The 107531-nt window shown below is 62.8% G+C and carries 90 protein-coding genes and 5 pseudogenes; 45 read left to right on the top strand and 50 right to left on the bottom strand.

Annotated elements, in window-relative coordinates:
• Positions 1-101: 101 nt before the first annotated feature.
• Both LGN19_RS35790 and LGN19_RS35785 read left to right on the top strand, forming a co-directional pair.
• Positions 102-389 (top strand): hypothetical protein, encoded by a 288-nt coding sequence (locus LGN19_RS35790; RefSeq protein ID WP_226219835.1) that lies wholly within the window; start codon positions 102-104, stop codon positions 387-389.
• Between the two features lie 64 nt (positions 390-453).
• Entirely contained in the window at positions 454-849 is a 396-nt protein-coding gene (locus LGN19_RS35785) for a lysozyme inhibitor LprI family protein (RefSeq protein WP_226219834.1), read from the top strand.
• A 16-nt stretch (positions 850-865) separates the two neighbouring features.
• Here LGN19_RS35785 and LGN19_RS35780 read toward each other — a convergent pair whose 3' ends face one another.
• The gene (locus LGN19_RS35780) at positions 866-1840 is read right to left on the bottom strand and encodes a helix-turn-helix transcriptional regulator (protein ID WP_226219833.1); all 975 of its coding nucleotides are present in this window, start codon (positions 1838-1840) and stop codon (positions 866-868) included.
• 852 nt (positions 1841-2692) lie between these two features.
• Here LGN19_RS35780 and LGN19_RS35775 point away from each other — a divergent pair.
• The 5 genes from LGN19_RS35775 to LGN19_RS35755 all read left to right on the top strand — a co-directional run bounded on the left by LGN19_RS35775 (position 2693) and on the right by LGN19_RS35755 (position 9822).
• Positions 2693-3814, top strand: coding sequence for a glycosyltransferase family 4 protein (locus LGN19_RS35775; protein ID WP_226219832.1), 1122 nt, complete (start codon positions 2693-2695; stop codon positions 3812-3814).
• Between the two features lie 11 nt (positions 3815-3825).
• Positions 3826-4572 (top strand): polysaccharide deacetylase family protein, encoded by a 747-nt coding sequence (locus tag LGN19_RS35770; RefSeq protein WP_226219831.1) that lies wholly within the window; start codon positions 3826-3828, stop codon positions 4570-4572.
• Entirely contained in the window at positions 4572-6371 is a 1800-nt protein-coding gene (locus tag LGN19_RS35765) for an ArnT family glycosyltransferase (protein ID WP_413227264.1), read from the top strand. The genes LGN19_RS35770 and LGN19_RS35765 overlap by 1 nt, the downstream gene beginning before the upstream one ends.
• Positions 6372-6552: 181 nt before the next feature.
• A complete protein-coding gene (locus tag LGN19_RS35760; RefSeq protein ID WP_226219829.1) occupies positions 6553-8451 on the top strand; it encodes a clostripain-related cysteine peptidase in 1899 nt (632 codons plus the stop codon).
• A gap of 657 nt (positions 8452-9108) precedes the next feature.
• The gene (locus LGN19_RS35755; RefSeq protein WP_226219828.1) at positions 9109-9822 is read left to right on the top strand and encodes a hypothetical protein; all 714 of its coding nucleotides are present in this window, start codon (positions 9109-9111) and stop codon (positions 9820-9822) included.
• On the opposite strand, the gene LGN19_RS35750 is transcribed toward LGN19_RS35755, so the two are convergent.
• Entirely contained in the window at positions 9798-10649 is an 852-nt protein-coding gene (locus LGN19_RS35750) for a LysR substrate-binding domain-containing protein (protein WP_006480111.1), read from the bottom strand. The genes LGN19_RS35755 and LGN19_RS35750 overlap by 25 nt on opposite strands.
• A 391-nt stretch (positions 10650-11040) precedes the next feature.
• On the opposite strand from LGN19_RS35750, the gene LGN19_RS35745 reads away from it, so the two are divergent.
• On the top strand, positions 11041-12360 hold the full coding sequence (locus tag LGN19_RS35745) for a helix-turn-helix transcriptional regulator (RefSeq protein WP_226219827.1): 1320 nt from the start codon (positions 11041-11043) through the stop codon (positions 12358-12360).
• Between the two features lie 146 nt (positions 12361-12506).
• Here the strand turns inward: LGN19_RS35745 and LGN19_RS35740 are convergent, their stop codons facing one another.
• Positions 12507-13376 (bottom strand): DUF6402 family protein, encoded by an 870-nt coding sequence (locus LGN19_RS35740; protein ID WP_226219826.1) that lies wholly within the window; start codon positions 13374-13376, stop codon positions 12507-12509.
• A 619-nt stretch (positions 13377-13995) separates the two neighbouring features.
• On the opposite strand from LGN19_RS35740, the gene LGN19_RS35735 reads away from it, so the two are divergent.
• The 3 genes from LGN19_RS35735 to LGN19_RS35725 all read left to right on the top strand — a co-directional run bounded on the left by LGN19_RS35735 (position 13996) and on the right by LGN19_RS35725 (position 15334).
• Positions 13996-14415: a hypothetical protein gene (locus tag LGN19_RS35735; RefSeq protein ID WP_226219825.1), complete on the top strand. Its 420-nt coding sequence runs from the start codon at positions 13996-13998 to the stop codon at positions 14413-14415.
• Positions 14396-14590: a tautomerase family protein gene (locus LGN19_RS39990; protein WP_226219824.1), complete on the top strand. Its 195-nt coding sequence runs from the start codon at positions 14396-14398 to the stop codon at positions 14588-14590. Before LGN19_RS35735 ends, LGN19_RS39990 begins: the two co-directional genes overlap by 20 nt.
• Before the next feature lie 90 nt (positions 14591-14680).
• On the top strand, positions 14681-15334 hold the full coding sequence (locus tag LGN19_RS35725; RefSeq protein WP_226219823.1) for a DUF998 domain-containing protein: 654 nt from the start codon (positions 14681-14683) through the stop codon (positions 15332-15334).
• Between the two features lie 210 nt (positions 15335-15544).
• Here the strand turns inward: LGN19_RS35725 and LGN19_RS35720 are convergent, their stop codons facing one another.
• The 4 genes and pseudogenes from LGN19_RS35720 to LGN19_RS35705 all read right to left on the bottom strand — a co-directional run bounded on the left by LGN19_RS35720 (position 15545) and on the right by LGN19_RS35705 (position 19092).
• On the bottom strand, positions 15545-15844 hold the full coding sequence (locus LGN19_RS35720; protein ID WP_226219822.1) for a hypothetical protein: 300 nt from the start codon (positions 15842-15844) through the stop codon (positions 15545-15547).
• A 598-nt stretch (positions 15845-16442) separates the two neighbouring features.
• Positions 16443-17081, bottom strand: a pseudogene (locus tag LGN19_RS35715) (DUF4158 domain-containing protein); the annotation flags it as partial.
• 387 nt (positions 17082-17468) lie between these two features.
• Positions 17469-18334 (bottom strand): annotated as a pseudogene (locus tag LGN19_RS35710) (cell division protein FtsH); the annotation flags it as partial.
• Positions 18335-18753: 419 nt separating this feature from the next.
• Complete coding sequence (locus tag LGN19_RS35705; protein WP_012328512.1) at positions 18754-19092, bottom strand: hypothetical protein; 339 nt, start codon at positions 19090-19092, stop codon at positions 18754-18756.
• Positions 19093-19608: 516 nt separating this feature from the next.
• Here LGN19_RS35705 and LGN19_RS35700 point away from each other — a divergent pair.
• Positions 19609-20295: a Crp/Fnr family transcriptional regulator gene (locus LGN19_RS35700; protein ID WP_041492076.1), complete on the top strand. Its 687-nt coding sequence runs from the start codon at positions 19609-19611 to the stop codon at positions 20293-20295.
• A gap of 97 nt (positions 20296-20392) precedes the next feature.
• Entirely contained in the window at positions 20393-20695 is a 303-nt protein-coding gene (locus LGN19_RS35695; protein WP_175018739.1) for a hypothetical protein, read from the top strand.
• A 248-nt stretch (positions 20696-20943) separates the two neighbouring features.
• Here LGN19_RS35695 and LGN19_RS35690 read toward each other — a convergent pair whose 3' ends face one another.
• Complete coding sequence (locus LGN19_RS35690) at positions 20944-21162, bottom strand: hypothetical protein (protein ID WP_012328514.1); 219 nt, start codon at positions 21160-21162, stop codon at positions 20944-20946.
• Positions 21163-21678: 516 nt separating this feature from the next.
• On the opposite strand from LGN19_RS35690, the gene LGN19_RS35685 reads away from it, so the two are divergent.
• The 3 genes from LGN19_RS35685 to LGN19_RS35675 all read left to right on the top strand — a co-directional run bounded on the left by LGN19_RS35685 (position 21679) and on the right by LGN19_RS35675 (position 24587).
• Positions 21679-22110, top strand: coding sequence for a carboxypeptidase regulatory-like domain-containing protein (locus LGN19_RS35685; protein WP_041491976.1), 432 nt, complete (start codon positions 21679-21681; stop codon positions 22108-22110).
• Positions 22111-22602: 492 nt separating this feature from the next.
• Entirely contained in the window at positions 22603-23421 is an 819-nt protein-coding gene (locus LGN19_RS35680) for a PRC-barrel domain-containing protein (protein ID WP_174947608.1), read from the top strand.
• A gap of 446 nt (positions 23422-23867) precedes the next feature.
• A complete protein-coding gene (locus LGN19_RS35675) occupies positions 23868-24587 on the top strand; it encodes a Crp/Fnr family transcriptional regulator (RefSeq protein WP_089448650.1) in 720 nt (239 codons plus the stop codon).
• Positions 24588-24830: 243 nt separating this feature from the next.
• On the opposite strand, the gene LGN19_RS39985 is transcribed toward LGN19_RS35675, so the two are convergent.
• Positions 24831-25013 (bottom strand): hypothetical protein, encoded by a 183-nt coding sequence (locus LGN19_RS39985; protein WP_012328525.1) that lies wholly within the window; start codon positions 25011-25013, stop codon positions 24831-24833.
• Between the two features lie 316 nt (positions 25014-25329).
• On the opposite strand from LGN19_RS39985, the gene LGN19_RS35670 reads away from it, so the two are divergent.
• The 4 genes from LGN19_RS35670 to tkt all read left to right on the top strand — a co-directional run bounded on the left by LGN19_RS35670 (position 25330) and on the right by tkt (position 29508).
• Positions 25330-25818, top strand: a complete 489-nt coding sequence (locus LGN19_RS35670; RefSeq protein ID WP_174947607.1) for a Spy/CpxP family protein refolding chaperone — start codon at positions 25330-25332, stop codon at positions 25816-25818.
• A gap of 79 nt (positions 25819-25897) precedes the next feature.
• Positions 25898-26215, top strand: coding sequence for a hypothetical protein (locus tag LGN19_RS35665; protein WP_226219821.1), 318 nt, complete (start codon positions 25898-25900; stop codon positions 26213-26215).
• A gap of 350 nt (positions 26216-26565) precedes the next feature.
• Positions 26566-27351 (top strand): PRC-barrel domain-containing protein, encoded by a 786-nt coding sequence (locus LGN19_RS35660; RefSeq protein WP_175223246.1) that lies wholly within the window; start codon positions 26566-26568, stop codon positions 27349-27351.
• An 81-nt stretch (positions 27352-27432) separates the two neighbouring features.
• On the top strand, positions 27433-29508 hold the full coding sequence (gene tkt / locus LGN19_RS35655) for a transketolase (protein ID WP_174947601.1): 2076 nt from the start codon (positions 27433-27435) through the stop codon (positions 29506-29508).
• Between the two features lie 23 nt (positions 29509-29531).
• Here tkt and pgm read toward each other — a convergent pair whose 3' ends face one another.
• The gene (gene pgm / locus LGN19_RS35650) at positions 29532-31208 is read right to left on the bottom strand and encodes a phosphoglucomutase (alpha-D-glucose-1,6-bisphosphate-dependent) (protein ID WP_175223257.1); all 1677 of its coding nucleotides are present in this window, start codon (positions 31206-31208) and stop codon (positions 29532-29534) included.
• A gap of 166 nt (positions 31209-31374) precedes the next feature.
• Positions 31375-31593 carry a hypothetical protein gene (locus LGN19_RS35645; protein ID WP_089448720.1) on the bottom strand — a complete coding sequence of 73 codons (219 nt, stop codon included), beginning with the start codon at positions 31591-31593 and terminating at the stop codon, positions 31375-31377.
• Between the two features lie 383 nt (positions 31594-31976).
• On the opposite strand from LGN19_RS35645, the gene LGN19_RS35640 reads away from it, so the two are divergent.
• Positions 31977-33266, top strand: a complete 1290-nt coding sequence (locus LGN19_RS35640) for a cation:proton antiporter (RefSeq protein WP_089448651.1) — start codon at positions 31977-31979, stop codon at positions 33264-33266.
• A 127-nt stretch (positions 33267-33393) separates the two neighbouring features.
• Here LGN19_RS35640 and LGN19_RS35635 read toward each other — a convergent pair whose 3' ends face one another.
• Positions 33394-33552 carry a DUF3309 family protein gene (locus tag LGN19_RS35635; protein ID WP_089448652.1) on the bottom strand — a complete coding sequence of 53 codons (159 nt, stop codon included), beginning with the start codon at positions 33550-33552 and terminating at the stop codon, positions 33394-33396.
• A 569-nt stretch (positions 33553-34121) separates the two neighbouring features.
• Here LGN19_RS35635 and LGN19_RS35630 point away from each other — a divergent pair.
• Together LGN19_RS35630 and LGN19_RS35625 are read left to right on the top strand one after the other, a co-directional pair.
• The gene (locus LGN19_RS35630; RefSeq protein WP_089448653.1) at positions 34122-34328 is read left to right on the top strand and encodes a hypothetical protein; all 207 of its coding nucleotides are present in this window, start codon (positions 34122-34124) and stop codon (positions 34326-34328) included.
• A 43-nt stretch (positions 34329-34371) separates the two neighbouring features.
• Positions 34372-34713 (top strand): DUF2252 family protein, encoded by a 342-nt coding sequence (locus tag LGN19_RS35625; protein ID WP_089448654.1) that lies wholly within the window; start codon positions 34372-34374, stop codon positions 34711-34713.
• Here LGN19_RS35625 and LGN19_RS35620 read toward each other — a convergent pair.
• Both LGN19_RS35620 and LGN19_RS35615 read right to left on the bottom strand, forming a co-directional pair.
• Entirely contained in the window at positions 34673-34819 is a 147-nt protein-coding gene (locus LGN19_RS35620; RefSeq protein ID WP_006413561.1) for a DUF3096 domain-containing protein, read from the bottom strand. The genes LGN19_RS35625 and LGN19_RS35620 overlap by 41 nt on opposite strands.
• A gap of 61 nt (positions 34820-34880) precedes the next feature.
• Positions 34881-35468 (bottom strand): YSC84-related protein, encoded by a 588-nt coding sequence (locus tag LGN19_RS35615; RefSeq protein ID WP_089448655.1) that lies wholly within the window; start codon positions 35466-35468, stop codon positions 34881-34883.
• A gap of 320 nt (positions 35469-35788) precedes the next feature.
• Between LGN19_RS35615 and LGN19_RS35610 the strand changes: the two genes are divergently transcribed.
• Positions 35789-35965, top strand: a complete 177-nt coding sequence (locus LGN19_RS35610; protein WP_175223245.1) for a CsbD family protein — start codon at positions 35789-35791, stop codon at positions 35963-35965.
• 116 nt (positions 35966-36081) lie between these two features.
• Here the strand turns inward: LGN19_RS35610 and LGN19_RS35605 are convergent, their stop codons facing one another.
• Together LGN19_RS35605 and LGN19_RS35600 are read right to left on the bottom strand one after the other, a co-directional pair.
• Positions 36082-36417, bottom strand: coding sequence for a hypothetical protein (locus tag LGN19_RS35605; protein ID WP_175223256.1), 336 nt, complete (start codon positions 36415-36417; stop codon positions 36082-36084).
• Positions 36418-36486: 69 nt separating this feature from the next.
• The gene (locus tag LGN19_RS35600; RefSeq protein ID WP_098553546.1) at positions 36487-36681 is read right to left on the bottom strand and encodes a hypothetical protein; all 195 of its coding nucleotides are present in this window, start codon (positions 36679-36681) and stop codon (positions 36487-36489) included.
• A 263-nt stretch (positions 36682-36944) separates the two neighbouring features.
• Here LGN19_RS35600 and LGN19_RS35595 point away from each other — a divergent pair, with 263 nt between their 5' ends.
• Positions 36945-37217, top strand: coding sequence for a hypothetical protein (locus LGN19_RS35595; RefSeq protein WP_098553545.1), 273 nt, complete (start codon positions 36945-36947; stop codon positions 37215-37217).
• Between the two features lie 52 nt (positions 37218-37269).
• Positions 37270-37449: a hypothetical protein gene (locus LGN19_RS35590; protein WP_080001072.1), complete on the top strand. Its 180-nt coding sequence runs from the start codon at positions 37270-37272 to the stop codon at positions 37447-37449.
• A 64-nt stretch (positions 37450-37513) separates the two neighbouring features.
• Here the strand turns inward: LGN19_RS35590 and LGN19_RS35585 are convergent, their stop codons facing one another.
• From LGN19_RS35585 to LGN19_RS35570, 4 genes are all read right to left on the bottom strand, one after another.
• Positions 37514-38695, bottom strand: coding sequence for a fatty acid desaturase (locus tag LGN19_RS35585; RefSeq protein WP_089448657.1), 1182 nt, complete (start codon positions 38693-38695; stop codon positions 37514-37516).
• An 88-nt stretch (positions 38696-38783) separates the two neighbouring features.
• Positions 38784-39002, bottom strand: coding sequence for a glycine zipper 2TM domain-containing protein (locus tag LGN19_RS35580; protein ID WP_050780501.1), 219 nt, complete (start codon positions 39000-39002; stop codon positions 38784-38786).
• 161 nt (positions 39003-39163) lie between these two features.
• Positions 39164-47788 carry a GH36-type glycosyl hydrolase domain-containing protein gene (locus LGN19_RS35575; RefSeq protein WP_226219820.1) on the bottom strand — a complete coding sequence of 2875 codons (8625 nt, stop codon included), beginning with the start codon at positions 47786-47788 and terminating at the stop codon, positions 39164-39166.
• Positions 47789-47847: 59 nt separating this feature from the next.
• Positions 47848-48300: a type II toxin-antitoxin system HicB family antitoxin gene (locus LGN19_RS35570; protein ID WP_175223243.1), complete on the bottom strand. Its 453-nt coding sequence runs from the start codon at positions 48298-48300 to the stop codon at positions 47848-47850.
• Positions 48301-48627: 327 nt separating this feature from the next.
• Here LGN19_RS35570 and LGN19_RS35565 point away from each other — a divergent pair, with 327 nt between their 5' ends.
• Both LGN19_RS35565 and LGN19_RS35560 read left to right on the top strand, forming a co-directional pair.
• On the top strand, positions 48628-49500 hold the full coding sequence (locus LGN19_RS35565; protein WP_098553541.1) for a slipin family protein: 873 nt from the start codon (positions 48628-48630) through the stop codon (positions 49498-49500).
• A 656-nt stretch (positions 49501-50156) separates the two neighbouring features.
• Positions 50157-50339, top strand: coding sequence for a hypothetical protein (locus tag LGN19_RS35560; protein ID WP_374105061.1), 183 nt, complete (start codon positions 50157-50159; stop codon positions 50337-50339).
• A 19-nt stretch (positions 50340-50358) separates the two neighbouring features.
• Here LGN19_RS35560 and LGN19_RS35555 read toward each other — a convergent pair.
• The 9 genes and pseudogenes from LGN19_RS35555 to LGN19_RS35520 all read right to left on the bottom strand — a co-directional run.
• Positions 50359-53199 (bottom strand): annotated as a pseudogene (locus LGN19_RS35555) (Tn3 family transposase); the annotation flags it as partial.
• Positions 53200-53529: pseudogene (locus LGN19_RS39980) on the bottom strand (ATP-binding protein); the annotation flags it as partial. It lies immediately after the preceding pseudogene.
• Positions 53522-55027, bottom strand: a complete 1506-nt coding sequence (gene istA / locus LGN19_RS35550) for an IS21 family transposase (protein ID WP_122946804.1) — start codon at positions 55025-55027, stop codon at positions 53522-53524. The pseudogene LGN19_RS39980 and the gene istA, both read right to left, overlap by 8 nt.
• A 425-nt stretch (positions 55028-55452) precedes the next feature.
• Positions 55453-55647, bottom strand: coding sequence for a hypothetical protein (locus LGN19_RS35545; RefSeq protein WP_226219818.1), 195 nt, complete (start codon positions 55645-55647; stop codon positions 55453-55455).
• A 370-nt stretch (positions 55648-56017) separates the two neighbouring features.
• Entirely contained in the window at positions 56018-57454 is a 1437-nt protein-coding gene (locus tag LGN19_RS35540) for an aldehyde dehydrogenase family protein (RefSeq protein ID WP_175223242.1), read from the bottom strand.
• A 123-nt stretch (positions 57455-57577) separates the two neighbouring features.
• Positions 57578-59191 (bottom strand): GMC family oxidoreductase, encoded by a 1614-nt coding sequence (locus LGN19_RS35535; RefSeq protein ID WP_175223241.1) that lies wholly within the window; start codon positions 59189-59191, stop codon positions 57578-57580.
• Positions 59192-59303: 112 nt separating this feature from the next.
• The gene (locus LGN19_RS35530) at positions 59304-60503 is read right to left on the bottom strand and encodes an OmpP1/FadL family transporter (RefSeq protein ID WP_175223240.1); all 1200 of its coding nucleotides are present in this window, start codon (positions 60501-60503) and stop codon (positions 59304-59306) included.
• Positions 60504-60720: 217 nt separating this feature from the next.
• A complete protein-coding gene (locus tag LGN19_RS35525) occupies positions 60721-61884 on the bottom strand; it encodes a CaiB/BaiF CoA transferase family protein (protein ID WP_226219817.1) in 1164 nt (387 codons plus the stop codon).
• A gap of 146 nt (positions 61885-62030) precedes the next feature.
• Positions 62031-63209, bottom strand: coding sequence for an acetyl-CoA C-acetyltransferase (locus tag LGN19_RS35520; protein ID WP_175223239.1), 1179 nt, complete (start codon positions 63207-63209; stop codon positions 62031-62033).
• A 50-nt stretch (positions 63210-63259) separates the two neighbouring features.
• Between LGN19_RS35520 and LGN19_RS35515 the strand changes: the two genes are divergently transcribed.
• A complete protein-coding gene (locus LGN19_RS35515) occupies positions 63260-65770 on the top strand; it encodes an enoyl-CoA hydratase-related protein (protein WP_226219816.1) in 2511 nt (836 codons plus the stop codon).
• A 114-nt stretch (positions 65771-65884) separates the two neighbouring features.
• Here the strand turns inward: LGN19_RS35515 and LGN19_RS35510 are convergent, their stop codons facing one another.
• The 4 genes from LGN19_RS35510 to LGN19_RS35495 form a co-directional block, all read right to left on the bottom strand.
• Positions 65885-66331, bottom strand: a complete 447-nt coding sequence (locus LGN19_RS35510; RefSeq protein WP_175223238.1) for an acyl dehydratase — start codon at positions 66329-66331, stop codon at positions 65885-65887.
• Entirely contained in the window at positions 66328-66903 is a 576-nt protein-coding gene (locus LGN19_RS35505) for a MaoC family dehydratase N-terminal domain-containing protein (RefSeq protein ID WP_205182485.1), read from the bottom strand. The genes LGN19_RS35510 and LGN19_RS35505 overlap by 4 nt, the downstream gene beginning before the upstream one ends.
• Positions 66904-66967: 64 nt before the next feature.
• Entirely contained in the window at positions 66968-67933 is a 966-nt protein-coding gene (locus LGN19_RS35500; RefSeq protein WP_175223237.1) for a PDR/VanB family oxidoreductase, read from the bottom strand.
• Between the two features lie 32 nt (positions 67934-67965).
• On the bottom strand, positions 67966-69258 hold the full coding sequence (locus LGN19_RS35495; RefSeq protein WP_175223236.1) for a cytochrome P450: 1293 nt from the start codon (positions 69256-69258) through the stop codon (positions 67966-67968).
• Positions 69259-69543: 285 nt separating this feature from the next.
• Between LGN19_RS35495 and LGN19_RS35490 the strand changes: the two genes are divergently transcribed.
• The gene (locus tag LGN19_RS35490; protein WP_175223235.1) at positions 69544-70260 is read left to right on the top strand and encodes a TetR/AcrR family transcriptional regulator; all 717 of its coding nucleotides are present in this window, start codon (positions 69544-69546) and stop codon (positions 70258-70260) included.
• 112 nt (positions 70261-70372) lie between these two features.
• Here the strand turns inward: LGN19_RS35490 and LGN19_RS35485 are convergent, their stop codons facing one another.
• The 4 genes from LGN19_RS35485 to LGN19_RS35470 form a co-directional block, all read right to left on the bottom strand.
• Positions 70373-71794: an aldehyde dehydrogenase family protein gene (locus LGN19_RS35485; RefSeq protein ID WP_175223234.1), complete on the bottom strand. Its 1422-nt coding sequence runs from the start codon at positions 71792-71794 to the stop codon at positions 70373-70375.
• Positions 71795-71835: 41 nt separating this feature from the next.
• A complete protein-coding gene (locus LGN19_RS35480; RefSeq protein WP_175223233.1) occupies positions 71836-72945 on the bottom strand; it encodes an NAD(P)-dependent alcohol dehydrogenase in 1110 nt (369 codons plus the stop codon).
• A 139-nt stretch (positions 72946-73084) separates the two neighbouring features.
• On the bottom strand, positions 73085-74239 hold the full coding sequence (locus LGN19_RS35475; RefSeq protein ID WP_175223232.1) for an acyl-CoA dehydrogenase family protein: 1155 nt from the start codon (positions 74237-74239) through the stop codon (positions 73085-73087).
• 49 nt (positions 74240-74288) lie between these two features.
• Complete coding sequence (locus LGN19_RS35470) at positions 74289-75389, bottom strand: CaiB/BaiF CoA transferase family protein (RefSeq protein WP_175223231.1); 1101 nt, start codon at positions 75387-75389, stop codon at positions 74289-74291.
• A gap of 243 nt (positions 75390-75632) precedes the next feature.
• On the opposite strand from LGN19_RS35470, the gene LGN19_RS35465 reads away from it, so the two are divergent.
• From LGN19_RS35465 to LGN19_RS35455, 3 genes are all read left to right on the top strand, one after another.
• Positions 75633-77012, top strand: a complete 1380-nt coding sequence (locus tag LGN19_RS35465; protein ID WP_175223230.1) for an MFS transporter — start codon at positions 75633-75635, stop codon at positions 77010-77012.
• 73 nt (positions 77013-77085) lie between these two features.
• Positions 77086-78318: an acyl-CoA dehydrogenase family protein gene (locus LGN19_RS35460; protein WP_175223229.1), complete on the top strand. Its 1233-nt coding sequence runs from the start codon at positions 77086-77088 to the stop codon at positions 78316-78318.
• Complete coding sequence (locus tag LGN19_RS35455; protein ID WP_254610216.1) at positions 78315-79349, top strand: phosphotransferase family protein; 1035 nt, start codon at positions 78315-78317, stop codon at positions 79347-79349. The genes LGN19_RS35460 and LGN19_RS35455 overlap by 4 nt, the downstream gene beginning before the upstream one ends.
• Before the next feature lie 29 nt (positions 79350-79378).
• Here the strand turns inward: LGN19_RS35455 and LGN19_RS35450 are convergent, their stop codons facing one another.
• The 8 genes from LGN19_RS35450 to LGN19_RS35415 all read right to left on the bottom strand — a co-directional run bounded on the left by LGN19_RS35450 (position 79379) and on the right by LGN19_RS35415 (position 90060).
• Entirely contained in the window at positions 79379-80449 is a 1071-nt protein-coding gene (locus LGN19_RS35450) for an MBL fold metallo-hydrolase (RefSeq protein WP_175223228.1), read from the bottom strand.
• Positions 80450-80551: 102 nt separating this feature from the next.
• Positions 80552-81646, bottom strand: a complete 1095-nt coding sequence (locus LGN19_RS35445; protein ID WP_226219815.1) for an acyl-CoA dehydrogenase family protein — start codon at positions 81644-81646, stop codon at positions 80552-80554.
• Positions 81647-81663: 17 nt separating this feature from the next.
• Positions 81664-82854 (bottom strand): acyl-CoA dehydrogenase family protein, encoded by a 1191-nt coding sequence (locus tag LGN19_RS35440; protein ID WP_175223227.1) that lies wholly within the window; start codon positions 82852-82854, stop codon positions 81664-81666.
• A 134-nt stretch (positions 82855-82988) separates the two neighbouring features.
• Positions 82989-84158 (bottom strand): acyl-CoA dehydrogenase family protein, encoded by a 1170-nt coding sequence (locus tag LGN19_RS35435; RefSeq protein WP_175223226.1) that lies wholly within the window; start codon positions 84156-84158, stop codon positions 82989-82991.
• 152 nt (positions 84159-84310) lie between these two features.
• Positions 84311-85093, bottom strand: a complete 783-nt coding sequence (locus LGN19_RS35430; RefSeq protein WP_175223225.1) for an SDR family NAD(P)-dependent oxidoreductase — start codon at positions 85091-85093, stop codon at positions 84311-84313.
• Positions 85094-85215: 122 nt separating this feature from the next.
• On the bottom strand, positions 85216-87366 hold the full coding sequence (gene fadB / locus LGN19_RS35425) for a fatty acid oxidation complex subunit alpha FadB (protein ID WP_226219814.1): 2151 nt from the start codon (positions 87364-87366) through the stop codon (positions 85216-85218).
• Between the two features lie 203 nt (positions 87367-87569).
• The gene (locus LGN19_RS35420) at positions 87570-88340 is read right to left on the bottom strand and encodes an SDR family NAD(P)-dependent oxidoreductase (protein ID WP_175223223.1); all 771 of its coding nucleotides are present in this window, start codon (positions 88338-88340) and stop codon (positions 87570-87572) included.
• Between the two features lie 79 nt (positions 88341-88419).
• Complete coding sequence (locus LGN19_RS35415; protein ID WP_175223222.1) at positions 88420-90060, bottom strand: fatty acid--CoA ligase; 1641 nt, start codon at positions 90058-90060, stop codon at positions 88420-88422.
• Positions 90061-90318: 258 nt separating this feature from the next.
• Here LGN19_RS35415 and LGN19_RS35410 point away from each other — a divergent pair, with 258 nt between their 5' ends.
• Positions 90319-92994, top strand: a complete 2676-nt coding sequence (locus LGN19_RS35410) for a LuxR C-terminal-related transcriptional regulator (RefSeq protein WP_226219813.1) — start codon at positions 90319-90321, stop codon at positions 92992-92994.
• A gap of 50 nt (positions 92995-93044) precedes the next feature.
• On the opposite strand, the pseudogene LGN19_RS35405 reads toward LGN19_RS35410, so the two are convergent.
• Positions 93045-93494 (bottom strand): annotated as a pseudogene (locus tag LGN19_RS35405) (transposase); the annotation flags it as partial.
• A gap of 194 nt (positions 93495-93688) precedes the next feature.
• The gene (locus LGN19_RS35400) at positions 93689-95071 is read right to left on the bottom strand and encodes a replication initiation protein (RefSeq protein WP_175223220.1); all 1383 of its coding nucleotides are present in this window, start codon (positions 95069-95071) and stop codon (positions 93689-93691) included.
• 812 nt (positions 95072-95883) lie between these two features.
• On the opposite strand from LGN19_RS35400, the gene LGN19_RS35395 reads away from it, so the two are divergent.
• Both LGN19_RS35395 and LGN19_RS35390 read left to right on the top strand, forming a co-directional pair.
• Positions 95884-97092: a ParA family protein gene (locus LGN19_RS35395; protein WP_175223219.1), complete on the top strand. Its 1209-nt coding sequence runs from the start codon at positions 95884-95886 to the stop codon at positions 97090-97092.
• Positions 97089-98057 (top strand): ParB/RepB/Spo0J family partition protein, encoded by a 969-nt coding sequence (locus LGN19_RS35390; protein ID WP_226219812.1) that lies wholly within the window; start codon positions 97089-97091, stop codon positions 98055-98057. Before LGN19_RS35395 ends, LGN19_RS35390 begins: the two co-directional genes overlap by 4 nt.
• Positions 98058-98425: 368 nt before the next feature.
• Here the strand turns inward: LGN19_RS35390 and LGN19_RS35385 are convergent, their stop codons facing one another.
• Positions 98426-99235, bottom strand: coding sequence for a hypothetical protein (locus LGN19_RS35385; protein WP_226219811.1), 810 nt, complete (start codon positions 99233-99235; stop codon positions 98426-98428).
• Between the two features lie 239 nt (positions 99236-99474).
• On the opposite strand from LGN19_RS35385, the gene LGN19_RS35380 reads away from it, so the two are divergent.
• Together LGN19_RS35380 and LGN19_RS35375 are read left to right on the top strand one after the other, a co-directional pair.
• Positions 99475-99720, top strand: coding sequence for a type II toxin-antitoxin system ParD family antitoxin (locus LGN19_RS35380; RefSeq protein ID WP_175223216.1), 246 nt, complete (start codon positions 99475-99477; stop codon positions 99718-99720).
• Positions 99710-100009 (top strand): type II toxin-antitoxin system RelE/ParE family toxin, encoded by a 300-nt coding sequence (locus LGN19_RS35375; protein ID WP_226219810.1) that lies wholly within the window; start codon positions 99710-99712, stop codon positions 100007-100009. Before LGN19_RS35380 ends, LGN19_RS35375 begins: the two co-directional genes overlap by 11 nt.
• 30 nt (positions 100010-100039) lie before the next feature.
• Here LGN19_RS35375 and LGN19_RS35370 read toward each other — a convergent pair whose 3' ends face one another.
• Both LGN19_RS35370 and LGN19_RS35365 read right to left on the bottom strand, forming a co-directional pair.
• Positions 100040-100297: a hypothetical protein gene (locus LGN19_RS35370; RefSeq protein WP_226219809.1), complete on the bottom strand. Its 258-nt coding sequence runs from the start codon at positions 100295-100297 to the stop codon at positions 100040-100042.
• A gap of 211 nt (positions 100298-100508) precedes the next feature.
• Positions 100509-100967 carry a hypothetical protein gene (locus LGN19_RS35365; protein ID WP_226219808.1) on the bottom strand — a complete coding sequence of 153 codons (459 nt, stop codon included), beginning with the start codon at positions 100965-100967 and terminating at the stop codon, positions 100509-100511.
• 299 nt (positions 100968-101266) lie between these two features.
• Between LGN19_RS35365 and LGN19_RS35360 the strand changes: the two genes are divergently transcribed.
• The 7 genes from LGN19_RS35360 (at position 101267) to LGN19_RS35330 (ending at position 107419) form a co-directional block, all read left to right on the top strand.
• The gene (locus LGN19_RS35360) at positions 101267-101539 is read left to right on the top strand and encodes a hypothetical protein (RefSeq protein ID WP_226219807.1); all 273 of its coding nucleotides are present in this window, start codon (positions 101267-101269) and stop codon (positions 101537-101539) included.
• Complete coding sequence (locus LGN19_RS35355; RefSeq protein WP_226219806.1) at positions 101536-102078, top strand: hypothetical protein; 543 nt, start codon at positions 101536-101538, stop codon at positions 102076-102078. The genes LGN19_RS35360 and LGN19_RS35355 overlap by 4 nt, the downstream gene beginning before the upstream one ends.
• Positions 102075-103064, top strand: coding sequence for a DUF4238 domain-containing protein (locus LGN19_RS35350; protein WP_226219805.1), 990 nt, complete (start codon positions 102075-102077; stop codon positions 103062-103064). The genes LGN19_RS35355 and LGN19_RS35350 overlap by 4 nt, the downstream gene beginning before the upstream one ends.
• Positions 103065-103205: 141 nt before the next feature.
• Positions 103206-105545 (top strand): phage integrase family protein, encoded by a 2340-nt coding sequence (locus LGN19_RS35345; RefSeq protein WP_226219804.1) that lies wholly within the window; start codon positions 103206-103208, stop codon positions 105543-105545.
• 314 nt (positions 105546-105859) lie between these two features.
• On the top strand, positions 105860-106180 hold the full coding sequence (locus LGN19_RS35340) for a helix-turn-helix domain-containing protein (protein ID WP_226219803.1): 321 nt from the start codon (positions 105860-105862) through the stop codon (positions 106178-106180).
• A 32-nt stretch (positions 106181-106212) separates the two neighbouring features.
• Positions 106213-106920 carry an ABC-three component system middle component 8 gene (locus LGN19_RS35335; protein WP_226219802.1) on the top strand — a complete coding sequence of 236 codons (708 nt, stop codon included), beginning with the start codon at positions 106213-106215 and terminating at the stop codon, positions 106918-106920.
• Positions 106907-107419 carry a hypothetical protein gene (locus tag LGN19_RS35330; protein ID WP_226219801.1) on the top strand — a complete coding sequence of 171 codons (513 nt, stop codon included), beginning with the start codon at positions 106907-106909 and terminating at the stop codon, positions 107417-107419. Before LGN19_RS35335 ends, LGN19_RS35330 begins: the two co-directional genes overlap by 14 nt.
• The last annotated feature ends 112 nt before the right edge of the window (positions 107420-107531 follow it).

Raw genomic sequence — 107531 nt, 5'->3', positions numbered from 1 at the left:
TTGGGGGCGTGCTGCTCACGATTGGAAGGCAGCCATGAACCAATTCGCCATCCTCTACGAGGATCGGTTCGTTCGACCATCCGTGTGAATCTCAACCCGTCTTGAACACGGAAATTCTGACACCCCCCCGTGATGTGTTCCATTTGCGCAAGTTCGCGGCCGCCCATTCGGACTGGAAGCCCTTCCTCGCACATGTTCTAGGCTTCAACGCGCAACTGATTGCACTGCACTACGAGAAGGAAGAGCAGCTTGCTGAAAAACAGACGACTGCGCAAACTATCAAGAACGAACTGGGTGGATCCATTGAGGACATCAGCAAGATAGAAGGTAGCCGGCTGTCGCAACAACGGCGCGCATGGCGCGCGCAGGATGCGAGTGCCGGGCAGTGACGTGGCACGGGGAACGCACACCAATCGGCCAGGGGAATGAAACATGACGGTCCTTCCGAAGCTCGTGCCGCTCGCGGCGTTGCTTGCCGTATTGGCGGCACGCGATGCGCACGCGGCTCCCGATTGCGCGAATCCGCAGGATCAACGCACGATGAACGAATGTGCGAGCCGCGCCTATGCGCGCGTGGACGCTGAGCTCAACCGTCGCTACCGCGCATTGCAGAGTCGGCTAAAAGACGACCGCGACGGTGCGAGGAAGCTGACCGAAGCGCAGCGTGCATGGATCGCGTTTCGCGATACCGAATGCGTATTCCAGACGATCCGTGTTGCGGGAGGATCGGCCGAGCCGCTCGCGCGTGCCGCATGCCTAGAGGAAACGACGAGGTCGCGGTCGGCTGCTCTGCAACGCTATCTCGAATGCGGCGAAGGCGATATGAACTGTCCCGTCGCGGCGCAGTGATCGTGCCGGGCGCGGCTCACCGGCGGCCGCCGTCACCGAGAGTCGTCGTACCGGCCGACAGCCGAAGCTGACGCGGCGTCACGCCGTAATGCCGCTTGACCAGTGTCGTCAGATAGCTCTGGCTGCCGAATCCGCAATCGAGCGCGATCGACAAGATGCTCGCGGACGTGTGACACAGCCGCCAGCGCGCGCGCTCGAGACGCCGTTCGATCACGTACTGCATCGGCGTGCGGGCGAACTGCGCCTTGAACGCGGCGATCGTCGCGTGTTCGCTCAGGCCGGTCAGGCGCGCCAGGTCTGCGAGGCCGATCGGTTTTCCGAGCGATTCGTCGATGAACCGGTTGACGTTCGTTTCGCGGAGCGTGTCGGTGAGTTCGAAGAAATCGTGGCGGATGTCGGCCGCGTTCGGATTGCGCTGGTAAGTCGTGCTCGGCGGTTCGCCGAAGCGCTGACGATAGGTGTTCACGAAGCGGTTGGACGGTGCGAAGCCGAACGCCTGCAGCGTACGGACGAAACTGCCGTCGCCTTTTGTGAGCGCATGGCGGACGCCGTATAGCCTCCCCTGGACAAAGAGCGCGGCCGAAGACTGGCCGGTCAGCCGACGAATCGCGTTCTCGAGCGCGCCGGTCGGGCAGTCGAGCGCATGCGCGATCGTGCCGAGCGTTTTCCATCGCATCGGGTCGGTTTCGATCATCGCCACCGCGGAATGCGCGGTGTGTTCGGTCACACAGGCGTCCGTCGCGAACAGCTCACTGTAGTTACTGCCGTGCTGCAACATCATGTGTTTCAACATGTGCTCGTACAGTGCGCGCATGGCCGCCTTCGGCGCAGGTGTCAGCATCATCATCCGGCGCAGGCAGTCGGCGGCGGTGTTCCATGCGACGGCCGCATCGGCCGCGATCGGCTTCATGTCGAACCGGACCGGCGTGGCGAGCGGCCTGCCGATCCACTGTGATACGAAATCGTTCAGTTCGCCGGCATCGAGAATCACGGCGGCATGGTGGAATCCTGCAGGCTCTGATACGCACGTCACATCGGTTGAGGGCGAGACCGGTACTACGTCACCGACAGCGCATTGCGCGACCGTATTCCCGCTTGTGAACGTCGATCCGCCATTGATGCATGAGGAGAAGAGGTAGTTGGGGCTGCCGTTCGATTCAAAGTGAAATGGCATTTCGAAGTTGCCGTCATAAATACCGATTCCATTCCATTGTTGGCCACTGATGGTCACTTCCCGCTTGCCGGCATGAAGTGCGCGAAAACGGTTCTCCGCGTAGGTCGTTACGAGAAAATCAGAAACTTCATCTCCATCGGTGCCGTGAAAACTGCGTGTCTGGATCGGAAATTCGCTCGTCATGGTGATCTATATTGTTTTTGTTGCTAAATTGAGCATCAACAAGAATCAATCGGGGCAGAGAGCAACATCATTCACGGCCGACATCGTAGGGAAATACAAGCCGATAGGTAAGCCATCGTGCCGTATACGAGGTATACAGCCCGCGGAACAAGCTATTCACATGAAACTGACGTGTGGCGAAATAATTCAGTAGGGTAGAACAAAAAATCAATGTGAATCGTTTCCCAACCGAGTGGATGGTTTTTGGAAAAATTCCTTCGATATTTTGAAATAAATGTCATTACAAAATCAATACAATGGAGCTGCCGATGCGGTTCGTGACGGGTACATGCTGATTGGAGCGGCATGAATTCGACAATTTCAAATCACGCGGCATCACTCGATGCGAAGGGACGAAACCGACCCGCCGCGCTGGAGTGAACGAGGGAGCGCACCCGTCGGCAAATACGGACGCGCTTGTGGTGCACCGTCCGGAGAATACAAGCGATGAAAATTCTCTATACCAATTTTCACGGCGGCAATGGTGGCGGGCACGACACCTATATCTATCATCTTGCGGCCGGCCTGGGCCACCGGTTTCACGTGGCGGTTGCGTCGCCGGCCGGCAGCCGTCTGTCGCGCATGGTCGACACGCTGCCGGACGTGCGCGTCGTCGACATGCAATTCAAGCCGGGATGGCGTACGTTTCTTCCGGAACTGGTGCGCTTGCGGCGACTGATCAGGCAATCGGCGTTCGACGTCATACACGTCAACGGGTCGGCCGATCACCGGCAGGTCATGCTTGCACTGATGGGCAGTCGCACGCGGCCTTCGATTGTCTTCACGAAACACAACACGTATGCCGCTGGAAGCGTCGGCAATTTCTTGCGTGCGCGGTTCGCGACGGACCAGACGATCGCCGTCAGCGACTATGTTCGGCAGATGCTGGAGCGGCAATCGCCTTATGACGACATCACGGTGATCAAGCATGGCGTGCAACTGCCGCCGCACGTGATCGAGCGGGCCGAGATCCGGCGCCGGAGAGTCCAGTATTTCGGCGAAGCCGGTGCCGATGCGATCGTGCTGGGCAGCGTCGCAGGCACGGGGCCACACAAGGGGTGGAGCGATCTGGTCAGCGCGCTCGCGCATCTGCCCGATGCGTTGCGCATGAAGTTTCGCGTGATGCTTGCCGGCGACTGGCCGTCGCCCGAGCAGCGCGAATTTGTCCGGCGCAGCGGCGTGGGCGAGCAGATTGCGTTCGTCGGACCGACGGACCGCACGCATGACGTGCTGGCGATCTGCGACGTGTCGTTTGTGCTGTCCTATCACGAGAGCCTGTCGTTTGCGTGTCGGGAAGCGATGTCGATGGGCCGTGCTGTGATCGTGACCGATGTCGGCGGTCTGCCGGAGAACGTCAGCGATCGCGTCGACGGGTGGATCGTTCCGCCACGATCGCCGGGCGCGGTTGCCGCCGTTTTGCGCGAGATCGCCGCAGGCCCCGGGCGCATTCCCGAGATGGGCCGTGCAGCGCGAGCAAGGAGCGAACGCGAATTCAGTCTCGCGCGGTTTATCGACGAAACGAGTTCGGTTTATCGGGCGTCGATTCGAAGGTCCATGGTTCTCGCATGACCGATATCCCGATGCAAAGGCCGCCGGCACCGAACGCGCACGCGTCGACCGCACGCGCCGCGTGCTGCCCGATCCTGATGTATCACCAGATCCGCCCGCTGCCGCCACGTTCTGACGTATTGCGCGGGCTGAGCGTCGATCCGCGCGCGTTTCGACGCCAGATGCGCATGCTGAAGGCGCTCGGCTATTGCGGTGTGTCGGTCGCGGAACTGCAACGGCGCCTGGCACAGACGCGGAGCGCAAAGCTGTTCGCGATCACGTTCGACGACGGCTTTCGCAACGTGTTCGAGCATGCGTTGCCCGTGCTCGACGAACTCGGATTCACCGCGACCTGCTACTTCGTATCCGGCAAGCTGGGCGGCAGCAACGACTGGGATCGCGGGATCGCGACCGCCGAGGCCGAACTGATGGATCGCGGCGCGATGCTCGAATGGCTGGGGCACGGACATGAGGTCGGCGCGCACACCGTCAATCACGTTGCACTGTCCGACGTGCCCGCGCCGACGGCGTGGCGGCAGATTGCGCACTCGAAGGCGCAGCTCGAGGATGCGACCGGATGCCCGGTCGTATCGTTTTGCTATCCCTATGGCGCATTCGATGCGAACGCGCGGCGGCTGGTCGCTGAAGCGGGCTTCCGTAGCGCGACGACGACCGTGCGCGGGCGGGTCAAGGCGTGCACCGACCCGTTTCTGCTGCCGCGCATCGCGGTGCCGGGCGGGCGAGGTGTCGTCCGCTTCCTCGGGAGGTTCTTCCGGTGATGCGCGGTACTTCCGCCGCAAACGCAGCGCGGTTTTCACCCGCGTTCAACACTGACTGGTTCGAGCGGCCGATGGTACGCGCGCTGGTGCTCGTCGCGCTGGGTATCGCTTATCTGGCACCGGGCATCGTTGGCCACGACCCGTGGAAGCAGGACGAAACGTATACGTTCGGAATCATTCGGCACATGCTGGGTACCGGCGACTGGGTCGTGCCGACCAACGCCGGCCTGCCGTTTCTCGAGAAGCCGCCGCTGTACGATTGGGTCGCAGTCGCGTTCGCGCGGCTGTTCGGCGGAATATTGCCGCTGCACGACGCTGCCCGACTGGCGAGCGCGTTGTTCGCCGCGCTTGCGTTCGGCTTTACTGCGCGCGTGGCGCGTATTGCGACCGGTGCGACGCGCTGGTTCGATCCCCGCGTGATCGGCCCGATTGCGCTGTGCGCGGGCACGCTCGTCGTGATCAAGCACACGCACGACATGATGACCGACGTCGCGCTGATGGCCGGCACGGCGATCGGCTTTTGCGGTCTGTACGAACTCGTCGCGGCGCTCGTACGCGGCGGCAATCCCGACTATCGTGCGGCCGTGCGATTCGGCGTCGGCGTCGGGATCTCGCTGATGTCGAAGGGCCTGTTCGTGCCGCTCGTGTTCGGCGCGACCCTGGGTGTTGCGCTCATGTTGTATCCGGCATGCCGAACGCGGACATGTGCGCGTGTGCTTGCGATTGCCGTGATGGCCTGCGCGCCGTTCATGCTGATCTGGCCGACGGCGCTTTATCTGCGTTCGGAAGCCTTGTTCGCTACCTGGTTCTGGGACAACAACGTCGGCCGTTTCTTCGGCTTTTCGGTGCCGATGCTCGGTGCCGAGAACGATAAGCCGCTGTTTATCTGGCGTGCGTTGCTGACGGCCGGATTTCCGGTCGGTCCGCTCGCGGTTGCCGCAATCGCGGGCGGCATGTTGCGCGGTTGGCGCAACCCGGCGATCGCGCTGCCGATCGCGTTCGCCGCGATCGGGCTCGTCGTGCTTCATGTCGCCGCGACGTCGCGACAACTGTACATCCTGCCGTTTGTCGGGCCGCTGTCGCTGATCGCCGCACGGAGCATCGAGCGCATGCAGGCGCGATGGCACGCGGCATGGGATTACGCCAGCCGTTGTCTGTTCGGCGCGTTCGCGGTGCTCGTGTGGTGCGCCTGGTTCGCGATGACGGGCGATACGCTGCCGCGCGCCACCGTCGTGTGGCTTGGCGCATGGCTGCCTCTCGACTGGACCATTCCGCTGCAACCGGTGGCGATTTGCGCGGCGCTCATGCTGAGCGCGGGCTGGTTCGCGATTTTGCCGCTGCTGCGTCGTGCGGGGCCGTGGCGCGGCGCGTTGTCATGGGCGAGCGGCGCGGTGCTTGCGTGGGGCCTTGTCTACACGCTGTTGCTGCCATGGCTCGACGTCGCGAAAAGCTACCGGTCGGTGTTCGACGATTTGAAGGTTCAACTCGCGGGCGAGTGGCACAAGCACGATTGCATCGCAAGCCCGGGGCTCGGCGAATCGGAAGCGCCGATGCTCGATTACTTCGCCGGGATTCGCTACGTGCCTGTGCACGAGCCGCGTGCGAGCGCGTGTCGCTGGTTGATCGTGCAAGGCGTGCGGGGTGCGGTGCCGGATCCGGGGGCGTCGTGGGCGCCGTTCTGGCACGGTGCGCGCCCTGGCGACACGCAAGAGGCGCTCGTCGTTTATCGCGCGGTGAAACGTGAAGCGTCGGGCGTGGACCCGGCGCGCGATACGTCGCATCAACCGGAGGGCAGATGACGCCGGGCATCGGACGCCGCGGATGCTGGCTCGCGGCGCTCGTGATCGGCGCGGTGATGTTGCTCGTGGCGGAGTTGATCGTCATCGTTTCCTGGCTGGTTGACTAGCTAGCGTGGCTTGTGCGGCGCGAGCCGCGGCGGCAGTGCTCGACCGACCGATATCGCGGGTATGGAGGCAAGGGGTGGGTACATTTCTGGAGAAAACGATGCGGAAACGATTGCGCATGACGGAGCGGTGGATCGGATGGCTGCTTGCGAGTGTCGCGCTCGCGGGATTGATGAGCGCATGCGGTTCGGGAGCGGATTCGGAGACGGCCGAACGCACCGTGCTCGTCTATATGGTTGGTTCGAATTTGACTGATGATCTTCAGCGCGATCTCGACGCGATGACCAAAGCGACGGCCGGCACGAAGGTGAATATCCTGGTCACCACCGGCGGCGGAGTTCCGATAGCGGGGGATGCAGGCACGAAGCCAATTGTCGACTGGACGCGGACCCAACGCTGGGAACTCGCGCAGGGGCAACGAATCAATCGGGGCGATCTGGGACAACAGGACATGGCGGCATCGGATACGCTGCGCGATTTTCTCGAGTGGGGCGTTCGAAAATATCCGGCGAAGCGGATTGCGGTTATTTTGAGCGATCACGGGGGCGGACCGAATGGCGGCTTCGGTTATCGCACTACGACGCCTGCGGAAGACGAGAAGGGGAGTAGACCGCACTTGTCGTTGGAGGATATGACCTCGGCGTTCAACGCTGCCACTACCGCTACGGGCAAGCGCTTCGATTTGATCGGGTTCGACGCATGCATGATGGCCAGTATCGAGGTCGCCGTCGCGTTCCGTCCGTATGCGGACTACCTTGTTGCATCGGAAGATCTCGAGGTCGGCGGATGGAACTACGAGCGCGCATTTGGCGATCTCGTGGCGCAACCGGGTATGGATGCTCGAGATCTGGGTACACGGATCGTTGACAGCTATTACGACCTGCGTGGAGCAGACAACCCGGAGCTCACGATTTCGCTCGTCGATCTGCACGCGCTGGACAGTGTCATCGGCGTTATTGACCGACTCGGGACGACGCTTTACGAGAACGGAAGCAGCGTAGCGGACATCGCACGCGCACGCGTCGACGCACGTTCGTTTGATACCGACTGGGTCACCAGCACCGATCTGGTCGATCTGCTGCAGTTTTCACGGGCACTGGAGTCTGTGGCATTACCCGTGCCGACAGTCGGAAGCAGCGTCGTCGAGCAGGCGCTGAGCGAGGCCGTTGTCGCCAAGCGTGCGGGAAGCAACCGGCCGTTGGCTAGCGGATTGACGATCTTCATGCCGGCCGGCGCTGCATATGAGGATGCCACCATGATGGTATACGGTAGCCTGGATTTTAGCGCTTCCTATCGACGGTTTGTCGGCGAATACGGCCCCGCATTGAAGGCGGCACTTGACGTGCTTATCCAGATCTCGCCGCCAGTTGCATCAGGCGACGACGTCCAGGCATTCGCGTTTTCCCCGAAGCTCTGGCAGGAGGCGGTACCGATGGCGGCACTTCGGGATGACGCCGGGCAGGTCGTGGCGCTTCGTCCTGTCGGGCCAGCATCGCCCGCCGTAGCAGGTGATGTGAACTTGGGAGGCGAATTTCGCAAGATATCAACCAAGTCGTCGGAGCAGTGGTATGCGCTCAATGGTTGCATCATGTCAGTTCTTCCGGGAGACGCTGATACGTCATTTGTCATCCCCGTGTCCTATAGCGACAAGCGTGGTGCTTCCTATGTCGACGGCTTCTTGTTGGTGTCGGGACAACGAGGGGGAGACCTGACGCTGAATGGCTTTGTTCAGAAGTTAGGTATTGCCGTTGGTCATGTGCAGGAGATTGGGGCGGAAGCGACGGTGGTGCCGAAGATCTGGTCTCCGACCGGGTCGGCATGGGAGGCTCAGCCCTTGGATTCTGCGAGATGCAAGGCGGTTGCGGCGGCAGGTAATAGCTGGAAAATCGGACGGATCGACAAGCTTGATTCAGATCGATTCTCGTTTGCCGTGGCAGACTTGGCGAATCGCTTGCGTCTGTCGCCTGCGCTGTGACGGACGGTTTTCACTTTCTCAGGCTCAGGATGCGAATCGAGAAACCCAACCGTGCTTCGGAAATCGTGGGTGTTGTTTGAATCGATGTCGACACGGCAACTGCGATGCTGGCGTGTCGACAGGAATTCCCGGAGCACGCATGGCGGGTGTAGAGCAAAATAATTCTGCCACTCCAGAATCCCTGCAGATCAAGGAGTCCGGTCCACGGGTTGACGACTTTATTGAAAGTCTCGCCAAAATAATGTAGTCAATTCGAATATGGCCGGATTAAATTTGTTAATTCGCGCCGCAGACTTCGAAGCCCGACCGTAAGTCCCTGATCTTATGGGCGATCCCCGGCACGCGATGCGGCCGGTCGCGACGCTGCGCCCGCGCGGCGCCCCTCGACTGGACGCCTTCAGCCTAAAGCTCAACCATCGCCTCACGTTGTTTCAGCGCGGCGCGCCCGAACTGTGGTTGCTGATCGAGGTGGATCCCACTGTTCGGACCTTTTGTGAGCGACCGGGTTACGTGCGGGTCAACGCACAACGCCGCCATGCTGATTTCTGGGTCTGCTATTCCGACCACCAAGAGTTAGTTTTCCTATCCGATTAATTCGCTCAACTATCGCACGCATCACGGAAGGAGGAGGAACTTGACGGCCTCCCGATCCGATCAGTGACGTCCACCGACCTGGCGGCTGCGCATGTCTGGATCTATAACTGGCGGCACATGCTGCCCTGTCTGGTCGCCGCTTGCGGATTGGTCTCGTCGTCGCTCCTACACGCGGTCGAAACTTTCGTGGCGATACCGCATACGTTGCTCGAGATGAAGCAGCGCCGATATGCCGATGCGTTCGATTATCCGCACCTCCATGTCGACGCGTCGCAAGGAGCGCAGGGCGCGCAGATACAGGCGCTTTACAAGTACGAGAGCCTGCTGGACATCCTGACCCGATGTGCCGACGATACGCTCGTCCTGCTCCTGAGTGCGAATGCGGCGATCGTCAATCGTGTACCACTGGCTTCGATGCTGGCCGATCGTCCGTATCTGATTGTTCGTACCGAGAGTGAGTGCCAGCAGACGGATGTCCAGATATGGCGGAATTCGCGGGGAAATCGCGACGTCGTCAGGAATATCGTCCGACGCGCCCGCCTGGGCGGCGAACGCTTCGACGGAGAAGCACGGTTATTGAACGAGCTGGATGTTCTTGAATGGTTTCAGCCGATCGACGGCGTTCATCCGGTCCTCCGCGCGGGCGCCAATGTTGACCCGCTGTGGAGTCGCGCTTCGACATTTGCGATCAGTCTGGTAGCGATACAACATCGGCCAGACCACTCGCGGCCTTTGACTGGCGCGGCGCCGCATCAAGCGAAGCTGGACGCGATGTAGTCCGCCAGGCAGTGCACTGCCTCGGTCGCATTTTCCTGCATGGTGTGCAGCCGCACATCCAGATGCCCCATCGAGGGAAAGCCATCGCGCTCACCGAGCGGTTTCATTCCGTCTGGAACAGTGCTGCTGGCGAGAAGGGTAACACCAAGGCCGGCGCGCACCGCTGCGATAATGCCGCTGTAGCTGGAGCTCGTGTAGGCGATTCGCCAGGGCAGGTTGACTCGGCTCAGGGTGTGCAATACGCGATTGCGATAGATGCACGGTGGCGGCGCAACGACCAATGAAAGTGGGCGCTGCGTATGACTAGCGTGATCGGGACTGGTGACCCATATCAAGGGTTCGGTAAGCACCTTGATCCCTTCAGCGTTGACTGCATCGTCGTGCAACGCAATGACCAGATTGAATTCGCCTTTCTCTTGCCGCGCCAGCAGGTTCTTGCTCAGATCGCAGGTGACCTCGAGCGTCACGTTGGGGTGCGACTGCGCGAACTTGCCGAGTATCACGGGCAGAAGCGAGGCCGTGTATTCATGCGGTGCACCAAGACGCACGCTGCCGGCGACCTTCGGTCGCCTAAGGCTGCCGACCGCCTCGTCGTTCAACGACAGCATCCGTCGCGCGTAGTCGATGAGTGCCGTTCCCTCATCGGTTAGTTTCACGCGATGGGTTCCACGAACAAACAGCGGCACCTCCAGCAATTCCTCGAGGCGTCGCACCTGCAGGCTGACCGCGGACTGACTTCTCCCGACGGCATCGCCGGCGCGGGTGAAGCTCCCCAGATCCACCGCCTTCACGAACGTCCTCAGCAGGTCGGTCGGAATATTGAGCATGATTGGTTACCCATTTCCATCATCAATGATTTGATTTCAACTATTAAATTGATAAATGTCAATACAGCGCTAGTATAGGAACTGTCATCCGAAACGTGCACCCCGCCCGGCATTGGCCGACACGGATCCAGGCGGCGCCATGAGCACACTCGAATGCACCAAGGCCAGGAATGGTTGCGCCTAGGCAGCGGCGTCGCGACTGTTGGTATCACCGACAGCGTACCGCCCGATGTTCTGGAGCACCGAGTGGACGTCAACCGGTTGCACACGATCGTGCTGTGCTGAATTCTGTGGCGAACCTTGCCCGTGCGACGGTAGGGCGGAAAATTACTCCGCCGCCATCGCGACTGGAATGCGGTTTGCGGATTGCCATCTAACGAAGGATCGAATCATGGCAGGTCATCAAATTGTAAAGAGTCGCCTGGACAGCGACGATGCAGGCGAAATTGCATCGTTTATTAAAAGCGGATACGCGGACAACCAATTTACCCCACTTAGCGCTTCCGGCAGTAGCTGCGCCGTGATCGGATCGGCGTGGGACGGGGTGGCCATCTACGATGTCATCCAGGAAAAACCATTTTCGCTCTCGTGGGAGGACTCGCGGAGCAACTATTTATTCATGCACTGCAAGCAGGCTGGACCGACTTTCTCAAGCCAGGGGAAAAGCGTCCAGTGCGGGGCAAACGATGTCATGCCGATCTCGATATCGGGGAAATCGGCATTGGTGAACAAGCAGGAAAGCGGCGACCGAACGTCGGTCATCATCGACGCGGCAACGCTTACCAGCTTCGTCGCGCAGTGGATCGGACGCCCCGTCGTCATGCCGCTTGCGTTCGATCCTCGGCCGTTGTCGAAAGAAACGGCAGTGCAATGGAATGCCGCGACCGATTGCCTGCAGCAGATGATGTTGATGGATCCTGTTCCGGGTATCGCCGCTCAAGCACTGATCGAGCACATGTTGAAGATGGTGCTGACGGGGCATGCCAGCAACTACAGCGAGATTCTTTCCAGCGATCGATACGTCAACGAGCAACTCGTGCGTTCCGCGCTCAACATGATCGCGACGGACCCCTTGCAGTGGCGAACGCTAGGCATGGTCGCGCACGAACTGGCATGCGCGACAGACGGGCTGGAAAAAGGGATCAAACGTCTGACCGGACGAAGTGCGATAGAGATCTTCCATGAGGCTCGGCTGGATTGTGTGAATCGTGCGCTGTTAAAGGAAGACGGCATGGGCTTTATCGAGACGCTTCATGTATACGGATTTTCCCTCTCCGAGCGTTTTATTTTTGACTATATCCGATGTTTTGGGGAGTCACCCGGTGCTACCTATCGGCGAAATCCGAATGTGGAAGATGTGATTTCCCGTGCCTCCGTGGCGCGTGATGCAATGTGCGAGCAGGCGATCAATGAGTATATTGATGCATCGCTGGGTAAGAGCATCAGCTTGAGTGACCTTGCTCGTCACCTCGAAATGACCGAGCAAACAACCATTACGGCATTCAAGGAATCATTCTCGCGGACACCAATGCAATACGTTATCGAGCGACGGCTGGAGCGGGCGCGGCACTTGCTCTGCCATACTTCGAATAGCATTATCTCGATCGCGCTCGAGTGCGGGTTCGGTACGCAAAGCTACCTGACCTCGACGATGAAAAAGTATTATGGTGTCACACCACGCAGGATGAGAATCAACCATGAAAGAAAGTGAGTATTCCGGAGCCTTGATTGGGTGGAATCACGGCGTCGCGGGTGCCGGCGTAGCACACCGGACTCTTGAGCCGCTTCTAAGATGCTGATTTCGAGCACCTGCCACATTCTTCTACGCGGCTCGCGTGCTCGATTTTCCTTCCGGATCTACTTGCGTCGCGCGGCGAAGCCGAGATCACGTTGACAGGACAGCGTCTTCGCGTAGTCCGCATCGAACGTCGGTTTCGACGCCCAAAAATCCGAGACATTCATTCTGTCGCCGGGAGCGAGGCGCTCGTAGTAGTCGAAATGATGTTCGCTTGGCGTGGTTGCCGCCCTGATCATCTTTTGTTTCACCAGCTCGACGAGGACGGAAGGTCCTGTTTTTCTGTCATCACGGTCTGAGTGCATGTGTCCACGCGGACACTTAGCATCAGACCTGCTGCCTACCATTGGTAGGGCGTCGTTTATTGACGGCTTACGTTTCGGTAAATGTGTGGACGAAGATGCAGCAGCATTCGGAGTGTAAATCGCTTGCCGGACGAGTTGATTGAACCGCTCAAGTGCTCCGCCAAACCGTAACGCCCATTCCAGAGTGACTGTCCTGTCGTCGATCGGCTGCACCGAATTGAGCTGGTCGTTATAGACGTGCTTAGGGCTTGCAAACCACTCTCGCGCAAGCTTGGCCGAGATCGGCCAGCCCATCTTGTCCATCGCTTTGGGAATGTCCTGCAGATCGAACTCGGGCAGCTTATCGGCTTGCTCGGCATCTTGAGGCTTATCGCTCGGTTGTGGCTTGGCGGGTGACTTGGCCGGTGCTGGAGCAGGGGCCGGCGGCTTCTGCGGCGCGAGAGGAGCGGCTGCCTTGGTTGGTGGCGGTGGCGGCGGCTCGTTCGGCGCAAGTCTATCGAACGAGATCTTTTGCTGCGTGTCGATGGGAACGCATCCGACTACGCCAGAGTAGCATTTCCACCGCTTGCTGGAATATAAAATCCCGGATTCCAGCTGATAGTAAGGAATTTTTTTGACGTCTGGCATAGATGCTTAGGAAGCGATTATTGAGAAAATGCCATTATGCTCGGCGTCAGCCGAAGTAAAGTTTGAATTCGGGCGATTTTTCACGAATTTGCTCAGCGCGCGTGAAATTTTATTATTGAAAATCAATGGTCTAAGTTCATTCGAGAAGTAAAGGTGGACCTTTTTCGCAGGCAATCGTGCGTGATCGTCACGAGTGCTCAGGCCCGCCGAACGCCTGATCGAACTGTCGGGCCCGTTGGACCTCATCGCCGTGCAGATAGGTCGACGTGCGTAGACCGAATTCAAGTTGTCCACCAAGCGTGGCGTCGTGAAGACCAGTGTCAACGCCCCGAGCAGAACGCTGGCAGTCGCGGTCGCGCGTTGTGCGAAATCTGAGTTTGAGCGTGCAATCGCGCCATCGTGATAAGAACGCTTAACTCGCTGGCTCATTCGGACGTCACGATCTGCACACGACCGAAAATGGCGGTTCTGGGACGACGCGAACGACTCTGAACGACCCGAAGCGATCACCCAAACGCCTCCCTAACTACCAGTCATGGGATGGCTTTCGTCCGAACGACGCTATAGTAGCCGGCAGGGCGTCGCCACTCGATCCCCCCGTTCCTGAGGAAGAGTACGTATGCGGCAGCACATAATCGACGCCATTGCCGATGCCTGGAATATCCGGCCGACTTCTGTCCTGAAGCTGGCGGGCAGTCCGGTTTGCGGTGCTCGTTGGTTGTGCCGTTCACGCCCGGGCGATCGCGCCTACGAGACGCCTTTGCTGGCCAACACACACGTCATCTCGCTGATGCTGAGTTCGTTCAGTGGCGAGTGCCTGCTCGACGGTCGCGACTTCTTCACCGGCAAGGTGCCCACCCATCGCCTGCGCGTGCCGCCTTCTGGACACGCCATCGCGCGCGATATCTCGCGTGACGCGCTTCAGGCGCTGGGCAACACCGGCAGTCTCGCGGTCACGGCATACCGCCGCACGCCCCCCATATTCCCCTTCATTCCAACCATGCTAAGGAGAGACATCGATGCCCGTGATTCGCGTTGAGATGTCGTCAGGGTGCACGCGCTCCCAAAAACAGGAGGTGACCGATGCGATTACCCAAGCCATGATGATGCACCGCGGATGCACACTCGAAAGCATCCACGTCGAGTACCTGGAGGTGCCGGCTTCGGAGTGGGCTATCGGCGGGAAGTTCCTTGCGCCGCCAAGCGAGGCTTGAGTTTCCCTGACCGGCCCTGAACGGCACCGGTCCATTATTCGATGGGAGGAAGCACCCTATCCCACGAGCGTTGACTTATCGAGAGTTGAAATGACAGCAGTTCGTTTGCAATCCCGCTGGACCCGTTTCGGTTATTTCTCAGGCATGTTGGCACCGCTCTGGCTGGCGATGGGGGTGACCCTCGTAGCGCACTTCTACCCTGGCTACAGTCACATCAGGCAAGCGATGAGCGAACTCGGTGCCGTTGGCGCTCCCACGCATCAGTGGTCACCGTTGATCAACAACTTCCCCTTGGCGTTCTGGTTTGTTGCCTTCGGATGCGCCGTATGGCAAACCTTTCCGGAGAGTCGACTCGCCCGGACGAGCGCCGTCTTGCTGGTCGTTCACGGCTTGGCGAATGTCGCGACGGGAACATGGAGCTGCGACGTCGGCTGCCGGCTCGACGCCGCTTCGTCATCCCAACGGATCCACAATCTGGCCGGCCTCGTCATGGCGCTGTCGTTGCTGGGGGCCAATGTCCTGTGGACTGTGTTGGGAAAGCGCGTGCTCGGTCTGGGGTGGCTCAGTGCGCTTTCGGCCGTCACGACGCTCGTCTGCCTCGCGACGTTGCCGCTGATGGTACAGGCCGCAGGGACTGGAGGTCCTTTCGGGTTGTATCAGCGCATCAACTACGGTGTGTCGATCGCGTGGGTCGGCGTTCTGGCTGCGACACTGTGCTCGCGCTGTACACGACAGAACGCTTGAAATACTTCATCGGTTGCGGTGCACCAATTGCCGGCCGGCGAGGGGGCTTTGTGTAGCCACACTCGGATTGGTCCATCGGTTCCATCGCGTGAGCCTCCCAGTTCGTCAAGTTGCGCGAACGACCGCTCCAGATCGACCCACAACGGACATAGGCATCGCCCCGAAGCGATCCTTCAATCGTCATGTCTCGTCGCCGCCATGACGATTCTGCTACCCACAATTACGCCGTTGGCCTGAAAGGCTGACGACAGGAAAGCGTACTCTGTGATGCGATAATTCATCGCATATTAACGGCGGATGTCCTGCTGCTTCGTGATCGATGATGCCATCCATGACTGTAGCAACATCGTCGTTGTCGACCAGCATCCAGGCGGCTGGGTAGATGATGCGCTGACCGTTGGTCGAAGCGGTGGAGGCAGCTTCCTTGACGATCAGCTCGAGCGAGTAGCGTCCGGCGAGGATTCGCGCGACCAACAATTGATTCCGGTACCGCTGAACATTTGAGTTCATCTTGATCTCCTAGATGGAAGGGCAGAGCACTAGAAAATGAAGGGCGCGGCGACGAATGGCGTCATTTCTTCAGATTGAACGGATTGCCAGCGGGTTTGGCCGGCCGCGCCGCCGGCGCGGTGCTTGGTTGCGAAGCCGGCGTCGCGCCCTTCGGGGCTGCAAGGGAGAATGCGCTACCGCGCGGGGCGGGGGCGGCCGACGCGTTAGCGGCGGGTCGGCCGGTATTGGCGCTCGGATGCGATGACGTCTTTCCGGCGGACGCCGCCGGCGTCCCGGATGCGGGCTTCGCGCGAGGCTTGCGCGGTGCCGCAGACTTGGTACTGCTGCGGCCGCGCTTCACGACGACGGCCGGGGGAAGGTCCTTTGGCATCGGCATTGCGTTTGCCACCGATCCGTCCTTCATACCGGCTACGAGCCGTTGCACAAATCGGCGCCCGTACGTGTCGAAGTCCGACTTTGACAGCGTTCCTTCGGCGACTTCGCCGAGCTTGTCCTCGAGCCACGCGGTGAAGTCCGGCTTGATCAGGTCGGAGGGCAGGGCGCGGGCGTACGCTCGCGCTTTCGGCGTGGGAACCAGCACCTTGTTCCGTCCGTCCTTCAGCCACCGCTGGAGACTTGAATGTTCTCCATGGGGCTGCGCCAGTACTCGCGCCCAACTCTCGAGTTTTTCCATACCGACGGCAGACTCGAGCGCGCCATGCAGTTGCCCCTCAATGTCGCGTACGGCCTGGACGACAAACTGCCTGAGCATGCGCTCCGGTGGTATCACGATGCGATGGTCGTAGAACCAACGTTTGAGATCGTTCGTCAACTGGCCGCGTTCGGGGCGACCGGTGAGTTGTTCTTTGAGCCAACGGATGACATACCGACGTTGATGCTCCGCGACGGCTCGAAAATTGATGGCATCCCGAGCAAAGCGCTGGTGGTCGGATAAGGTCTTGAGGTTGCCATCGTAAAGTGAACGTAACGTGCCAAGGTCTGGCGGCTTCACATTCAGCTGTCGTCCAAGATGTCGCCAGAGAACCGTGGGAATCTGCTTGTACGAGCCGAGCGGCCGACCGGTCATGCGAAGAAAACCGATGTGCAACGCGACTGCGAGCCTAAAGAGATCGGTGCGTCGTGAATCAATGGCAACACGCTCGCGCTTGGAGAACGTGAAGAATGTGGCGAGCTCGAACTCGCTCAGCTCGCGCGGCACCTGCCGGATCCCGAGATAAGCCAATCGCCAGTGGTCCATCAGCCACTCCGCATCGATGACGAGAGCGGCCCAGCGTAGCGAGGTAAAAAATGAGGTGCTACGGGGAAAGTCGGGATGGCGGCTGCAGGTGTCGATCGCCTAAGAATGGTGTCGGAACGAAAACGAGCCGATGCGCTCACGCTGCGCGAGCTGTCGTCTTTGAGACTAGGTGGCGTACATAAGCAAGGAGCTTGCTCGGCCTAGAATTATCTTGCGACCCCAAAAAATCGCTAGATTCACCTTATGTCAAATATCAAGATACAATTAGCAGCGCGGTAGATTCGGGTGGCCATTGTGACACCCCTCTGCCAATTAACAGAGTCTGCGTCGTCTCTCGTTAATTTGGCGTCTTGAGTCAATCGCGGTGTTCGACGAATCAGTGGATCATCACCTGCGCTCACCGAGCCGTGCGCGTCGCCCGTAGAACGACACGATGCGCTGTACCGGAACACGCGCCGTCGCCTCCGCCCACGTCGCCAGATCGGCATCGGCATCGGCCGACGGCGCAATCTGGGCCGCCAGCGTGTCGTGATCGATCGACTCTCCTGTTCCAGCAAGCATCGGGCAATCTGCTCGAGCGAGTCATGCTGCTTGCCGAGCGTTGACGCGACACGCGTATGCGCATCGGCGAGCAGCGCGCGCACCTCGTCGTTGATCATCCGCTGTATGTTCGCTGCAACGCCCGTTACCCAGCATCCACAAGTCCGGCGGGCCGGCCTGTGGCGCGTCATCGTCGAACGTCGATAGGCCGATCTGCGCAGCACGTAGCGGTCCTCGGTCGGGACCTGCTGCGTATAGCCGAGCGTCGCGACGCCGCGCGGAATGATGGATACCTCCTTCACGGGATCGCAGTGTGCGCGGCTTTGTGCCACGAGCGCATGCCCGGATTCGTGATGCGCGATGATACGCTTCTCCTGCTCGTTCATCACGCGGCTCCTGTGCTCGATGCCCGTCATCGCGCGGTCGATCACCCCGGCGAAATCGGCCATGCCTATTGCAGGCTTGCCGAGTTCGGCCGCGTGCAGCGTGGCATCGTTGACCACGTTTGCGAGATCCGCACCGACGAAACAGGGCTTGCGCGACGCCAGTTCGGCAAGATCGACCTCCTGCGCAAGCTCCACACGTTTCGTATGCACGGCGAGGATCTGTTTTCGTCCGGTCAGGTCCGGCCGGTCGATCGCGATGTGACGGTCAAAGCGGCCCGGCCGCAGCAGCGCCAGGTCGAGGATCTCGGGCCGGTTGGCCGCGGCAACAGTCCGGGAATCGGTACGCTGGCATACCCATCAGGGAGCAGCCGTGATGCGTTCACATCGCGGGATGCGGCCGCCAATCGCCTTTTGCGGCGTTGTCGTGGTCTCAAGCGTCGATTGAAAATAGCATGCAGATCTTCGCCCCCAACACGGGCGTCGGCAATGGTGCATGCCCCTCCTCCCTCCGCATCCCCCGTCGCTGGGCCAAACGGGCAGCCGGTGCTTCGGTATTCATGTCGACGCGCTCCCATGCAATCTCTCATGCCAACCTTCGAGGCCGGACCTAGTCGTCGATCGGCATGCCAATCGATCCGTCTGAGTGCATACGAAGTCTAGTGTCGTGTGAACGATCCTTCTGTCCGCTACCGCGCCAAGCGTACGACCTTGTTCGCGGCACACGGCAGCGGGGCCGGGCCGGCCATCTAGAATGCGGGCGGTATGCTTGGTTCCGGCGAAATGCCGTCGGGCCCCGTGACGAGCATGCGGAGAATTTGCTGCAGTTGCAGCGCGCATCGACGTGCGTCCTCGGGCGCATTCGCATCAATCGCCTCGAAAAGGCTCACGAATGCAATGAGGAAGGAGTCGGAGACGGGCGTTTCGCGTTCACGCTCGCGCAGATAGGCGCTGTAGCTGAAGACGCACTTGATGAACTCGACCTGATGAGCAGCAAATTCGTCATCGTCCAACGAGGGCGGCACAACGACGAGAGCACTGTCGGACAACGAGAGGGGGAGACGGATGTAGGACGGGTGATCACTCATGCAGGGTCTCGTGAAATGCACGAGCGCGGCGTGAATGCCCGGAGCACGGACGCTATTTCACGACGGAAGGCGCCTATGCTATAAGTGTCATTTGGATTTGACATGCCAACTCTCACCGTATTCTTTCATTGGTCCGGTTTGTTGTCAAATCCATTTGACAACAAACCTGGCTATCAAACCATGCGATTTGATTGGAGTGAGCTGTTCGATGAACTGAAGCGTGAAGGGCAGTTCGGCAGCGACGCGCAACTGGCCGACAGCCTGGGGCTTACGCGCGCGCAAATCTCGGCATGGCGCAACGGCAAGAGTGATCTCGGCATTCTGACCAAGATCAAGATCCTGGATGCATTGGGCCACGACACGCTGCGCACGTCGCTGTCGAGCTTGCTCCCCGAGAAAAACCGGGAGGCCCAGGCGGCGCAGCATGCAAGGCTCCTCGCGCGCATCGACAGAGTCAGATCGGGTGCGGCCGTCGCATCAGTGGAGCCCGAGGACTCGACCCATTCTGCCGCGGCCATGAACGATCTGCTTACCGAACTACCGCGGGACGAGCTCAAGCGCATCGAGCCGCATTTGTCGTGGGTTACGCTACCGCTCGGGCATGTCGTGTACGAATCAGGCGATCACCTGAGCCATGTCTATCTGCCCACGACCGCGATCATTTCGATGCTGTATGTCATGGAAAACGGCTCTTCCGCGGAGATTGCCGTAGTCGGGCGCGACGGATTGCTGGGCGTCGCGTTGTTCATGGGCGGCGAAACAATGCCGAACCGGGCCATCGTCCAGAGCGCGGGCGAAGCCTTTCGCCTCAGCGGAAAGGTCGTCAAGGAAGAATTCGCGCGCGGTGGCGCGTTGCAGCGCCTCTTCCTACGCTACACGCAGGCGCTTATCACCCAGATGGCACAGACGGCCGTCTGCAACCGTCACCACTCCATCGCGCAACAATTCTGCCGGTGGCTGCTGCTGAGTCTCGACCGCCTGGATTCGCATAACGTAAGGATGACGCAGGAACTGATTGCCGACATGCTCGGCGTGCGCAGGGCCAGCGTAACTGAAACCGCGAAGCGGTTGCAGGAAGAGGGCATTATCCGGTATTCGCGCGGGCTGATCGAAGTCGTCGACCGCAATGCCCTCGAGCGGCGCGTGTGCGAATGCTACATGGTGGTCAAGAAGGAAAGCGACAGGCTGTTGTTGGCCAAGTAGACAGGCTCGAGCCCGAATCGCCCTGCCATTGACATTGCATGGGCTCCACACGATTGGCCGGCAAGGTCCGATCGTCGCTCTTCATGAGTCAATTTGCTTGCCCGCCTCCCTCCGCCCTCTCCCAATCGTCCGCGTGGACAGCATGCCAGCAACGGCCTGCTGCGTTGCCGTGAGCCGGCCGAAGATCGCATCGCGCATCCGCCTTACGTCTGCATCGGTACAACGTCAATCGACGCCGCGCGAATCGTGGTTGCGCACGCTCGCGTGCCGCGGCCTGTCGCCGCTGCTCGATTGCAGGTCCGGGACGATCCTCGAGAAGAACTCCGTGCGCGCCGTCGGCAATCTCGGCTTTTTCGAATTCTCGTCGGGTTGTGGCGCCATCGATTCGCGGCGCACCTGAAACGCCGTGGCATATGCGAGGCTGACTCGATGCGCGGCACCAGTTCGAGCACTGCGTCGGCCTGATCGCGCCAGCGGGTGGCGCGTCGATCTTGGCATCGGTTACCCATGCCAGGCGGCGGGACTGCCGGGCCCTGCATATCGGCGCAGCACGCGAATTGCCGACACCAATGCCCTGCGCAACCATACCAACCCGCTACGCAGCGAAGCGGCTTGTCACACCAGCATCAGCCGGCCCGCCAGAGGCGCTCAATGTGCGGTGGCCTTGCTCGCTCGACGCTCCAGCATGAGAAGGACCGCGATGAGGCTGACGAGATGCGCGCGCTCCTCCGGAACCAAGCCGTCGCGCTCCAGGATCGATTCCAGCCGCGCTTTCCAGGTGGCCAATGGAGCCGGCTCGCCGAGCGTGACGCGCGCGATGAGCCGCTCAAGAGAACACAGGTCTCTCTCGATTTCCGTGTTGCCCATGGAAACACTCCGTTCGTCACCTGGATCGAAGAACAGCTTATGGCACCGGATCGCATCGCTCTACCCTCTACCGTACATTGGGCACGCATTTCTCCATACGCTTCAGATGCGCGCGGGTGGCTGGATGCAACAGTCGAATGCGGTGCCATGCCAGCCCCCGAACGGAGAGGACTCGCAGCAAAACGGTTCGACCGCCATGTCGCCGTCCATGCACGCCTGCCGTCGATGCGGCCATGGCTTATCTTGGGAGCGGCTTTCAATCGATTGTCGGTCGGAGCCGAAACACATGGCGTAACGGCAACCCTCTTCGCGCGACGGTACCCGAAGCGAACCCTCCGCAGAGCAGGCGAACGAGTCCTTCTACAACAGGCGGCGCGCAATCGGATGAAAAGCAAGCGTTCGGCACCGAACAGACATGCGGCACGAATAACCGCATTGGTGAGAGGCGGGCCGGCTCTGTCAGTCAGACCGTCCGCCACACCTAGACTCCCTGCCGAATCCTCCAGGAGATCCCTGATGAAAACACCTGCACCCTTATTAATGCTCGCGCTCATTCTCGGCCCCACATTAGCCGGAATCGCCCCAGCAGCGGCCGACGGCGACCTCCCCCCGATGCAGCATGCCGATCAGGTTACCTATTTGTCAGGCGGCATTGGACTTGATCAATCGATCGCCATCAAGGGCGTCATGCGCGACTATGCGCTCGTGCTCACCTTCGTGCGCCGCACCCGAGGCGCGAACGAATATTTGTCCGACGTCCGGGTGACCATCACGGATATGAAAGGAAATACGGTTCTGGAGACGCCGTCCGATGGCCCGTTCATGCTGGCCAATCTGAAAAACGGACGTTATGTAATCAACGCCAGCTACAACGGCCGATCCGAACGATACATCGTGGACATTTCGGCATCCCATCATGCGCGTCATACATTCATCTGGTTCACGTAGGCATCGGAACCCGCTCGTCTTCACACAGGCGGCTGTCGGTAAAACGGCATCTTGAGCCGGTACGGCCACATTTATCCGCCCGGCACGGCGCCCCGTTGTAATCGCCGATGAAGCGGCAATCCGCACTGCGAGTGCGCCACGGCAAACAATCCGCATCGTCGAATGCCTGCATCGTCGGCTTCACATCGCGTCCGCGTCACGCGCCCGCGCTTGAAACGCTTCGACCTTTCCATTCGAGTCGGTTCGACACCCAGACCTGAATTGATTGGCGCGCACTCCGTACGCTTACGTACCGCGTCGATCGTTCATTGCCGGTACCGTGTAAAGCATGCCGGATATTCGTCACGACGCCGCGCCAGACTGCGAACCGCATGAATGAGCGGGATCGGCACGAATCGCCCTTCGTCCACGGGCGAGTGACTGGACGCCACCGCACGGCACGCGATTCCGCCGGATCATCGGCATGCCGCGCATCGATCTGAAGAGAACATCATGTTACGAAGCACCAAGGCATTGCACGGAAGTGCGGTCCGCGCAAAGGACGGCGACATCGGACACGTCAACCAAGCCTACTTTGACAACGACTGGTGCATCCGTTACCTCGTCGTCAAGACGGAGGACTGGCTGCACGAGAGGCAGGTGCTCATCTCGCCCTACTGCATCAAGCATACCGACTCCCGGTCCAGCACGCTGCATGTCGACCTCACGCGCCAGCAAGTGGGAGACAGCCCGGATCTGGACACACACAACCCGGTATCCCGCCAACACGAGATCGAATACCTGAGCTACTACCATTATCCGCGCTACTGGGATGGCCCGAACCGGTGGGGCATGGATGCATGCCCTACGTCCCGTTCTGGCACCCTGTCGCGAGAACTCGAGGCCGGTAATCCGCTCCCTCCCCTCACAATGCCCGCCGATGTGCCGGCCGATGCGCCGACGGATACGCATCTGCACGGCACCAGCAGCGTCAGGGGCTATCGGCTCGAAGCCACGGCCGGACGCATCGGCCACGTGTCTGACTTCGTCTACGACGATGAAGCCTGGGTGATCCGCTACCTCGCAATCAGTACGCGGAACTGGTGGTTGACCAACAAGGAATTCCTGATCGCGACGCACTGGCTCGACCGGGTGAACTGGGCCACGGAAACGGTATCCACTGCACTCAACCGCGACTCGATTCGCCGGAGTCCCGAATACGACGATTCGCAGCCCGTCTACCGAAGCGACGAGATTGCGCTGCATCTGTTTTACGGCAAGCATGGCTACTGGCTGAATGCCGAATCGTCCACTGCCCACGAGACGCTTTGATGCCGCCAGCATGATCCCCTGCGGCACTCGGGCTCGTCCATGCCGAACGCTTTATCGGTTCGTATCGGAAAAGTTACGTGTCCGCGTTCATGCCCGTCATCTCGGCCGCGCAATTCATCGAACGGGTCAATCCGCGCCTGCCGTTGCATCACGCGTTTAAGGCCGGGAATTTTCCGTCAACCGCGCAGTGAAATATCGGTTCCATATCGAGCGCGCGTGATTGCGCGCACCTTGATGAGACATGTGCCGACACTATAATTTTTGAAGGCAGATCCGTATTCGAACGGTCATTCCGAACTCATCGAAAAAGGGACGCATTGGCGCCGCCAGCCCGTCCGGTCGTGGGATCGGTAAAGTATGATGGTTGTCTCGTCCCGCTGATTCCCGCTGCGCCCATATCGGCCGGATTCTCCATCATCTGCCGGGCGCGAGCGCAGGAGCCACGCATGCTGGACAACCCGCCCATTACCGAAAATCACCTGCTTGCCGCACTGCCGGAAAACGAACGCGCTTACCTCGCCCCCCACCTGACCCTTGTCGACATGCCGTTGGGAAACGTGCTGTACGAGTCGGGCGGCCAGATGCATCACGTCTATTTTCCGACCACGTCGATCGTGTCGCTGCTGTATGTGATGGAGGATGGCTCGTCCGCTGAAATCGCGATCGTCGGCCATGAGGGCATGATCGGCGTGTCGCTGTTCATGGGCGGCGAAACGACGCCGAGCCGCGCCGTCGTGCAAAGCGCGGGGCAGGCCTACCGGCTTGACGCGCGCATCCTGAAAGAAGAATTCCGGCGCGGCAATGCGATGCAGCGCCTGTTGTTGCGCTATACCCAGGCGCTCATCACGCAGATGGCCCAGACCGCGGTGTGCAACCGGCATCACTCGATCGACCAGCAACTTTGCCGCTGGCTGCTGCTCAGCCTCGACCGCCTGCCTTCGAACCAGCTGCGCATGACGCAGGAACTGATCGCCAACATGCTGGGCGTGCGCAGGTCGGGCGTGACGGAAGCGGCCCTGAAGCTGCAGGACGCGGGCCTCATCCGCTACAACTACGGCCATATCGAGGTGCTGGATCGCCCCGGGCTCGAAAAGCGCGTGTGCGAATGCTACAGCGTGGTCAAACGCGAATTCGATCGCCTGCTTCCCGATCTGAAGCGACTCTAGCCGCTACTGCGCCGCATCGTACCGGCCTTTCCCGCACCTGCCCCTGGCGCCACGCGAAGGCGTGGAAGCGACCCGATATCTCCGTGACATCGTCTCATCCGGCTACCCTGTACACCGGGAACATCGGCGCGCCATCGCCACGATCGTTACTTCCGCGATCAGCGATATCGCTGAATACCGGCGACGACTCGATGGATCGCGGTCACGCAGGGCACTGACCCACGCCGCGCCGTGCAACCCGCGCTAACGGTGCTTGACGTGCGACACCTTCCGGTGATGCTTTCGATGGGCCGGGCGGGAAATCATCCTGGTGACACCGCCGATCGACGGCGGATCGCTGGCGGGGAATGTCCCCTCGACTGCCTCGTCGACATTGCGTTCGCTCTTGCCGCCGTTCGTATGCTGCTCTCGATACCTGCTGCGCATAACCGCCTCCGTGGCGCTGAGTGTCGGACGAGGCTGGCCGCTTCGACTGACCGGCGTATCGACGGCCAGTCAGCGTGGAATCCCGCCGATTACGACGCCAGCATAGGCCCGATTTGAAAATGCCGCTGGATGCGGATCGCGAGCCACCGCGAAGCGCCGCGCATCGGGAGACGAGCCACGCGCACCGGCAAACCGTCCGGCATCGGACAGACTGAGCCACGCGTCCCGCGTATAGCTAAGCTACCGGGCCGAATTTTCCGTCGACCGAGTGAGTCGCGGTACGTCGACTCCTTCAGAAAATTCATCAGGATCCGCCATGACACCCGCTCTTCTCGCCGCCCCCCGAAAGATTGCCTACGCGTTCTCCCTGGCGGCGACAGTCGCCTTCGGCGCTGTCGTCTCCCCCCAACTCTCGAAGGCCGCCGGACCCGCACCGGACCGGTCACCGCCCCACGTCATGACCGTGGCCGCCCAAAAGTCGGTCGACGGGCGCATCAACAGCCTGCACCAGCGACTTGGCATCACACCCGGCCAGGAATCCCTGTGGCAGCCAGTCGCGCAGGTGATGCGGGACAACGCGAAAGCGATGGAGACGCTCAGGAAGATCCGTAGCGATCATGCGAGCAGCATGAGCGCGATGGACGATCTCCACTCCTATGGCGATGTCGCCAACGTGCACGCCGATGGCGTCAAAAAGCTGACCACGGCATTTCAGCCGCTGTACGACAGCATGTCCAATACGCAAAAGCAGAATGCGGATGCGATTTTCCGTGGCAACGACCACCACCTGATCAAGAAACAATAGTTCCGGACCGTCCGCCGATACCGGCTGTCGATGGCAGTCACTGACCAGCGGATTCCGGATTCGTACACAGGAGAACATGATGGACGTTTCTATCGGACATGCACGTCGAACCACAATGGCGCCGAGATCGGGCATGCGACTCGTCGGCCTGATAGTCGCGATCGGCTGCCTTTTCGCCGCACCGCCGTTGCATGCGGAGAGAATGAATCACGGTTTGGACCAGGGCAATCACGCGCGCATGACACATCAGGATGGTCGTCACTACGGCCATTACCGGAACGGTGGCCACGACGGTGATGACGGCGACGAGGAGTATGCGTATGGCGCGCCTTCGATGGTTTACGCGCCGGTACCGGCACTGGGCATCTCGCTGTTCATGCCGCTGCGGCTGCGCTGAGACACGAACCGAATCCGGCAGCCTCGGTCGCCCGGCAGCCCGTCGACGTGTTGATCCTAACTGCTTCGCGATCCTGACGACGAAGACCGAGAGAATGTTCCGCGACATATCGGGAAGGACGGCCCGCCGCCGGATGGATCACCCCCGTGCTCGAGCGGCTGCATGCTTTGTACGGTTTCGTACCGCATCGGCCATTCGGCGCGTGTAGCGTTTCAACCATGCCGGCCATCCGAGGGGATGCGATCGGCAGGAATTGCTCCGCATCGGCGGACGAACGGCTGGATACCACCGCACGGCGGCCAGGCCAGCCGGATCACCGACGTGCCGGGCATCGCTCTGGCGAGGACATCATGTTGCGAAGCATTCGAAGGTTGCACGGAGACACGGTTCGAGCGAAGGACGGCGATATCGGCCACATCCACCAGGCCAACTTCGACGATGGCAACTGGTGCATCCGTTACCTCGTCGTCGAGACGGGCGACTGGCTGCACGACAGGCAAGTGCTGGTCTCGCCATATTCCGTCACGCGTGCCGATCCCGAGACCCGCACGCTATACGTCAGCCTCACGCAACAGCAGGTGAGGGACAGTCCGAATGTGGACACCCACAAGCCGGTATCGCGCCAGCACGAGATCGAGTACCTGCGTTACTACAACTACCCGACCTACTGGGGTGGCCCGAACCTTTGGGGAATGGGCGCATACCCTGCTTTCGATCCCGCCGGGCCGTCGCAGGACGCCGACGCGGGCGATCCGCTTCTCCCGCACACCGCGCCGGCCGGCACAGCGGCGGATACGCATCTGCGCAGCACCGGCGAGGTCGACGGATATCGGCTCGAAGCCAAGGACGGACATATCGGTCACGTGTCCGACTTCATTTACGACGATGAAGCCTGGGTGATCCGCTATCTGGCAATCGACACGTCGAGCTGGTGGTCGACCGGCAAGGAAGTGCTGATCGCGACTCACTGGCTCGACCAGGTGGACTGGCCCACGGAAACGGTATCGACCACGCTCACGCGCGCCGCGATCCGCCAGAGCCCGCCATACGACGACTCGCAGCTCGTTCATCGCAGCTACGAGATCGAGTTGCACGAGTTCTACGGCAAGCACGGCTATTGGCACGGAGACCGATAACGCTGACCCGCGCAACGGGTAGCCAACGCAACCACCCTTCCATGCGGGATATCGCGTGACAGGACGCCAGGGAGCAGCTGCATGACCTCAACCGATTTCCCGCCAACCGAAGGTTCGGCACTCGATGCGCTCTGCATCAATACGCTGCGCTTCCTGTCGATCGATGCCGTGCAGAAAGCAGCGAGCGGACATCCAGGCTTGCCGCTCGGCGCCGCACCGATGGCCTATGCGCTATGGATGCGCCATCTCAAGCATCACCCCGCCAATCCGGCGTGGCTCGATCGCGATCGCTTCATCCTGTCGGCCGGACATGGTTCGATGCTGCTGTACAGCCTGCTTCACCTCACCGGTTACGACCTGCCGCTCGATCAGATCGTCCGCTTCCGGCAATCGGGCAGCCTCACGCCCGGCCATCCGGAGCGTGGCCTCACGCCGGGCGTCGAGACGACCACCGGCCCGCTCGGCCAGGGCCTCGCCAACGCCGTCGGCATGGCGATGGCGGAAACGCGGCTCGCCGCGTGCTACAACCGCCCCGGTTTCGAGATCGTGGATCACCACACCTATGCACTCGTCAGCGACGGCGACCTGATGGAAGGCGTCGCGGCGGAAGCCGCATCGCTTGCCGGCCATCTCCGGCTCGGCAAGCTGATCTGCCTGTACGACGACAATCGCGTCACGCTATCCGCCGGCACCGCGATCACGTTCACCGAAGATCGCGCGCAACGGTTCGACGCCTACGGCTGGCATACGGAAACGGTCGACGACGGCAACGACCTTGCCGCCATCGACGCGGCGCTGCTCGCCGCACGTGCCGAGCAGCGGCGTCCGTCGTTGATCCTCGTGCGCACACATCTCGGCTACGGCTCGCCCAACCGGCAAGACACCTACCAGGCTCACGGATCGCCGCTCGGCAATGCCGAGGTGCGCCTGACCAAGCACAACCTCGGCTGGCCGCCCGATCCCGCGTTTCATATCCCCGCACCGGCGCTCGCGCATTTTCGCCGGGCGCTGGCGGAGGGGCAAATACGGGAAGCGCACTGGAACACCTTGTTCGCAGCCTATGCGCGCGTGTTTCCCGAGCTGGCGGAGATGCTGCTGAGCTCGGTGCGCGGCGCGCTGCCCGACAGTTGGGACCGCGATATCCCGGTCTTTCCGGCCGATCCGAAAGGCATGGCGACGCGGGTCGCATCCGGCAAGGTGCTGAACGCCCTCGCCCCCCGCGTCCCGTCGCTCATCGGCGGCTCCGCCGATCTGAATCCCTCCACCTTCACCGCGCTGACCGGGCACGGCGATTTCGAGGCCGCCGGCATGAACGCGCTCGACCGGCAAGGTTCCGACGGCGGCGGCTGGAGCCGCAGCGGCCGCAATCTGCATTTCGGCGTGCGCGAGCATGCAATGGGCGCGATCCTGAACGGCCTGGCGGCCCACGGCGGCATCCTGCCGTTCGGTGCGACCTTCCTGATCTTTTCCGACTACATGCGTCCACCGATCCGGCTCGCCGCATTGATGCGTCTGCAGGTGATCTACGTGTTCACGCACGACAGCCTCGCCGTCGGCGAGGACGGTGCGACGCATCAGCCGATGGAACAGCTTGCCGGCCTGCGCGCGGTCCCGGGCCTGCTGGTGATTCGACCGGCCGATGCCAACGAAACGGCCGTCGCGTGGCGCGTGGCGCTCGAAGCGCGAGAACGGCCGACCGCGCTGATCCTGACCCGCCAGGACGTGCCGACCATCGATCGCCTCCGGTTCGCGCCGGCAGAGGGCTTGCGGCGCGGCGGCTACGTGCTCGCCGATGCCCCCGACGGTCGCCCCGCGCTGATCCTGATCGCGACAGGCTCGGAAGTCGGGCTCGCGCTGGCAGCGCACGCCGAGTTGCTCGCGCGCGGCGTGGCGGTTCGGGTGGTGTCGCTGCCCTGCTGGAGATTGTTCGACGCTCAGCCCCAGTCGTATCAGGACGCCGTGCTGCCGAAGTCGGTCGGTGCGCGGCTGGCGATCGAAGCGGGCGTGTCGCAAGGCTGGCACCGCTATGTCGGCGATCGTGGCGACGTACTCGGCATTGCGGGTTTCGGCGCGTCGGCGCCGGGCGCCGAGCTGATGCGCGATTTCGGGTTCACGGTCGAGAACGTCTGCGACCGCGCACTGAAACTGCTCGTGTGACCGTTGGGCGGCCCATGCGCGTATCAGGCGTTCGAGCCGCCACCGGCATCGCGCGTGCCTACTTCGAGCACCGCGTCGACCATCGACTGCGCATCGGACACGATGCGCGCCACGTGATCCTCTCCGTTGAAGCTTTCCGCATAGATCCGGTAGAGATCTTCGGTACCTGACGGCCGCGCGGCAAACCAGCCGTGCTCCGTCATCACCTTGATGCCCCCGATCGCGGCCCGATTGCCCGGCGCCCGATCGAGTATCCGGACGATCGCCTCTCCCGCCAGTTCGGTGTGCGTGAACTGATGCGGCGTTAGCCGCGCCAGCAGCGCGCGCTGCTCAGGTGTGGCTGCGGCCTGTACCCTCCGTTCGGCGGGCGCGCCGAAGCGGTGCGCCAGGTCGCGGTAATGCTCCGCCGGATCGCGGCCGGTTCGGATCGTGATTTCGGCCGACAGCAACGCGGGAACGATGCCGTCCTTGTCGGTCGTCCAGGGTTGCCCGTCGAGCTGCAGGCACGTGGCCCCCGCGCTCTCCTCGCCGGCGAACCCCAGCGTGCCGTCGAGCAATCCGCCGACGAACCACTTGAAGCCGACGGGCACTTCGTAGATTGCGCGATCGCGTGCGCGGGCGACACGATCGATCATCTCGCTGCAGACGACCGACTTGCCGACCGCCGCGCGAGCGGGCCATTTCGGCCGATGCGCGAGCAGATAGTCGACAAGCACCGCGAGATAGTGATTGGGCGGCAGCAAACCGTCGCTGCGTGTGACGATCCCGTGCCGGTCGTGGTCGGTATCGCACGCGAACGCGACATCGAATTGGTCTTTCCGCGCGATCAGGCTCTGCATCGCATACGGCGACGACGGATCCATGCGGATACGCCCGTCCCAGTCGACGCTCATGAAGCGAAAAGTCGGATCGACTTCCTCGCTGACGATCGCGAGATTCAGTTGGTAACGCTCGGCAATCGCACCCCAGTAGTGCACGCCGGCGCCGCCGAGCGGATCGACGCCGAGCCGGATCGGCGCGCCGCGCAGGATGTCCATGTCGATGACGCTGGCCAGGTCGTCGACATACGCCGCGAGGAAGTCGTACCGGTGCGTCGTGGCGGCATTCGATGCCGTCGACAACGAGACGCGGCTCACCCCCGCGAGCCGCGCTTCGAGCAGATCGTTCGCGGCCGCTTCGATCCATCGGGTGACGGCTTCCCCGGCCGGGCCGCCGGTCGCCTGGTTGTACTTGATGCCGCCGTTGTCCGGCGGATTGTGCGACGGCGTCACGACGATGCCGTCGGCGAACCCGGCATTGCGTCCCCGGTTGTACGTCAGGATCGCGCGCGAAACGGCCGGCGTGGGCGTGTATTCACCCGGCGGCGCCAGCATGACCTCGACGCCATTGGCAGCCAGCACTTCAAGCACGCTCGCCTGCGCCGGTTCGGAAAGCGCATGCGTATCGATGCCGACAAACACCGGACCGTGGATGCCGTGCGAACGTCGATACCGGCAGATCGCCTGCGTGATCGCGAGGACATGCCACTCGTTGAAGCTGCGGGTCAACGCGGAACCCCGGTGTCCCGACGTGCCGAACGTCACGCGTTGCGCCGGGACTGCCGGGTCCGGCATATCGGTGTAGTACGCGGTCACGAGGCGGGGAACGTCGATCCACAGCGCGTAAGGCGCGAGCCGGCCTGCCAGCGGACTGACGGGCATCGCGGCCGGCGCGCCCGGCGGGTCGGATGTAGCGGGATTCAACATGCCTCCTGTCTGGGACCCAGCCGCCATTCTCGTTCGAGCGCGAGCCATGACTACCGCCACGCGCCCGGCGGATGGCGGGCGCCGCCGCGCCCCCCTCGAACGCGCGACGCGGCGGCCGTGCTCAATGCGCGGCCAGCTTGCCCGCTCGACGCTCGAGCATGAGGAGAAGGGCGATGATGCTGACGAGATGCATGCGTTCCGAGGGTGCCAAACGGCCATGCTCCAGAATCGATTCCAGCCGAATGCGCCAGAGGGCCCATGGCGCAGGCTCACCGAGCGTGACGCGTGCAATGAGTCGTTCGAGTGAACGCAGATCTCCCTCTATTGCGGTATGCGCCATGGTCACGCTCCGATTGTCATGAGGATCGGCGAACAGTCTATGACGAAGCACTGCACCACTCTGCCCGCTACCGTACATCGCGTGCATGCCGGTTCGGGCGCGTCGTCCCGGCCGCGTCAGCAGCAGCCACGCGTCATTTCGATCGCGATAGTTGCGACGGTTGCGCCCGGTTCTTTGTCCGCCATCGGACAGACGCCGGACCGACTCGCTGCGAACGTGGTACAACCGGAGCGATATTGTGCGACGAATGCAAGGCATCGACGCCCAGTCCGGTGTGTGCCGTCCCGCGCGTGCCGCGTGCCGCCTGAACGACACCGCATGGCGACCTGCGTTCGACGCTCGACGCGCGGCGAGCGCGACGTTACCCACGCAGGACATTCAAAGTGACCGAAACCATCGGATGCCTCATCTTCGGAGCCCTGCTGATTTTCATGGGACTCATCGGGTCGTCGCTCAAGCGTCTGCCGCTGAGCGCGGCCATGGTGTATCTCGGGATCGGCTTTCTGATCGGACCGGCCGGCCTCGGCTTCCTGTCGCTGACATTGCCGGACGACGTCACGCACTTGCGCATCGCGGCCGAAATCGGCTTGCTGATCTCGCTGTTCGCGATCGGCCTGAGGCTGCGTGTCCCGCCCGCCGATCGCCGCTGGATGCTGCCGATTCGGCTTGGCGTCGTCGCGATGATCTTCACCGTCGCGTCGATCGCCGCGCTCGGCATGCTGGTGCTGCATTTGAGTCTCGGCGTCGCGGTACTGCTGGGCGCGATGATCGCGCCGACGGATCCCGTGCTCGCTCATGACGTCGGCGTGCGCGACGCGGGTGACGTCGAACTGGTGCGTTTTTCGTTGTCCGGCGAAGGCGGGATCAACGACGGCACCGCCTACCCTTGCGCGGTGATCGGCCTGCTTGCGTGCGGGTCTGGCACGATGTCGGAGCTTCACTGGAGCATGCTCGGCGGCATTGCATGGGGTATCACCTCCGGCGTGGGCGCCGGCTGGCTGCTCGGCTTCGCCACCGCCCGGCTCGTCGCATTCCTGCGCAGCCGCCACGGACAGGCGCTCGGCCTCGAAGGGTTCTTCGCGCTGGGCCTGATCATGCTGTCGTACGGCGTGACGCTCGCCATTCATGGCTACGGGTTCCTGGCCGTGTTCGCCGCGGGCGTCGCGATGCGGCGTGTCGAGCATCGAACGAGCGGCCGGAAGACGTCGAAGGAGACGGTCGGCATCGTGGACAGCGAGGATGTCGAGGCCACCGCCACCGATCCCGACAAAGCCCATGCCTTCGTCGCGGAGTCGGTCATGGGATTCACGATCGAGCTCGAACACATCGCCGAAGCCGTGCTGATCCTGCTGATCGGCGCGCTCGTCTCCGGCTATTGGGTTGACATGCTCACCTGGGCCGGCGCGGCCGTGGTCGCGACCCTGCTGTTCGTCATCCGGCCGGCGGCCACCCGGCTCGCGCTGATCGGGTCCCGGGCGTCGCGCCACCAGCGCCGGCTGATCAGCTGGTTCGGCATTCGCGGCGTGGGTTCCCTGTATTACCTGATGCTGGCCCTCGAGCAAGGGCCGCGTGCGCAACTGTTGCCGCTGGTTCCATGGGTACTGGCCATCATCGCCATGTCGATCGTGCTGCACGGCATTTCAGCCGCGCCGCTCATGCGTCGCTATGCGTGAGATCCAGCGCGGGCGCGGTGGCGCGATGCGTACGCGGGTCGAACGGTTCGGCGGGATGCCACACCCGACACTCGCGGTGTCGGGCGGCAGTCTTCCCATGAACCTGCAGCGTCGATGATGTCCCGCGTCACAGCCTGCCCAGCAGCATCAGGATGAGTAACACGACCAATACCAAGCCCAGCAATCCGCTTGGACCATACCCCCAGCCGTTGCTGTAGCGCCAGGTCGGGATCACCCCGACCATCAGCAGCACGACAACGATCAGTAGAAGAAGTCCCAGTGACATGTCGTCTCTCCTCAATCAATCATCCGGCGGGTCATGGCGCAGTGCGCTCGCAACGATGGCCATCGAATGCAATCGAACCGATGTGTCCGTCGATACGCTCCCGTGCGCTTCCACGTCGACGCGCGCACGCGCCGTTCGCCGCCTGTCGCGTCGAAATGGGCGGTGCCGCATCTCGAATGCCGGAGGAGCCGGGGAGTCAGTCGTCCTGCTCCTTCATGCAGGACGCGTGCTCGATGCACCCGGTTCGGGACGTGCATCGACTCTTTCGCTATCAATGTAGGCGGACGCGCGCGTGGAGTCTGTCCGGCAACGTACCGGACGCGTGCGGATTATCGCGGACATCGGCGCAAATCATCGGCTTGCCGGTCCGAAGCGACGCCAGCCGCCACTGCACGGCATCGTACCGACTTCCGCTGTTCGCTCGTCCATTCTGGGTCGGCACGCGCGCATGCGCTGCCGATGCCGATACGCGTTCGGCGCCACAACGCGCCGACACATTGCCGATGTACTCGCCGCGATCCGGTTCTAGCGGCCGGATCCATGCGAAGCGGCATTCACCGGAGAAGCTCATGAACGACCTGACTCGGAAAGCCCGCGGCACGCCGCAACAGCATCGGAAATATGCGCAAGATACCGCGACCGATGACGGAATGCCCATTGCCCCCGAAAAGCCGAGGCTGACGAACCCGAACGCGCGCGAGCAACCGCGCACCGCGGAGCAAATGCGTTCCGACGCGAGCAGGCGTCCGGGAACGGCATGCCGATCGACTCGATAGCGCATGCAGCCCGCTTCAGTCACCACGCGCTCAGGGTCGTGCGATGCGGCGGCCAACGCCCGTCAACGGGCGGCAGGGTGCCCTCGTTGCGCTCCGGAGCGTGAAGATGGCGCGGTCGGCCCGCGCCTATGTCCGGGGCAATACCGTCAGATTCCACGCATGGCTCGAGAGCCTGGAGCGTCGCACGTTACCGGAAGAACCCCCGGTCCGGATTGGCGGCAACTGCCACGCAGGCAATCCGGGCCCCGTCGCGAACGCTCAGGGGCACGTCGACAGTCGGAGATCGCGGGCGCCGCCCGCGAGGTTCGTCACCTGCTTTTTCGCGAGAGGCTCGGTTCAGTGGTTCAGTGGAGATGTCCTCCGAACAGCCCGAGCAACCCGATGACGATGAGGTAGATCGCCACGATGTAATTCAACAGACGGGGCACCACCAGAATCAGAATGCCGGCGATCAGCGAAACCAGTGGGCCCGCGCTCGTGAGAATGTGCATACGCCCTCCGCAAGAATGAAAACAACCAATGGAGACCAAGCCGCCCCGCGTCCGCCGCTCGTTACAGCGACTTGAGCCGGGTGACCTTCGTGCCTTCCAGCGTCACGCCGGCCATCAATCCGTTGTTCGTCAGTACGAATGCTTCGATCGGCGCGGTCGCGGTGCTGGTGTCGACATTGCCGTTCGCGCCGACTTTCAGTACTGCCACCGACGCGTCGCCGCCCACCGACCAGCCTTCGCTGTTACGGAAGCGACCAAGTGCATCCTCGGTCATGAACAGGAAAATGATGGCTTTCGATTGAGCACCGATCTGCAGGCCGATCGAGCCGGTCGTGGTGCTGTAGTAACCGACCGTGCTGCCGGCAACGCGCAGCGAGCCTTCGCCGTACTGGCCGCCGACGAAGAAGCCGGCCGCGATGACCGACGGGAATACCAGCACGCCGCGCGCCTTGCCGACGAGTTCACGCGAGCCTTTGGCGGTCGTGTAAAGGCGTGCAAGGGTCGAGTCGACGCCTGCATCGATGGTGTGGCGTTTGTCGGTCTGGTGACCACTGGCGTCGGATGTACCGGTCGTCGTGCATCCCGAGACCGCGAGGCCGATAGCCAGGATCGATCCCGGCGTACCCCATAGAAATGTTCGTCGCTGCATGATTCACCCCAGGTTGTTCGTGGATACCCCTGACGCTACACACAGGCGAATGCGAATGCGGTACGAAAGCGTACCAAGCATGCAAAAACAGACAACCTTCTCAACCTGGCTTCGCGGCGATCGATGCAATCGCCGCCCGCATGCATACGCTGGCGCGCCGGCGGCAATCCGCGTACGGCATCGTACCGACTTCCATCGCGATTGCGCTCAGTGTGTCTTCGGGCGCCCCGGTTGTTCCGCGTAAAGCGCCCGATACGACGCTTCGATGGTTCCAGGTTTCGTACCGATCGAGCAGGCGCCCCATGTCAAGGAGCAGTGTAATGAACAGGGATCAGGTGAAAGGCCGCATCGCGGAAGCGAAAGGCAAACTGAAGGAAATGGTCGGCAGGATCATGGGAAATCGATCGACCAGAATGCAGGGCACGGTCGAGCAGGTCGTCGGAAAGACACAAGCGTCATTCGGTGACGCGAAGGAGCAATTCAGGAAGCGGCCGTAGGGGGTTCGCTCGAACGGTTCCGTAGCGCCGCGCGATCGGGCAACGTGATGCGGATTCACTGGATGTTGACCGCGCGTGCAGGCAACATCCGGCGATACCCGCTTCCCGACTGACCGTCACGATGCCGCAATGCGTCGGGGGTTGTCGCCATGCGCAGCGGCAAGCGGCTTGTGCTGCTCGTTTCCCACGCCGGGAAAGAACGCGTCCCACGCGTCCCGGACACCTTTCGCCGCGGTCGCATCTGCGGTCGCATCCACTGCATCGCCCGACTTGGCCGGATCGGAGCGCAAGCCTCGCCAGCGCGTAAAGGTAAGCATCGGCCTTTCCGTCCATTCGCCATCGCCAAACTTCGCAAACGCCGTGTTGCCGCTCACCAGTCGCACTTCATACCATCCGTCGCGAACGGGCGCGTATTGGTCCAGCGCAAACCATCGTGTAGATTGGGTTTTCATCATTGCCTCATGGATCCATGAATCGTTGTGCAGGACAAAATCCGGTCTCGCCTGGTCGACGCATGCGCGCTAGTCCGCACACCGATTCAGCCACAGACGGCCTGCCGCCGTCATGTTGATCGAACCGCCGGTGCGCGACTCGTATGCAAGCCCGTGAGCCAATAGTTCATCGGCTATGGCGCGTGGAATATCAGCCTGGGAATCCGGAATTCGATCAAGCGATTTGAGGGTCTCGACGACCTCGAGTGAAAGTGGGATGCACATGGCGGCCTCCTCGGTGTTGAGTTCATCGTGAACCGGAAGACGCGCGTCGGTCTGTACGGTATCGACTATTTGGAAGCAGATTCTTCCGCAACCGCACCGCAACCCGGTGATTGACCCGCATCGAAAATATGCTTCGGCATCCGATATTGTTATTGCGAAACCATGGCCGAGCGTGCACACTGAAGATACCTGCCGGTTTGTTGCCAAGGCATCGGCGCCCTTGAATCCTTCGGCGCCAACCGTTGCTCTGTCAGGAGCAAATCATGACCATCCCCACGCTCGAATATCGCGGACATGAACTCCGCGTCTATTCACAAATGCTTTTCCCGCCGTTCGGCGATCCCCACGCTCCCGGCCCGAAGCGTTTTGCTTCAATCGTGCGCATCGACACGATTCCGGCTACCTCCGCAACGGCACCGCGTTACTCGACCATTTTCGAGCATGGCGCTCCGCAAACGGCGGCGCTCGCACTCGACCTGGCGATGCAATTCGGCAAGGACATCGTGGACGGCAAGATCGCCCCTGCGGCGATCTGATTCGTCCGCCGCATCCGGCCCGACGCGAGCACACCTCACTCAGGAGCAATCCATGAAATATCACTCAGGCACCTCAATCGATCGGCGCGATGACGCGACCCGGCAAAAGCAGCGGGATGATCTGGCCCGTGCCGACGTCGAACGCGCCGAAAAGCGCATCCGCCAGGATGCCGGCATCAATTCCAATGCAAGCAAGTGGCGTTATTCGCACCCAGACAATCGGGCGAGATGAGCGGCGCTTGCGCCGCACACTGTGGCATGCCGGTCCCGCATGGTGGGTCACCGGCGTGCCGGGATCACGCATACCGGCGCAGGCGCATCGAGAAATCGGCAATCGCCTTGATACCGCTCTGCTCCGCGCAACGGCACCAATCCTGCAACTGAACCAGCAATTGCTCGTGCGACGCGTGCGACCACGTCCATAGCTCGAGCAACGCCTCGTACATATCGACGTACACGCGCATTCGCCGATTGGCATTGGGGCTCGTCAGCGCCCGCAGATCGGGCTTGCCTCGATGGCCCCAGGCCTGGCGCAGCCAGCGTTTCATGGCGAGCGCGAACGCGCGCTTGTCGTCGCGGCTCATGTCCTTCATGCGGCGCAGTTCCCGCCGGCAGGCGGGTTCGAGCATGCGCGCATAGGCGGCCATCACCGCATGGCGGTTGCGGATAACCGCTTGCAGCGTTGCATCGTCGACCACTGCCTTGTTCGGAAGCAGGCGCGGCTTCGTTGCGAGTCGCCGAACGGTCGCCAGTCTCAACGCCGCCAGCAGGCGGATGTACAGCCAGCCGATGTCGAACTCGAACCATCGGTTCGACAGCCTCGCGGACGTCACGTATGCGTGGTGATTGTTATGCAGTTCTTCCCCGCCGATCAGGATGCCCAGCGGGAAAATGTTGGTGCTCGCATCGAGCGTCGCAAAATTCCGATACCCGCTGAAGTGGCCGCAACCGTTGACTACGCCGCCGGCCCAGAACGGAATCCACATCATCTGGATCGCCCACGCCGCCACGCCGGGGAGCCCGAACAGCCCGACGTCGATCACGGCGAGCAGCCCGACGCCGAGATTCGGATAGCGGGCATAGACGTGGCGTTCGAGCCAGTCGTCGGGCGTACCCGATCCATACCGGCGCAGCGTCTCCTCGTTCCGCACTGCCTCCCGGTACAGTTCCGCGCCGCGAAGCAGCACGGTCGCGAGGCCACGGGTTCGCGGGCTATGCGGATCCTCCGGGGTCTCGCTTCTCGCGTGATGCTTGCGATGCACCGCGACCCACTGCAGGGTCAGCATGCCGGTCGTCAACCACAGCCAGAACCGGAAAAAGTGGCTGACGCACGGGCGCAGATCCAGCGCCCGATGCGCCTGACAGCGGTGCAGGTACACGGTCACGCTGATGATGGTGACATGCGTGAGCGCGAACACGACTCCCGCAAGCTGCCACCAGGACAGCCTCAGCTCGCCGTTCAGGAGAAATGCCGACATACCGGTCGCACTCCGGGTCACGCATGTATCCGCGCGCGCTTCGCCGCGACGGCGAGTGCGCGTGCCGATTCCCTGCCCGTCGGCCGGCCTATTTCCCGACCTGGTTGCCGACAACGCCGCCGACGGCCGCGCCGCCCACCGTGCCCAACGCACTGCCGCCCGTCAGGACCGCGCCGGCGACGCCACCGACACCCGCCCCGATCACGGTATCCGTTCCGCGGCGAGACATACCGCCGCAACCCGCCAGCACGACGATCGTCAACGTGACGATCGCCATCTCGACTGCCATGGAATGTAGCTTTCTCATGATCATCCCCTCGGGTTGCCGCCGCGCCGTCCGATCCGGCACGACGCACGGAAGCCCATGCGCTGACATCCCGATGAAATTCGGGACGTCGGTTCATGATGGGCGGTGAATCGCGCGCAGTCCGTCCGCTAACGTACCGGCCCGGATGCCGCCCCGTCGCCTCACAGAAGCACCGCTTGCGCCGCCCCCAGCGTCACGACCACGCTGTGACGCCGACCGTCGTCCACGAGTCGCACCATCGCTTCTCCGGCGGCGAGCCGCACGCCATCCACGACGAGGCGGGACACGCCGCCGCTGACGTCGTCCGGATTCTCGACGACGATGTCGTAGTGCGACGCCCCGTGGCGCAGCGTTGCCCTGAAGCCCGGCCAGGATCGCGGTATGCACGGTTGAATGGACAGCATGTCGCCATGCCTGCGCAGGCCGAGCAGGCCTTCGACGCCCGCACGATAAAGCCAGCCCGCCGAGCCGGTGTACCAGGTCCATCCGCCGCGGCCGACATGCGGCGCGACCGAATAGACGTCGGCCGCGACCACGTACGGCTCCACCCGATAACGATTCGCGCCGCTGCGCGTGCGGCTGCGATTGACCGGATTGAGCAGCGCGAACAGCTTCGCGGCGCGATCTCCGTCACCCATTTGCGCAAACGCAAGCACCGACCACGTGGCCGCATGCGTGTACTGGCCGCCGTTTTCCCGGATGCCCGGCGGATAGCCCTTGATATAGCCAGGATCGACCGGCGATCGATCGAACGGCGGCGCGAACAGCAATGCCAAGCCATCGTCGCGGCGGATCAGCCGCGCCTCCAGCGCGTCCATAGCCTGCGCGGCGCGCGCCGGGTCCGCCGCGCCCGACAGCACGCTCCACGACTGCGCGATCGCGTCGATCGCACATTCGGCGTTGCCGGCGGAGCCGAGCGGCGTACCGTCGTCGAAGTAGCCACGCCGATACCACTCGCCATCCCACCCCGCATCGGCAAGCGCATCGCGCAACGCGCCGGCGCGCGTCAGCCAGCGCGCCGCCAGTTCGCCCGCGCCGCGCGCCGTGGCGAGCGGGGCGAACGCCGTGAGCGTCGCATGCAGGAACCACCCGAGCCAGACGCTTTCGCCCCGCCCGGCCTCGCCAACCCGGTTCATGCCGTCGTTCCAGTCGCCCGTGCCGATCAGCGGCAGGCCATGCTCGCCGACCTGCGCGAGACTCGACTGCAGCCCGCGCACGCAATGGTCGAACAGCGACGCGCTCGTTTCCGAGACGCGCGGGATGAAGAACGCGTCGTGCTCGTCGGCGGCCAGCGGTCGCCCGTCGATGAACGGGATCGACGCATCGAGAATCGCGCGGTCGCCGCTGACGTCGACGTAGTGCGCAACCGCATGGGCGAGCCAGACGCGATCGTCGGAGATCCGCGTGCGTACGCCGCTGCCGCTTTCGGGCAGCCACCAGTGCTGCATGTCGCCCTCGGGAAACTGGCGCGCCGCCGCCCGCAACAGATGCTCGCGCGTCAGGGCCGGGCGGGCGACCGTGAGCGCCATGCCGTCCTGCAGCTGGTCGCGAAAACCGTACGCGCCGCTCGCCTGATAGAAGCCCGCACGCGCCCAGATCCGGCACGACAGCGTCTGGTACAGCAGCCAGCGATTCAGCATCAGATCCATCGCGCGATCGGGCGTTTCGACCTGAACGGCGCCGAGCGTCTCGTCCCAGAACGCCGTCACGGCGGCGAATATCGCGTCGAGATCCGCCTGACGGTAATGCGCGATCAACTGTCGCGCCGCTGCCGCATCGGCGCCTTCGCCGAGCAGCAAGACGATTTCGACGCTGCCGCCGGGTTCGAGATCGACCGTGGTCTGCAACGCGGCACACGGGTCGAGCCCGGCGCCGACGCGGCCCGACAACGGCGACGCGCCGGCCCTGCCCGGAAAACCGGCGGGATCGCTCAGGACGCCATTGCGGCCGATGAACTCGCGCCGGTCCGCGCTCCACGAGGTTTGCAGGCCGCATAAATCGGCGAACGCCACGCTGCCGCGATACACCTGACTCCAGTCGTTGCGGGCAAACATCGCGCCGGTCGGCGGATCGATCTCGCTCGCGGTGTGGGGCGCCGCGACGCTGCGCGGCGCCCCCAGCGCCCACTCCGCATAGGTGGCGACGGACAGCCGGCGGCGCCGACTCGACAGGTTGCGCAACGTCAGCCGGGAAATCTTGACAGGATCGGCCAGCGGCACGAACTGCAGCAACTCGACGGCGACGTCGGCGGCGGAATGCGCAAACCGGCTGTAGCCCTGGCCATGACTCGCCACGAAAGCGCTCGCGCTCGGCGCGTCGTCGCCGATCGAACCCGCCTGCGGCCCCCAGCGCACGCCCGTCTCGTCGTCGCGGATGTAGAACACTTCGCTCGGCGGATCGGTGACCGGGTCGTTCGACCACGGCGTCAGCGGATGCTCGCGGCTGTTCGTCACCCAGGTATAGCCGCCCCCCTCCGCCGATGTCAGGAAGCCGCACGACGGATTCGCGACGACGTTGACCCACGGCATCGGCGTGCATTGACCGGGCTGCAGGATCACGACGTATTCGCGGCCGCCGCGCGCGAAACCGCCGATGCCGTTGAAGTATTCGAGACCGGCGCCGGCCTGTGCGCCCTTCGGTGACGGATTCGCAGGCGGCAGCAACGGCGGGCTCGCGGCATCCGGGCGCGCGGGCAGCGGCGACGCCCCGAGGCGCCGCAATTGATCCACCAGCCGGCCGTTGCGCGCGGCAAGCACGGCCCGCGCAACCGCCGGAAACAGCGCGCGCGCCGCCACCGCCATCAGGTCCTCGCGCAGCACGAAAATACTGCCGCGTCCGGCTTCGCCCGGCGGCTGCCGGGGCCGCACCAGCCCCTCGAGCGCCGCCTGCAAATCCTGCACATACGACGCCGCGCGCTCGTTGATGATGACCAGATCGACCTCGAGCCGCTTCATCCGCCAGTACTCGTGCGCGCGAATCAACTGCCGCACCATGGCGACGTGCTCGATGTCGTCGATCCGGACCAGCAGTATCGGCAGATCCCCCGATACGCCATGCGTCCATAACGGCGACGCGCCCACGCCGCCCGCCGCCGATACCGCCGCCGCATGGCGCAGCAGCGCCGCGGAGCCCGGCCGCATCGACGCATCGCTGTAGAGCATGTATCCGGCCAGCTGCTGGAACAACGCGGCCTCGTCAAGGCTCACCGCGCTGTGCCGCAGCTGCACCTGCGCCTGGGTCCACGCGAGCATCGCCGCACGCGCGAACGATTCGCCGTCGCGATGCTTGTCGACCAGATCGAGCAACTGCGTGCGCGAATCCGCGACGATGGTCCAGTAGACGATGCTCGCCTTCGCGCCCGGCTCGATGCGCAGTTGCCGCCGCAACGTGAACGCCGCGTCCAGCACCGCGCCTTCGGAAGCGCTCAGCGCACGCCGTTCGGTCAGCGCAAGCGGCAAGCGAACGCTGCGTCCGCGTCCGATGACACGCAATCGATCGGTATCGAATTCTTCCGCGCCGACGGTTTCGCCGACAGTCACCGCCAGATGAGCGGCCCAAACCTCCGCCTCGTTCGGCGCGCGCTTGCGGCGCGTCGCCAGGATGGCGCCGGATGCCGGCATGTACTCGGTCTCGATGAACAGCTTCGAGAATGCAGGATGCGCGTGATCGGCGGCGGCCGGCGCGAGCACGATTTCCGCGTACGACGTGAATTCGATCACGCGCGGCCGGGTGCCCGTGTTGGCTACCGACACTCGACGCACCTCTGCGTCGTCCTCGGCGGATACCACCACCTCGAGCGACGTCGTCAAGGTGCCGTCGCGACGCACGAACTCGGCGCGATCCTCGGTGAACGTCACGTCGTAGCTGTCCGGTACCACGCCAGTGGGCTGCCATGTGGCCGACCAGACGTCACCGCTCTCGGCGTCTCGCAGATACAGATAGCTGCCCCAATCGTCGCGCGTCGCGTCCTCCCGCCAGCGCGTAACGGCCAGATCGTCGCGACGGCTGTAGCCGGACCCCGCGGCCGTGAGCATCACGGCATAGCGGCCGTTGGACAGCAGATGCGTGACGGGGGCGGGATCGTTCGCGGACAGCAGGCGCCGCGCCACGCCGGCATCGATCCCATGCATCCTGCCGGCGGGGCGCGTGTCGACCCGCGGCCGCCCTGCCGCGACCCGGCCCGGCACCCGCTCCTGCAACAGCAGCTCGGTGGCTCGAACGGCCGGTTCCGCATGGAAGAAGGTGCGAATGCGCCCGCCCAGCAACGCATTGGCGATCGCCACGATCGACATGCCCTGGTGATGCGCCATGAACGCCTGCACGATGGCAACCGGCACACCTTCCGGCACGCGTGCGGGCGTATAGTCGAGCGCTTCGTAGAAGCCGAAGCGCCCGCACGCGCCGGCCGTGCGCAGCCGTTCGAAGTTGCACGCGGCGGCATGCGGCGCGACCATCGCCGCCAGCGCGGTCGCATAGGGCGCGACCACCAGATTCTGGTCGAGATCGCGCTTGAGCCCCAGCTCCGGCACGCCGAAGCTCGAATACTGATAGGTCAGCTCGATGTCGCGCGTGTTGTACGCCGACTCGGACATGCCCCACGGCAGCCGCAGCCCGTCGCCGTAGGCGATCTGCCGACGCACCACCAGATGGTTGGTCCGCGCGAGCAGGCTGCTGTCCGGCGCGCGCATCACGAGCGACGGCATCAGGTATTCGAACATCGATCCCGACCACGAGACCAGCGCGGCGCCGTGCCCGATCGGCGTCGCCAGGCGGCCGAGCCGGAACCAGTGGCGCGCCGGGACATCCCCTTTCGCGATCGCGACGAAGCTCGCCAGGCGAGCCTCCGACGCCAGCAGGTCGTAGTTGCCGGGATCGCGCTGGCCGTCGGCCACGGCATAGCCGATCGAAAGCAGGTTCCGCACCGGGTCGAGCAGAAAGCCGAACTCCATCGCATAGGCCATCTGCAACGCGGAATCGGCCAGCACCTGAAGACGCTTGTTCAGCACGTCCGCTTCGTCCGGCGTGCGCGTCGCGTCACGACAATGCCCTTGCACCCCATGCTCCAGCGCCTGCGCCCAGAACAGCACGTCGTCGACGTCGCCGCCCCGCACCCGGCCGACCTCGTCCATCAGCGCGCGCGCGACGTCGGCGACTGTCGCAGCGAGGATCGTGATCGCGTTCCATTCCGTCGCGGCGCGGCCATCCGTCGCGGCGAGCGTGTCCTCCAGTTCGGTCGCGGCCCGCTCGAATTCACCGTGCAAGGCCGTCCGGACGTCGCCATTTCGGCACACGGCCTTGCGCAACAGCGCCAGCGTATCGCCGATCCCTTCATGCGCGGCCTGCCGTCCCACGCCAGCGGGCTGATTCGCCCACGCCCGGCAACCGTTGCCGAGCGCGATCAGGTGCCCGGCGAGATTGCCGCTGTCGACCGACGATACATACCGCGGCTCGAGAGGCCGCAGGTCGCGCGTGTCGTACCAGTTGTAGAAATGGCCCCGATAGCGCGACATCAGCCGCATCGTCGCGAGCGTCGCCTCCAGCCGCGACACCGCGTCCTGCGTGCCGAGCCAGCCGAACTCGCGGGCGCTGACGACGGACAACAGGTACAGCCCGATATTGGTGGGCGAAGTCCGGCGCGCACAAACGGGCTTCGGGTCCTCCTGGAAATTGTCCGGCGGCAGCATCTGATCGTCCGCCGTCACGAACGTCTCGAAATAACGCCAGGTCCGGCGCGCGTCGAGCCGCAGTTGACGCGCATCGTGCGGGGTCACCGCCAGTTCGCCCGCCGGCCGTGGTGCACGGCTCAGCCAATACGCGATCGCCGGCGCGGCGAGCCAGACGAGTGCGAACGGCACGGCCAGCCAGCCCGTATGACGATCGAAGCGCCAGCCCGCCGTCAGGCTGGCAGCCGCAGCAAGCAGCGCGAGCGTCACGCCGCCGCGCATTTGCAGATAGGTGGACGCGAGGGTCCGCCGGTCGCGCGCGCCCGCTGCGGCCGCTGTCGTCCATTCGAGCAGGTGGCGACGGCTGATCCCCAAGCGAAACAGCGTACGCGCGATCGCGTCGCCCATCGACCACGCCTGCTGCGGCAGCATGACGATCGACAGGCCGAACCGCGTCAACGCGAAGCGCAGCTCCATCGACCACGCATGGAGCACGCTGCGCGTCGTCATCCTGACATGCGTGCGCCGCCAGCGCGGCACCAGTCCGCTCAATACGGGCAACAGGAACGGCAGCGCGATCATCACCAGCACGAAGGCGCTCCAGCCCAGCGATACGGGGAGCGGCTGCATCCATCCGGCCAGTAGCGCGATCAGCATGGCGGGCGCCGTGAGCGTGCGGCGCAGGTTGTCCAGCATCTTCCAGCGGCCGACCGCCGTCAGCCGTTCATGGCCGGAAATCAACCAAGGCAGGAGCTGCCAGTCCCCGCGCGCCCACCGGTGCAGGCGTCCCGCCGCGACGTCGTAGCGGGACGGCGACGCTTCGACGACCTCGACATCCGACGCCAGCCCGGCCCGCGCGAAAATGCCTTCGAACAGATCGTGACTGAGCACCGTGTTCTCCGGCACGCGGCCGGCGAGCACCGCCTCGAACGCGTCGACGTCGTAGATGCCCTTGCCCGCATAGGAGCCTTCGTCGAACAGATCCTGGTAGACATCCGATACGGCCGACACGTAGGGATCGATGCCGTGCGCGCTCGACGACACGCGCTGGAACAGCGACCCCTCGTCACCGCTTGCGAGGGACGACGTGACGCGCGGCTGAAGCACGCCGTAGCCTTCGACGATGCGCCGGCTCGCCGAATCGAATACCGGCCGGTTGAGCGGGTGCGCCATCTTGCCGATCAGGCGGCGCACGGTATCGCGCAGCAACCGCGTATCGGCATCGAGCGTGATCACGTAGCGCACGTCAGGCGGCACGCGCGGCGGCCTGCCTGCCAGCGAGATGAATGTCGTGTCCGACGCCCCGCGCAGCAACCGGTTCAGCTCGTGCAGCTTGCCGCGCTTGCGCTCCCAGCCCATCCAGCACCGTTCGCCGTCGTTCCACACGCGCTTGCGGTGCAGCAGCAGAAAGCGCTCGCCCTCGCCCGGCGCCGCCGGATAAAGGCGATTCAACCGGTCGATACCCGCCACCGCGGATGCCAGCAGCCCGTCGTCGCTGTCTGCGTGCGGGGTGGGCGCGTCCACCCAGTCGGAGAGCAAGGCGAAGTAAAGCGCGCCGTCAGGGCTCGCCAGGTGATGAATTTCCAGTTGCTCGATCTGCTCGCCGAGCGCCGCTTCCGTCGTCAGCAGCACCGGCACGGCGACCATCGTGCGCAGGCCCGGCGGAATGCCGTCGAGCAAGGCGAGGCCGGGCAGGATCTTCGCACCGACATCGCGCATCACGCTGCGATTGACGAGCGCGACCGCGGTATCCAGCGCGGGTAGCAGGCCGGCGACGCCGAGCCAGATCAACCAGTGACCGGGTGGCTCGATGCGAGTGAGCCACGCCAGCATGGCCGTGAGCAGCAGTGCCGCAATCAGCCCGATACGGCCGAGATAGCCGCCGAGACCGGCGTGGCGCGTCAGGCGCCGTAACCACAACGCAACGGGCGGCCGATAGCCGATCTCCGCCTCGAACGCGGTGCGGCCGTCCGCCAGCAGGTAGTAACCGGGGTCCGTCTCGCGGGCCGGCACCGCGCCGGCGGCCGGCACGCGGCTCGCCCCTTGCGCCGCTGCATCGGCGACGACGCGGCGGGCAATCTCGAGTTCGCTGACGGGCGCGCCGCGGGCAAGCGCTTCCACCGCGTCGCGATACAGGTTGCGCGTGGGGAAATCCATCTCCGCGAAGCCCGGATGGCTGCGCAGCACCTGATCGACCAGGCTGATGCGCTCGAACAGATCGGTCCAGTCCACTTCCGAAATCAGCCGCATGCTGGTGATCACGTTGCGCACGGTCAGGCTGGCGGCGCCCTGCTGATGGTTGACGGAGGCGACGATCTGGTCCGGCGTCGCGCCGCGCGCCGCCAGGTGCCGATGCAGCCACGCCAGCGCCGGCGCGACGGCCGGATCGGGATCATGCAGCCGCTGAATCAGTTGCACCGCGAACGCATCGTGCAATACGGCCTGCTCATAACGGGCGACGAGCGGCTCCGTTTCCACCCGTGCCTGCCCGCGTTCGCCGAGCAGGCGATCCGCGAGCGCGTCGGCGTCGAGTCGCGCGTGCCGATCGTCGATGATCTGGTCCGCGAGCCGCCGCAGGTTTTCGATCAAGACGATCCGCAGCGTGATCGCCACTGCCCACAGTTCGCCGATCGTCAGCGGTTCCACCGCCTGATAGGCGAGCATGAAGCGGCACAGCATATCGGGATCGAAACGGCTGTCCGTATGGGCGACGAATGACCAGTTGATCTCGAATACGCGCGGATACCCGGCAAACGGCCCATTGCCGAGCTTGGGCAGTTGCCGGTAATAGCGCGGGGAAAGATCGTCGCGGATCTGCCGCACCTGCTCCGCGACGAGATAGTAGTTGTCGAGCAGCCACTCCGCTGCCGGCGTGATTTCCTCGCCGCGCGCATCTGCGGCCACCGTATTCCGGTACGCCTTCAGCAGATGATCCGCGTTGTCCTTCAGCCGCGTCGCCAGAGACGGGCCAGAGGGCGCCCCGGGAAGTACCTTCTGCGCACGCGCCAGACTGCCCGCATGCTGCGCAAGCCGTTCATCGCCGAAGAACTCCTCGCGAATCGGCCGTGCATTGCTCCATGGCGATGTCCGGCGTCGCGAAACACGCGCAACGTGAATCTTCAACGCACCTTCTCCCAATGACCGCACCACCCGTCCGGCGTCATACGCTGTGCGTCGCACCATCAACCCGCTTCCGACAGCGATTTCGCGACGGGTTCGAAACGCACGTCGCGATGCTGCGCGGATCGGTCGGCGGCGTTCGCGCACGCCATCGACACGAACGCGTCGCGAGTCATGCGCAGCGCGCTCGCCGTCATGTCGATGTCGCGCACGATGCGCTTCGGCAGGCACAGCGCGATCCGCACGGAACTCGAGGTCACGCCGGTCAGGTCGATATCGAAGAACCGCCAGATTCCGTTACCCCGGTCGACATCCGACGCCTGCAATATCGCCATGTCCGTGGTCGGCGGCGGCACGAGACGCGCGGAGCGGTCATAGCAGGCCATGACCTGTCGCGCCGCGGCCGCCTGCAACTCGCCATACGAGTCGCCCTCCACATCGATTTCCGGAAAATCCGGAAGCGCGCCGCGATAGCGGGGATTCCCGTGATGCGTGATATAGACCGGAAATTTCATGAACCGCTCCCGACAGAAAATGACGACGAACGTCATCATGCGTCGCGGCGGCCCGACGAGTCGGTACGCTGAAGAACAGTCTGCGGGGCACGTTTCGTGGTGACCTGCCCGCCGTTCACACCCCGGATCGCCCGATGCCTCGCCACCCGGTCAGTCAGGCACAACGCGCTCGATCGAGGTACGGCACCGTACCGATCGGCACTGCAATGGCGCGCACACTCACATCAAGGGCCTCTGTCCCTGTTGCCAGAATGCCCAAGACGACCTGAATGCGGCGCGCTTCATCGCTCATCCGACAGGTCGTTGTCACCCAAACGGAGCCTCACCATGAATCCCATCACACTCGTTTTATCGGCTGCGTTCGTCCTCGCGGCATTCGCCGCCGGCGCGTGGGGCTACCTGTATCTCGCGGTCTCCCTTTTTATCGTCGCGGTACTGATCGCGTTGTCCGTGCGGGTCGCCAACGTCTGGGAAAAGTTCGTGATCCTTCGGATTGGCAAGTTGCAAAGCGTCAAGGGTGCCGGTTTCTTCATGATCATTCCAATCCTGGACAACGTTGTCGCGATCATCGACGAACGTATTCAAACCACCGCCTTCAACGCCGAACAAGCGCTGACCAAAGACACCGTTCCTGTCAACGTCGACGCCGTGATTTTCTGGCACGTCCATGACGCGCAGAAAGCCGCGCTCGCCATCACCGACTACCGGCAAGCCATTGACCGCGTTGCGCAAACCTCACTGCGGGAAATGATCGGGGCATCGATGCTGGCTGCATTGTTGTCGGATCGCAAGGCGGCCGACATGCACTTGCGCGACGAGATTGGCAGAAAGACCGTGGAATGGGGCGTGACTGTCCGCTCGGTCGAGACCCGCGATGTCGCGATCCCGGTCGCGCTGCAGGATTCGATGTCGCGGCAGGCGCAAGCCGAGCGCGAAAAGCAGGCACGGGTGATCCTCGGCTCGGCGGAGGCCGAAATCGCCGCCAAGTTCGTCGAAGCGTCGCAGGTCTACGAAAATCATCCGGGTGCGCTTCAGTTGCGGGCGATGAACATCATCTACGAAACGACGAAGGAACGCGGCGCGACGATCCTGATTCCCAGCGCGATGGTGGACAGCCTGAATCCCGTGCTCGCGCTTGCGATTGCCGGGCATGACGCGGCGGGCGCCGCGCCCGTGCCTTCGCTCAAGACAGCGGCGTAATCGCTAGCTCGTATTCACTCCCCTGCGACGCCTTGCACAGATCGCCCGGACATTGCCAGAACGGGGTACACCTACAATTTGATGGCGAGTCTGTTGTGAATACTCCACCATGGGCAGGAGGCAGAAATCGCTTTACCACGTTACAACGCGGGGATGGTCGCGGCGAAGGTCAGTCCGACACTCATTCCAGATCGGCCGTCGATCCTGATATAGCATCGATTGCTGAACCTGCGTGAACGTGTCATGGCAAGAAGGTAGTGGCCGCGCTCATATCGCAAAGGCTGATCTTCGAATTGCACCTGGTTCGTCACCGAGACGGTGCCGCCGACGCGCCACGCGACTGCTGCTACGAAGTTCGCCTGGTTCGCGTCGGCAACTGACCCGACATGCGCCGCGATGACGGTGCATCACCTTGCGGGAGACTCGCGCGCTTTCATTTCCTATTAACGGTTGGTTTGACGGTATGCCTCGAACCCGCCGGCATGGCACCCAGACAACAACCATTTGATTTTAAACCAATATTTAGTGGGGGCGGGTCGCAAACCCGCATGCAGTCTAGAGCGCTCTAACCGGAGAACTCCACGGAAATCAAGGTTACCCCGATTGGGTCTTGGCGGCACAGCCGGCTGAAGCGCCAGATTTCCCCCTATCGCGCGATGGGCTTCACGCTCGGCCGGCACCCCTTGGCGCTGCTGCGCGATCGCCTAACGCTCGATCGCCTGAAGCCGGCCGACCAGCTGGCGATGCTGCGCAGCGGACAGCTCGCGCGCGCGTGCGGACTGGTGACGGTGAGGCAGCGACCGGGCACGGCCAACGGGAGGGTCGGCCGGGATTCGTGAAATTTTCGCCAAAATTGCCTTAAGCGGCTGATTCAAAAGAGAAATCGATGCTTGGGTCGAGGGGCGCCGCCCGCCGCTGGAGATCCAGCAGATAGGAGCCGAGCCGGTTAATGTGTTCGCGTCGATACGGCGAGAGCGCCTGCAATACCTCGGCGTCGATCGGTAGCCCCTTGTCCTGCAGCGCCTTGAGTTTGCGCGACATCCATTGCACGTTGTACAGGATCACCATGTTCGCGACGAGCTGGTTGTATTTGATGACCTTGCGCTGCTCGTGCCGGATATTTTCGGCGATCACTTCGCCGCCGAACATTAGCCACTTCGCGAAGTCGTTGAACTGCTCGCTCTTGTTCGTCGCCGCGTGGATGGTCTGACGCATTTCCGGATCGTCGATATAGCGCAGCAGAAACATCGTTCGGATCACGCGGCCGAGTTCGCGGAAGGCGAAGTACAATTTGTTCTTGGCGCTCTCGGAGCCAAGGCGACGCAGAATCGTTGACGGTGTCATCCGTCCCGCCTTGATCGACACCGCGACGCGCAACATGTCGGGGAAATGCCGTTCGATCAGCCCCCAATCGATGCTCGCCCGGAAAAGCGATTCGATGTTCTTGTAGCGCCGGCGCCGATCGGCCTTGTAGAACACCAACTCCTTGATGTCGCGGATGCGCGGCATCAGATTGATCCCGAGCAGATGCGCGAGCGCGAACACCGGCGCGCTTTGCGCGTGCGTGTCGCCATGCACGGTATCGGGCTGCACGTCAGAGGCGTTCTTGATCAGGCCGTCGAGGATGTACACTGCCTCGTGCACGCCGCACGGGATGAAGTGGCTGAACAGCGCGATGTACATGTCGGACACGTGGTAGTAGCCGATCCCGCCATAGCCGCCGTACCGGATGTGATATTCCGACAGCAGGTTCTGTTCGTACAGATTCCACTTCGTGCCGTCGGCCGACACCCGCTTACCCGAGCCCCAGAATTTCGGCAACGCGAACTGGTTATACGCGTTGATCACCTTGACGGTCGCCTTGTCGAGCCGTTCTTCGGTGACGTGCTTCAGGTTCAGCCACGCAACCTGCTTGCGGCTCAGATTCTTGACTGAGCGTGCAGTCTGCGTCGGTCCGAGGTTACAGCCGTAGCAGAACAGCGTCGTGATGAAGCGTTTGCGCGGATCATCGACCTTCGCCTCGAATCCCGAGAGCGGACCGAAAAGCCGATGCAGATCAAGCCATTGCTCGGTTTCGGTGAGGATATCCAGGATGCTGACCGGCCGCATCGAGGCAGTGATTGCCTGATCGATCAAGGTCCGGTTGGGCGGATCGGGTTTCTTGTCGAGACGGTGGAGGATAAGACCCTGCGCACCGATCTCGACGTGGTCATTTTCCGGGAAACCCGCGTCTACCTTGTCGGCCAGCGCGCAGAGTTCATCTTTCAGTTTCTGGACGAAGGCCCGGCTGTCGACAGGGAAGTCGACGAGTTCGCTGTAGCGCGGCAATTCCTCGCGGAATTCGGCCCACGACACCTGGTGTTCGCGCGGGTCATCGTATTGATCGCTGCCCTCGACAAAGATGTCGCCGGAATTGAGTTCCCGCATGACTTGGCTGAACACGCAGAGCTCGAAATACTTCCGGTGCAGCAGGCGCGCCGCTCGGCCATCCGGCAATACGCATCGCTCCCACTTTTCCGGGAGCCAGTCGAGCGGCAATTGCGCGAGATCGGTGTCGCTGAGCAACAGATATTCGCGTCGCGACATACGCAGTTGCTTGATCCACTCGAGCGCCCGAAGTAAGGCGTCGTCCTGTGAGCTGGGCTTCAGCGACAGTTGCTCGACACATTGGAACAGCAACGAGCGCAGGTTTTTGTACGGTGCGAGCAGGAACGGAAAGATATGATTGCCGGCTTGAGCGATATGCTCATTGCAGCGGATCAGGACGGCATCGGGATCGTCGTTTAATGCGGCACGCATCTGCGCGATGCGCATGGCCGCGGGTGTTTCATCATCCTGCAGCACGTTCAGGATGTCGCGGAACTGGCTGACGAGTGACTGCAACTGATCAGCATGCGCGAGCTGGTACTGCTGAAGTCGAAGCTTGGCGGTGTGCTCGAGGTTGCGTACGGTCTTGATGAAAATCTCGGCGACGTCATCGAGCGCCTTCTGGCGTTGCGCGAGCATGAACAGCAGCGCGAGTGTATAGCGCTTGGCAGGCTTGAGCGCCCGCATTTCGTGCACATCGAGCGCACGCGCCTCAGTAACGAACTGCATGCGCTTCGGAACCGAGAGCATGTTCGGCACAGGCGGCAAGCCGTTGGCCAACGCGTTCATGGCCTGAATGTGCTCGAGGAAGCTCGCAATTTCACGCGGCCCGGGCCGCTTCGGTTCGCGCTTGAGCTCGTCCCATTGCGTTCGGCCGCGCCGGTTCAGAAACAGCGCGTCGACACGCTCCTTCAATGTGTCGTCGAGCGAGTCGACGAAGGCGCGATAAATCGATTCATGGAGCTGGCTGCGAGCCTGGCTGGCGATCCGAGTGAGCGTCGCGAGCGGCGGCAGTTCGTAGCGGCGCCGAACCAGCTCTTCCAGCATCACGTTGACGATGTCCGGCAATTCCGCCTTGGTTCGGGCCGCATTGGCAGCTAATTTGGCCAGCCATGTGTGAGCGGCGCTGTCGACGGGGAGAATCCGGACGAACTCGCGAAGGATTTTCTGATGCCGGGATTTGCTGCCTGAGCGGTCATAGCGCGCGAGGGTCGCGCGCGGCAGCGGACGGATACCGAGTACAGCACACACATGTTCGATGATGGCCGGCGGCACGTCCGAGATCACCGGCATGTACCCGAGGCGCTGCAACAACTTCAATTGCGCGAGGATCTTGCCAGTGCCCGGACCACCGATGAACACGACGTTGTGCGCGCTTTCGAGGAACGACAGCTCGCTCAGTTCGCGCACCAGCGCTTCGTCGACGTGTGCCTGCGCGAAGTCGAAGCCCTTCAGGTCGCGGTGGGCCGGGAAGCGCGCAGCGGTCATTTGATAGGCGATCGAGCGCACCTGCCGTTCGGCGGTTTCAGCCATCAACAGCTGCTTCATGAAGCGCTCCGGCTCGAAGTCAGTGTGGCGCGACTGCGCGAGCAGCTCCGGCCACGTGCTCGCCATGCCGTGCAGTTTAAGACCCTTGAGCTGGGCCGCGATATCGTTAGACATGACGATCCTCCGGTGGGTTGGCGCGCAGCGTCTCGTAACGGCTCACGTCGGCCGCGGGCTCTTCCTTGAGCTGGAGTTTCGTCGTGGCGAGGCTGCCATTCGTGACGGGCGCCTTCAGCCGGCTCAGCACGTTCAGGACGTGCTCTGCGCTGGGGCGTCCTGAATCCAGCGCAGCCTGTACGGCGAGCAGCACCGCATCGAGCCCGTGTTCGCGCACCGCAGCGAGCACCTGCGTCATGACGCGATCGCCGCCCGGGTGTTTCAGCAGATGCCGCTGCAGCAGTTGCAGCGGCTGCGGCATCGTGATGAACGGCGCGCCGTTGCGCAGTGCGCCGGGTTTGCGCTCGACCAACGTGACGTAGTGGCGCCAATCGTAGAAGGTCATGTGCCGCTCGAAGCTGCGTTCGTGGCGTGCGATCTCCTGGGCGTTGGCGACGACGCTGAGATATGCCGGATAGCAGCGCACGCTCACCAGCTGGTTCGTGTACTCGGTGGGCACGCTGTAGCGGTTGCGCTGGAAGTGAATCAGGCTGGTCGACGAGACTCGCAGGGTCTGCTCGATGTAGCCGTCAAACGGCCGTGGATTGGGCATCAGCCGGGTACGCTCGTCCTGCAGCACATCCTCGACCGTCAGCTCAGGCCACTGCGGGTGCCGCATGTGCCACGCCTCACGACACTGACCAGCGACCCATTCGTTCAGGATCTCCAGCGTTTCCCAGCGCCGTAGCGCTGCTTCGTGCCAGATCTGACGTCGCCGGTCCTGAACGTTCTTCTCGACGATGCCTTTCTCCCAGCCTGCAGCCCGGTTGCAGAACTCCGGCTCGAACAGGTAGTGACTGCACATCGCTTCGAAGCGCGCGTTGACCGCACGCTCCTTGCCGCGGCCAACCTTGTCCACGGCGGTCTTCATGTTGTCGTAGATGCCGCGCCGCGGCACGCCGCCGAACGCGGCGAACGCGCGGGCGTGCGCATCGAACAGCATCTCGTGACTCTGTGTGGGATAGGCGACGAGCCAGAACGCGCGGCTGGAGTTAAGTTTGACGTGGGCGACCTCCAGGCGTCGCCGCAGCCCGCCAATAAAAGCGTATTCGCAGCTCCAGTCAAACTGGAAGGCTTCGCCGGGTTCGAAGGCGAGCGGCACGAAGGCCTGCCTGCGAGGCGCCTCAGCCTGCTCCTCGTGCCAACGCCTCACGAACGCGCTCACCCGGCCGTAGCTGCCGGCGTAACCCTCGGCGCGGATCGCCTCGAACATGAACCGGGCGGTGCGCCGGTCACGCTTCGGGCGATGACTGTCGGCACGCAGCCAACCTGTCAGCTGTGCGGCCCAGTCGTCGATGACGCTCGGGCTGACGCGCTTCGGATACTTCGGCTCGACGGCATCAGTCTGCCGCAGCCAGCGGCGCACCGTGTTTCGGGACAGGCCCGTACGCCGCGCAATCTCGCGCAACGGGACCTTCTCGCGGAAATATATCCGCCTGATCTTGGCCAATATACCCACCGTGATCACCTTTGTATCCCCTGCTCAAAGATTGAGCAGGGCATTCAATCAAGTGGGTCAAAATTCGATGAAAATTTCCAGCTCTAGTGGGTCAGTTCTGCGCGGACATCAACACCCGAGTCTTTCCGACACCCGTTCGCGATCAGGATGGACTGGATGGTGGTAGGCGTCACGGCAGCCATGGATAGTGAAGGGTTGAATTAAGTTCGCCGACGCGCCGCCCGCCATCCGCTTGTTTCGCTGGGCGGCGCACGGATCGTCGCTTCGGTCGGGCGCGGTTGCATCGTCCCGGCTTTCGCCAGCCAACATCTTCGTCATATCGCCCGATAGCCGCTATCGACATCGCGACGACGAACAGGAGACCGACCGGCCGGTCGGCAATCGGAACTCGGCGAGGCCATGCCACGACCCGCCCCGCCACAACTTCAGTCGCGGTTCTCGAAAAGTGGCGCGTGATCCATCCAGTCGTAGACCGCACCGGCTCTCGCCCACGCCCAGTTCGCATCGCGAAGCCGGTCGCCGGACCGCGCTGTCGATCGAGCGCCATCCGTCTCCCGCTCGGGCGCGATCCCGCGCGCGTCGTCCTGCGGTACGCCATTTCGCTTTTGGTCGCCAGTCATTGCATCCCCTTATGTTTGTAGAAGCTTTCCGTGCTTCGGCCAGGCCCGTTCGACTCAGGAAAATTCCTGCCTGACCGGCGCGCGCCGAATACGCCGAGGTTCCATCACGCAAAAAGCAAGCCACATCGAATATCGAGCGGACAGCATTGGTGTGCGGTGACCGGGTCTGAAGCCCGGTCCCGTATAGCCTCAGCTATGGAATGGAGGTTTCAATTCTGAAATCAAAGAACCCCATTACAACGCCTTGCGTCGCGGCGCCGATTGCGATGCGAGTGACAAAACGGCACGGTCTGGTCGGTCGTATCTCGTGAGCCGGAGATCGCCGCCCCGATCACCGTCAACGCATTAACGCGAACGCTGCTCCCCGAGGTCACCCCGGTCGGCGAAGCAGCGTCGTTTGCGTGTTGCAGTAGTGCGCCAGCCCGGCGACACCGTTTTCCACCCCGAGCCCCGACTGCTTGACCCCACCCATTGGCACTTGCGGCCCCAGGATGTGGATCTGGTTGATCCACACCACGCCGACCTCGAGCCGACGCGCGATTTCCTGCGCCCGCTCGACGTCAGCGCCCCACACGGACGCCCCGAGCCCGTAGTGAGTGGCGTTGGCACGCGCGACGACCTCGTCGACATCCCGATACTTGAGCAGCGGCAGCACCGGCCCAAACGCCTCCTCCTGCACGCAGCGCGAATCGTCCGGCGGGTTGTCGACAATCGTCACCGGGATAAAGAAACCGTCGCTGTCGTCGACTTCGCCACCCAGCGCGAAACGATGGCCGGCCGATTTCGTGTCCGCGATCAGGTCACGCACCTTGCGATACTGCAGCGCATTCTGCAGCGGACCGAGATGCGTTGCCGGATCGCTGCCATCGCCCACCTTGACTGTCTTTGCATACGCGACGAATGCGTCGAGGAACGCGTCGTAGATCTGCTCGTGTACGTATAGACGCTTGGTCGCCACACAGAACTGCCCGCTGTTCTGAAATGCCGCCCAGAACAACGCGGGCACGGCCGTCCCGATATCGACATTCGGCAGAACGATCGCAGCGTCGTTGCCGCCGAGTTCAAGCCCCGTCCGCTTCAGCGTTCCGGCAGCCGAGCGCTGCACCTTCTTTCCCGTCTCCGTCGAGCCGGTAAATGCGATCATTCCGATATCCGGATGCTCGCTCATCGCTTGCGCGACGTCGTCCGGCGTCACAATGACGTTAAGCACGCCCGGCGGCAGAATCCGCTGCGCCAGCTTGCCCAGCAGAAGGGTCGTGAGCGGCGTATGAGGAGACGGCTTCAAAACCATCGTGTTCCCCGCCAGCAATGCCGGGGCGATCTTCCAGACCGCCAGCAGGATCGGGAAATTCCACGGAACAATGGCACCGACGACACCGATAGGCACATGACGCAAGATCGCTGTCTGGCCATCCCCCATGTCAAGCTCCTCGTCCGGGAGCGTCAGCTTCGCGATACCGTAGAACCAATGCGCCGCACCGTCGATCTCCCACTCCGCCGCAACACGGGGCTTCCCCTGTTCCGCAACGAGCCACGAAACGAGTTCATCGCGATGCGCTGCGACGAGTTCGCCCAGGCTCGCAACGATGCGTTGACGCTCCGCGTACGAGGTGTTTCGCCATGCAGGTAACGCGTCGCGTGCAGCCTTGACGGCAGCATTCAGATCGTCGACCGATGCCAGCGGAACATTCGCGAGTTTCTTTCCGTTAGCTGGATTGAAAACCGCATTCTGGCGGGATCCGCCGTGGTCCTTGCCGGCGATCGACAATTTGAAGTCCGGAACGGAATCGTTGCTGTTGTTTTCCATCTCTTCTCTCCAATCATTCCGATGATTCTTGAAGCGTCGAAATCGCGCGGCTCGAACATCGAGCCAGTTCGAAGAAGCCGGTTGTTTCGATCGGCCGCGCGGCTTTATAAAGCAGGATGACGTTCACCGTCCCCGGTCAGCTTTCAGCCAATCGGCCGCGCGCTCTGCAATCATGATTGCCGGCGCGTTGGTGTTGCCACTCACGATGGTCGGCATGATTGACGCGTCGACCACGCGCAGCCGTCTCGTGCCATGTACACGGAGCCGCGCATCGACGACAGACGCCCTGTCAAGCGCCGGCCCCATCCGGCAGGTTCCGACGGGATGGTATTGCGTGTCGGCACGATCGCGAATGTCGGCCCGGATTCCAGCTTCGTCGTCGATCGGCGTGGGATAAAGCATGTCGCCGCGAATCGTGTCGAACGGCCTTGATTCGATGATTCGTTGCTGGAGTTTTGCCCCCATGACGAGCAGGTTCAGGTCTCGCTCGTCGGACAGAAATTGTGGATCGATACGTGGCGCAGCACGCGGATCCGCCGAAGCCAGCGTGACAGTGCCTCGGCTGTACGGGCGCAGGACATCGACGTGACACGATATGCCGTGACCGAGATGCATCTTCCGTCCGTGATCGTCGACCATCGCGATTACGAAGATGAGTTGCAAATCAGGGGCCGGCTGATCGGGCGTCGAACGCACGAACGCACCGGCAGTCGCGTAGTTCGTGGTCAGCAAACCCGTGCGGTCATGCTTCCATTCGAACATCGAGCCGACCATCTTCATCGCGAAGCGCGCCGATATACCCACGGTATCGTCCACACCTCGTACACGCCAACTTTGTATGTAGTCGATGTGATCCTGCAGGTTCTTCCCGACACCAGACAGATCGTTAACGACGGGAATACCGACATCCCGCAACACGTCTCCGGGGCCGATACCGGACAGTTGAAGGATCTGAGGCGAGCCGAACGCGCCTGCACACAGGATCACCTCGCCCCTCGCACGGACTTCGCGCAGTACGTTGTCGTGGTAATACTCCACGCCAACCGCACTCCCCGCTTCGACCATGACGCGAGCCGTGATCGCGTCGGTCACGAGCCTGATGTTCGGCCGTTGCAGAGCGGGCGTCAGATAGGCCTTGGCCGCGCTGCACCGTTCACCGTTACGCTGGGTCACCTGATAGAGGAACGCCCCATCCTGTTCCGCACCGTTGTAATCGGGATTGAGCGCGATACCGTGCAGTTGCGCCGCACTCAGGAACAGCTCACTCGCACCACTTTCGAAGCGCGGATACGTGACATCAAGCGGGCCGCCATTTCCATGCCATGGGTCGCGGAACTGCTCGTTGTTTTCTGCGCGAATGAAGGCCGGCAGCACATCCTCATACCGCCACCCCGAGTTGCCGAGGGACGCCCAATGATCGTAGTCCCAGCGATTACCCCGCACGTACAGCATTGCGTTGATCGAACTCGATCCGCCAAGCGTCCGGCCGCGTGGCTGATAGCCTTTGCGCCCATTCAGCGCTGGCTGCGGCACCGTCTCGTATCCGTAATTGAGATGCGATGGCTTGCGCATCAGCAACGGTACCCCGGCGGGTGCGTGAATCAACGCGCTGGTGTCATGCCCGCCGGCTTCCAGCACGCAAACCGTCGTTGCCGGATCTTCGGTCAGGCGCGCCGCTAGGACGCACCCCGCCGATCCCGCTCCAACGATCACATAGTCGAATACTTCACTGTTCATTCGTGCCCCTCCGCGGTATCTCATGCTCAAGAAACGCGTACCGAATTGCGCGGGACAACCGAACCCGCTGCTTGCAGGTTCGGTCGCCGTGCAACGCCGGAACACGGCACACTTAAAATTTCCTGGAGTACTGGAGCGCGTAGAAGTTGATGGATGTATCGAGATTAGTACCCGTGGAAGGCCCGGTCCCGTAGACCTTGTTCGGCAGCCCGTAGTCGAACGAAAAACTGATGTCCTGCTTCTTGTCGATGTGATAGGTGAAGCCGCCGGTGACCGATCGGTTCTGCGTGACGGGACCGAGCACGTTGGTCATCGTGTGAGCGGAATCGGACCACTGGCCGGACACCATGTAGCCTGCACGCACCGTCCACCGGTTGTTGATGTCGTAGGAAGCGCCGAACCGGCCGGCATTGATGTTCCTGTAACCGAACGACTCTGGATTGCCGAATACCCGCGTGTTACCCCAATTGATGCGGAGGTAGTCGGCTGCCAGCGTAAGCGCGGGAATCGGACGCCACGACACGCCGACGCCGTATTCTTCCGGCAGATCGCCGCGGCCATCACTCGACGCGAGTACATCACGGTTGTAGCCGGAGAATCGGCTGAGTGCCGTCTTGGATGTATAGCTCGCGCCGACGGACAGAGTCGGCAGCACGTCCCACAGGACCCCGAGTCTGAAACCGACACCGTAGGCGAAGCGCATCCCGTGACCAGGCAGCTGCGAGAATCCGCTGGACAAATCGGCGGCGATCGGCTGCCCGTTGGGCACCGCGACACCACGTGCAAGGAACGCGGCCGACACCAAGTTGAGCGACACGCCCACGGCCAGGTTGTCCGTCAGTTTGCGCGTGACGGTCGGCGAGATGAAGTTTGCAACGAAGATCGTCGTCGAATGGCTCAACCCGGGAACCGGTACGCTCGACTGGTTATACAACCCTCCCGCGCCTTCGCCGGAGACCACCACGCCGAACGTCGTCTTGCTGTCGTATTGGAAATTGACGCCGCCGCTAGGGATCGCGAAGAACTTCAGCCCGGACAACTGGTTGTTTGGAGACAGGTAAGTGTTGTTCTGATCCGTTGTCAGCAGCAGTGTCGCGAAATCGAACCGATTACCGACCTTCGACAGATTGGCAGGGTTCTCGGCGCCCGATATCGTATCCACCGGATTCGCAATCGATGCGCCGCCCATCCCCATCAACAGCGGCGAATAGGAATCCGGCTGCGCACCGAGCGCGCCCCATGCCGACATTGGTACCACAAGAGGAATGCACGACATCGCAATCGGTGCTACAACGTGTCTGAAACGCTTCATCTGTCTCCACCTATTAAATTTAGTTATACTGATTTATAGAGCGAAAATATCGAAAATCTCCCGTCACCCCACTTTCAATCGATCTTCTTCCTGTCGTTCGAATACCTCGGTACAACCACCGGCACCGCCACCTCCGTATGCGGTGCTGGTAAGACGAAACGCCCACCTTCCCGGAATGTCACCTCCGGATACGAGTGGTTTGAGCCGACCGCCTCGCCTATTCGCCGAGGCCCAGCTCGCGATTGACCTCCTGCGTGTGTTCGCCGAGCGTGGGCGCATGTCGCGGCGCCGTCTTTTCAGCCGCCGAGAAGCGGACAGGCTGACCGACCTCCGTATAGCATCCTTCGGTCGGATGTTCGCGCTGCGTGAACAACCCCGACGCGTTGAGCTGTGGATCGTCGAGAAGATCGTCGATCGTGTTCACACGGCTGGCCGGAATGTTGTTTTCGGCCAGCAGCGCAAGCCATTCATCGGTCGTCTTTTCCGGCAACACCTGTGCCATGTACCGATACAGCCGGTCCGCGTTCGCACGCCGCTCCATCAGCGTGGTCAGTCCCGGTTCCTGCGTCACCTGCGACAAGCCCGCCAGTTCAAGGAAGCGCAGCCATCGGCCATCCTGGTAAGGCGCGATCACGATATAGCCGTCCTTCGTTCGCATCGGCTGGCGCGTCGGGTCGAGTTGTCGCGCGTAGCCAGTTGGTCCGATCGGCGGATCGAACGTGCGCTCGTACAGGTGTTCGAGCAGGTTGAAGCTGGCAATCGCCTCCAGCATCGGCACCTCGACGAGTTGCCCCTCGGCTGTTCGCAGACGATGAATCACGGCTGCCATCGTCGCGTAGGCCGCATGCAGTCCGGAAACCTTATCGGCAAAAGCCATCGGCAGAAATCGCGGCGCCGGGTTGCCATCCACCCGCGGCAGCAACGATGCTGCACCCGACGACGCCTGAATGATGTCGTCATAGGCAGGCAGCCCGCTGGATGGGCCGCTGGTGTCGAACCCCGTGCAATGGACATAGATGATGTCCGGACGCAATGCACGCACGGTCTCGTAACCGAGCCGCGCACGCTCGACGGCGTCAGGACGGATGTTGTGAATGAGGATGTCGCTGGTAGCAAGCAGGCGTTCAAGCGCGTCGCGTCCTTCGCTGCTTTTCAGATCCCATACTACCGATCGCTTGCCGCGATTGAGGCGGATATGGAGCGGCCCCATGTACGGCGTTTTGGCCGACTTTCCGATATTTCGCGATGCGTCGCCGATTGCGTCCGGTTCGATCTTGATCACGTCGGCGCCGAGATCGGCGAGGATCTGTGTGCAATACGGGCCGAAGATAACCGTCGTCATATCGACCACACGCAGGCCGCTCAGTAGAGAAGGTTTCATCAGGCTGTCTCCGAAATTTGATTGATGACTACGGGCGTCAAACTTCGCACCGTTTTTCAGTGAGATGGGACAGACCTGGTCGGCCCGTCCCTCGGCATGCGGGAACGGCAAGCATTGAGCGACCGCGCGCCCGTACCGCGCGTCGGTCAGAGGCGTTCGATGATCGTGACGTTCGCCAGTCCGCCGGCCTCGCACATCGTCTGCAGCCCGTAGCGCTTGCCGCGTTGGCCCAGCGCATGGACGAGCGTCGTCATCAATCGAGTACCGGACCCACCGAGCGGGTGCCCGAGCGCGATCGCGCCGCCATTGACGTTCAGCCTCTCGGGATCGGCGTCCAGCGCCTTCAGCCAGGCGAGCGGCACCGGAGCAAATGCTTCGTTGACTTCGAAAAGGTCGATGTCGTTGACCGTCATGCCGGCCTTGTCGAGTGCCTTGCGGGTGGCCGGCAACGGTGCTTCGAGCATGATCACCGGATCGTGCCCGATGACCGTCATCTGATGGATCCGGGCAATCGGCTCGACACCCAGGGCCTTCAGTCCACGAGCGTTGACGACCATCACGCCGCTCGCTCCGTCACAGATCTGGCTAGCATTGGCTGCGCTGATCACGCCGCCCTCGGTCAACAACTTGACCGACGAGATGGCATCCAGCGATGCATCGAAGCGAATGCCTTCGTCGATGACATGCGTCTCGCCGCTCGGCTTGCCGTCCTTTGTCTTCACTGCAACAGGGACGATCTCCTGGTTGAACAGGCCGGCCTCGGTCGCCGCAATCGCGTGACGATGGCTGCGCAGCGCATAGGCGTCGATCACCGGCTTGGCCAGTCCGAACTTCTTCGCGATCGCCTCGGCACCCGTGAACTGGCTGAACTCGACGCCCGGATAACACCGCGCCATGCCCGGGCTGACGAAATGTCCGAGCCCGTGCTGCTGCGGTAGCGACACCGGCGTGAACATCGGTACGCGGCTCATGCTTTCCACACCAGCCGCAATCACCACGTCCATCGCCCCAGACATCACGGCCTGTGCAGCAAAATGCACCGCCTGCTGCGACGAACCGCACTGACGGTCGATCGTCGTGCCTGGTACGGCTTCGGGCAGACCCGATGCGAGAACGGCACCGCGAGCAATATTCATCGCCTGTTCGCCGACCTGGCCGACGCAACCCATGATGACGTCTTCGACGATCGCCGGATCCGCGCCGGCGCGCTCGATGAGCGCGTCAATCACCGTCGCCGCGAGATCGACCGGATGCCAGCCGGACAAGCGGCCATTGCGACGGCCACCCGCAGTGCGCGCGGCGGACACGATAAATGCTTCGGACATATGTTCTCCAAGGGGTTCCGACTTTCACGTCATTGTTGTCGCGATCATCGATGTGCGATTCGTCGGAACCGACGAATTTTCGATTGCGTCGAGCTGCGCGGCGATGCTCATCCGGATTCGTCGGTTTAGACGAATCCGTCTCCGATCGGCTCCGCAATAATCCATTACGGCCGGCTTGCCGTTGCTCATCGACCCATCGTTGGAACACTCACACCATGTCCCTTTCCCCGTCCACCCCTGTCATCGTCGGTGTAGGTCAGTTCACCGAGCGGATCGGCTCACCGTCCTATCGCGCACTCAGTGCCGCCGACATCGCAGCCGAGTCGGCAACGCGCGCGATCAACGATGCGCTGTCGCTCGACCGGCTGAGCAACCATATCGACGCAATCGCCACCACCCGAACGTTCGACGACTCGAATCCGCTACGCACACAACCGTTCGGTCGTTCGAACAATTTCCCGCGCTCCGTTGCCGGCCGGCTCGGCATTGCGCCGCGCATCGCGGTATGGGAAAAAGGGGGGGGCGATTCGCCGCAAAAGCTCGTCAACGAGTTCTGCGCGCGTCTGGCCGACGGTGAATGCAGCATGGCACTGATCGCCGGCGCGGAGAATATTTCCACCGCCCGGTGGCTCAGGGCGGAAGGCAAAACGGTGGATTGGTCGGAAGAGGTGGACGGCAGCGTCGATAACCGCGGCATGGGACTGCACGGCCTCGTCTATCGCTACAACACGAGTCACGGTCTGGTCGGCACGCCGCCAACATACGGGCTGTGCGAAACGGCGCGGCGCACTGCGCTCGGTAAGACGACTGCCGAATACGGCATCGAGATGGGGAAGCTGTTCGCTCCCTTTACTACCGTGGCCGCTGCCAATCCTTATGCATCGTCCGCCGTGTCGCCGCTCACTGCTGAAGAACTCGTGACCGTCGGTGAGCGCAACCGCATGATAGCGTCGCCGTATCCGCAGCGGCTCGTTGCCCGCGACCAGGTCAATCAGGGCGCCGCGCTCCTGCTGACAACCGTCGGCGTAGCACGTGAGTTCGGCATCGATGAGCGGAAATGGGTGTTTCTGGTCGGTCATGCGGCCGCCACTGAACGCGAAGTGATGGAGCGCCAACATCTCGGCCGGTATCCGGCCGCGGTGCTGGCTTGCCGCGATGCAATGCAGCAGGCTGGCGTCACGACCGACGATCTTGCGTTCTTCGATTTCTACAGTTGCTATCCGATCGCCGTGTCGAGCGTCGCGATCGATGGCCTCGGCCTGACGGCCGACGATCCGCGAGGCCTGACCGTGACGGGCGGCCTGCCCTATTTCGGCGGCCCGGGGAACAACTATTCGATGCACGCGATCGCGACGATGGTCGAACGACTTCGCGAGCATCGCGACACCTTCGGCCTGATCGGCGCGAACGGCGGCTACCTGTCGAAGTATGCGGTCGGCATCTACTCGACGCGTCCCGCGCCGTTCGTGCCAAGCGATTCCGCGCACCTGCAGGCCGAGATCGACAGTTGGCCCGCACCGCCGCGAGCCACAACGCCTCAGGGCCGCGCGACCATCGAGACGTTCACTGTCGTGTATGCGAAGGGAATTCCCGATTACGCGGTTGCCATGTGCCGCAACGCAGACGGGGCCCGCTTTCTCGCGAGAACGGAGGCCGGCGACACGCGCACAGTCAACGAAATGCTCGACGGCGATCCCGTCGGATACACGGTCTGTGTGTGCGCGACCGATCGCGGCAATCGGTTCGCATTCAGCGAGGCACGCCTCGACGAACTGTTTCCGCGACGGGCCGCGGCGCTGCGCGATTCATACGATTTCGCAAGAGTCGAACGTCGAGGCCACCTTTTGATCGTCACGATCGACCGCCCGGATGTACGCAACGCGCTGCACCCGCCGGCCAATGAGGAACTGGCCAGGATCTGGGATGCGTTCGAAGCCGATCCTGATCTCTGGATCGCGATCCTGACCGGCGCCGGCAGCGACGCGTTCTCGGCCGGCAACGACCTCAAGTACACGGCCAGCGGCAATCCGATGTGGATTCCGCGAAGCGGCTTCGGAGGCCTTACCGCACGCGTCAGAACCAAGCCGGTGATTGCCGCGGTCAATGGCCACGCGATGGGGGGAGGCACGGAAATGGCGCTCGCGTGCGACATCGTCGTGGCCGACGAACGCGCGTCGTTCGCGCTGAGCGAAGTCAAGGTCGGCGTCGTGGCCGCCTGCGGCGGCCTCGTTCGCCTGCCACGCGAGATTCCGCGCAAGATCGCACTCGAACACATCCTGACCGGTCGTGCGATTCACGCGCGGCGAGCCGCTGAGCTCGGCCTCGTCAATCGGGTGACGCCGACTGGCGAAGCGCTGGCTGGCGCGCTGGGCATCGCGGAAGAGATTCTGTCCGTGTCGCCGACATCGGTGCGTGTGTCGATGAAGATCGTCAACGATGTCGATGCAGGCGACCGCACGACGCCGAGCCGCCACCTCGACGAGCTGTATACGAGCGAGGACTACCTAGAGGGGCCGAAGGCGTTCAAGGAGAAGCGCAAGCCGGAGTGGAAGAACCGGTGATTCGCGCGTATCGGTCGAGAGGCGGCCCGGTTCGGCCGCCTTGCCTCGAGCGGGACCGTCACTGTCCGGTTCGGGGCTCCCCGACCGCATCGTGCCAGCCCGCTTGTACGGGGTTTATGCGAGTTGTGCCGATCGCGTCGGTAGCACGGCGACGATCCGTCCAGGACCAACGGATGTGCCCCTCGAATTCTCCGACCACATCTCGAGTTCGACGAAGCCGGCGCCCTCGAGCCACTTGCGAGCGACGCGCCCCTTGACAACGACCGTGTCGCCCACCGTATTGAACAGACGCATCCGGAAGCCGCTCAGTCGCAGGATCGCTCCCGCCTCGCCGATGTACTGTCGAACCGTACGCTCCCACATCCCTTGCAGCAGGAAATTGTTTGCGTACATTTCGGGGGCACCCGTCGCCCTCGCGACTTCGCTGTTGTGATGGATCGAGTTGAAATCGCGGTTCGCGCCGGCGGCCATGACCAGCCGGTACACCGTGAGCGGAAATGCGATGCTGTCCAGCGCTTCGCCTTCGATCACGTCTTCCCAGTATAGTTGCTCACGCGTCATGATGTGGTGCTCGGGTTGTAGCGGAAGAACGTCGTGCGCGTGCGGGCCACGACGTCAAGCTTCTCGTTGACGAGTCGCGACTGCCACGTGACGAATGCGCCGCGCCCGACCCGGGTTTCCTTCGGTTCGCAGGCGACGAGCAGCGCGCCGTGCTTCATCAGACGATCACCGACCGTCACTGGAAGCAAATAATCGATCTCAATATCGGTCGCGAAGAAACCGATCGTCGGAGGCTCCAGTCCGCATCGGATACCGGACACCGCGCTGCGCGACGGCTGCGCATCGCGCGCGTCGCTGTCGAACAGCACGTCACCCGGGCACCACATCGGTTCGAGCGCGAATGTCGGCAGCGCGGCGACCGGTACAACGACCTCGTCATGGCCATGACGGCGAGCAACGTCACGGTCGTAGTGCAACGCGCAGTCGAACTCCAGCGGCTCCAGCCAGCGGCGCACCGAGCTGAGTTCGATGCGATCGGCAACGAACACAAGCGGTCTGTCGTCGAAGTCGCGACCGATGGCAGCCATCATGGGCTGCCAGTCGGCCTTCCATGCGTCTGAGGCGAGGGGCACAGTTCATTCTCCCGTGGATCGAGCCGGCACGTCCATCGCGCCGGGTTCGATATGCCTGCGATACTTACAGATCCAGTACGAGCACCGACGACTTTGCGCGTGAACAACATGGCGTACACATCTCGCCCACGGCATGTTCATCGTCGGTCAGGAACACGTCTCGGTGCTCGACCTCTCCTTCGAGGACGCGAGTAAGGCACGTACCGCACGTGCCCTCGCCACACGACGTATAGATGTCGATGCCCTCATCCGCCAGCACCGCCGTGATGGAGCGATCAGCGGGAATGCGGAAGGTTTTCCCAGTACTCGCGATCCTGACGTCGAATGCACCGTCATGCGACGTGTCGACCGGTTTCGCATTGAAATACTCGAACCGAACTCGATGCTTCGGTATCCCGGCACGTTCGGCCGCCGCACAGACCCAGTCGATAAAACCGGACGGGCCGCACACGTAAATCTCTTCGTTGCCGCCAACCTGGCTGAATTCGGTATCTATGTCGAGCTTTTGCGATGGTTCTCCGTCGTCGAAATGGAACGCAACACTCGATGCGAACGGCGCCTGCCGGATGCGGTTCAGGAACGCGGTGCCATTCGCACTGCGCGTACAGTAATGCATGACGAAATCGCGCCCTTCCGCTTGCAGTGCCTCGGCCATGCACAGTAACGGCGTCACGCCGATGCCGCCCGCCATAAGACGCACGCGCACGCCGGGACTCAACGGAAAATGATTGCGCGGTGGACTAATCTCCACGAGTGCTCCCTCCGCAAATCCGTCGTGAATCGCCATCGATCCGCCCCGCGACGCCGAATCGCGCAGTACACCGATCACGTAGCGATCGCGCTCCGACGGCGGATTGCACAGTGAATACTGTCTTATGACGCCGGGCGCCACATGTACGTCGATATGTGCACCGGCATCGAATGCGGGCAACAGCGCGCCGTCTGGCGCGCGAAATTCGATACAGACGATTTCAGGGGTTTCGAGCGTACGGCGTTCGATCTTTACGACGATCGTGTCATTTTCATTCATGATGTTTCTCTGATCGGGAGTAACGATTCTGCTCACTGCATCGTGCATCGAACGGGAAGATGTTTGGGTCCGCTCACGAAGGTGGATGCAATGAAATCCATGGTATCGACCAGCTGAACCTTGCTCAGCATCGGGATAAGTTCCTCGAACAGGATGCGCATCTCCATCTTCGCGAGATGCTGCCCCAGGCAGACGTGGGCACCAAACCCGAATGCAAGGTGTCGGTTCGGCTTGCGATCGATGTTGAACTCGAACGGTTCAGGAAAAATGTCCTCGTCACGATTCGCCGACCCGTAGCACAGCATCAGCCAATCGCCCTTGCGGATCGTCCTTCCGCGGATTTGCGTGTCGGCGGTTGCGGTGCGCATGAAGTGGCGCACCGGCGACGCGTAACGCACGGCTTCGTCAATGAACTGCGGGATCAGCGCCGGATTGGCCTGAAGTCGTTCCAGCAGGCCGGGGAAGCGGCCCAGCGCCCACATCGCGACCGACGTCGACGACGATGTCGTATCGTGACCCGCCGTCGCGATGATCACGTAGTAGCCGAGGCGGCTCACCTCGTCGATCGGCTTGCCGTCCACCACGGCATTCGCGAGCAGGCTCGCGACGTCATTACGGGGATCGTTCTTGCGCAATGCCGTCAGGCGCTCGAAGTACGCCTTGAAATCGGCAACGACCGACATCAGCGCCTTGCCCATCGCACTATCTGAATTTCCTTCACGCCGCTTCTCACGCTTGAATTCGGAGTCCTCGCTACCGAACATCTCCTGCGTCAGGGAGAGCATGCGCGGTGCATCTTCCTGCGGCACGCCGAGAATGTCCATGATGACGTGAAGCGGATAGTGCAGCGCAATGTCGTTCGCGAAATCGATCGTCTGCCCGTTCTGCTGTCGGATCTTTTCCACCGTGGCTCGTGCCAGCGTGCGGATCCGGTCGTCCAGCTTGAGAATGCTGTTCGGCATGAACCACGACTGCGTGAGCGCGCGCAGATTCTTGTGTTCTTCTCCGTCCACATGCACCAGTGATTTCACAACGTTGGGGCTCCCCGTCATGTCAATCACGTGCTGGATCGATGCCTTCGGTCGGCACACCACGGAGTAGTCACCGTTATGGAACAGCACGTTGTCCCGTGAGATCGCAGAGATGTCAGCATGCTTCGTAACGACCCAGAACGGATCGTGCCCGTCGGCGACCGCGCGCGCCACCGGATTGTTCGCACGTGCCCAGGTATAAGTCGCATGCAATTGATCGAGATCGGTGTAGGCCTTCGGATCGACCAACTGGTTCGCCATGTCGCCAGGCAATTCAAAATTCGTCGTGTTCATGATCGTTGCTCGAGAGTTCGTTGTTGAAGGCAGGAAATTGCTTTTCCGCCTGTCCGCATGCTGTCTTGTCCTGATGTGCGCGGTCGTGCGGAGGGGGCACGATGCACATATAAAACAGAATCGAAATTCTGTTTCCGAATTTTTAGCGTCATTTACCTGTCGTTCAATGCGTGCTTTCCCTTAGCGTTGCGGAAGGTCTGGGCAGTACGACACAGACGGTGTCGGCGATCGGCGGGGTACTGCATAATGCGAACCTGCTTCGCAACAATTGACAGCCCAGCGCCCATGCCCGAATCCGAGAAATTTCCGGACAAACCGAAGAGCCGACGCCGGCTCTCCGCTCGCACTTCAGCACCAGCCGAACAGCACGCCGATGTTTTGCCGGCATTGCGTCCGCCGCGTCAATCGCGCAGTGAAGCAACGCTGGCCAACATGCTTCGAGCCGGGCGCGAACTGATCGAACAGCACGGTGACTTCGGCGATGTCGTCATTGCCGACGTCATTCGCGCAGCCGGCACCTCGACCGGTGCGTTCTATTGCCGCTTCAAGGACAAAGATGCGTTCGTTTCGGCAGTCATGGACGCAACATTCATCGAGCTCCGGGCCGACGCCGACAAAACCATCGAAGAAGACGCCGTTTGGCGCAGCGGTGATGCGCGCGCGATCACCGGCGGCATCGTCCATCACTACACCGACATGTGCCGATGCAACCGCGGCGTCTTCAAAGCCGTCCTGCGCTATATCGCACCCAGCGCCCCGGACTCACATCCGATGCGCCTGCTCGATCACCACATCAAGGATCTCGTCGTGCCAGTCCTCGCGCCATTGCTGACTGGCCGCTCGACCAAGGTGGCGGCCCAGGAAATCAGATCCGCGATCCAGATGATCTCCAGCACGCTCGCGATGGCCGTGCTGACGGATCCCGGTCCGATGCGCTTCGAGGACGGAACGCTGGAACGCCAGTTGTTGCTGTTGATGCAGCGCTACTTGCGCATCGACTGACGGTACACCGCCGCGACGGCGGTGATGCGGCGGCGATCGCGATTCAACCGTCGCCACATCCGTCTACCGCACGATGTCGCCGTACCGCCCTGGCACAACAGCACCGATCAGATCAATTGCGCCTGACTGTGATGGTCTGCGGTTCGGTGCAGGCCAACATCCCTTCGACGCCATGCTCGATGCCCAAGCCGGACTGGCCATGGCCGGCGAACGGCGCGTCCGGAGACAGATACATGCTCTCGTTGATCCATACCGTGCCGCTTCCGATGCGTTCGGCAACTTGCGCGGCAAGCACTTCGTCGCGCCCCCAAATCGAACCGGCGAGGCCATACGGACCCGCGTTGACGCGCTCGACCACCTCGTCGATTGAGTCGTAGCGCAGGATCGGCAATACCGGGCCGAATGCTTCTTCCGCCACCACACGGGCATCCTCGGGAGGATTGTCGACCAGCGTGACCGGAACGAAGTATCCGGGCCCCTCCGGTACCCTCCCCTGAAAGCAGATATTCAGACCGGCCCGGCGCGTCTCGTCAATCAGGTCGAGTACACGGCGATACTGGCGCGCATTCTGGATCGGGCCCAGCTGGCTGCGCGGATCCGCTCCAGGCCCGACCACCACGTCCTTCGCATACGCAATCAGTCCGTCGCGCACCGCGTCGTAACGGTCACGATGCACATACAGCCGCTTGGCGGCGACACACACCTGCCCGCTGTTGGTGAATGCGGCCCAGAACAGCGACGGGATCAGCGCATCGACATCCGCGTCGGGCAGCACGATCGCCGCGTCGTTGCCGCCGAGCTCAAGCGTGAGCCGCTTGAGCGTCGACGCCGCACCCGCCATCACGCGCCGGCCGGTTTCAGTCGAACCGGTGAAGCTCACCTTGTCGACGCCATCGTGCGCGCTAAGCCACGGCCCGAGATCGTCGCCGCCGCTGACCACGTTGATCACGCCGGGTGGCAGTATGTCGGCTAGCAGCTCCGCGATGCGCAGCACCGTCAGCGGCGTCAGCGGCGACGGCTTCAGCACCACCGTATTGCCGACGAGCAGCGCCGGAATGACTTTCCACCATGCCAGCAGAACGGGAAAATTCCACGGTGCCAGTGCTGCCACCACGCCAAGCGGCACGCGTCGCGTGATGCTGCGGCGCTGCGGGCTGTCCTCGTTGACGACTTCCTGCGGGAACGTCAGCTTGCACTGTCCCTGCATGAAGCGCAGCAGGCTGTGGAACTCCAACTGCGCAAACGCGAGCGGCTTGCCCTGCTCCCGTGTCAGCAGCGCCGCGAGTTCGTCGCGCGCGGCTTCGACGCGCGGCGCGAACTGTTCAAGCAATGCCCGGCGCTGTTCGATCGGAACAGCACGCCATGCCGGAAATGCACGGCGCGCAGCCGCGACGGCGTGATCCAGCTGTTCCCGCGTGCAATCCGGCGCGTGTGCGAATACCTGTTCGTCGGCCGGATCGACCACCGGCAGCAGCACGTCTCCGCTCACCAGTTCGCCGTCGATCAGCATTTGAAACGGACGCGACAGATCCATCATGAACTCCTCAATTGGAATAATCCGGTTGGTTGGCCGCATCAGGGCAGCAGGACAATCTTCGTGCACAAGCCGCGATGCTGATCGTCGATCGCTTCGTTGATACGCGTAAGCGGATACGTGCGAGTCATCTTCTCGAACGGAAACCGGCCTTCCAGATGCAGCGCCATCAGTTGCGGCAGGAACACGTCGGGCTCGCTGTCTCCTTCGATGATGCCGCGATAGGTGAACCCGCCACGCATCAACTGAAGGAGCGTGCCGGGCAACGGGAGTTCGCGCTCGCTGGCCGGCGGGACACCGACGAAACCGAACGTCCCGCGCGACGCCAGGATGCGCGGAACGGCTGAAATCACCGCGTGGCGCCCGCTGGTGTCGAGCACATAGTCGATGCCGTCCGCGCAGATTGCGCGCGCCGCATCGGCCAGATCGCCGGTCGCCGCCGGGTCGAGCACGTGGGTAGCACCGAGCTCGAGCGCAAGCTCGCGCCGGTCTTGATGCGGCTCAACCATGACAATCGTCGTACACCCCTGGATAACGCCGCCCATCACCGCGCTGAGCCCCACCGCGCCGCCGCCGATCACCATCAGCGACGAGCCGGCGCGGCAGGCCATCGCACGCATCACCGCACCGGCGCCCGTCTGCACGCCGCAACCGAGCACGCCTGCCAGCTCGAGCGGCACGCCATCCGGCACCTTGACGATATTGCGTTCCTTCGCGATCGCGTGCGATGCGAACGACGACTGGCCGAAGAAGCCGCCGGAAACGGCGTCGCGTGCAGCGCGCAGCGTTTTTGAGCCATCCTCGCGCACGCCGCAATAGTTGAGCGACGTGAATGCCTTGCAGTAAGGCGATGCGCCCGCCGTGCAACAGGAGCAACGGCCGCAGGACAAGAAGGTCAGCGCGACGCGATCGCCCGGCTTGACCTTGGTGACGTGCAATCCGACCTGCTCGACGATGCCCGCGCCTTCGTGCCCGAACACGGCCGGCATCGTCATCGGGAAATAACCTTCCTGAGCGACAAGGTCGGTATGACACACGCCTGCCCCGACGATCCGGACGAGCACTTCGTCGACACGCGGCTCATCCAAGTCGACCGATTCGAGCACAAACGGCGCATTCGGCGAGTGCGTAACGGCTGCAACGATTTTCATCGTGATAACACCTCGATTGGCAACGAGTAGAAAGCGGGTCTCATTTGTCCCCTTGTTTCCGATACCGTCAAAGCGACGGTGCATCGTGCGTCAGCGCGTGCGGACAGGTCGAACTCCGTTCGGTTCGATTTCGGCATCCTCAACGCGCCTTGCCAGGCAACGTGCCCTCGTACTTGCAGATGATGGTGAGCATGATCTCGTCGGCGCCACCGCCGATCGACGTCAGCCGGCCGTCGCGATAGAACTGCGACACCAGGTTTTCGCGCGTAAAACCCATGCCGCCCCAGTACTGTAGACAACTGTCCGTGACCTCCCGCATCAGCCTGCCGGCCTTGAGCTTGGCCATCGACGCGAGCCTCGTTACGTCCTCGCCCGCGGCATACTGGTCGACCGCCCGGTATGTGATCGAACGCAGCGCCTCGACCTCGGCACGCAGCTCTGCCAGGCGAAAATGCACGATCTGATTGTCCAGCAGCGATTTGCCGAACACGTTGCGTTCACGCGTGTACTCGATGGTCGCGTCGATCACGCGGTCGAGTGTACGGAGCGCTCGAGATGCCCCCCACATCCGCTCCTCCTGGAACTGCAGCATCTGATAGGTGAAGCCCTTTCCCTCCTCGCCGATCACGTTTCGCCGCGGTACGCGCACGTCGTCGAAAAACAGCTGCGCCGTGTCGGAAGCGTGCATGCCGATCTTGTCGATCTTATGGCGCGTGATGCCGGCGGCATCCATCGGCACGACAATCAGACTCTTGTTGCGATGCGCAGGCCCGTCCGACGTGTTCGCCAGCAGGCAGCACCAATCGGCCTGCATGCCGTTGGTGATCCACATCTTGCTGCCGTTGATTACATAGTCGCCACCGGAGATGTCGGCGCGCGTCTTCAACGACGCCACATCGGAGCCTGCGCCGGGCTCGCTGACACCGATGCAGCCCACCGTTTCACCGGCAATTGCAGGGGCCAGATACTGCCGCTTGAGCTCGTCGCTGCCGAATTGCGCGAGCGCCGGGGTACACATATTGGTCTGCACGCCGATCGCCAGCGGTACGCCACCGCAGTCGCATTCCCCGAGTGCCTCGGCCATCGCCAGCGAGTAAGTAAAGTCGAGCCCCAGCCCACCGTATTCCTCCTCGTAGGTGATACCCAGCAACCCGAGGGCACCCAGCTTTCTGAAAACCTCGTGTATCGGAAAGGATTCGGCGCGCTCCCACTCCTGCACGTACGGATTGATCTCGTTCCTGATGAATCGGATCAGCGTGTCGCTGATCTGGCGATGCTGTTCGGTGTATTGCATGCTGCACTGTCTCCTGTGAACCGTTGTTTGACGTCGTTGACGCGGCCGCTCAGGCCGCATCGGCGGGCTGCATCACCCGCCAATGGGCGAGCGCGTCGTCCAGCGTGACGAATGTTTGTGATTGCGGCGGCCTGGCGGGTGTTCGCGAGAAGCGCGGTGCCGGCGCCGGCTGCGTGATGCCGTCCACGTCGACGAACGTGCCGCGCGCGCGGTGATGCGGATGCGCCGGCGTTTCGTCCCAGTCCAGTACCGGCGTGACACACGCGTCGACACCGTCGAGCATCGCGCACCATTCGTCGCGCGTGCACATCCGGAACAGGTCGGCCAGCTTCACCTTCATCAGCGGCCAGCGCGCGCGGTCCATCTGGACGTCGAACAGCGGATCCTCGATCCCGCATCGTTCCATCAAGGTCCGGTAGAACTTCGCCTCGATCGGACCGACCGCGATGTACTTGCCATCGGCACATGCATACGTGTCGTAGAACGGCGCGCCGCCATCCAGCAGGTTTTCGCCGCGCGGGTGGCTCCACTGCCCGGCGCCCTTCATTTCGTAGATCATCGTCGACAGCAGGCTCACGCCGTCGGTCATCGCCGCATCGACGATCTGCCCGCGCCCCGAGCGGCGAGCCTCGAACAGCGCAGCCAGCAGGCCGAATGCGAGCAGCATCGCGCCGCCACCGAAATCGGCGACCAGATTCAGCGGCGGTACGGGGGCGTCGCCCGGTCGACCGATCGCATGCAAGGCGCCGCTCAGCGCGAGATAGTTGATGTCGTGGCCGGCCGCCTGTGCGAGCGGCCCGTTCTGCCCCCAGCCTGTCATGCGGCCGTAGATCAGCGACGGACGGCGCTCGAGGCACGGCTGCGGCCCCAGGCCGAGTCGTTCCATCACGCCGGGGCGAAACCCCTCGATCAGCACATCCGCCCGGGACACGAGATCAAGCACGGTGGCCGCCGCGACGGGCTGGCGCAGATCCAGCTCGAGCGTGCGGCGACCGCGCGTCAGCGTGTCGTCTGCCGTCTCGCCGTCGCGGCCCGGCCGCACGATCCGGAGTACATCGGCACCGTGATCCGCCAGCATCATCGAGCAGAACGGCGCCGGCCCCAGCCCTGCAAACTCCAGCACTCTCAATCCCGTCAGGGCGCCCGCCATATTCCTTCCCCGTTCGCAGACGTATTCCGTCATCACCGGAACCGATGATGCGGCAACCGCGACGCCGTTCAAATCGTCCGAAACGACGAATCGGCGCGCCCGCCGGCACGCGGTTCGTCGGATGCGACGATGTGCATCGAACAGGCCGCCCGCAGAATCAAGCGTAATCGTGGCGTCCGCGGACGATCGGAACCGGCTGTTCCGGTCCGTCGCCAGACCACCCAATAACATTGGAGACATACGGTGCAAATCAATCTTTCAGAGGTCATCGACGACGCGAGATTCGGCCCGTTTCAGGCCACGGTTCTCGCGCTGTGCTTTCTGATCGTGACGATCGACGGGTACGACCTCGTCGTCATGGGCGTCGCGCTGCCGACGATCATTTCTGAAATGAAAATGGGCGCCCATGTGGCCGGGATGGTCGCCAGTTGCGCACTCGTCGGCATGATGTTCGGGGCAATCGTCATGGGTGCGCTGGCCGACCGCATCGGCCGGGTTCGCACGATCGCGGCATGCGTGGCCCTGTTCAGCATCTTGACCGCCGCGAGCGGCCTCGCACGCGACCCCATGTCGTTCGCTGCGCTGCGTCTGATCGCCGGCATCGGCCTTGGCGGCGTGATCCCGTGCGTGACGGCCACCGCCGCGGACTATGCGCCACGACGCCTGCGCGCCCGGCTGACGACGATCATGCTTGCCGGCTACCCGCTCGGCGGCGTACTGGCCGCGTGGCTCGGCAAGCACCTCATGCACGGATTCGGCTGGCAGTCGGTATTCTTCGTCGCCGGCGCATCGCTCGTGCTGCTTCCGGTCATCTTCAGGCTGATGCCGGAATCGCCGGCGATCCTGCAGAAGCGGCGGAACACGACGGGCTTGCGCGCGATCATGCGCCGCATCGCCCCCATGCGCATCGTTTCGGATACCGACGAGATTCGCGTCCCGCTGCCCGTCCGTCACGCAAAAGCGCCCGTTGCACTGCTGTTCCGCGACAATCGCGGCTTCACCACGCTCATGCTCTGGCTCGGGTACTTCTCAGGCCTGTTCATGCTGTACGGCCTCAATTCCTGGCTACCGAAGCTGATGTCGCTCGCCGGCTTCAGCCTGGACGCCGCGTTGACCTTCCTGCTGTTGATGAATATCGGCTCGATCGCCGGCTCCCTCGCCGGCGGCTGGCTGGCCGATCGATTCGGCCTGAAGCGAGTCATGATGGTCATGCTGATCGCGGGCACGATCGCGATTGCGCTTGCCGCGCAAACGCGCGGCGCCGGGCCGCTATCGATTGTCATCTTCATCGTCGGCATGACCGCGTCGGGCGTGCAGGGTGTCGCCAACGCCTATGTCTCGCAGTTCTATCCGGCCGACATTCGTTCGACCGGCATCGGCATGACGCTCGGCATCGGACGGCTCGGCGGCATCGCGTCGCCGATCGCGGTCGGTCTGCTGCTATCGCTTCACCTGCCCGTTCAGCATATCCTCCATGTGGTCGCCGGGTTCGGCTTGCTGCAGGCGGTCGCGATGTGGCTCGTCGACGACCGGGTGGCCGATTTCGCGCCGGCCCGGTCGACGAACGCGCCGTCGACGCACGACACGCCAGGGTACGGCGCTGACGGTAAAGCGGTCGATTGATCCATCGTTCCGGCCACGACGCACGCCATGCAAGTGCGCCGGATCGTCCCTCCTTCATCTCCTTCTGACAGCCATGAACTTCGATTTATCGCCGGAACTGATCTCCCTGCGCGATCGCACGCGCCAATTCATCGCCGAGCAGGTCATTCCGCTCGAGGCCGACGCGGCATCGAACGTCGCCACCGGCGCCCACGGTCCGAGCGAAGCCCTGCGCCGTGAACTGATCAGGCGCGCTCGCGACGCCGGCCTGCTGACGCCGCACGCGTCGGTCGAGATGGGTGGACTCGGTCTCAGCCACGTCGCGAAGGCGGTCGTCTTCGAAGAAGCCGGCTACTCCTGGCTCGGCCCGACCGCGCTGAACATCCACGCGCCCGACGAAGGCAACATTCATCTGATGGAAGCCGTCGCGTCGCCCGAACAGAAGGCACGCTGGCTACGCCCGCAGGTCGAAGGCCTGACACGTTCGTGCTTTGCGATGACCGAACCGGCACCGGGCGCCGGCGCCGATCCGTCGATGCTGCAAACGCACGCGGTACGCGACGGCGACGACTACCTGGTATCCGGCCGAAAATGGTTCATTACCGGCGCAAGCGGTGCGGACTACGCGATCGTGATGGCACGGATGGATGACGGTTCGGCCACGATGTTCCTGACCGACATGGATCGCGCAGGCATCCGCCTCGAGCGCAGCATGGACGCGATGGATCGTTGCTTTACCGGCGGGCACGGCGTGCTGTCGTTCGACCGGGTCAGAATTCCTGCCGCCGACGTGCTCGGCGAAGTCGGCAAGGGCTTCCGCTACGCACAGGTTCGCCTTGCACCGGCGCGGCTCACGCATTGCATGCGCTGGCTCGGCCAGGCGCGCCGCGCGCACGACATCGCGACCGAATACGCGCGCGGGCGTCACGCGTTCGGCAAGCCGCTGGGCGAGCACGAAGGCGTCGGGTTCATGCTCGCCGACAATGACATGGATCTGCAGACCGCCCGTCTGCACATCTGGCATACCGCCTGGCTGCTGGACCAGGGTCATCGCTGCAATGTCGAATCGAGCCGCGCCAAGGTGATCTGTTCCGAAGCGCAGTGGCGCACCGTCGATCGCTGCGTGCAGATCCTCGGCGGCCAGGGGGTCACCGGCGAAACCGCGGTGATGCGCATCTTCATGGACATGCGCGCGTTCCGCATCTACGACGGCCCGAGCGAAGTCCATCGCTGGAGCATCGCTCGCAAGATCCTGGCCGGCACGGCAGGCCATGTCGCGCGACCCGACGCAGAAGCCGCCACGCCCAATGCAACGGGAGGCGCATGATGAACACGTTCGTCCCTGCCTCACCGTCACTCGATGCGTGGCTTCGCGACGCCGGCATCGCCGGTTCAGGCGATATCACCGTCGCGCCGCTGTCCGGCGGCCAATCGAATCCGACCTTCGTCGTGCAAACGGGGCGCGGCCGCCTCGTGCTGCGCAAGCAGCCGGCCGGACCGTTGCTGCCGTCGGCCCATGCAATCGACCGTGAATATCGCGTGATGCAGGCGCTGCGAGACAGCGCGGTGCCGGTGCCCGACATGGTCGCCTATTGCGACGACGCGTCGATCGTCGGCACGCCGTTCTACCTGATGGATTACGTGGAAGGGCGCGTGATGGTCGATCAGTCGCTGCCCGGCATGCAGGCTTCCGAGCGTGCAGAGATATACGGCGAGATGAACAGGGTCATCGCGGCATTGCATGCCGTCGATATTGCCAAAGCCGGGCTCGACAGCTTCGGCAAGAGCGGCAACTACTTCTCCCGCCAGATTGCCCGATGGTCGAAGCAGTGCCGCGCATCGACCATTCAGGTCAGCGAGCCGATGAACAGGCTGATCGCGTGGCTGCCCGACCGTATCCCGGACGACGATGAAACCACGCTCGTCCACGGCGACTTCCGTCTCGACAATCTGGTGTTCCATCCGACCGAACCGCGCGTGCTGGCGGTACTCGACTGGGAACTGTCGACGCTCGGCCATCCGCTTGCGGATTTCGCGTATCACTGCATGAGCTGGCGCATCGCGCCGACCGTCTGGCGCGGGATCGCCGGGCTGCCGCTCGACTCGCTCGGCATTCCGGCGGAAGCGGCCTATATCGACCGATACGAAACCGCGACCGGCCGCCGCGTACGCGAACACTGGGAGTTCTATCTGGCCTACAACCTGTTCCGCATGGCCGCGATCCTGCACGGGATCGGCGAGCGCGCGGCGCAAGGCAATGCTGCCGCGGCCGACGCCGTCGAGACCGCCGCGAAGGCGCTCCCGCTCGCCGAACTCGGATGGGCGTGCGCGCAGCAGTACGACGCGGCACGACGCTGACGCACCCCGGCGCACCCGGAGCGTTCCCGTTACGCGTGCGTGGCCCGGTACCACGCGACACCGTGCTCGTCCGTCACATACGTCGCCTTCCGTTGCGCGATCAGGTAATTCAGGCACGCGACGGCCTCGCCCGTCGCCATATGCAGCAGCGACGACCGAGTCTCGTCGATCGGGCGCGAGAACAGCGCGGGGAATGTGTCGATGACGCGCTGCGGTTCTCCGAGCAGCGCCAGCAATCGCGCGAAGGCACGCTGCTGGCTGTCCGCCAAAGCGTCGATGCGCGCGTGCAGCCCTCTAAAACACTCGCCATGCGCCGGCAATACCAGCACGTCGTCGGGCACCTCGCGCCTGATATTCTCGAGCGATTCGAGCCACTCGGCCATCGGATTCGCGTCCGGCTCGGTCGGCGTCACGGACACGTTCGACGAAATCCTCGGCAACACCTGATCGCCGGAAATCAGGATGCGTAACGCCGAGCAGTACAGGCACGCATGCTCGGGCGAATGCCCACTGCCTACGATCACGCGCCACTCGTGCGCACCGATCGTCAACATGTCGCCATCGCGCAATCGCCGATAGCTGTCGGGCAACGCATGGACATGCTTGCCGAACGACCCGAAGCGGGCCCGGTACGTTTCGACCGATACGTCGCTCCACCCAGCGCGGCGCAGGAAGGCGATCGCATCGGCCGGCGCCTCGCGCCCGGTATCCGATACCAGCATCCGGCACGACAGGTATTCGAGGCGGGTCATCCACAGACGGATGCCGAACTTGCGCGTGAGCCACCCGGCCAGACCGATGTGATCGGGATGCAGATGCGTGACGAACACACGCGTCATCGGCCGCCCGTCGCTCCTTGCGAACAGTGCCCGCCACGCGACGATCGCATCGTCGGTGCAGGCGCCCGTATCGACGATCGCCCAGCCGTCGCCGTCGTCGAGCGCCCACAGGTTGATATGATCGAGCGCATACGGCAGCGGCATGCGGAACCAGTGCACGCCCGGTACGACCTCGACCGTCTGCGCAGCAGCAGGCGGCGCATCGAACGGATAGTCGAGCGCGTCTTTCGGCCGCGTTTCGACCGGCTTCTCCTGGGCCATCGTGCTCCCTCCAGGCGATTTCAATGAATGTGCATTGCTCGCCGGTATGCGCCGCCCGGCAGCACACCGTCGGGTCCGGCGCGACGCGCGACGCCAGCCGCGCTATGCGGCTTGTACGAGCCCCTGCAACAACGCTGCGTGACGCCGCACGCGGCCCGACGTGCCGTACAGCGTCCGATCGAACACGATCCGCTTGTACCAGTAATGCAGCCCGAGCTCGTCGGTGATACCGATCCCGCCATGTACCTCGATGGCCGTGCGCGCGACGAAATGTGCGGCGTCCCCCACGAGTGCCTTCGCGTGCGCCGCATACAGCGGCGCATCGCCCGGCATCACGTCGAATGCGTGGGCGGCGTACCAGACCAGCGCTCGCGTCGGTTCCAGTTCGGTCGCCATCTCGGCGCACATATGCTTGACCGCCTGAAACGTTCCGATCAGCCGGTCGAACTGGCTGCGTTCCTTCGTATAAGCCACCGCATCGTCGATCATGCGCCATCCGGCACCGAGCGCATCGGCGGCCAGCATGATCCATGCGGCATCCCGCAGCCGCGCCAACACGCGGGCGTCTGCTCGCGGCAGCGTCTGCGCCTCGACACGATCCAGCACGAGCTCGACGGTAGGCCGCGTGCCATCCGTCGCACTCAGTGGCCTGCGCCGCAATCCGTTCGCCTTCGCGTCCACCATATACAGCGCACCGGAGGCATCAGCGACGAGCCACGCGTCTGCCTGCATCCCGTCCACGACGAATAGCGCAGTACCACTCAATCTGCCATTCACGCAGCGCAGCCCCGCTTCGTCGCGCGAGCCGCTCCATGCTTCACCGAATCCGACACCGACGATGCATTCGCCCGTCGCCATCCGCGGCAACCATTCCGCTTGCTGACTTGCGCTACCGGCCTCACGCAGCGCCAACGTTGCGAGGACCACACTGCCGAGAAACGGCACAGGCGCGGCGGCGCGCCCAAGCTCCTCGGACACGAGAGCGGCATCGAGCAGGGAGAGTTCAAGCCCGCCGAAGGTTTCCGGCACGAGCAGCGCCGGAATGCCCAGCTCGCACAAGGTGCGCCAGACATTCTGGTTCATCGCGCATGCACCGTCGACGGTGGCACGGACACGCGACAGCGTGCATTCGCCATCCAGCGCACGTCGCAAACTGTCGGCCAGCATGACCTGGTCTTGCGAAAGGGCAAATTCCATGACTCGTCTCCTGTCGCTCAAATCGCCAGCTTCGGCTCGCGCGGCATCTCGAGGCCACGCTCCGCAATGATGTTCTTCTGGATCTGTGCGGTACCGCCGCCAATGATCAGCCCCAGGTCGAATCCTTCACGATGCTGCCATTCGCCGCCGGAACGCACTCGCGGGTCTTCCTCCGTCAGCATGCCGATTTCACCGAGCGCATCGAGCGCGAGCACGTCGATCTGATAGCGGGTCTCGCAGCCATACAGCTTCGTGACCAGCCCCGGTAAACCCGGATTCTCGTTGCGGCTCGCGTGTGTGAGCAGACGCATGCCATGACAATGCTGCGCCAACACCCGGCCCTGAAGCCGCATCAGCCGGTCGCTCAGGAGCGGATCGCTCATCACCGGCTCGCCATCGACCGTCTCGCTGCGCATCAGCTTCGCCAGTTCGCTGTAACGACCGAGCAACGCGGCCGGATTGGCAAGGTATGCGCGCTCGTGGCGAAGCGTCGCGTTGGCAACGGCCCAGCCCTCCCCGCGCTTTCCTACGATCTGCCGCTGCGGCACGCGCACATCGGTGAAGAAAACTTCGTTGAATTCGGCACGTCCCGTCATCGTCTTCAACCGGCGGATCGTGATGCCGGGTGTCTTCATCGAGAACAGCAGATAGCTGATGCCCGCATGCTTCGGCGCATCTCGTTCGGTGCGAACCAAGCAGAAGATCATGTCGGCCTCATGGGCAGTCGAAGTCCAGATCTTCTGGCCATTGACGATGAAATCGTCCCCGTCGTCGACGCCCCGCGTCTGCAGCGAAGCGAGATCGGATCCCGCGTTGGGTTCCGAATAGCCCTGACACCACACCAGTTCGCCTCGCAGCGTCGGCGCGATCAGTTCCCGCTTCTGCGCATTGGTGCCAAGCTCGAGTAGCGTCGGAACCAGCATCGAAATGCCCTGGCTGCCGAGGCCGAGCGGCACACCGGCCCGCGCGAACTCCTCGGTGATGAGGTGCTGCTCCATGACGTCCGGTTCCGCGCCGTAGCCACCGTATTCCCGCGGCACCGTACGACCGGTATAGCCGTGCTCGAGCAGCAGCTTCTGCCATGCGAGCTGTGCCGGCCCGGGGCGGCGACCATGCTGCAGCGTGGCCGCCTGATGACCGTGGCGCGCGAGAAATGCACGGACTTCGCCGCGCAACGATTCGTGTTTGGGGTGAAGTTCGAGGTCCATGTAAAGGCCTGCCGTATCGTTCCGATGCAATGTTGAATCGTGCCGCGCCGGTCGGTGTACGACAGCCGGATCGAACGTCAGGATCCCGGTCCTGCCTGCCTGCCTGCCGGCCGCGAGCGGGCACCCATACGTTGCTATTCCAGCTTGTCCGACAATCCGAGCGAGCGCCCGATAATCTCGAGCATGATTTCGGACGTGCCGGCGAAGATGCGCGACACGCGTGCATCGCGATACATCCGGCTGATCCGGTACTCCTCCATATAGCCGGCGCCGCCATGCAACTGAAGGCAATCGTCGATGACACGGTTCTCCAGTTCCGACGTGAGGAGCTTGGCCGAAGCCGCTGTCGCAACCGTCAGACGTCCTGCGTTATGCTCGATGACGAGCGCATCGATCCACGTCTGCATCGCATCGAGTTCCGCGCGCCGGCGGGCCAGCACGAACCGCGTGTTTTGAAGCGCACCAATCGCGCGCCCGAACGCTCGCCGCTCTTTCACAAACGGCAGCGTCAGGTCGAACGCCACCTGTGCGTGCGCGATCGACTGACACGCGCTCAGCAGGCGCTCCTCGGCCAGACCTTCGGTCAAATAGGCGAAGCCGCACGCGGGATCGCCCAGCACGTTCGAGTTGGGTACCCAAACATCCTCGAAAAACAGCTCGGCCGTATCCTGCGCGTCGAGCCCGAGCTTGCTCAACCGTTCCCCACGCTCGAATCCCTTCATCCCGCGCTCGACGACAAAGATCCCGAACGCGCGGCGCTCTTCAGGATTCGTCCGCGCCACGACGAGCACCGCATCGGCATTCAGGCCATTCGATATATACGATTTCGCTCCGTTGATAAGCCACCCGCCATCCCGACGCTCCGCGCGTGTCCGGATACCGGACAGGTCGGAGCCTGCTTGCGGCTCCGTCATCGCAACGGCAAGGATCGTCGTTCCCCGGGCAGCGCCCGCGAGCCACCGATGTTTCTGTTCGTCGCTTCCGAGGCGTCCAATGTAAGGCGCTACCAATCGCGAATGCAGCGTCAGATACACGCCGATGTCGCCATGACGGATCATCTCCTCGTACAGAATCTGCTCGTAGCGGAAATCAGCCATCCCGGCGCCGCCGTAAGCCTCGTCGGCCCACATCAGCAACAGGCCATTCGCGCCGGCCTTCTCGAATATCACTCGATCACAGCAGCCCCGCGCACGCCAGTCATGCACATGCGGCGCAACTTCCTTCTGGATGAATCGGGAAACTGCGTCCCGGAACTGCTCGTGTTCGGGATCGAAGACAAGGCGGTGTGTCGAGAACTGGGACATGGTGTTCGACCGAGAATATAGAGGTTGTCGACGGCAATTCGCCACCGGACGCCTGTATCGAGCATGCCTGCCCGGAAGCCGTCCGTATTGCCGCCATGCCCGGCAGGCGAAGCGATCGGCTCGATGGACACCGATTGCCTCACCATCCGTCATCAGCGCGGTGCCATGCGAATCGCGCCGTCCAGTCGTACACACTCGCCGTTGAAATAACCGTTCACGATCATCGTTTCGACGAGCTGTGCGAATTCCGCCGGCTGGCCGAAGCGCTTCGGAAAAGGCACCGATGCAGCCAGTGCCTCCTTGACGTTGTCGGGTACGGCCTGCATCAGCGGCGTATCGAAGATGCCGGGCATGACCGTGTTGACGCGTATGCCTTCGCTCATCAGATCACGCGCGATGGGCAACGTCATGCCGGTCAATGCGGCCTTCGACGCGCTGTATGCCGCTTGCCCCATCTGCCCGTCCTGTGCCGCCACGGACGCCGTATTGACGACGACCCCGCGTTCGCCGTCTTCCAGCGGCTCCAGCGTCAGCATGCCGGCCGCCGATTTCGCGATGCAGCGGAACGTTCCGACCAGATTGATTTGCAGGATTCTGTCGAAGCTATCGATTGGAAAATGCCGAATCTCGCCGGTCTTCCGGTCGCGACCCGCTGTCTTTGCGGTGAAGCCGGTGCCGGCGCAATTGACCAGTACGCGCTCCTGGCCGTGCGCGACGCGCGCCGCAGCAAATGCCGCGTCAACCTGCTCGTCGGACGTGACGTCGACCTTGCAGAACAAGCCACCGATTTCCCGCGCCAGCGCTTCGCCCTGTTCGACGCTCATGTCGAACAGGGCGACCTTCACGCCGTGAGCCGCGAGGCGGCGTGCAGTCGCGGCGCCGAGGCCCGATGCGCCACCCGTAACGACGGCGGCGGTGCGTGAGTTCAGTTGCATGGCGTCTCCTTGAATCCTTTCAGTGTGAACCGACCTTCAATCGGTTCGGAACGGTTGTGTTCCGCTCGACGTATTGCCCGCACACGGGTGCAAGGTCGAGCGCAGATGCAATCCCGCGTGTATCACGCAGGGTAGTAATGGGCCCCAGCTGCCGCCATCGCACGCATGTTCGGTGTCGCGACATAGGGCGCACCGAGTTCGGCGTGGCGGTCGCACATTGCGACGACGCGATCGAGACCGAGCCAGTCGGCATACTTGAGTGCGCCGCCGGCGTGCGCGGGGAAACCGAGCCCCAGGACCAGTGCCATATCCAGTTCAACCGCAGTCGCGACGATGCGCTCATCAAGCACATGCGCCGCTTCGACGATCATCGGCAACATCATGCGTTCGATGATCACGTCGTCCGGGAAGGCGCTCGAGCCATTCGATTGAAGAGTCGCGACCAGCGCATGGGCATCCGGTGATGGACACTTCGATGGCCGACCCGCCCGGGCGCCGTCGTAGCGATAGAATCCCTCGCCCGATTTCTGCCCGTAGCGTTGTCGTTCGATCATCAGTCCGAGTGCGCTGCCGTCGACTGGTGGCATCCGGTCACGGTAGCCGGCACCGATCACGTCGACGACACGGTCGAGCACGTCCATCCCGATCACGTCCAGCAAGTACGCCGGCCCCATCGGCCAGCCGAAACCTTCCATCGCGCGATCGACGGTTTCGAAATCGGCGCCGTCTGCCAGCAGACGAAGAAATGCGTTGACGTAGGGCATCAGCACGCGGTTGACCACGAAACCCGGACAGTCGCGAACGATGATCGGGGTCTTGCCCAATGCAACTGCGTACCCCGCTGCCGTCGCGACTGCCACATCGCTCGTCCGGCTGCCGCGTACTACCTCGACCAGTCGCATCTTCGGCACCGGATTGAAGAAATGCATGCCAACGAGTTGCTCCGGACGAGCGAGCGAGCGGGCCAGTTCATCGATACCGAGGCTCGACGTGTTCGAAGCCAGCACCGTATCGGCAGGCACCAACTGCTCGAGTTCGGCGAGTACGCGGCGCTTGACATCAGGATGCTCGACTACGGCCTCGATGGCGAAGTCGACGTCATCCAGGCCGACATCGCCGAGCTGTGGCGTGATCGAAGCGTAACAAGCGTCGGCCTGCCGAAGGCCAAGCCGGCCGCTCTCCACATGCTTCGCCAGTTGCTTGCGTGCCGCGTCCATTCCTGCGTCGAGCCGTGCTTGCGCGATGTCCTTCATGCGCGTCGGGATGCCACGGAGTGCGCTCGCGCACGCAATTCCACCCCCCATCGTTCCGGCACCGATCACGGCAGCCTGCGAGACCGGCCTTGCCGCCTGCGCAGAACGCTTGACCTGCTTCTTCAGCACCTGCTCGTTGAGAAAAATCTGGACCAGTGACGCAGCCGCTTGCGTACGCGCGACACGGCCGAATGAATCGGCTTCGTGATCGAGTGCGTCCTCAAGGTCGTGCACTGCAGCGCGCTCCATCGTCTCGGCCGCAATTGCAGCGGCCGGTCGGTTCCGGTCGTGCAGTGCACCGATCCTGGAACGGGCGCGGTCGATAACATCCGCTGCCTCGCGCGCCGATATCGGCAGGCGCACCTTCTTGCGTCGTTGCGCAGCTCGCCAGTCAATTTCGCCTGTTGCCGCGTGGCGCAGCCATGCGAGTGCGGTCTCTCTCAGCTCATCGGGCGCGACGACTTCATCCACCACGCCTGCCGCGACCGCCAAACGACCATCGAACGACTGCCCCGTGGCAACCCAGTCGATCGCGGCGGCCAGACCGGCCACCCGCGACAGCCGAGCCGTGCCGCCCAGTCCGGGAATCAACCCGAGCGAGACTTCCGGGAGCCCGACCCGGGCATTCGACGCCATCACGCGAAACGCGCCGAGCAGCGCCAGTTCGAGCCCGCCGCCGAGCGCATAGCCGTTGATCGCAACCACGCTCGGAACGGGGAGATCCTCAAACGTGGTCACATGCGCGTCGTTCGTGCGTACGGCAGTCGCAATCGCGTCCGCGGATTGCTGGAACATCGCAGAAAACTCCGTGATGTCGGCGCCGACGATAAATACGTCCTTTGCGCTCGTCACAAGCACGCCGCGCACTTCGGACGTCGTGGCAATGCATTCTGTCGCCTTCCGAAATTCGTCGATCGTGCGTGCGTCCAGCTTGTTTATCGTCGCGTCGCGTCGATCGAATCGCAACTCGACAAACCCGTCGTCCAACGGCAGCACGCTGATGTTTTCACCCTGGAACAACAAACTTTCCTCCAATCGTCCGCTACTACCTGATGCGAACCAGTGTAGGCAAGTGCACTCCCGAACTCATCGTCGGAAGCGACGAATTGCACGACGAGTCGTCCGGGCCATACAGTCGTCGCCGTAAACAAAAACGGGCGTCCGATTGGACGCCCGCCTTTCATTGACCGTGTGTTCGACACCACCGGCCCCGAGTCAAACCATCAAAGCGACGACACCAGATGCCCACCATCGACCGCCAGCGCCGCACCGGTAATCCATGAACCCGCATCCGTCGCAAGCAACAGCAGCGCCCCATCGAGTTCTTCCGGCATTCCAAGACGCCTCATCGGGATGCGCTTGAGCATCGCCTTGCCATGCTCGGTTTCCCATAGCCCGTCGGTCATCTCGGTACGCACATACCCGGGCTCGATCGCATTGACGCGAATGCCGTAACGCGCCCACTCGAGCGCCAGGCTGCGCGTCATGTGCACGACCGCCGCCTTCGACGTCGAGTAAGCCGCGATGCCGGTCGCGACCCGTTCGCCCTGTATCGATGCGATATTGACGATCGCGCCGCCCCGCGCCGCGTCCCGCCAGCGTCGGGCGGCTTCCGTCGCGACCAGCCACGCACCGCGCAGGTTGATCGCCATCACTTCGTCGAACCGTTCGATCGGCTGATCGATGGCCAGTCCGTCCCCGGAAATACCTGCGTTGTTGACAACCACATCGAGCGGCGCCCCGGTCTCGGAAATCGTGTCGAACCCCGCCGATACGGAAGCGGCATCGGTGACGTCGAGCGGCAACACCGTCACGCTCGGCGCTCCAAGTTCGCGCAGTTCCACGGCTAGCGCCTCGAGTCGCGCAACCCGTCGCGCACCGACAACGACCGACGCACCGCAGCGGGCGGCCAGACGCGAAAAGTGTTCACCGAATCCCGACGACGCACCCGTTATCAGGACACGTCGCCCCTTCAACTTGATACCCAGATCCATTCCTTCTCCCGTTCAACCGGATGCGTCCATGGCCGCCGTCCGCATCGATGCGCCGCAGCACGTCGACAAGGTTGCAGACTCACCCGAGCCTTTGCGTATAGCGCGCCCTGAGGCGCTTCTTGTCCAGCTTGCCGACGCTCGTCCTGTCGATCTGCTCGACCAACTCGAATGCGTCCGGCATCGCATACGACGGAATGACCCCGCGTTCGACCAGACGACGCATGTGTTCGCGCAACGTGCCCTCATCCAGCGCAGCGTCCGGCTGGGCCTTGACGACGGCCAGCGGTCGCTCGCCCCACTTCTCGTCGGGTATGCCGATCACCGCCACCTCGGCCACGCCGGGACATTGGCCAATCAATCCCTCGAGCTCGACCGACGAAATCCACTCGCCGCCGCTCTTGATCACGTCTTTCGCACGATCGACAAGATGGAGATATCCGTGCGCGTCAAAACGGCCGACGTCGCCCGTGTGCATCCAGCCGCCGTCCCACAGGGCGGCACTGGCTTCATCGTTCTTCAGATAACCCTGCGTCAGATACGGCGTGCGGGCGACGACCTCGCCGACCGACACGCCGTCTTCCGGCACGGGCTCGCCGGCTGGATCCACCACCCGAACCTGCGCCATCAGGATGGGCATCCCTGCCGTCGTGCGGATATCGATATCGCGCTCTTCGCGCACATCGGCATCGTCAATCTCGTCCAGAAGGTCCGTTTTGATCTGGGCCAGCGTCAACAACGGGCAGCTTTCCGACATCCCGTACCCGGTATAGATATCGATGTTGCGAGCGAGCGCCTGCCGGCACAACGTGCGTGGTAACGCGCTGCCGCCGATCAGCACCTTCCAGCGATGAAAATCCGCGCCAGACGCATCCGGCACCCCCAGCACCATGCTCAGGACGGTTGGAACGCAATGTGAGAAAGTCACGCGCTCGCGCTTGACCAGATCGACGATCACCGCCGGTTCGTATCGTCCCGGATAGATCTGCTGCCAGCCGCACAGCGTGGCGATGTACGGATAGCCCCACGCATGCGCATGAAACATCGGCGTAAGCGGCATGTACACGTCGTTGCGCGAGAATCGCCCGTTCTCTCCCGCCTGGGAAACGCTTGCCAGCACCGTCAGGCAATGCAATACGATTTGCCGATGGCTGAAGCTCACACCTTTCGGATTGCCGGTGGTGCCTGTCGTGTAATACAGCGTCGCGCGCGTGTTCTCGTCGAACTCCGGAAACGCATGTCCCGGATCGGCAGCCGCCAACATCGATTCGTACTCGCCCGCCCATGCAAATCCAGGACGCACGACCTTGTCGTCACTGAGACAGATGAAGCGCTTGATCTGCGGCAGCTGATCGCGAATTTGCTGAATCATGGGCAGGAAATCGACATTCAGCAGCATCGTGTCGACGCTGGCGTGATCGAGCGTGTACGCGAGCTGATCGGAGGAAAGGCGAAAATTCGCCGTCATCAGCGTGGCTCCAAGCATCGGAACCGCAAAATAGGCTTCGAGATAGCGGTTGGTGTCCCAGTCGAGCACCGCAACCGTACTTCCTTTGCCAACCCCGATTCTCGACAGCGCGCTGCCGAGACGGTTGATGCGCTCGATCAGCGTCGCATAATCAAAACGTGCGAGGTCACGGTAGACGATTTCCTTGCGTGAGCGCTGCGCGATCGGCGTGACCAGCAGTTGCTTGATCAGCAGCGGAAAGGCGTACGGATTCATGTGTCTCCAGTTCTCTTTTCGTATCAAGGCGCGGCGCGCATACGTGCCGGCAGCCTGTCCCAACTGTAGATCGGATGCGACGCACGGGCATCGTCGGATACGACGATTCGTGTCGACTCGGCAATTCCGATCGCCAGGGCCCGGTCCGGCGGGAAAGTCCCGAACTCAGACACTCGACTGCTTTGCTAGACTATACGGTCCGCTTTCCCGACTTCGCAAATGACATCGCCTTCAGTCGAAGCTCGGCGCATACCGAGCATGAAAGTCAGCCCTCCCGCCGCTTCCTCGTCCCAGGTGATTCGACAGGGTGTCTGTCGATTGCTAAGCGCATCCGCGTCGCCTCGCCTGGTTCTCGTCCGCGCACCGGCTGGCTTCGGCAAGACGACGGCCATGCTGCAACACCGCGCTCGACTCGAACAGGCATCGGTGTCCACCGCATGGTTTACCCTCGACAGCGCAGATAACGATCCCGTCCGTTTCCTGCAGGGCTTTAAGGTCGCCATCGCGACCGTAGTCGGCGACGACGCTTTTTCCGACACGGGGTTCCCGCAATCGGAGACGCTCGGTGAGGCCGCGCTACGCGTGATGAACGTCGTCGCCGGTCTGAAAAAACCGTTCGCGATCTTCCTGGACGACTTCGAAGTGTTACAGGACCCGAGCGTCGTCGCATGGATACGGGAATTCATCGACCATTTGCCTCATGGTGGCCAGCTCGTGATCGGTTCACGCAGCCTGCCGGACCTGCGTATGGGGCGACTGCGTGCGCGTGGGCAACTCGTCGAAATCGATGCGCATGTATTGCGGTTTTCTCTCGACGAGACCGACGAATTCTTCCGTATCGTTCAGGGCGCATCGCTTCCGCAAAGCGAACTGGCACGTCTCCATAACAAGACCGAAGGGTGGGCGGCGGCGTTGTGGCTCGCGTCTGCTTCGCTCCGCCGCAATGATTCTCACGCCGATTTCATCAACCGTTTCTCCGGTACCAATCGCTCGGTTGCAGACTATCTGACCGAGGATGTGTTTGCCCAGCAATCAGAACCGGTTCGCCGGTTTCTGTTGCGAACCAGCATCTTGCGTTACCTGAGCGTCCCTTTGTGTCAAAGGCTTCTGCCCGACATGGATTGCGAACCGATTCTCAACCAGCTCGAGGCGTCCAGCCTGATTGCACTGATCGACAGCGAGGATCGAACCTGGCGATACCACAGCCTGATTGCCGAATTCCTGAAGGCGCAGTTGCAGCGCGACGCACCAGATGACATACCGCGGTTGCATCGGGTCGCATCCGATTGGTACCTGAATCAACGGCGGCCGGTCCCCGCCATCGATCACGCGCTCGAAGGAAGCGATTTCCCGCGTGCGGTCGACCTGCTCGAGAAATTTGCGCTGCCGCTGCTCGCACAGGGAAGGATGCGCCTGCTTTCGCGCTGGTTCGATGCTCTACCCGCGCAGATCCTGTACGACCACCCGATGCTGCTCGCGGCGCGCATCTGGTCCGTCAACTTCACGCGCGGGCCATGGGAAGCCATGGAACTCCTCGAGTCCAGTCGCTTGCAGGAGGTCGACGATCCCCAGGTACGCCCGCACGTACTCGCACTCCGGCCGGTTCTGCTCGCCATGATGGACCGCTCCGAGAAGGCGCTCGAGGTTGGGCGCGAATGCCTGAAGCATTGTCCGACCGGTTCAGTATTCGCCGACATGATGCTCGCTAACGTGATGGCGAACCAGTTCGCCGTTGCAGGCCAACGATCGGAATCACGTCGCCTGCTGGAGATGGCCAGACGCTCGCAAGGCACGGATTTCAGTGCCTTCAACATCATGTATTCCGAAACTATCGAGGCAATTTTCGATCTTCAGGAAGGGCGCCTGCGCGAAGCGACTGCCCGGTTGCGCATTGCAGTAGCGAGCGGCAGCTCGCATCACGATGGCTATACAGGGGGTAATGCCTGGGCCGGATTGATGTACGCGGCAACCGTATATGAAACCAACGACCTCGCACAGGCGGCGCATCTTCTTCAGGTTTACGTCCCCCTCGCCCGCGATGTACTTCTCCCCGATCACGTCATGCTCGGTCACGTGATGCAGTCTCGGGTCGCATTCGCTCGCGGCGACGTAGACGAGGCATTCGAAATTCTCACTCAACTGGAGTATCTCGGGCATGTTCGACGCCTCACACGCATGACTGCCGGTGCGAAACTCGAGCGCGCCCGTATCCTTTTGATGCAGGGACATCATCGTGCGGCACAGGATGAATTGGCGCGTGCAGAGGATCCCGAACTATGGAGCCACGTCGGGCAATTGCACCTTATCGGCAACGATCTCGATTACCTTGAGCTTGCGAAGCTCCGATGGGAAGCATTAGCCGGCGATGCGCAAGCTGTCGTCTCGCGGTTAAACAAAGCAGCAGAACTGGCCGACCAGGAAGCTCGCCATCGGCGCGCGATGAAACTACGTTTGCTTGCTGCAATTGCGGCGCACCGCGCGGAAGACCCAATAGCGGCCCAATCCATACTGGATCCGGTGCTCAAAGCTGCGTGCCGAGAAGGTTTTGTGCGCTTGCTGCTCGATGAAGGCGAGCAACATGTGGGGCCGTTGCTACGACAATTTTCCCGGTCACTTGATGTGAGCGGTGCGGCGTCGTCGGATCCAATCCTGGCTGACTACATCCTCAGACTGGGCCGTGCGTGCGGGCTGGCAGACGAGCCGATCACGCCGGCTACGGCCGATCAACCCAAGCTGCTCGACCCGCTGACACCCAAGGAAATTCGTGTCCTTCAGCTTTTGGCTGAGGGATACTCCAATCAGGCGATCGCGGAGAAGCTGTTCGTATCCGAGAGTACGGTTCGCACTCACTTGCGCAACATCAACAACAAGGTGAGTGCCCATAGCCGCACGCAGGCAGTGGCGATCGCGCGAAAGCTCGGCCTGATCGGCTGACCTGTTGGCGACCACAGAATCTTAGCTCACGGGGGATGCGGACATCAACACTTGACCCGCAGCGCATCGAAGAACACCACCGGATACATCATCTCGAGCGGGCGGCTCTGCCAGCTCAGCGCTTCAGCCATCACCTCGTCGGTGACCGAGCTGATGAAGTCGGGCGAGACCTCGATGCCATAGTGCTCGGCCAGAAATCCCTGAATCTCGCGCACGCTCATGCCGCGGGCGTACATCGCGATGATGCGCTCGTCGAAACCGGTGAAGCGGCGCTCGTGCTTGGGAATCAGGATCGGCTCGAAACTGCCGTCACGGTCACGAGGCACGTCGACCCGGACTGGGCCACGATCGGTGATGACCGTCTTGCCGCTGGCACCGTTGCGCTCGTTGACCTGCCCGGGCGGCTTAGGCTGGCCCGCAGGATAGCCCAGATGCAGATTCATCTCGGCGCCCATCGCACGCTCGATGACCGCCTTGTTGAACGCCAGCATCAGGTCCTGTGTTGATTTCCATCGAATCTTGACCCACCGGGGATGCGGACAAAATCTTGGACTACTTTGGAGGTAGTCCATGTATTCATAGATTGCGAGGCTTGGTCGATTGACGCTCAAGCGCAACTAACGGTCAATCTCGACACACTCCTCATTAAACGTCGTCGCGATGCATCCTCCCCTTGTCTACAATGAGGGGGGCCTCACGTCACTTTCGCTCTCGCGTTCTTCGTCTGCATGAATACAAAGAGGGAGAACGCAGTTCGCAGAGCTTCATGGTGAGAAAGGGAATCGTCGTTCAAGTCAGCCATCGGATCGATACTCAAACGACGCATCGTCAATCTCGCGGCCTGAGAACGCTTGTAATTCCGCCGCCATTCGTCTCTCTGCGCGAGCGCGGCGCCCTCGTACGCCGCCCAGCCCTGCCGCACCTCGTCGCCCATCCGCTCTTGCGCGCTCACCTCTTGCGCAGCGGCCTGCAGTGCCATCCGAGTTTGAGCTTGAACCTTCGCTTCGGTCTCTTGCTGCTCCCGTTCGATGAGGGACTGCTGGACCTGCACCATCTCCCGCTCTGCCTCAGATACCGTCCACCCCTCCTTGAGGGCCTTCATGAAAAAGCCGGCCGGACTCTTCGTCACCTTGCCCAATTTCAGGCTGAAACGGGTACGGTCAATAGCTTGCTCCAGCCGTTCGTCGGTGTAGCTGTCCCGGTCGCCGACGATCTGATTGAACTGCGCTGCTGACAGACCGAATTCCTGCTTCAGCGTCTGGTAGATCACCTTGGCGTGTTCATGCGTATGCAACACCCGTTCCGCAAGGTCCTTCCGGGCGATCCGGAACCGCAAACTGCCGATTTTTCGCGAGCCTGGCAGATTTCGAGTTTCATATGCGAGGGAGATGTCAGCGACCTCATTGATCTGCTGCACTGCCGGCTCGAGCCAGTCACGCTTGAAGTACTTGAACGCCTGCGCGTTCGCGCCCATCTCGCCCTGCCATCCCCGCAGTTCGTCGAGCGTGATCCAATCAGTCACCCCTTCGTCCGCGTGTGGAAGCAGATGGTCGTACATCACGCGAGCGTAGGACAAGGTGAACATCGAAGTGATCCGAAGGCTCAGCCAGTGCGACTTCCCCTTCCCCCGGATGATACCGACCAGGTCTGGCGGCACGCGGAACTGGAAGCGGCCGCCCTGGTAGGAGATCCGGCCAATCAGTTGTGTTGACCCGAACGGTCGCTCGCCATCTGCTTCGGCCGGCGCCGTCGCCTGAATGAGGGCCTTTTGCGCTTCGGTGATTACCTGCTCGAGATGGGTGTTGTTCCGGCTGGAGTAACGCATCAGCCATTTGAAGTAGTCGAGTTCCACGTCGTAAAGGTCGCGGGGCCGCTCGTCATAGGCAACAATAAAATAGGCGGCGTCGATCAAGCGCCTGGCGGCCACACCAAGGTCGACAATGCGAATGAGGACGTTGTTGCGCGAAAAGCCGATGTCGGATCGGGCGCTATCGACCGGCAGCCCCTCTGACGACGCGTCATCGAACAGGGCGAGCGCTAACTGCTGGGACGTTGCCAACTGCCCTCGTTCTACCATGCTGTCCTCAACCCTCTACGTGTATTCGTCATATTGGAGCGTAAGGTACTCGGCTCAAAGTGAACCGTCAAGACAAAGAACCTCACCTTTACGGAATCTGGTCACATATCGCCTCACCTTCTAGCCCATTCGTCTCACCTTCCAGCCCAAACGCCTCACCTTTGCCGCCAATTCCTCTCACCATTCTGTGGATTTTTCCTCACCTTGACGCTCAATCCACAGCGCCTTCAACACATGACACCTCACCTTTCAGCGATAAGCCATTGATTTTTAAAGAAGGGGCGCGTTCTGTTTGTGGTTGGTTGGTTTTCTTTCTTTATAGCAACTTACAAACCCGGCGACCAGAAACCCCGGCGGCACCATGACTGCCCCACTGCCCTGACCGGTTCGCAGCGGCCCTGGCTACCTAAGTGAGAGTGAAATCCTTGAGATTCGGGAGAAAACATCGCTGCTTTGATGGTGAGGTGGATTGTGACTCTCTCTCAGGAACGACGATCTGTCGGCTGTGTCTCGAGAGTAAGGTGAGGTGTTTTGTGCTGATGATCGCTGCGGAGGTCGATGCGGCCGGACTGCGATCCACACAATTCACCTCACCTTGCTTCAATTGCGTGCCTCGGCGCGACTTATAGCGCCTTCGCTGGCGCGAACTTGTTAGTGAGAAGCGCAAGAATTCGGAGCCGGATACGAATTCCATAGCCATTCTTCGGTCTGACGGGTATTCTACGGTTCATGTTGAAAAGCAGCAGAACCGTATAAATCTACATCGGGTGTAGAAAAAACACCTCACCGTTGAATTCAAAAGGAAGCGTCCAATGAAAATGAGCGAGTTGCCGGCAGTCGAGCGGCAGGTGAAGCTATCTCAGCTCGGCGAGTTCGCTAAGCGATTGTCGGTGATGACCGATGAGCTGCGCGAGGACATCCTGGCGCCGCGGCCGCGAAAGAGCCCTCCCGTGTTTACGATCGGAGAGCTGAGCGAAATGTGTGGGCTCGACCGCCAGAAGATCAATTACATGGCAACGAAAGGCGGTGGCGATCTGCCGCCCGGTGAAGCCCACGGTTCGGGCCGTGCGCGCATGTTCACGCTGGTTGAGGCACGCACATGGGTACAGAAAGCATCCAACATTTATCAGACTGCGTTGGTTACCGGCAAGGGCAACCACCGCGGTCGCGTGATGATCACGGCGAACTTCAAGGGCGGGTCGACAAAGACGACGATCACGATGTGCGAGGCACAAGCGCTCAGTTTGCGCGGCCGGCGTGTCCTGGTCATCGATCTGGATCCACAAGCCTCTCTCTCTGAATTGTGCGGTCTCTATGCCGAGAAGGATGTGACGTGGGAAGACACAGTGCTCCCCTTTATCTACGACCCGAGTATCGAAGGTGGACTGGCATCAAAAGTCCAGTCGACGTACTGGGATGGCATCGACGTCATTCCTGCTCACAACTATCTTCACGACGCGGAATTCCATCTGCCGACCGCACAGAAGGAAAACCCGGAATACGAGTTCTGGTCGGTGCTGCGCCGGGGCATTGAGCCGCTCCGTGCAGAGTACGACTACATCATTCTGGATACCGCACCGTCATTGTCCTACCTAACACTGAACGGTCTTATGGCTGCGGATGCGATGGTCATGCCGCTGGTGCCGGAGAGCCTCGATTTCATCTCATCGGTTTCCTTCTGGTCCTTGTTCTCTGAAATCGCAGCGGGCTTTGTCGATCATGAACTCGACAAGACCTATGACTTCATTTCGGTGCTGCTCTCGAAAGTGGACTATGGTGCGGTGTCATCCGCGCCAGCCGTCCGAGTCTGGGCTCAACGGGCCTATGGCGACTGGCTTTCGGCAACTGAGATCCCTGCTAGCTCAGTGATGAGCAATGGTGCGCTTGCCTTGTCGACGGTCTTCGATCTCTCAAGATCGGATGGCGTCGCGAAAACCTTGGCGCGGGTGAAGCAACCTTTGATTGACCACTGTAAATGGATCGACGACCAGTCGGTCGCGCGCTGGAGGGCTGAGGCATGAGTAACTTGCGAGAACGGATGATGAGCAAGACAGCGGGCTTGCGCGCAGCCAAGGACATCGAGCTCGCTGCGCAGCCTGAGAAGCCTGCTGCCCCAAGAACTGCTCCCGGAATGGCGGGCGCGCTCGCGACCGCGCAGGCGCGAATCCTGGAACTTGAGAAGAGCGGCAACTCTCTTGAGCTTCCCCTCGCTTCGATCGTGCCGAACCCGTGGCAACCTCGTCGGGTGTTCAATGAGGCGAAGCTGACGGAGCTTGCAGAGTCGATCCGTGAGGTGGGGCTGATTCAGCCAATCGTCGTTCGGAAGGCGGCGTCTGGCTACCAAATCGTCGCAGGCGAGCGCCGTTGGCGCTCGCACAAGATGCTTGGGAAAGGGTCGATCAAAGCCGTCATCGTTGAGATTTCCGATCAGGATATGGCGATGCTGGCGCTGGCTGAGAACGTGGTACGCGACGGCTTGGCGGACTACGAGATCGCTAGCTCTATCCGGGAGACCGAAAAGGAGTTTCCGAGCCGTAAGCGAATGGCCGAGGCACTGGGGATCTCGCGATCTGAACTCTATCGATTCCTGTCGTTCGCGGACCTACCGAAATTCGTTATCAAGGATCTCGACCTGCAGCCTCGCTTGCTGGGTGCCCATGCCGCGGAGGGGCTCGTTGCAGTCCTGCGCAATCAAGAAGGACGCGCATTCGAGATTGCGGAGGAGTTGTGGATGCAGGTGGTTGCTGGCGATCTCGATCAATCGAAGCTTGCAAAAGAGGTCAAACTGGCGATCGAAAACGACGGGAAGGCTGGCACGGTGAGCGATCGGAAGATCGACAAGATTTTCGCAGGTAAGAATCAAGCCGGTTCGATCACGAGAGACGCGGGCAACTTTACGGTGAAGATCAAGGCCGGGATGCTCACGACGGAGAAAGAGGAAAAGATCAGGGCGCTCATTTCACAGCTGTTTGCTGAGCCAGACTGAAACCTTTCCAGATTCGTCCGAGCCCGCTGGTTGCGGGCTTTTTTGGGGGCGCTGCGAGGTGTCCCCATTGGGGACACGAGCCACCCGCTGGCAATTAGTCGACGAAGAATTGGGCGCTGTCCCCAATGGGGACACGCGCCCTATCGACCGTCCCTCCGTCCGGTCGAGTTTGGTCTTTCACGCGTGCGGGAAAATAGATTCAAGCGCTCAACCACGCCGCTTAGTATTGGAGGCCAGTCGATCGGTAAAGCGGAAGCAAGGGGGCATTTCGCCCCGCTCCTCAATCCACTCGCACGAGTGCTTCCGCAAACGACGAGTGCTGCAGGCCACTCAGAACACCGAAAGGATTTCGAGGCAGCGAGCGTCAATTAGCCGGCGGACGAGCTGCTCGCCGGTGCCGTCGATTTAGTGCTCGGCAACTTGTCGCCCATCAACGCTCGAAGCTCGCGCGCCAATTCGTCGATTGCATCACAGATTGGTCCATTCACAGCCTCGTCGATCTCTATCCACCTTTCAGCTCGCTTCGAGTCATGGGTGTTCATCGAGACGGTAAAGTTGAACCGGTTGCCGTGGACCATAAGCTTCTGCCGAATGTCCTTCAGCAAGCGTGCGGACGCCTCGGGGAGAAAGATTTCATTCTCCGGCAATGACTCGTCGAACTCCCGCGACGCTTCAACCAGCGCCGAGAACAGCGGCTGATCGTCTGCCTCGATGTTTCGCATCGGCGACGTCAAATGCGCCAGCGCACGATGGAACCTCAGCAACTTTGCATGGATCGTCTTGATCGCGTCAAACCGCCGTGTCGTCAGGGCAGACAACAACGTCGTGCGTTCTGCGTTGGCCGCTGCTAGTTGCGAGCGCAGCTTCTCGATTTCAGCATCGCTGCTGCGTTTCAGCTCCGCCTTGTGCACTTCGAGGCGGTTGTCTGAATCACCCTTCAACTGCGATTTCAGGGCCTCGAGCCTCGTGTCTGCATCGCTCTTGAGATCGGCCTTTAGTCTTTCCAACACCTGGGCGTATTGCGAGTCGACGCCGCCTTTCACCTTGGCCACGAACCAGGTCTTCGCTACAAGCGCAAGCACCACTGCTCCAGACAGGCCGGACAAGAACGATGTGAGAACTGGATGCAGCGCCGCCCATCCTTGTTCGACCAGGGGTTGCAGGTTGGCATCGGGCATATGGGTGGTCTCCAGTGATTTCGGTGGTCTGTCGGTGCCCGCAGGCGGGGCGGGGCGTTTTGGGCGCCAGACCACATGGCGGCACGCCGTCAGACTTCAAGGGCGGCATCGCATGATATTTCCCGCGCCGAAGAGCTTCATATCTGGCAGCTACCCCTATGACATGCGACGCTTCTTTGAGGGATCGAGGGTGATACCAAAATTTGGTATATGATGCTTCCATCATGAGGAGGTGCGCGATGGCACGGAATACATCGATCTCGCTGGGGGATCACCTGACCCAATTTGTGGACACGCAGGTCGCGTCCGGTCGCTACGGCTCTGCCAGCGACGTGGTGCGGGCGGGGCTGCGCTTGCTCGAGACGCAGGAAACCGAGTTGCGGGCGCTGCAGGAAGCCTTGAAGGCCGGCGAGGCCTCCGGCGCGCCGGCCGCGTTTGACAGCCAGGCGTTCCTAGCCCGGATGCGGACCAAGCATGCCAGTTAAGGCGCGCACGGTGCGCCTGACGCCGCTGGCGGAGACCGACCTCGAAGACATTTGGACCTATACCTATGAGCATTGGTCGCTCGAGCAGGCCGAGCTCTACGTCGGCGAGCTGACCGCGGCGTTCGAGCGGTTGGCGAGCGGCGAGCGGGTGGGGCGGCCGACGCGCGCGCGGGGCGATTATTTGCGCTACCTGGTCGGTTCGCACGTGGTCTTCTATCGCGAAGCGACGGAGACCCTGGACGTGATCCGGGTGTTGCACCAGCGCATGGACGTCGACCGGCATCTCTAGCGGCCGTAGCGCCGGCGGCAGACGCCAACATCAATGGAGATTTGAATGAACCACGACGCGAAACGGATTTATGGCGAGCTGCGCGATCAGGTCGAGCAGTGACAGGCGGCGTTTCCCGATCAAGCCATCGTACTGGTCGAAATCCCGTCGGTTGGTGTCTCGAGTGGCAATCGCGGCGCGCTGGAGCGCAAGGCTTTGCTGCAGAGCGTCAGCCTTCACCCGGATGGCACGATTTGGTTCAATGCGGTTCCGGGCACGCGCGCGGCCGGTAGTGTCGGCATCTGGCACGCGGCCAGCATGCGGGTAGAGCTCTCGCCGGTGAAGCGAGCTGAGTTCGCCGGATTCGCCGCGCCCGATCGCGTCTGGTTCAGCGAGCTCGACGCCGGTTAGAGAGCGTGACGCACCCGGCCACAGCCGGGCTTTTCATGGGCGATGCAATGCTGTATCAAGATATATCTCCAAACAGCATTGCGCCGGGTCCGCCACCGGACGTCGTCGCTCACGCGTCGCCGCGCCGTTCCAGCCGGCTGGCGGTGCGGACCGCGCCGGCCGCCTCCGCGGCCGCCGTCGTGAACCGCTGCCAGGCGATCTCGAGCTCGACCATCCGGGCCTCGGCCTCGGCCGCCAGCCGTTCCCGGTGGAGCGCCAGCCAGGCGGCCAGCGCGTCGGGGTCGGCCCGATCGTTGGCCCGGCGGCCGGGCGTGGCGAAGTGGCGGTGCAGGTCGTTGACCGACACCGCGTGGCCGAACAGCACCCGCATCAGCTGCCGCGTGGTCGTGATCGTCACATCGGGTGGGGGTGGGGCGATCGCCTGGACGAACGTGATCACCGCGCGGGCCCGGGCGCGGCGCTTGATGCCGCTCATCAGGCCGCGCAGGTGGCGGCTGCGGAGATCGGGGTGCTCGAGCATGGCCTGCACGGCCGCGTCGTGATCGGCTGGCGTGAAGAAGGTCATCATCAAACCGTGCTGTATAGAGATATATCTTTATACGGCACGGTTTCAGGTGCGTCGAGCGCGGTACGAAAGTGCTACATCTGATAACTCTACTTATCAGACGGGTCACTTTTCGTCGTCAGATTGCCCATTCTCCGCTACACTTGCTCCAGACCCTTTGCCGGCGCGGCCGAGCGGAGTAGGGCGCGCCATCGCGCCGCGCCCGCCCGTCCGCGACATCGTCGACGCGCCGTGCGGCGCGCCACGGTTTCCGTCACGCCCGACACACCGCCGACCCCCAACTGCCCCCTCCGGAGCGCCCGATGAAATTGACCATGACCGCCGGTACCGCGCGCCATCTGACGTACCCGCAGCAGGACTGGACCGACGACGCGCGTGGCCTCTCGATTGCGCTGTTCGCCGGCCACGACGCGACCGTCCAGCTCGAACGCGACGGCGGCGTCTACCTGTATTACTTGGGCTACACGACTGAGCCGTTCGACACGGTTGCGGCTGCCAAGCAGGCCGCCCCCGCCTTCACACGGGAGGTGCTGGCGCACCTCGCAAGCCTCATCCACGACAAGGACCCGTCATGACCCGCACCCCCTCTTCGTTCGCCACGCTGGCGAATTACTCCCTGGTCGACGTCGGCGGCTACAGTTGGATGACGCTACCCCGGAGTGACGGCTCGGTCGAACTCAGCCCGAGCGGCGAGCCGCGCCTGCCCGACGTCGCGATTGTGGAGCGGCCCGGCGACAACGGCATCCCGACGTACCGGGCCACGGTGCGTGCGGCCGGCATCTTCGAGTTGACGGCTCGCCACGACGGCTTCGCCAGTGCGGAAGCGGCTGTCGAGTGGGCGACCGCGTTCGAGTTCGCGACCCGACCGTGCGGCAGTCTGACCTGGTATGCGGTGATCGGCGCGGGCGTGGCGGAGATCGCCGCCTTTGAGCACGGTGGCAGCGCCACCTACGTGGTCAAGCGGCGCCTGCAACTCGGCAAGCAAGCGGTCGAGTTCTCGATCACCGATCTGGCCTATACCGAGACGCCGAAAAGCATCGTCAGCTTCGAACAGGCGTCGGCGATCGCGCTGACGATGTCCGACTATGTGATGGAGCTGATGCGCACCGCATGAGCGACAACGCCGGCGGGGAAGCCCGCAAACACCACTACGTGCCGCAGTGCTACTTGAAGGGGTTCACACACGACCGGCGCAAAGACTCGCGGCTCTATGTCGTCGACGCTCGGCGACGGCGGGACTTCTACACGACGCCGTCGAACATTGCGGCCGAACGCGACTTCAATCGCATTGACGGCGATGACCCGAACGCGATCGAAGCCATTTACGCCGACTTCGAATCGAAAGCCGGCCCGGCCCTGGTTCGCACCGAGGCCCGGCGCGCCGTCGGCAGCGAAGCGGATCTTGCCGTCCTGCTCGAACTGGTCGCGCTGTTCGCGGTGCGAAGCCCGCGGCAACGGGAGAATCTGCGTCAGTTTTACGAGCAGTCCGCGGGCGCGATGATGAAACAGATGGTCGCGACCAAACAGCGTTGGGAGGCCCAGGAGCAGCGCGCGATCGCCGCCGGACGCACGGCGCCGTCGGACATCAGCTACGAGGCAATAAAGGCGCTTGTGGACGCGGGGGAATACCGCGTCGACGTGACGACGACTCGACACGTGGTGACGGAGCTCGAATTGCTGCCTACCGTCTACGACCTTCTGCATCGTCGGACCTGGGTGGTGCTGCGCGCCGCTGCGGACTCCGGGGGCTTCGTGACCAGCGACAATCCGGCGACGCTCTGCTGGGACGACGAGGACCTGGCGGCCGGCTTTTATTCGCCCGGCTTCGCGTCGACCGACACCTCGGTGGTCTGTCCGCTGTCGAAAAATCTCGCCCTTCGCGGCTGCTTCGACGGCCGCTCCGGCATCGTTGATCTACCTGCGGATCTCGTTGCCGCCGTCAACACGCGGACGATCGCGTTCGCGGATCGCCAGCTCTATGCCGAACATGATCAGTTCGTGTTTGTCGCGCCAGATGGAAGCGTGCTGAAAGGCCATGAATTGGTTTCTCTGCCACCTGCAGAGTCGTCTGCGCCTGAGCCTTCGGGTGACCCATCATGAACCTTGCGCCGATCGGCCTGATCTCGGCCGTTAGTCTGCTGCCGCTGTTTGCCTGTCCGAATGCGCTGCCCAGCTGGGGGCTCGGCTGGATCACCCGGCGGTCCGCGTGGCTGCACCCGGCGCCACCTGGAGGCCAGTGACGTGCGTGCTTCACCCGCTCGCGCGACGCTGCGCCTGACCCCGGCCCACTTCGCCCTGTACCGCGCGTACCTCGAAGGGCTCGACGAAGCGACGCTGCACGCGCACTACGGCGTGCCGGGCACCGACGTGCGCGTGACCCGGCGCACGCTCGCGACGCTGCGCGACACGCTGACGATCGCCGCGCGCCGCGCGCGTGACATCGACGCCGCGCACCTGCTGCGCCTGAAACCCGGCAGCCTGCCGCGCGACGCGCATGCCGGCGCCGCGGCCGGGCACGAGGTGCCGACGCTCGAGGAATTCCGCATCGCGGTGGATCCGGACGCGTTTTACAGCGAGCGCGAGCTCGTCGCGCTGTACGTCGAGACTTATCCGCCAGTGTCGTCGCCCGCGCTCGAGCGGAAGGTCGCGCGCAATCGGCGCCTGCGCGAGCGACAGGACGCCGCGCTCGCGCGGATGGAAGCGAGTCTCGTCGAAGCGCCGCAGCTGGAGCACACGCTCGACGGCTGGTTCGACGGCAGGCTGGTCGCGCGTCTCGCAGCCGCTGGCGTGACCACCTTCGCCGAGCTGTTTTCGCTGATGCGCGCGCGGCGCCACCGCTGGTATCGCGCGGTGCCGCGGCTCGGCGCGATCGGCGCGCAGCGCATCACGGATTTCATCGCGCAACATCCGGACACGCTCGGCTACCTGTCGCCGCTCGCGGTCACGCCGCGCCGGCAGCTGGCCGCCGGCCATCCGGCGCTGCAGCCGGTGCCCGGTGCGCTGGCCGACGTGGCGCCGCTCGAGGCGCTGCGCGTGCCGGCCGCGCTTGACGGCTCGGCCGGGTTGAACCGCGCGCCGGTGCCCGCACACCAGGCCGAACTGAATACCGACCTGCAGGCGGTGCACGCGTGGATCGCGATCCGCGGCGCCCGCAGTGAGGCGACCCGCCGCGCGTACCGGCGCGAAGCCGAACGGCTGCTGCTGTGGGCGATCGTCGTGAAGGGCAAGCCGCTGTCGTCGCTGAACACGATGGACTGCGCCGAATACCTCGACGGGTTCCTGCGGGATCCGCAGCCCGCCGCGCGCTGGATCGGGCGCGGCCGCGTCGAACGGTTCGACCCGGCCTGGCGGCCGTTCGTCGGCCCGCTGTCGGAGCGTAGCCGCGACACCGCACGGCGCATTCTCAATGCGATGGGCGCGTGGTTGGTCGGCCAGCAATACCTGCGCGTGAACCCGTTCGCCGGCTTGCCGGCGGCGCCTTCCGTGCCGATCGACGCGACCGGCCGCACGCTGACGCGCGCGCAGTGGCAGTACGTGCTGCAGACCGTGCTGCGGCCGCAGTCCGCATTCGATGTATCGGCCGAGCAGGCCGCGAATCAGGCGACCACCGCGCGTGACGCGTTCCTGCTGCTGTTCGCGTACGCGACCGGCCTGCGTCGCGCCGAGCTTGCCGCGGCGACCACCGGCGCGCTCACGCGCACCGCGCTCGACGGCGCGCTGGATGACGCGTGGAGCCTGCGGGTGATGGGCAAGGGCCGGCGCGCGCGCACCGTGCCGATGCCGCGCCGCTTGATCGATGCGCTGCGCGCGCAGCTGCGCACGCGTCCGGTACCGCTTTCGCTCGAGACGGCGCCGGCTGACACGCCGCTGATCGCGCATCTCGTGACCGGCGAGGCGCTGCATCCGGACGTGGTCGGGCGACTGTTCAAGGGGATTTTTGCGCGGGCCGCCGACCAGCTGGCGCTCACGTACCCGAACGCGGCCGCGGACCTGCGTCGCGCCAGCACGCACTGGCTGCGCCACACGTTTGCGAATCACGGCCTGGACGCCGGCGCCGACATCCGCGACATGCAGGAGCTGCTCGGCCACGCGAGCCTGGGCACCACCACGCTCTACACCAAGGCGGACGCGGTGCGGCAGTTCCAGTCGGTCGAGGCGTTTTTCAACGCGGCGCTCGACGGTGCGGCAGAGGCGGGCGGGGGGCCGACGGCGGCCGCGATGCCGGCGGCCACAGCGCGTGCCGCACCGAGCCCGGCCTCGCATGCCGTCGGCGCGAATCCAGCCGGCGCAGTGCCGACGATCGCCGTGCACGTGGCGCTGAAGGTCGAGCCGAAACGCGCGGGCGGCCGCGGCCGGACCCGAGTGCTCGAGCGCATCGAGCGCGAAGTGCTGGCCGGCATCCCGCGCACGCCGACCCGCGATGGCCTGACCGTGCTGCAGGTGCCGTTCGACCACGACGACACGTTCGACCGGCGCGTCGACGACCTGCTGGTCGCGATCGCGCTGACGGCCGAGCAACATCGCTGTACGTCGGAAACCGAGGCGTGGGCGGAGGTGGGGGGCGACCGGTGGCGCTGGTAGAGCGCACCAAACCCGAAACCGATAGCCCGGCCAGAACGGAACAGCAGGACAAACCGCACAACTAATCGAGAGAGACCCTCTGATGAAAACCTGAGAACCGTGCTCGGCATTCGCAAGTCCGCGCTGTCACTAGCCGAGTCACTTCATTGGTACGACCCCATACTGATCGTTGTGGTATATATCTGAACGGGTATAATGCCTGACTAGGAAACGGCGCGGCTTCGGCGTTACCGCACTGTAGTCAGTGCGTGGTGCTGAACGAGACGTGGTCGAACGGTTGTGCCTATCCGTAACGCGGTGGGCGGGAGAATGTGATGAGTCGCAAAACTAGTCCGCGGAGTGCCGACGATGTGCTGAACGATCTCGGTTTCGGCGATGCGGAGGAGCTATCGGCGAAGGCTGCCCTTGCGCTCAAGCTCAATGCATTAATTGATCAACGTGGGCTTAGTCAGACCGCGGCCGCAGCCATTACTGGCATGACTCAGCCAAAGGTATCGCAGGTACGCCACTATAACCTCCAGAACATTTCGCTTGAAAGGCTGATGCAGGCGCTGGTGTCGCTTGACCAACGTGTCGAGATCATCGTCCAGCCTGCTCGACGTGCGCACGGAGCAGGTATTTCGGTCGCAGTCTGACGGTTGATGGCAAGAACAAGAATGGGGGTGCAATGAAGTTCGCGTATGAAGACCTCAGCGACGACCAGTTCGAGCGCTTGATAGTGCTTCTTTGTCAGCGCTTGCTCGGCATTTCGGTGCAAGGTTTTGCAAAGGGGCCCGACGGGGGACGAGATGCCAAGTTCGTTGGTATCGCTCAACTCCACCCAAGCACGACGGCCCCATGGAACGGCACGACCATTGTTCAGGCCAAGCACACCAACGGATACAACCGCAGCTTCTCCGAGTCAGATTTTTTCAGCAAGTCCACCGAGAACACGGTGCTCGGCAAGGAGATTTCTCGCATCAGAAAGTTGCGCGTGGCGAAGCGACTCGACCATTACATGCTGTTCGCCAATCGTCGCCTGGCCGGAAATGCTGAAGCGGAGATATGCGATCACATTGCTGCGCAGTGCGAGATTCCGATCTCGTCGATTTACCTCTGCGGCCTAGAGCAATTGGAACTCTGGTTGAAGCGCTTCCCCGAGGTGGCGAAGGAAGCCGATCTCGATCCGGTCGATTCGCCGCTGATCGTCAGTCCCGATGATCTGGCTGAGGTGGTGCAAGCCTTGGCACGGCAAAAGGACGGCGTCGAGGCCCTGCTCGATGATCCCCCGACCGCGCGTGTGACAGCCTTGAACTTCCTTTACCTCATGGGCTTGATCGAGTATCGCCCGAAGACGGACGCCATCGAATATGTGGGGCCCAATGAAGCTGTCTAGACTCTATTCCAATAAGCCGGATGTGTTCGAGCCCGTGGAGTTCGTCCAGGGATTGAATGTCGTCATGGCGGAAATCCGGCTGCCCGAGAATCGGAACAAGGACACCCACAACCTCGGCAAGACCACGCTCGGAAGACTGCTTGACTTCGGCTTCTTGGCTAAGCGTGACCCCAAGTTCTTTCTTTTCAAGCACCTTGAACTGTTCCAAGACTTCATCTTCTTCCTTGAGATCGAACTGGAGGACGCTTCGTTTGTGACGGTCCGGCGTGGTGTCGAGGAAGCTACGAAGATCAGCTTCAAGCGTCATGAGGCTGGGCGCCAAGACTTGTCGGGGCTACCGCTGGCAGAGTGGGATCATCAAGACGTGCCTTTCGACCGGGCGCGCGATCTGTTGGACGGATTGCTCGACTGGCGCGCGCTCAAGCCTTGGGGGTTTCGCAAAGGCCTGGGTTATTTGCTGCGTTCTCAGGATGATTTCCGTGATGGGGCCTGTCAGTAATTTCGTGTTCAAGGCATATGATGCTCCCAAGGAGAATGTATGCCTCGCAAACCGAAAACCAAGCCGGCGGAGCTGCCGGCGATTCCCGCCGAGTTGCTGGAGCAATTCGGCA

It is taken from the genome of Burkholderia sp. AU30198, from assembly GCF_020419825.1.
Classification (GTDB): Bacteria; Pseudomonadota; Gammaproteobacteria; order Burkholderiales; family Burkholderiaceae; genus Burkholderia.
Note: the sequence above shows the minus strand (reverse complement) of the source record. Positions and strands in the feature narration are given on the sequence as shown.

Coding starts and splice junctions, on each gene's coding strand:
- LGN19_RS35775 (WP_226219832.1), top strand. CDS start 2,693: ATGAAAATTCTCTATACCAATTTTCACGGCGGCAATGGTGGCGGGCAC.
- LGN19_RS35770 (WP_226219831.1), top strand. CDS start 3,826: ATGCAAAGGCCGCCGGCACCGAACGCGCACGCGTCGACCGCACGCGCC.
- LGN19_RS35765 (WP_413227264.1), top strand. CDS start 4,572: ATGCGCGGTACTTCCGCCGCAAACGCAGCGCGGTTTTCACCCGCGTTC.
- LGN19_RS35750 (WP_006480111.1), bottom strand. CDS start 10,649: ATGCTCAATATTCCGACCGACCTGCTGAGGACGTTCGTGAAGGCGGTG.
- LGN19_RS35745 (WP_226219827.1), top strand. CDS start 11,041: ATGGCAGGTCATCAAATTGTAAAGAGTCGCCTGGACAGCGACGATGCA.
- LGN19_RS35740 (WP_226219826.1), bottom strand. CDS start 13,376: ATGCCAGACGTCAAAAAAATTCCTTACTATCAGCTGGAATCCGGGATT.
- LGN19_RS35735 (WP_226219825.1), top strand. CDS start 13,996: ATGCGGCAGCACATAATCGACGCCATTGCCGATGCCTGGAATATCCGG.
- LGN19_RS39990 (WP_226219824.1), top strand. CDS start 14,396: ATGCCCGTGATTCGCGTTGAGATGTCGTCAGGGTGCACGCGCTCCCAA.
- LGN19_RS35725 (WP_226219823.1), top strand. CDS start 14,681: ATGACAGCAGTTCGTTTGCAATCCCGCTGGACCCGTTTCGGTTATTTC.
- LGN19_RS35720 (WP_226219822.1), bottom strand. CDS start 15,844: ATGAACTCAAATGTTCAGCGGTACCGGAATCAATTGTTGGTCGCGCGA.
- LGN19_RS35705 (WP_012328512.1), bottom strand. CDS start 19,092: ATGAGTGATCACCCGTCCTACATCCGTCTCCCCCTCTCGTTGTCCGAC.
- LGN19_RS35700 (WP_041492076.1), top strand. CDS start 19,609: ATGAACGATCTGCTTACCGAACTACCGCGGGACGAGCTCAAGCGCATC.
- LGN19_RS35690 (WP_012328514.1), bottom strand. CDS start 21,162: ATGGGCAACACGGAAATCGAGAGAGACCTGTGTTCTCTTGAGCGGCTC.
- LGN19_RS35685 (WP_041491976.1), top strand. CDS start 21,679: ATGAAAACACCTGCACCCTTATTAATGCTCGCGCTCATTCTCGGCCCC.
- LGN19_RS35680 (WP_174947608.1), top strand. CDS start 22,603: ATGTTACGAAGCACCAAGGCATTGCACGGAAGTGCGGTCCGCGCAAAG.
- LGN19_RS35675 (WP_089448650.1), top strand. CDS start 23,868: ATGCTGGACAACCCGCCCATTACCGAAAATCACCTGCTTGCCGCACTG.
- LGN19_RS39985 (WP_012328525.1), bottom strand. CDS start 25,013: ATGCGCAGCAGGTATCGAGAGCAGCATACGAACGGCGGCAAGAGCGAA.
- LGN19_RS35670 (WP_174947607.1), top strand. CDS start 25,330: ATGACACCCGCTCTTCTCGCCGCCCCCCGAAAGATTGCCTACGCGTTC.
- LGN19_RS35665 (WP_226219821.1), top strand. CDS start 25,898: ATGGACGTTTCTATCGGACATGCACGTCGAACCACAATGGCGCCGAGA.
- LGN19_RS35660 (WP_175223246.1), top strand. CDS start 26,566: ATGTTGCGAAGCATTCGAAGGTTGCACGGAGACACGGTTCGAGCGAAG.
- tkt (WP_174947601.1), top strand. CDS start 27,433: ATGACCTCAACCGATTTCCCGCCAACCGAAGGTTCGGCACTCGATGCG.
- pgm (WP_175223257.1), bottom strand. CDS start 31,208: ATGCCCGTCAGTCCGCTGGCAGGCCGGCTCGCGCCTTACGCGCTGTGG.
- LGN19_RS35645 (WP_089448720.1), bottom strand. CDS start 31,593: ATGGCGCATACCGCAATAGAGGGAGATCTGCGTTCACTCGAACGACTC.
- LGN19_RS35635 (WP_089448652.1), bottom strand. CDS start 33,552: ATGTCACTGGGACTTCTTCTACTGATCGTTGTCGTGCTGCTGATGGTC.
- LGN19_RS35630 (WP_089448653.1), top strand. CDS start 34,122: ATGAACGACCTGACTCGGAAAGCCCGCGGCACGCCGCAACAGCATCGG.
- LGN19_RS35625 (WP_089448654.1), top strand. CDS start 34,372: ATGCGGCGGCCAACGCCCGTCAACGGGCGGCAGGGTGCCCTCGTTGCG.
- LGN19_RS35620 (WP_006413561.1), bottom strand. CDS start 34,819: ATGCACATTCTCACGAGCGCGGGCCCACTGGTTTCGCTGATCGCCGGC.
- LGN19_RS35615 (WP_089448655.1), bottom strand. CDS start 35,468: ATGCAGCGACGAACATTTCTATGGGGTACGCCGGGATCGATCCTGGCT.
- LGN19_RS35610 (WP_175223245.1), top strand. CDS start 35,789: ATGAACAGGGATCAGGTGAAAGGCCGCATCGCGGAAGCGAAAGGCAAA.
- LGN19_RS35605 (WP_175223256.1), bottom strand. CDS start 36,417: ATGAAAACCCAATCTACACGATGGTTTGCGCTGGACCAATACGCGCCC.
- LGN19_RS35600 (WP_098553546.1), bottom strand. CDS start 36,681: ATGTGCATCCCACTTTCACTCGAGGTCGTCGAGACCCTCAAATCGCTT.
- LGN19_RS35595 (WP_098553545.1), top strand. CDS start 36,945: ATGACCATCCCCACGCTCGAATATCGCGGACATGAACTCCGCGTCTAT.
- LGN19_RS35590 (WP_080001072.1), top strand. CDS start 37,270: ATGAAATATCACTCAGGCACCTCAATCGATCGGCGCGATGACGCGACC.
- LGN19_RS35585 (WP_089448657.1), bottom strand. CDS start 38,695: ATGTCGGCATTTCTCCTGAACGGCGAGCTGAGGCTGTCCTGGTGGCAG.
- LGN19_RS35580 (WP_050780501.1), bottom strand. CDS start 39,002: ATGAGAAAGCTACATTCCATGGCAGTCGAGATGGCGATCGTCACGTTG.
- LGN19_RS35570 (WP_175223243.1), bottom strand. CDS start 48,300: ATGAAATTTCCGGTCTATATCACGCATCACGGGAATCCCCGCTATCGC.
- LGN19_RS35565 (WP_098553541.1), top strand. CDS start 48,628: ATGAATCCCATCACACTCGTTTTATCGGCTGCGTTCGTCCTCGCGGCA.
- LGN19_RS35560 (WP_374105061.1), top strand. CDS start 50,157: ATGGGCTTCACGCTCGGCCGGCACCCCTTGGCGCTGCTGCGCGATCGC.
- LGN19_RS35545 (WP_226219818.1), bottom strand. CDS start 55,647: ATGACTGGCGACCAAAAGCGAAATGGCGTACCGCAGGACGACGCGCGC.
- LGN19_RS35540 (WP_175223242.1), bottom strand. CDS start 57,454: ATGGAAAACAACAGCAACGATTCCGTTCCGGACTTCAAATTGTCGATC.
- LGN19_RS35535 (WP_175223241.1), bottom strand. CDS start 59,191: ATGAACAGTGAAGTATTCGACTATGTGATCGTTGGAGCGGGATCGGCG.
- LGN19_RS35530 (WP_175223240.1), bottom strand. CDS start 60,503: ATGAAGCGTTTCAGACACGTTGTAGCACCGATTGCGATGTCGTGCATT.
- LGN19_RS35525 (WP_226219817.1), bottom strand. CDS start 61,884: ATGAAACCTTCTCTACTGAGCGGCCTGCGTGTGGTCGATATGACGACG.
- LGN19_RS35520 (WP_175223239.1), bottom strand. CDS start 63,209: ATGTCCGAAGCATTTATCGTGTCCGCCGCGCGCACTGCGGGTGGCCGT.
- LGN19_RS35515 (WP_226219816.1), top strand. CDS start 63,260: ATGTGCGATTCGTCGGAACCGACGAATTTTCGATTGCGTCGAGCTGCG.
- LGN19_RS35510 (WP_175223238.1), bottom strand. CDS start 66,331: ATGACGCGTGAGCAACTATACTGGGAAGACGTGATCGAAGGCGAAGCG.
- LGN19_RS35500 (WP_175223237.1), bottom strand. CDS start 67,933: ATGAATGAAAATGACACGATCGTCGTAAAGATCGAACGCCGTACGCTC.
- LGN19_RS35495 (WP_175223236.1), bottom strand. CDS start 69,258: ATGAACACGACGAATTTTGAATTGCCTGGCGACATGGCGAACCAGTTG.
- LGN19_RS35490 (WP_175223235.1), top strand. CDS start 69,544: ATGCCCGAATCCGAGAAATTTCCGGACAAACCGAAGAGCCGACGCCGG.
- LGN19_RS35485 (WP_175223234.1), bottom strand. CDS start 71,794: ATGGATCTGTCGCGTCCGTTTCAAATGCTGATCGACGGCGAACTGGTG.
- LGN19_RS35480 (WP_175223233.1), bottom strand. CDS start 72,945: ATGAAAATCGTTGCAGCCGTTACGCACTCGCCGAATGCGCCGTTTGTG.
- LGN19_RS35475 (WP_175223232.1), bottom strand. CDS start 74,239: ATGCAATACACCGAACAGCATCGCCAGATCAGCGACACGCTGATCCGA.
- LGN19_RS35470 (WP_175223231.1), bottom strand. CDS start 75,389: ATGGCGGGCGCCCTGACGGGATTGAGAGTGCTGGAGTTTGCAGGGCTG.
- LGN19_RS35460 (WP_175223229.1), top strand. CDS start 77,086: ATGAACTTCGATTTATCGCCGGAACTGATCTCCCTGCGCGATCGCACG.
- LGN19_RS35455 (WP_254610216.1), top strand. CDS start 78,315: ATGATGAACACGTTCGTCCCTGCCTCACCGTCACTCGATGCGTGGCTT.
- LGN19_RS35450 (WP_175223228.1), bottom strand. CDS start 80,449: ATGGCCCAGGAGAAGCCGGTCGAAACGCGGCCGAAAGACGCGCTCGAC.
- LGN19_RS35445 (WP_226219815.1), bottom strand. CDS start 81,646: ATGGAATTTGCCCTTTCGCAAGACCAGGTCATGCTGGCCGACAGTTTG.
- LGN19_RS35440 (WP_175223227.1), bottom strand. CDS start 82,854: ATGGACCTCGAACTTCACCCCAAACACGAATCGTTGCGCGGCGAAGTC.
- LGN19_RS35435 (WP_175223226.1), bottom strand. CDS start 84,158: ATGTCCCAGTTCTCGACACACCGCCTTGTCTTCGATCCCGAACACGAG.
- LGN19_RS35430 (WP_175223225.1), bottom strand. CDS start 85,093: ATGCAACTGAACTCACGCACCGCCGCCGTCGTTACGGGTGGCGCATCG.
- LGN19_RS35420 (WP_175223223.1), bottom strand. CDS start 88,340: ATGGATCTGGGTATCAAGTTGAAGGGGCGACGTGTCCTGATAACGGGT.
- LGN19_RS35415 (WP_175223222.1), bottom strand. CDS start 90,060: ATGAATCCGTACGCCTTTCCGCTGCTGATCAAGCAACTGCTGGTCACG.
- LGN19_RS35410 (WP_226219813.1), top strand. CDS start 90,319: ATGAAAGTCAGCCCTCCCGCCGCTTCCTCGTCCCAGGTGATTCGACAG.
- LGN19_RS35400 (WP_175223220.1), bottom strand. CDS start 95,071: ATGGTAGAACGAGGGCAGTTGGCAACGTCCCAGCAGTTAGCGCTCGCC.
- LGN19_RS35395 (WP_175223219.1), top strand. CDS start 95,884: ATGAAAATGAGCGAGTTGCCGGCAGTCGAGCGGCAGGTGAAGCTATCT.
- LGN19_RS35390 (WP_226219812.1), top strand. CDS start 97,089: ATGAGTAACTTGCGAGAACGGATGATGAGCAAGACAGCGGGCTTGCGC.
- LGN19_RS35385 (WP_226219811.1), bottom strand. CDS start 99,235: ATGCCCGATGCCAACCTGCAACCCCTGGTCGAACAAGGATGGGCGGCG.
- LGN19_RS35380 (WP_175223216.1), top strand. CDS start 99,475: ATGGCACGGAATACATCGATCTCGCTGGGGGATCACCTGACCCAATTT.
- LGN19_RS35375 (WP_226219810.1), top strand. CDS start 99,710: ATGCCAGTTAAGGCGCGCACGGTGCGCCTGACGCCGCTGGCGGAGACC.
- LGN19_RS35365 (WP_226219808.1), bottom strand. CDS start 100,967: ATGATGACCTTCTTCACGCCAGCCGATCACGACGCGGCCGTGCAGGCC.
- LGN19_RS35360 (WP_226219807.1), top strand. CDS start 101,267: ATGAAATTGACCATGACCGCCGGTACCGCGCGCCATCTGACGTACCCG.
- LGN19_RS35355 (WP_226219806.1), top strand. CDS start 101,536: ATGACCCGCACCCCCTCTTCGTTCGCCACGCTGGCGAATTACTCCCTG.
- LGN19_RS35350 (WP_226219805.1), top strand. CDS start 102,075: ATGAGCGACAACGCCGGCGGGGAAGCCCGCAAACACCACTACGTGCCG.
- LGN19_RS35340 (WP_226219803.1), top strand. CDS start 105,860: ATGAGTCGCAAAACTAGTCCGCGGAGTGCCGACGATGTGCTGAACGAT.
- LGN19_RS35335 (WP_226219802.1), top strand. CDS start 106,213: ATGAAGTTCGCGTATGAAGACCTCAGCGACGACCAGTTCGAGCGCTTG.
- LGN19_RS35330 (WP_226219801.1), top strand. CDS start 106,907: ATGAAGCTGTCTAGACTCTATTCCAATAAGCCGGATGTGTTCGAGCCC.